General features: G+C 65.7%; 100 protein-coding genes and 4 tRNA genes (1 of these 104 only partly in view). 42 read left to right on the top strand and 62 right to left on the bottom strand.

From position 1 onward, the window contains the following. Window positions 1–654, top strand: the 3' portion of a protein-coding gene (locus tag VGN66_RS14255; protein ID WP_327519482.1) for a neutral/alkaline non-lysosomal ceramidase N-terminal domain-containing protein. The gene continues 690 nt to the left of window position 1, outside the view; only the last 654 of its 1344 coding nucleotides appear in the window; its start codon lies beyond the left edge, outside the window; the stop codon is at window positions 652–654. A gap of 18 nt (window positions 655–672) precedes the next feature. Here the strand turns inward: VGN66_RS14255 and VGN66_RS14250 are convergent, their stop codons facing one another. Then, window positions 673–1557, bottom strand: coding sequence for an ROK family protein (locus VGN66_RS14250; protein ID WP_327519481.1), 885 nt, complete (start codon window positions 1555–1557; stop codon window positions 673–675). Further along, window positions 1557–2723 carry a glycoside hydrolase family 68 protein gene (locus tag VGN66_RS14245; RefSeq protein ID WP_327519480.1) on the bottom strand — a complete coding sequence of 389 codons (1167 nt, stop codon included), beginning with the start codon at window positions 2721–2723 and terminating at the stop codon, window positions 1557–1559. The genes VGN66_RS14250 and VGN66_RS14245 overlap by 1 nt, the downstream gene beginning before the upstream one ends. Window positions 2724–3010: 287 nt before the next feature. Here VGN66_RS14245 and VGN66_RS14240 point away from each other — a divergent pair, with 287 nt between their 5' ends. Next, a complete protein-coding gene (locus VGN66_RS14240) occupies window positions 3011–3997 on the top strand; it encodes an alpha/beta hydrolase (protein WP_327519479.1) in 987 nt (328 codons plus the stop codon). Here the strand turns inward: VGN66_RS14240 and VGN66_RS14235 are convergent. The 10 genes from VGN66_RS14235 to VGN66_RS14190 form a co-directional block, all read right to left on the bottom strand. Then, window positions 3994–5223 carry an MFS transporter gene (locus VGN66_RS14235; protein ID WP_327519478.1) on the bottom strand — a complete coding sequence of 410 codons (1230 nt, stop codon included), beginning with the start codon at window positions 5221–5223 and terminating at the stop codon, window positions 3994–3996. The genes VGN66_RS14240 and VGN66_RS14235 overlap by 4 nt on opposite strands. Window positions 5224–5314: 91 nt before the next feature. Further along, complete coding sequence (locus VGN66_RS14230; RefSeq protein WP_327519477.1) at window positions 5315–7426, bottom strand: TonB-dependent receptor; 2112 nt, start codon at window positions 7424–7426, stop codon at window positions 5315–5317. 93 nt (window positions 7427–7519) lie between these two features. Beyond that, a complete protein-coding gene (locus VGN66_RS14225; RefSeq protein ID WP_327519476.1) occupies window positions 7520–8602 on the bottom strand; it encodes an alpha/beta hydrolase in 1083 nt (360 codons plus the stop codon). Between the two features lie 119 nt (window positions 8603–8721). Beyond that, entirely contained in the window at window positions 8722–9726 is a 1005-nt protein-coding gene (locus VGN66_RS14220) for a LacI family DNA-binding transcriptional regulator (protein ID WP_327519475.1), read from the bottom strand. 78 nt (window positions 9727–9804) lie between these two features. After that, the gene (locus tag VGN66_RS14215; RefSeq protein WP_327519474.1) at window positions 9805–11106 is read right to left on the bottom strand and encodes an SGNH/GDSL hydrolase family protein; all 1302 of its coding nucleotides are present in this window, start codon (window positions 11104–11106) and stop codon (window positions 9805–9807) included. Window positions 11107–11219: 113 nt separating this feature from the next. Next, complete coding sequence (locus VGN66_RS14210; protein WP_327519473.1) at window positions 11220–11933, bottom strand: response regulator; 714 nt, start codon at window positions 11931–11933, stop codon at window positions 11220–11222. 8 nt (window positions 11934–11941) lie between these two features. Next, window positions 11942–12526 carry a potassium-transporting ATPase subunit KdpC gene (kdpC, locus tag VGN66_RS14205; RefSeq protein WP_327519472.1) on the bottom strand — a complete coding sequence of 195 codons (585 nt, stop codon included), beginning with the start codon at window positions 12524–12526 and terminating at the stop codon, window positions 11942–11944. A gap of 10 nt (window positions 12527–12536) precedes the next feature. Continuing rightward, window positions 12537–14564 (bottom strand): potassium-transporting ATPase subunit KdpB, encoded by a 2028-nt coding sequence (gene kdpB, locus VGN66_RS14200; protein ID WP_327519471.1) that lies wholly within the window; start codon window positions 14562–14564, stop codon window positions 12537–12539. A gap of 10 nt (window positions 14565–14574) precedes the next feature. Then, the gene (gene kdpA / locus VGN66_RS14195) at window positions 14575–16278 is read right to left on the bottom strand and encodes a potassium-transporting ATPase subunit KdpA (RefSeq protein WP_327519470.1); all 1704 of its coding nucleotides are present in this window, start codon (window positions 16276–16278) and stop codon (window positions 14575–14577) included. Window positions 16279–16291: 13 nt separating this feature from the next. Further along, window positions 16292–16381 carry a potassium-transporting ATPase subunit F gene (locus VGN66_RS14190; protein WP_224919938.1) on the bottom strand — a complete coding sequence of 30 codons (90 nt, stop codon included), beginning with the start codon at window positions 16379–16381 and terminating at the stop codon, window positions 16292–16294. Window positions 16382–16710: 329 nt separating this feature from the next. On the opposite strand from VGN66_RS14190, the gene VGN66_RS14185 reads away from it, so the two are divergent. Continuing rightward, window positions 16711–19353: a sensor histidine kinase KdpD gene (locus tag VGN66_RS14185; RefSeq protein WP_327519469.1), complete on the top strand. Its 2643-nt coding sequence runs from the start codon at window positions 16711–16713 to the stop codon at window positions 19351–19353. Window positions 19354–19464: 111 nt separating this feature from the next. Here the strand turns inward: VGN66_RS14185 and VGN66_RS14180 are convergent, their stop codons facing one another. Then, a complete protein-coding gene (locus VGN66_RS14180) occupies window positions 19465–20295 on the bottom strand; it encodes an alpha/beta hydrolase (RefSeq protein ID WP_327519468.1) in 831 nt (276 codons plus the stop codon). A 152-nt stretch (window positions 20296–20447) separates the two neighbouring features. Further along, window positions 20448–21263, bottom strand: coding sequence for an alpha/beta hydrolase (locus VGN66_RS14175; protein WP_327519467.1), 816 nt, complete (start codon window positions 21261–21263; stop codon window positions 20448–20450). A gap of 95 nt (window positions 21264–21358) precedes the next feature. On the opposite strand from VGN66_RS14175, the gene VGN66_RS14170 reads away from it, so the two are divergent. Both VGN66_RS14170 and VGN66_RS14165 read left to right on the top strand, forming a co-directional pair. Further along, window positions 21359–22387: a GlxA family transcriptional regulator gene (locus tag VGN66_RS14170; RefSeq protein ID WP_327519466.1), complete on the top strand. Its 1029-nt coding sequence runs from the start codon at window positions 21359–21361 to the stop codon at window positions 22385–22387. A 68-nt stretch (window positions 22388–22455) separates the two neighbouring features. Beyond that, window positions 22456–23640 (top strand): hypothetical protein, encoded by a 1185-nt coding sequence (locus VGN66_RS14165; RefSeq protein WP_327519465.1) that lies wholly within the window; start codon window positions 22456–22458, stop codon window positions 23638–23640. On the opposite strand, the gene VGN66_RS14160 is transcribed toward VGN66_RS14165, so the two are convergent. Together VGN66_RS14160 and VGN66_RS14155 are read right to left on the bottom strand one after the other, a co-directional pair. Beyond that, window positions 23637–25568, bottom strand: coding sequence for a putative bifunctional diguanylate cyclase/phosphodiesterase (locus VGN66_RS14160; protein WP_327519464.1), 1932 nt, complete (start codon window positions 25566–25568; stop codon window positions 23637–23639). The genes VGN66_RS14165 and VGN66_RS14160 overlap by 4 nt on opposite strands. Window positions 25569–25770: 202 nt before the next feature. After that, entirely contained in the window at window positions 25771–26670 is a 900-nt protein-coding gene (locus tag VGN66_RS14155) for a LysR family transcriptional regulator (protein ID WP_327519463.1), read from the bottom strand. 104 nt (window positions 26671–26774) lie between these two features. On the opposite strand from VGN66_RS14155, the gene VGN66_RS14150 reads away from it, so the two are divergent. From VGN66_RS14150 to VGN66_RS14140, 3 genes are read left to right on the top strand one after another with little or no spacing between them, the layout of a single operon-like run. After that, window positions 26775–27677, top strand: a complete 903-nt coding sequence (locus tag VGN66_RS14150) for a VOC family protein (RefSeq protein WP_327519462.1) — start codon at window positions 26775–26777, stop codon at window positions 27675–27677. Between the two features lie 3 nt (window positions 27678–27680). Beyond that, window positions 27681–28838, top strand: a complete 1158-nt coding sequence (locus VGN66_RS14145) for an alpha/beta hydrolase family protein (RefSeq protein ID WP_224920381.1) — start codon at window positions 27681–27683, stop codon at window positions 28836–28838. Further along, the gene (locus VGN66_RS14140; RefSeq protein ID WP_327519461.1) at window positions 28838–29788 is read left to right on the top strand and encodes a fumarylacetoacetate hydrolase family protein; all 951 of its coding nucleotides are present in this window, start codon (window positions 28838–28840) and stop codon (window positions 29786–29788) included. Before VGN66_RS14145 ends, VGN66_RS14140 begins: the two co-directional genes overlap by 1 nt. A 176-nt stretch (window positions 29789–29964) precedes the next feature. On the opposite strand, the gene VGN66_RS14135 is transcribed toward VGN66_RS14140, so the two are convergent. The 8 genes from VGN66_RS14135 to VGN66_RS14100 all read right to left on the bottom strand — a co-directional run bounded on the left by VGN66_RS14135 (window position 29965) and on the right by VGN66_RS14100 (window position 38796). Continuing rightward, complete coding sequence (locus VGN66_RS14135) at window positions 29965–30738, bottom strand: glucose 1-dehydrogenase (protein WP_327519460.1); 774 nt, start codon at window positions 30736–30738, stop codon at window positions 29965–29967. After that, complete coding sequence (locus tag VGN66_RS14130) at window positions 30725–31618, bottom strand: NAD-dependent epimerase/dehydratase family protein (RefSeq protein WP_327519459.1); 894 nt, start codon at window positions 31616–31618, stop codon at window positions 30725–30727. The genes VGN66_RS14135 and VGN66_RS14130 overlap by 14 nt, the downstream gene beginning before the upstream one ends. Beyond that, on the bottom strand, window positions 31618–32184 hold the full coding sequence (locus VGN66_RS14125; RefSeq protein WP_327519458.1) for a cupin domain-containing protein: 567 nt from the start codon (window positions 32182–32184) through the stop codon (window positions 31618–31620). The genes VGN66_RS14130 and VGN66_RS14125 overlap by 1 nt, the downstream gene beginning before the upstream one ends. A 2-nt stretch (window positions 32185–32186) precedes the next feature. After that, window positions 32187–33347 (bottom strand): MFS transporter, encoded by a 1161-nt coding sequence (locus tag VGN66_RS14120; RefSeq protein WP_327519457.1) that lies wholly within the window; start codon window positions 33345–33347, stop codon window positions 32187–32189. 14 nt (window positions 33348–33361) lie between these two features. Beyond that, window positions 33362–34477, bottom strand: a complete 1116-nt coding sequence (locus tag VGN66_RS14115) for an FAD-dependent oxidoreductase (protein ID WP_327519456.1) — start codon at window positions 34475–34477, stop codon at window positions 33362–33364. A gap of 10 nt (window positions 34478–34487) precedes the next feature. Further along, on the bottom strand, window positions 34488–35459 hold the full coding sequence (locus tag VGN66_RS14110) for an MBL fold metallo-hydrolase (protein ID WP_327519455.1): 972 nt from the start codon (window positions 35457–35459) through the stop codon (window positions 34488–34490). Continuing rightward, window positions 35459–37762: a TonB-dependent receptor gene (locus VGN66_RS14105; protein WP_327519454.1), complete on the bottom strand. Its 2304-nt coding sequence runs from the start codon at window positions 37760–37762 to the stop codon at window positions 35459–35461. The genes VGN66_RS14110 and VGN66_RS14105 overlap by 1 nt, the downstream gene beginning before the upstream one ends. Window positions 37763–37905: 143 nt before the next feature. Continuing rightward, entirely contained in the window at window positions 37906–38796 is an 891-nt protein-coding gene (locus VGN66_RS14100) for a LysR family transcriptional regulator (RefSeq protein ID WP_327519453.1), read from the bottom strand. Window positions 38797–38898: 102 nt separating this feature from the next. Between VGN66_RS14100 and VGN66_RS14095 the strand changes: the two genes are divergently transcribed. Both VGN66_RS14095 and VGN66_RS14090 read left to right on the top strand, forming a co-directional pair. After that, window positions 38899–39228, top strand: a complete 330-nt coding sequence (locus VGN66_RS14095) for a nuclear transport factor 2 family protein (protein WP_327519452.1) — start codon at window positions 38899–38901, stop codon at window positions 39226–39228. Beyond that, window positions 39225–40004: an SDR family oxidoreductase gene (locus VGN66_RS14090; RefSeq protein ID WP_327519451.1), complete on the top strand. Its 780-nt coding sequence runs from the start codon at window positions 39225–39227 to the stop codon at window positions 40002–40004. Before VGN66_RS14095 ends, VGN66_RS14090 begins: the two co-directional genes overlap by 4 nt. A gap of 51 nt (window positions 40005–40055) precedes the next feature. Here the strand turns inward: VGN66_RS14090 and VGN66_RS14085 are convergent. Together VGN66_RS14085 and VGN66_RS14080 are read right to left on the bottom strand one after the other, a co-directional pair. Continuing rightward, a tRNA-Gln gene (locus VGN66_RS14085) sits at window positions 40056–40130 on the bottom strand. A gap of 52 nt (window positions 40131–40182) precedes the next feature. After that, window positions 40183–41331, bottom strand: a complete 1149-nt coding sequence (locus VGN66_RS14080; RefSeq protein WP_414713217.1) for a branched-chain amino acid aminotransferase — start codon at window positions 41329–41331, stop codon at window positions 40183–40185. On the opposite strand from VGN66_RS14080, the gene VGN66_RS14075 reads away from it, so the two are divergent. Continuing rightward, window positions 41330–41815: a MarR family winged helix-turn-helix transcriptional regulator gene (locus VGN66_RS14075; protein WP_224920415.1), complete on the top strand. Its 486-nt coding sequence runs from the start codon at window positions 41330–41332 to the stop codon at window positions 41813–41815. The genes VGN66_RS14080 and VGN66_RS14075 overlap by 2 nt on opposite strands. A 30-nt stretch (window positions 41816–41845) precedes the next feature. On the opposite strand, the gene VGN66_RS14070 is transcribed toward VGN66_RS14075, so the two are convergent. Further along, window positions 41846–42472: a hemerythrin domain-containing protein gene (locus tag VGN66_RS14070; protein ID WP_327519449.1), complete on the bottom strand. Its 627-nt coding sequence runs from the start codon at window positions 42470–42472 to the stop codon at window positions 41846–41848. 133 nt (window positions 42473–42605) lie between these two features. On the opposite strand from VGN66_RS14070, the gene VGN66_RS14065 reads away from it, so the two are divergent. Further along, the gene (locus VGN66_RS14065; protein WP_327519448.1) at window positions 42606–43256 is read left to right on the top strand and encodes a hypothetical protein; all 651 of its coding nucleotides are present in this window, start codon (window positions 42606–42608) and stop codon (window positions 43254–43256) included. A 144-nt stretch (window positions 43257–43400) separates the two neighbouring features. Here VGN66_RS14065 and VGN66_RS14060 read toward each other — a convergent pair whose 3' ends face one another. The 8 genes from VGN66_RS14060 to VGN66_RS14025 form a co-directional block, all read right to left on the bottom strand. Beyond that, window positions 43401–43907 (bottom strand): YbjN domain-containing protein, encoded by a 507-nt coding sequence (locus VGN66_RS14060; protein ID WP_327519447.1) that lies wholly within the window; start codon window positions 43905–43907, stop codon window positions 43401–43403. 112 nt (window positions 43908–44019) lie between these two features. Continuing rightward, entirely contained in the window at window positions 44020–44319 is a 300-nt protein-coding gene (locus VGN66_RS14055) for an accessory factor UbiK family protein (protein ID WP_327519446.1), read from the bottom strand. A gap of 53 nt (window positions 44320–44372) precedes the next feature. Further along, entirely contained in the window at window positions 44373–44924 is a 552-nt protein-coding gene (locus VGN66_RS14050; RefSeq protein WP_327519445.1) for a TspO/MBR family protein, read from the bottom strand. A 28-nt stretch (window positions 44925–44952) separates the two neighbouring features. Continuing rightward, a complete protein-coding gene (locus VGN66_RS14045; protein WP_327519444.1) occupies window positions 44953–48054 on the bottom strand; it encodes an efflux RND transporter permease subunit in 3102 nt (1033 codons plus the stop codon). Further along, window positions 48054–49118, bottom strand: coding sequence for an efflux RND transporter periplasmic adaptor subunit (locus VGN66_RS14040; RefSeq protein WP_327519443.1), 1065 nt, complete (start codon window positions 49116–49118; stop codon window positions 48054–48056). The genes VGN66_RS14045 and VGN66_RS14040 overlap by 1 nt, the downstream gene beginning before the upstream one ends. Window positions 49119–49338: 220 nt before the next feature. Then, entirely contained in the window at window positions 49339–49611 is a 273-nt protein-coding gene (locus VGN66_RS14035) for a hypothetical protein (protein ID WP_327519442.1), read from the bottom strand. A 20-nt stretch (window positions 49612–49631) separates the two neighbouring features. Next, a complete protein-coding gene (locus tag VGN66_RS14030; protein ID WP_327519441.1) occupies window positions 49632–50858 on the bottom strand; it encodes a hypothetical protein in 1227 nt (408 codons plus the stop codon). A gap of 208 nt (window positions 50859–51066) precedes the next feature. After that, the gene (locus tag VGN66_RS14025; protein ID WP_327519440.1) at window positions 51067–52449 is read right to left on the bottom strand and encodes a helix-turn-helix domain-containing protein; all 1383 of its coding nucleotides are present in this window, start codon (window positions 52447–52449) and stop codon (window positions 51067–51069) included. A 180-nt stretch (window positions 52450–52629) separates the two neighbouring features. Between VGN66_RS14025 and VGN66_RS14020 the strand changes: the two genes are divergently transcribed. The 3 genes from VGN66_RS14020 (at window position 52630) to VGN66_RS14010 (ending at window position 54979) form a co-directional block, all read left to right on the top strand. Continuing rightward, window positions 52630–52788, top strand: coding sequence for a hypothetical protein (locus VGN66_RS14020; protein ID WP_186456931.1), 159 nt, complete (start codon window positions 52630–52632; stop codon window positions 52786–52788). A gap of 124 nt (window positions 52789–52912) precedes the next feature. Beyond that, window positions 52913–54058: an acyl-CoA dehydrogenase family protein gene (locus VGN66_RS14015; protein ID WP_327519439.1), complete on the top strand. Its 1146-nt coding sequence runs from the start codon at window positions 52913–52915 to the stop codon at window positions 54056–54058. Window positions 54059–54190: 132 nt separating this feature from the next. Then, window positions 54191–54979 carry an SDR family oxidoreductase gene (locus VGN66_RS14010; protein WP_327519438.1) on the top strand — a complete coding sequence of 263 codons (789 nt, stop codon included), beginning with the start codon at window positions 54191–54193 and terminating at the stop codon, window positions 54977–54979. Here the strand turns inward: VGN66_RS14010 and VGN66_RS14005 are convergent. Beyond that, window positions 54976–56049, bottom strand: coding sequence for an AI-2E family transporter (locus VGN66_RS14005; protein WP_327519437.1), 1074 nt, complete (start codon window positions 56047–56049; stop codon window positions 54976–54978). The two genes, VGN66_RS14010 and VGN66_RS14005, sit on opposite strands and share 4 nt — an antisense overlap. A gap of 181 nt (window positions 56050–56230) precedes the next feature. Here VGN66_RS14005 and VGN66_RS14000 point away from each other — a divergent pair, with 181 nt between their 5' ends. Then, window positions 56231–57337: a lactonase family protein gene (locus VGN66_RS14000; RefSeq protein WP_327519436.1), complete on the top strand. Its 1107-nt coding sequence runs from the start codon at window positions 56231–56233 to the stop codon at window positions 57335–57337. Between the two features lie 6 nt (window positions 57338–57343). Here the strand turns inward: VGN66_RS14000 and VGN66_RS13995 are convergent, their stop codons facing one another. Continuing rightward, window positions 57344–59602, bottom strand: a complete 2259-nt coding sequence (locus VGN66_RS13995) for an NADP-dependent malic enzyme (protein ID WP_327519435.1) — start codon at window positions 59600–59602, stop codon at window positions 57344–57346. A 29-nt stretch (window positions 59603–59631) separates the two neighbouring features. Beyond that, on the bottom strand, window positions 59632–61140 hold the full coding sequence (locus VGN66_RS13990; protein WP_327519434.1) for a hypothetical protein: 1509 nt from the start codon (window positions 61138–61140) through the stop codon (window positions 59632–59634). Window positions 61141–61343: 203 nt separating this feature from the next. Between VGN66_RS13990 and mutS the strand changes: the two genes are divergently transcribed. Beyond that, a complete protein-coding gene (gene mutS, locus VGN66_RS13985) occupies window positions 61344–63920 on the top strand; it encodes a DNA mismatch repair protein MutS (protein ID WP_327520273.1) in 2577 nt (858 codons plus the stop codon). Then, window positions 63917–64087, top strand: a complete 171-nt coding sequence (locus VGN66_RS13980; RefSeq protein ID WP_327519433.1) for a hypothetical protein — start codon at window positions 63917–63919, stop codon at window positions 64085–64087. The genes mutS and VGN66_RS13980 overlap by 4 nt, the downstream gene beginning before the upstream one ends. Here the strand turns inward: VGN66_RS13980 and VGN66_RS13975 are convergent. Then, window positions 64084–64674 (bottom strand): NAD(P)H-dependent oxidoreductase, encoded by a 591-nt coding sequence (locus VGN66_RS13975; RefSeq protein ID WP_327519432.1) that lies wholly within the window; start codon window positions 64672–64674, stop codon window positions 64084–64086. The two genes, VGN66_RS13980 and VGN66_RS13975, sit on opposite strands and share 4 nt — an antisense overlap. A gap of 65 nt (window positions 64675–64739) precedes the next feature. On the opposite strand from VGN66_RS13975, the gene VGN66_RS13970 reads away from it, so the two are divergent. After that, entirely contained in the window at window positions 64740–65303 is a 564-nt protein-coding gene (locus VGN66_RS13970; RefSeq protein ID WP_327519431.1) for a hypothetical protein, read from the top strand. A 378-nt stretch (window positions 65304–65681) separates the two neighbouring features. On the opposite strand, the gene VGN66_RS13965 is transcribed toward VGN66_RS13970, so the two are convergent. Both VGN66_RS13965 and uvrB read right to left on the bottom strand, forming a co-directional pair. Then, a complete protein-coding gene (locus tag VGN66_RS13965; protein ID WP_327519430.1) occupies window positions 65682–66215 on the bottom strand; it encodes a hypothetical protein in 534 nt (177 codons plus the stop codon). A gap of 41 nt (window positions 66216–66256) precedes the next feature. Then, a complete protein-coding gene (gene uvrB / locus VGN66_RS13960; RefSeq protein ID WP_327519429.1) occupies window positions 66257–68446 on the bottom strand; it encodes an excinuclease ABC subunit UvrB in 2190 nt (729 codons plus the stop codon). Window positions 68447–68800: 354 nt separating this feature from the next. On the opposite strand from uvrB, the gene VGN66_RS13955 reads away from it, so the two are divergent. Next, window positions 68801–69343, top strand: a complete 543-nt coding sequence (locus VGN66_RS13955; protein WP_327519428.1) for a DUF3617 domain-containing protein — start codon at window positions 68801–68803, stop codon at window positions 69341–69343. A gap of 48 nt (window positions 69344–69391) precedes the next feature. On the opposite strand, the gene VGN66_RS13950 is transcribed toward VGN66_RS13955, so the two are convergent. Next, window positions 69392–69856 carry a hypothetical protein gene (locus tag VGN66_RS13950; protein ID WP_327519427.1) on the bottom strand — a complete coding sequence of 155 codons (465 nt, stop codon included), beginning with the start codon at window positions 69854–69856 and terminating at the stop codon, window positions 69392–69394. A 147-nt stretch (window positions 69857–70003) separates the two neighbouring features. On the opposite strand from VGN66_RS13950, the gene VGN66_RS13945 reads away from it, so the two are divergent. From VGN66_RS13945 to VGN66_RS13930, 4 genes are all read left to right on the top strand, one after another. Continuing rightward, a complete protein-coding gene (locus VGN66_RS13945; protein WP_327519426.1) occupies window positions 70004–72127 on the top strand; it encodes a S9 family peptidase in 2124 nt (707 codons plus the stop codon). 21 nt (window positions 72128–72148) lie between these two features. After that, window positions 72149–74281: an NAD-dependent DNA ligase LigA gene (gene ligA, locus VGN66_RS13940; protein ID WP_327519425.1), complete on the top strand. Its 2133-nt coding sequence runs from the start codon at window positions 72149–72151 to the stop codon at window positions 74279–74281. A 134-nt stretch (window positions 74282–74415) separates the two neighbouring features. Continuing rightward, a complete protein-coding gene (locus VGN66_RS13935) occupies window positions 74416–76995 on the top strand; it encodes a TonB-dependent receptor (RefSeq protein ID WP_327519424.1) in 2580 nt (859 codons plus the stop codon). 109 nt (window positions 76996–77104) lie between these two features. Continuing rightward, window positions 77105–77695, top strand: a complete 591-nt coding sequence (locus VGN66_RS13930; protein WP_327519423.1) for a hypothetical protein — start codon at window positions 77105–77107, stop codon at window positions 77693–77695. Here VGN66_RS13930 and VGN66_RS13925 read toward each other — a convergent pair. The 7 genes from VGN66_RS13925 to VGN66_RS13895 all read right to left on the bottom strand — a co-directional run bounded on the left by VGN66_RS13925 (window position 77692) and on the right by VGN66_RS13895 (window position 80469). Further along, on the bottom strand, window positions 77692–77841 hold the full coding sequence (locus VGN66_RS13925) for a hypothetical protein (protein WP_327519422.1): 150 nt from the start codon (window positions 77839–77841) through the stop codon (window positions 77692–77694). The two genes, VGN66_RS13930 and VGN66_RS13925, sit on opposite strands and share 4 nt — an antisense overlap. Continuing rightward, entirely contained in the window at window positions 77838–78038 is a 201-nt protein-coding gene (locus VGN66_RS13920) for a hypothetical protein (protein WP_327519421.1), read from the bottom strand. The genes VGN66_RS13925 and VGN66_RS13920 overlap by 4 nt, the downstream gene beginning before the upstream one ends. Window positions 78039–78120: 82 nt before the next feature. Next, a complete protein-coding gene (locus VGN66_RS13915) occupies window positions 78121–78333 on the bottom strand; it encodes a cold-shock protein (protein WP_224920445.1) in 213 nt (70 codons plus the stop codon). A 417-nt stretch (window positions 78334–78750) separates the two neighbouring features. After that, window positions 78751–79143 (bottom strand): hypothetical protein, encoded by a 393-nt coding sequence (locus tag VGN66_RS13910; RefSeq protein ID WP_327519420.1) that lies wholly within the window; start codon window positions 79141–79143, stop codon window positions 78751–78753. A gap of 62 nt (window positions 79144–79205) precedes the next feature. Beyond that, complete coding sequence (locus VGN66_RS13905) at window positions 79206–79751, bottom strand: hypothetical protein (RefSeq protein ID WP_327519419.1); 546 nt, start codon at window positions 79749–79751, stop codon at window positions 79206–79208. Next, window positions 79744–80010, bottom strand: a complete 267-nt coding sequence (locus tag VGN66_RS13900; RefSeq protein ID WP_327519418.1) for a hypothetical protein — start codon at window positions 80008–80010, stop codon at window positions 79744–79746. Before VGN66_RS13900 ends, VGN66_RS13905 begins: the two co-directional genes overlap by 8 nt. Before the next feature lie 63 nt (window positions 80011–80073). Further along, window positions 80074–80469 carry a cupin domain-containing protein gene (locus tag VGN66_RS13895; protein WP_327519417.1) on the bottom strand — a complete coding sequence of 132 codons (396 nt, stop codon included), beginning with the start codon at window positions 80467–80469 and terminating at the stop codon, window positions 80074–80076. A 174-nt stretch (window positions 80470–80643) separates the two neighbouring features. Here VGN66_RS13895 and VGN66_RS13890 point away from each other — a divergent pair, with 174 nt between their 5' ends. Together VGN66_RS13890 and VGN66_RS13885 are read left to right on the top strand one after the other, a co-directional pair. Continuing rightward, on the top strand, window positions 80644–80928 hold the full coding sequence (locus VGN66_RS13890; protein ID WP_327519416.1) for a type II toxin-antitoxin system Phd/YefM family antitoxin: 285 nt from the start codon (window positions 80644–80646) through the stop codon (window positions 80926–80928). Further along, window positions 80837–81322 (top strand): hypothetical protein, encoded by a 486-nt coding sequence (locus VGN66_RS13885; protein WP_327519414.1) that lies wholly within the window; start codon window positions 80837–80839, stop codon window positions 81320–81322. Before VGN66_RS13890 ends, VGN66_RS13885 begins: the two co-directional genes overlap by 92 nt. Before the next feature lie 24 nt (window positions 81323–81346). Here VGN66_RS13885 and VGN66_RS13880 read toward each other — a convergent pair whose 3' ends face one another. The 3 genes from VGN66_RS13880 to uvrA all read right to left on the bottom strand — a co-directional run bounded on the left by VGN66_RS13880 (window position 81347) and on the right by uvrA (window position 85665). After that, entirely contained in the window at window positions 81347–81853 is a 507-nt protein-coding gene (locus tag VGN66_RS13880; protein ID WP_327519413.1) for a hypothetical protein, read from the bottom strand. Between the two features lies 1 nt (window position 81854). After that, entirely contained in the window at window positions 81855–82577 is a 723-nt protein-coding gene (locus VGN66_RS13875) for a GTPase domain-containing protein (RefSeq protein WP_327519412.1), read from the bottom strand. Between the two features lie 73 nt (window positions 82578–82650). Beyond that, complete coding sequence (gene uvrA / locus VGN66_RS13870; protein ID WP_327519411.1) at window positions 82651–85665, bottom strand: excinuclease ABC subunit UvrA; 3015 nt, start codon at window positions 85663–85665, stop codon at window positions 82651–82653. A gap of 146 nt (window positions 85666–85811) precedes the next feature. Between uvrA and VGN66_RS13865 the strand changes: the two genes are divergently transcribed. Together VGN66_RS13865 and VGN66_RS13860 are read left to right on the top strand one after the other, a co-directional pair. Beyond that, window positions 85812–88952: a type ISP restriction/modification enzyme gene (locus VGN66_RS13865; RefSeq protein ID WP_327519410.1), complete on the top strand. Its 3141-nt coding sequence runs from the start codon at window positions 85812–85814 to the stop codon at window positions 88950–88952. A 315-nt stretch (window positions 88953–89267) separates the two neighbouring features. Next, window positions 89268–90950 carry a hypothetical protein gene (locus VGN66_RS13860; protein ID WP_327519409.1) on the top strand — a complete coding sequence of 561 codons (1683 nt, stop codon included), beginning with the start codon at window positions 89268–89270 and terminating at the stop codon, window positions 90948–90950. A gap of 6 nt (window positions 90951–90956) precedes the next feature. Here the strand turns inward: VGN66_RS13860 and VGN66_RS13855 are convergent, their stop codons facing one another. Continuing rightward, window positions 90957–91418, bottom strand: coding sequence for a vgr related protein (locus tag VGN66_RS13855; RefSeq protein ID WP_327519408.1), 462 nt, complete (start codon window positions 91416–91418; stop codon window positions 90957–90959). Between the two features lie 47 nt (window positions 91419–91465). On the opposite strand from VGN66_RS13855, the gene VGN66_RS13850 reads away from it, so the two are divergent. The 3 genes from VGN66_RS13850 (at window position 91466) to VGN66_RS13840 (ending at window position 93425) form a co-directional block, all read left to right on the top strand. After that, window positions 91466–91996, top strand: a complete 531-nt coding sequence (locus tag VGN66_RS13850) for an rRNA large subunit pseudouridine synthase E (protein ID WP_224920454.1) — start codon at window positions 91466–91468, stop codon at window positions 91994–91996. A gap of 92 nt (window positions 91997–92088) precedes the next feature. Next, a complete protein-coding gene (locus tag VGN66_RS13845; RefSeq protein WP_327519407.1) occupies window positions 92089–93237 on the top strand; it encodes a PepSY-associated TM helix domain-containing protein in 1149 nt (382 codons plus the stop codon). Then, window positions 93234–93425 carry a hypothetical protein gene (locus VGN66_RS13840; RefSeq protein ID WP_327519406.1) on the top strand — a complete coding sequence of 64 codons (192 nt, stop codon included), beginning with the start codon at window positions 93234–93236 and terminating at the stop codon, window positions 93423–93425. Before VGN66_RS13845 ends, VGN66_RS13840 begins: the two co-directional genes overlap by 4 nt. Window positions 93426–93470: 45 nt before the next feature. Here the strand turns inward: VGN66_RS13840 and VGN66_RS13835 are convergent, their stop codons facing one another. Beyond that, on the bottom strand, window positions 93471–93899 hold the full coding sequence (locus tag VGN66_RS13835; protein ID WP_327519405.1) for a copper chaperone PCu(A)C: 429 nt from the start codon (window positions 93897–93899) through the stop codon (window positions 93471–93473). A gap of 176 nt (window positions 93900–94075) precedes the next feature. Between VGN66_RS13835 and dnaK the strand changes: the two genes are divergently transcribed. Then, complete coding sequence (gene dnaK, locus VGN66_RS13830) at window positions 94076–95980, top strand: molecular chaperone DnaK (RefSeq protein ID WP_327519404.1); 1905 nt, start codon at window positions 94076–94078, stop codon at window positions 95978–95980. A 68-nt stretch (window positions 95981–96048) separates the two neighbouring features. After that, on the top strand, window positions 96049–97155 hold the full coding sequence (dnaJ, locus tag VGN66_RS13825) for a molecular chaperone DnaJ (RefSeq protein ID WP_327519403.1): 1107 nt from the start codon (window positions 96049–96051) through the stop codon (window positions 97153–97155). A gap of 227 nt (window positions 97156–97382) precedes the next feature. On the opposite strand, the gene VGN66_RS13820 is transcribed toward dnaJ, so the two are convergent. Continuing rightward, on the bottom strand, window positions 97383–98126 hold the full coding sequence (locus VGN66_RS13820) for a sulfite exporter TauE/SafE family protein (RefSeq protein ID WP_327519402.1): 744 nt from the start codon (window positions 98124–98126) through the stop codon (window positions 97383–97385). Between the two features lie 1094 nt (window positions 98127–99220). Continuing rightward, on the bottom strand, window positions 99221–99652 hold the full coding sequence (locus VGN66_RS13815) for a cupin domain-containing protein (protein WP_327519401.1): 432 nt from the start codon (window positions 99650–99652) through the stop codon (window positions 99221–99223). 92 nt (window positions 99653–99744) lie between these two features. Here VGN66_RS13815 and VGN66_RS13810 point away from each other — a divergent pair, with 92 nt between their 5' ends. From VGN66_RS13810 to VGN66_RS13800, 3 genes are all read left to right on the top strand, one after another. Beyond that, window positions 99745–100071, top strand: a complete 327-nt coding sequence (locus tag VGN66_RS13810) for a glycine zipper 2TM domain-containing protein (protein WP_327519400.1) — start codon at window positions 99745–99747, stop codon at window positions 100069–100071. A gap of 100 nt (window positions 100072–100171) precedes the next feature. Next, window positions 100172–100552 (top strand): glycine zipper 2TM domain-containing protein, encoded by a 381-nt coding sequence (locus VGN66_RS13805; protein WP_327519399.1) that lies wholly within the window; start codon window positions 100172–100174, stop codon window positions 100550–100552. Between the two features lie 46 nt (window positions 100553–100598). Beyond that, the gene (locus VGN66_RS13800; RefSeq protein ID WP_327519398.1) at window positions 100599–101765 is read left to right on the top strand and encodes a glycosyltransferase; all 1167 of its coding nucleotides are present in this window, start codon (window positions 100599–100601) and stop codon (window positions 101763–101765) included. Here VGN66_RS13800 and VGN66_RS13795 read toward each other — a convergent pair. Next, the gene (locus VGN66_RS13795) at window positions 101762–102883 is read right to left on the bottom strand and encodes a DUF3089 domain-containing protein (protein ID WP_327519397.1); all 1122 of its coding nucleotides are present in this window, start codon (window positions 102881–102883) and stop codon (window positions 101762–101764) included. The two genes, VGN66_RS13800 and VGN66_RS13795, sit on opposite strands and share 4 nt — an antisense overlap. A gap of 144 nt (window positions 102884–103027) precedes the next feature. Here VGN66_RS13795 and VGN66_RS13790 point away from each other — a divergent pair, with 144 nt between their 5' ends. Next, window positions 103028–104155: a tetratricopeptide repeat protein gene (locus tag VGN66_RS13790; protein ID WP_327519396.1), complete on the top strand. Its 1128-nt coding sequence runs from the start codon at window positions 103028–103030 to the stop codon at window positions 104153–104155. Here VGN66_RS13790 and VGN66_RS13785 read toward each other — a convergent pair. From VGN66_RS13785 to yajC, 4 genes are all read right to left on the bottom strand, one after another. Next, complete coding sequence (locus VGN66_RS13785) at window positions 104152–104514, bottom strand: MTH938/NDUFAF3 family protein (protein ID WP_327519395.1); 363 nt, start codon at window positions 104512–104514, stop codon at window positions 104152–104154. The genes VGN66_RS13790 and VGN66_RS13785 overlap by 4 nt on opposite strands. A gap of 226 nt (window positions 104515–104740) precedes the next feature. Then, the gene (secF, locus tag VGN66_RS13780; RefSeq protein ID WP_327519393.1) at window positions 104741–105718 is read right to left on the bottom strand and encodes a protein translocase subunit SecF; all 978 of its coding nucleotides are present in this window, start codon (window positions 105716–105718) and stop codon (window positions 104741–104743) included. Between the two features lie 12 nt (window positions 105719–105730). Further along, window positions 105731–107374: a protein translocase subunit SecD gene (gene secD, locus VGN66_RS13775; protein ID WP_327519392.1), complete on the bottom strand. Its 1644-nt coding sequence runs from the start codon at window positions 107372–107374 to the stop codon at window positions 105731–105733. Next, window positions 107374–107715, bottom strand: coding sequence for a preprotein translocase subunit YajC (gene yajC, locus VGN66_RS13770; RefSeq protein WP_224920471.1), 342 nt, complete (start codon window positions 107713–107715; stop codon window positions 107374–107376). The genes secD and yajC overlap by 1 nt, the downstream gene beginning before the upstream one ends. 193 nt (window positions 107716–107908) lie before the next feature. Between yajC and VGN66_RS13765 the strand changes: the two genes are divergently transcribed. The 5 genes from VGN66_RS13765 to VGN66_RS13745 all read left to right on the top strand — a co-directional run bounded on the left by VGN66_RS13765 (window position 107909) and on the right by VGN66_RS13745 (window position 113372). Then, a tRNA-Pro gene (locus tag VGN66_RS13765) sits at window positions 107909–107985 on the top strand. Between the two features lie 130 nt (window positions 107986–108115). Then, window positions 108116–111676, top strand: a complete 3561-nt coding sequence (locus tag VGN66_RS13760; RefSeq protein ID WP_327519391.1) for a CHASE domain-containing protein — start codon at window positions 108116–108118, stop codon at window positions 111674–111676. 80 nt (window positions 111677–111756) lie between these two features. Next, window positions 111757–112371 carry a response regulator transcription factor gene (locus tag VGN66_RS13755; protein WP_327519390.1) on the top strand — a complete coding sequence of 205 codons (615 nt, stop codon included), beginning with the start codon at window positions 111757–111759 and terminating at the stop codon, window positions 112369–112371. 12 nt (window positions 112372–112383) lie between these two features. After that, the gene (locus VGN66_RS13750; protein WP_327519389.1) at window positions 112384–113244 is read left to right on the top strand and encodes a hypothetical protein; all 861 of its coding nucleotides are present in this window, start codon (window positions 112384–112386) and stop codon (window positions 113242–113244) included. A gap of 52 nt (window positions 113245–113296) precedes the next feature. Beyond that, window positions 113297–113372 (top strand) — tRNA-Thr (locus VGN66_RS13745). A 99-nt stretch (window positions 113373–113471) separates the two neighbouring features. Here the strand turns inward: VGN66_RS13745 and VGN66_RS13740 are convergent. Continuing rightward, window positions 113472–113548 (bottom strand) — tRNA-Met (locus VGN66_RS13740). Window positions 113549–113550: the final 2 nt, after the last annotated feature.

The following is a 113550-nucleotide window of genomic DNA, read 5'->3' as shown; positions in this document are numbered from 1 at the left end:
TCGAACGGTGCTGCGGGCGACCAGAACCCGATCTATTTCAACCAGACCTATGACCTGCGCGCGATCCGCACCGCCGATTATGCCGCACGGGGCGAAGATATCAGCAACGCGATGCCGCCCGGCGGCACCGGGATGGACCGCAAGAATCCGCGCGTCGCGATGCTGATGGAGCAGCAGAAGCAGATGGTGAAATCGATGGGCCAGATGCTGGGCGAGGAAGTGCTGCACGTCAGCCGCGCCAGCCTCGAGCGGCCCGTAGCGGAGGCGCGCATTCAGGGCGCGCAGACCAGCGTTACCTGCCCCGGCCGCAAGCGGCTGGACAAAGGGCGCGCTGGCTATGCCGGCACCTATGAGGATGCGGATCCGGTCAGCATCCGGCTGACCCTGCTCAAGATCGGCGACACGGTGATTGGCGGGGTCGATGCTGAGGTGTTCACGACCATCGCGCAACGCTTCAAGCGCGAATCGCCGTTCAAGCACAGCATGATGACGACGATCACCAACGGCATGGCACCGTCGGGCTATATCCCGAACGACGCTGCGTTCGCCTACAACACGTTCGAGGTGGTGTCGTCGCGGCTGAAGCCCGGATGCGCCGAGAGCGCGATCGTCAATGGGCTGCTCGACCTGATCGAGAAGGTCGACGCGAAGTGAACTGCGGGGCCGCGTCGCTCAGCGCGACGCGGCCTGCGCCAGTGCGATGGCGCCGAGCGGGCCGGCATCGGTGCCGAGGCCTGCGGGCTGAATGATCTCGCCGACCGCATCACTGGTGACAAAGGGCAAATAGCTCTCAAGCTGCGCGACGACGATCTCGCGGACCCAGGGCAGGATGAAGGCGCGCGACAGGGCTACGCTGCCGCCGAACAGGATGCGGCCCGCCGAGGTGGTGAGCAGGATCGCGCAGCACAGCTCGGCGATATCGGCGGCGACGTGACGCCAGATCGGATCGGTGTCGGATGCCGTGGCCGGGTCGATACCGAAGCGCGCAGCGAGCGCCGGTCCCGACACCAGCCCCTCGATACAATCGCCGTGAAAGGGGCAATTGCCGGTGAAGGTGTCACCTGCGACGCGCCGCAGCCGGATATGCCCGATCTCCGGGTGCATCGCGCCGTGGACCGGCTGTCCGCCGATGAGCAGACCACCGCCCAATCCTGTCCCGATGGTGAGGTAGCAGAGGCTGTCGCAGCCCACCGCCGCGCCCCAGCGATATTCGGCCAGCGCCGCGCCATTGACGTCGGTGTCGATCGCCATCGGGCACGCCAGCCCCTCACCCAGCAGCGCCGCGACCGGCGCACCGGTCCAGCCGGGCTTGGGCGTTGCGAGGATCTGGCCGAATTGAGGATGCGACGGATCGAGCTGGATCGGCCCGAAGCTGGCGATGCCAAGCCCCGCCAGCGGCGCGCTCGCCGCCCATCCGTCGAGGATCGCGCGCAATGCGGTGAGCGTCGCAATCGGCTCCCCGGTCGCGATGCTGCGCCGCTCGACGATCGCGTCGCCCTCCGCCAGCACGGCAATCGCCTTGGTCCCGCCCAGCTCGATCCCCGCATAGCGGTTCATCACTCCGTCTCCAGCCCCGCCTCATCGACCTGCAACCGCAAGCGCAGCATCGGCGCGAAGGTTGCGCCGAAGCGGCGGGCGTTCGCGTCGCTGCCGTCGCTCCCCCAGGCGTCGATGAAGCTGGTCACCTGAAGGTCGGGCAATACCAGCCAGCTATAGGCCTGTTTCGGCGCGGCGTCAGGGTTGGCGAACACGAGGCCAGTGCCGTTGAGCGGACGCCAGCCACCGTCGATCCGGTCGGAGACCATGCCGTAGAGACCGGTGGGACCGGTTGGGCCATCGGGATTGAACACGTGTCGCTGGGTCGACCAGAAAAGATAGTAGAGCCCGCCGTGCATCACGACATGCGGCCGCTCGAGCTCATTGTTCAGCGTATCAGCGCTGATCAATGGCGCGCGGATGTCCCACTGCGCCAGCGTGTCGTCGCGCGCGCTCGCCCAGCCGACCGCGCCGTTGAACGCCGAGGCCGAACCGGCGAGCGAGGTGGCGAAGAACACATGATGCCGCCCATCGCGCGGATCGTGGAAATAGGCCGGATCGCGGAACGCCTTGATCGTGCCGACCGCGCCGCTTCCGGCATCGCTCGCCATATAATGCGCCGGATCGCGGACCACGAATTCGCGCAGGTTACGCCATTCGGTCAGGCGATATGCACCACCCCCCGCCGCCAGCGTCGCATCGGCACGGAACAGGCGCTGCTCAAAGGTCATCGTCGCCTCGCCACGCCGTCCGGTCGCGGTGAAGAACAGCGTCAGCGTCCGCCGGTCGGCTGCAAGCAGCGCCGAACCGGACCATTCGCGGCTGCCCGGCGAAAATCCGTCGGGCATCGCCGGGCCGAGCGGGTGCCAGCCGCTGGCATCGCGCAGGATCAGGTGTATCCGGGCATGGCCGTGGCGCGCATCGGGGTCAGGGAACCGCGGCGCACCCAGCGCCATCCACAATGTCTGTCCACCCGGCAGCGCGGAGGGCGCGCCATCGGCATCCTGCACCGGCCAGGCGTCCCAGATGTCGAGGTCGGGCGCGATCCGCACCACATCCGCGTCGCCGATCAGCGGCGCGCGGTCATGCCGGGTCGCCCCAAGCGCATGAAGATGATCCGCTGTCCATGACACCGCCGCACCGGCGCGCGCGGCAATCGCGATCGGCGATTGTTCGACCGCGCTCATCGCATCGTTCGCCCGCAAGGATCTGGAGCATCACCGGCAGACCCAATCAGGCCGATCATCTCAATTCGCCGGTTCAATTCCATCCTCCCTTGTCCTGCAACATTCTCTATCGCGAGGCGCGCGCACCCTATCGCGGAGCGTGCGTATCCACAATCGATTGCACCGAATCCTTGCCGCGTTTCGATTGATTTCGCAATCGATTGTGAATCATGCTTGCAACCCGCTGGCCGAACCGCTTGTATTCGCGCTACCGGGATCAGCGACGATTGCCCGGACAAGGAGGATGGATGCACGCGAAGCAGGGGCCGATCGGACGGCGCGGATTTCTGGCCGGGGCCGCAGGGCTGGCGACGCTGAGTGCGGGCGCGACCATGGCGGGTGCGACGCAATTCCCCAAGCTCCCGCCGATGCCGCGCGCATGGATCGACGCCGAACAAATCCCGCTGTGGCCCAATGGCACGCCGGGCGGCGGCTATACCGCGCGTGAGGTGCCTGCCGACTGGCCTGACATCATGGTCCGCAACATCGACAAACCGATGCTGCGCGTGTTTCGCCCGGAAAAGTCGAATGGCCGCGCGCTGCTGTCGATCCCCGGCGGTGCCTACACCTTTGTGTCGATCCTCAACGAAGGCGTCGATGTCGCCCGCGCGATGACCGCGCGCGGCTACACCGTGTTCGTCCTGACCCACCGCCTGCCCGACGAAGGCTGGTCGAGCCGCGAAGATGTGCCGCTGCAGGATGCCCAGCGGGCGATCCGCGTGATCCGCGCCAATGCCGCGCGCTACGGCTACGATCCCGCCAAGGTCGCCGCGGTCGGCTTCTCGGCGGGCGGACACCTTGGCGCGACGCTCGCGACCGGCTTTGCCGAGCCGGTCTATGCGCCGCGCGATGCCACCGACGCACTCGACGCCCGGCCCGCGGCGATGGCGCTGATCTACCCCGTCATCAGCGTCACCGCGCCGGTGACGCATGGCGAGTCCGCGATGCGCCTGCTTGGCAACGCACCCTCCGCCGAGTTGGTCGCGAAGCGCTCCCCGGCGCTGCATGTCACCGCGCAGACCCCGCCCGTCTTCCTCGTCCACGCGCTCGACGACAAAGCCGTGCCCGCCGAGAACAGCATGATCATGCTGCGCGCGCTTCAGGCCGCGAACCGGCCGGTCGAGCTGCATCTGTTCGAGGCGGGCAATCATGGCTTCGGCGTCGGGCGACCCGAGACCCCGGCGGGGCAGTGGCCCGCACTGTTCGCCGCCTGGCTCGACCGGCATATGGCCTAGGCGCGATAGTCGTCGGCGTCGCGCTGCGCGAGCAGCGCGGCGAACGGCGCGCGCGACCGGTTCCACGCGCACAGCAACGTCAGCAAGGTCGCAAACACCGCGCCGAGCAGGATCGCATAGCGGCTGTCCGCCAGCCACTCGCCCAGCGCACCCATCGCCAGCGGCGCGAGCACCGCGCTGATGCAGGTGAAGAACAGCAGCAGCCCGGCGATCGACCCGTGCCGCCCCTTGTCATAGCAGCTGATCCCGGTCGAATTGATCGTCGGATACAGCACCGACATGAACAGCCCGGTGGCGGGCAGTGCAAAGATCGCGACCTCCCGCCCGCCGATCACGGCGACCCAGAACAACGCCGCCATCGCCGCGCTGCACACGAAGATCACGCTCGCCCAGTCAAACCGCGACAATAGCCACACGCCCAGGAACCGGCCCGCCGCGCGCAGCACGAAGAAGATCGACACGACATAGGCCGCCAGCCACAGCCACGACCCCGAATAATCGGCAAGATAGGTCGGCGCCCAGACATAAATCGCCGCCTCGGCCCCGACATACAGCATCAGCGCGGTGCCGAAGAAGCGCGCGGGCGGATCGCCGGCCATGCGGATCGCCTCGCTCGCGCGCACCGGCTCGGTCCGCGTGACGATCGGGCGCGGGAAGCGCGCAACCGCCGATCCCAGCACCAGCAGCGCGCACAGCATCGCCGCGATAATGTACACCCATTTCCAGCTCGCGCCGTTGAGCAGCATATAGGCAACGATGCCCGGCCCAATGATCGCGCCGACCCCGAAAAATCCCTCGATCAGGTTCATCGTCCGCGCATGCTCGCCGGTCGAGCGCGACAGGTCGCCGATCAGCGCCAGCGCGCCGGATTTGAAGATGCCGATACCGATGCCCGAAATGAACAACAGGCTGGTGAAGAACAGGAAGCTGTGGCCAGCGGCGAACAGCGCGGAGCTGACCCCGAACAGGACCAGCCCGATCAGGATCGTAGCCTTGCGCCCGATCCGGTCGGCCAGGAAACCGAGCGCGATCGCGGAGATGCCGATCCCCGCCATCGTAGCGTACTGGAAGGAGCCGCCGGCGGTCAGGCCCAGCTGAAACTCGCGGATCACTTCGGGAATGACCGTGCCGACCGAGTCGGTGGTCATCGCGAACATCGCGAACATCAGGAACACCAGTGCCTTGAGCAACGTCGCCGCGCCGTCCCGTCCCGCCTGATCGTTCATTCCGCTCTCCAATCCATCAGATTATCGGCTGCAAGAACGGAAAGGGCGGGAGGCGCATAGCCCCCCGCCCTTCCCGCAGTTCCGCTTGCGGTCAGGGCGTGACCCGGAAGCGAAGGCCGATCGTGCGCGGCGTCGGACCCGATCCCGACAACGGCCCGGTGGTGCCGACAAAGGTCGGTCCACGCTCGTCGGTCAGGTTGTTGCCGATCAGCGCCAGCTCATAATCACCATACCGGACGCCCAGAGTCAGGGCCATGACGTTGTAGGATGGCGCCAGGATGCCATTGCCCTGCAAGCGATCACCGCTGTGGCTGAGCGACAAATTGCCGAACAGGTTCACCCCTTCCGCGATATCGCCATTATAGCCCATATCGACGCGGAAGTTGTTCGACAGCGTGTTGGTCAGCCGCGCGCCGGGCCGCAACAGCGGCTGCGCCGCCGCGACGATCGGATTGACGCGGGTATATTTGCTGTCGTTGAAATTGCCGACAAAGCCGAGGTCGAAGCCCTTGAGCGGGGTCTTCCAGCGCAGCTCCAGGTCAACGCCCTTGGTCTTCGCATCGCCGAAATTGGCAAAGCCGTTGACGTCCTGGATCGACCCGGTGACCGAGGTCTGCAGGTTGGTGTATTCGAGCTGATAGAGGTTGAGGCCGATATTCACCGACCGGTCGGCACTGCGCCATTTCAGGCCGAATTCGTAATTGGTTGAGGATTCGGGCTCAAGCACGACCCCCGTCGGCACGCCAGCCCCGGTCACCGACTGAACCTGCACCCGCGACTGAACGATGCCCGGACGGAACCCGGTCGATGCCGAGATGAACATCGTCAGATCGTCGGTCGGCAGATAGGACAGATTAGCCCGCCAGGTGGTGACGTCCTTCGTGGTCGGAAGCGTTTCGGTCGCGTCCGCGAAGGCGCGATCGTCATGATATTGACGCAGCCCGACCAGCGGTACCAGCTTGCCATCGAACAGTTCGTAGCTGACCTCGCCGAAGACCGCGTAATTCTCGGTTAGCGTATCGTTGTCGGCGTTGATGACCACCACCGGCAGGGTCAGCGTGTTTTCCTGCGGCCCGGACCCGTTCTGGTAGGACGCACCGACGACCCATTTGAACGGCCCGCTGCCGTTCGAATTCAACCGCAATTCCTGCGAGAACATGCTCGGCAGGAACTGGCTGGAGAAGGAACCCGCCGGCGAGAGCGGGATGTTGATGCCGAACACGCCGTCCAGCTGGCTGGTCGCGCTGGTGATCGAGAAGGCGTCGAAATCGACCGTCGCGGTCAGGCTGTACAGCGTGAAGTCGCCGTTCGAGAAGCCTTCCTGCCCCGCGGTATTCTGGAAATAGGGTGGCTGGACCGATGCGGTGAAGCCGGTGAAGCCCTGACGCGGGCGGAACTTCCAATATTGCGCGCGGATGTTGACGTTGTCCGCCGGACGGAACAGCGCGACGACGCGGATGTCGTCATTCTTCGCGACATTGACGCCGGTTTCGTCGGGCGTACCGTCGAACGGGCCATAATAGGCATCGGCCCAACCCGCATCGCGCGAGAAGCCGCCGCTGACGCGGACCGCCAGCATGTCCTTGATGATCGGCACCGACAATGCGCCGGCCACGCCATAGTTGAGGCCATCCGCGCCACGCGTCTGCGATGCCTCCGCCTCGAACGCATAGTCGAAATCCTTGAGGTTCGGATCGCGCGTGCGGAAGATGAACACGCCGCCCGATGAGCCCTGGCCGTACAGCGTACCTTGCGGCCCGCGCAGCACTTCGACCCGATCGATGTCGAGGAAGCGCACCGGCGGGGCGATGCCGAAATTGGTGACGATGAATGGCGCGTCGTCGAGATAATAGCCGATCGGCGAGTCGCCATTCTGCGTCACGCTACCGCGCAGATTGTAGAAGCGCGATCCGTTCGACTGGCGGAACCCCTCGAACGCGCCCGGCACGCTCGACACCAGGTCGCCGATGGTGCTGATGTTGCGCTCCTTCAGCTCTTCGCCGTCGAACGCCTGAATGGCGAGCGCCACTTCCTGAAGTGCCTGCGCCCCGCCCTTCTGCGCGGTAACGACGACTTCTTCGGTGCTGGAAGCGGCGGGCCGCTCAGCCTCCTGCCCGGCCGTATCGCTCTGCGCAAAGGCGGGCGCCGACCCCAGAACGCTTGCGACCGCGATGGACGCAACTGTCGTGCAAAAACGCTTCATTTTCCTCTCCCCGGTTATTTTTTCAATCGATTGCATAAATGGGCCGATTTTTCCCGTCAAGGACCGCCCCGGCCCGGGCGAACCCGACGCCCCTTATTGTGCCGGGCGGGCAAAGGCGCGGCGCAGCGCCTCGATCTTCGCGCGCGTGAACTGCTTGGCCTGCGGCGAGTCCGCCGATAACTGGTCGAACCCGTGATAGGCGCCCGGGATTACCTGTAGCTCCGTCGGCACCCCAGCCTCGTTCAGCCGCCGGGCATAGTCGATATCCTCGCTGACGAAGAGATCGACACCGCCGACCTGGATGAAGGCGGGCGGAAGTCCGGCAAGGTTCGGCGTGCGCGCGGGCACGGCGCGCGCGGGCACCTTGTCCGTCCCCGGCTGCTGCCCCAGAAACGCCTTCCAGCCATACTGGTTTTCCGACCCGCTCCACCCGACCGTGGCGATATGCGCGGGCAGCTTCACCGCGCCACCGGTGCGGTCGTCGAGCATCGGATAGACCAACGCCTGGAACGCGATCGGTATCTCCTTGCGGTCGCGCGCGGTGATCGCGAGCAACGCGGCATGGCCTCCGCCTGCACTCTCCCCGGTCACCGCGATGCGGCTGCGGTCGAGACCCAGCTCGGCGGCGCTCTGGTACATCCAGCGCAGCCCGGCATAATTATCCTCGATCGACCCTTCGAAGGTCGTTTCGGGAGCCAGGCGATATTCGACGCTGACGATGACCGCATCCAGCTCGCGCGCCATTTCCTGCAGCCGCCGGACATCGGTCGCGGCGGTGCCGATGATATAGCCGCCGCCATGGGTGTGGAGGATGCCGGGACGGCTGGTCCCCGCCCTGGCGTTGATGACGAACAGCTTGACCTGCGGCGCGCCATTCGGGCCAGGGATCATCTTTTCCTCGACCGGAATGTCGGCGTGGCGCGGGGGCACAGGCGGCCCGCCGCCGCGCTTGCGCGACGCCAGCACCATCGCTTCGTCGATCGTGCCCATCATCTTGGAAAAGCCGATCGCCATGCGTGCGCCCGCGCGCAGTTCCGGGGCGATCGGTGCCAGCTTGGCTTCATCCTCGGCGGTGAGCTGGACCGGGGGCGGCCCCTGCTGCGCGAGCGACGCGGCGGGCGCACAGGCGAGGGTGAGCAACGCGGCTCCGCAAAATACCGAAATCCTTGCGCGCATCACACTCTCCCAACCCGTTATCATTCACTTCGGACTCAGGTCCGTTATGGGGACATCCTATTAGCAATCGATTGCAAGTCAACTCCACCAAAGTCGTAGATGGCTGATTCGCAACGCCGCTAGCTGGAGTCGCGAACGATCAGTTCGGGGTTGAGGATGGTCGATCCGGTCGGGTCACCTGCGATCCGCTTCATCAGGCTGTCGACCAGGTGCGCGGCGCCAGCGGCGAGGTTCTGGCGCACTGTCGAGAGCGGCGGCGCGCTGGTGCGGGCCAGGTAGAGGTCGTCATAGCCGATCACCTTGACGTCCCCCGGCACCGACAGGCCGCGCGTCGCCAGCACCTGAATCGCGGTCAGCGCGATCAGGTCGGACGCGGCAAAGATGCCATCGGGCAGGATGCCGGATTGATCGAGGAACGCGTCGATATCCGACCCGCTGACCTCCGACGCGAAATGCGTCGGCGCATCGACCAGCACGATATCGTCCCGCGCCGCAATCGCGGCCTTCGCGCCTTCAAGCCGCAGCGATGGCTCGATCGCCTGGGTGTTGCCGAGGAAGGCGATCTTGCGGCATCCGCGGTCGATCAGATGCTGCGTCGCCATCCGCCCGCCAAGGAAATTGTCGGTGCCCACCGAACAATGGATCTGCCCCCGAACGAACCCGCCCCATGCCACCAGCGGCAGATAATCGGCCGCGATCCGGTCGAGCACCTGCGACTGGTCCGACTGGCCGACGATGATGAAGCCGTCGACGCGGTCGGCGTCGATCAGTCGGGATAGCCAATTGTCCTGATTGGGAATGACGCGCGACAGCATCAGGTCGAACCCGCGCTCGCTCAGCTCGTCGGCGAGATAGCCGATCAGCGTCATGAAGAACGGGTCGGACAGATGCTGGCCGCGATCATGGCCCAGCGGCACGACCACCCCGATCGCGCCGCGTTGCTTGGTGCGCAGATTGCGGGCGAGCGCGCTGGGGCGGAAATCGTGCTTTTCGGCGAGCTTGCGGATGCGTTCGGAGGTCTTGCTATTGACCATCGTCTTGCCCGCCAGCGCGCGCGAGACGGTCGCCGCCGACACGCCCGCCAGTTCGGCGAGGTCGTAGATGGTCTTGATCTTGCCCGCCAAATTCGGCCTCCCCCTAACGCATCCATCGGGATAGGGTCGCGACGCCCCCTTTGCAACAAGCCCGTCCCCGGTTGCAAACTAGTCCCGCGCAAACCGCGCGATATCGATCACCTCTGCCATCGCGGCATTGCCCGCATCATTCGGGTGGACATGATCGCCGGGGTTAAATGGCGGGTTGAGCCGCGCGGGGCGGGCCGGATCGCGCAGCGCCGCGTCGAAATCGACCAGCGCGTCGAACCTGCCGCTGGTGCGGATCCAGCGATTGACCGCCTGGCGCAGTGCCTCGGTCTTCTCGCTGTACAGCCACGTCCCCTCGGTCGGCGCGATCGTCGCGCCCATGACCTTGATCCCATGCAGATGCGCGCGATCGATGAACTGCACATAGGCGGCGATCAGATCTTCCGCCGTCACTGCTTCGCTCGCCGGGATGCCCGGGATCGCCGCGAAATTGATGTCGTTGATCCCTTCGAGCAGGATCACCCAGCGCACCCCGGGCCGCGCCAGCACATCGCGGTCGAACCGCGCGAGTGCGGACAGCCCCGCACCGTCGCGCCGCACGCGATTGCCCGAAATGCCCATATTCACGACCGACAGATTCCGGGTGCTGGCGTCCTTCTGCAAGCGATCGGCGAGCAGGTCGGGCCAGGCGCGCCCCGTGTCGGGAGTGGTCCCATAGCCATCGGTGATTGAATCGCCGAATGCGACGATCGTCCCGGCCTTGGCATCGGCGTGCACCGCGACGCCGGTCAGCCAGAAATAGGATCGGTTGGTCTCCGCGCCGGGCAGCGCTGCATCGCCGGTGCGCTCGCCCTTCGCGACATAGGTGGTACGCAGGCCCAGCGGGTGGAGCGTGTTGACCGCCGTGTCGTCGGGCACATGGATCGACACCGCCAGCAGCTCGAACGCCGCGACATCGAGCGCAACCGGATCGCTGATCGCGACCGCACCGGGCTGGATCGTGACGGCCCCCTGCCCTGAAAAGCTGAGCGCGCGCGATGTGCCGGCGACGATCGCGGACTTGCCCGCGCTCTTTGCGATCCCCGCACGCCCGATCCGCACCGGCTCACCTCCGGACGCGTTGGAGAACTGGATGCGCAGCATGCTACCGCCGATCGTCGGGCGCACGATCATCCGGACGGTCTGGTCGTTCAGCCGCTCAGGCGTTGGCAGCACGGGCGACGGGCCGGAAGGCGGCGGCGGCGCGGGGCGCGTCTCGCCCGCAGGACGCGGCGGCATGCGCGGCGGCGGCATCGGTGCAAGCTGCTGCGCAGTGCCCCACGCGCTGATCCAGCGGTCCTTCGCCTGTGCCGGCCACCCGAGCGCAAGCGCGACAATGCCAAACAACAACGCGGCATTCCTGATCCGCGATCTGACCATCATTGCGCCTCTCCCATCATGGTGCAGCCTGCGTGAACCGCGGGGTTCTGCAATCGATTGTCATGAACTAAGGGGGTTCGCGCTCGACCGCAAGCGCGCACGACAACAGGCGAACGTCAGTGGTGCGATCGGTCGTCGGCGCGCTCGACCCTCAGCCTGTAGCCGACCCCGGGTTCGTTCTGGATCAGCACCGGCCGCGCGGCATCCTGCTCCAGCTTCTGCCGCAAATTGCGCACGACGATCCGCAGATAATCGACCCGCCCCGCATGCGCTGGCCCCCACACGGTGCGCAGCAATTGCGCGTGGCTGATCACCCGGTCGGCGCGCTTGGCGAGTTCGGCCAGCACCTCATATTCCTTGGGCGACAGGTGGACCTCCTCGCCCGCGCGGCGAACGCGGCGGTGGGACAGGTCGATCTCGATATCGCCGACGCTCACCCGCTCCTGATCGGCGCTGTGGGCGAGCCGGTGGCGCAGCGCGGTACGGATGCGCGCCAGCAGCTCCTCGGTATCGAACGGCTTGGTCAGATAATCGTCCGCGCCCAGATCGAGCGCGGCGACCTTCTCCGCCACATCCTCGCGCGCCGACACGACCAGCAATGTCGCGGTCGAGCGCGCCTTGATCGGCTGGATCAGCTCGATCCCGTCGCGGTCGGGCAGGCCGAGGTCGAGCAGCACCGCGTCGGGCTTTTCGATGTCGAGCAGCGAAAGCCCCTCGCGCGCCGTCCCCGCCTCAACCGCGACATGCCCCGCGCGCTGGATCGCGGCGCGGAGCAGGCGGCGGATATGGACGTCGTCCTCGATGATGAGCAGCTTGGTCGGCAAGGCCATAAACCCGTTTAGGGCTGCGGTGCCGCCCGGTCGAGGGCGCGGTTGAGTGCGAGGACATTCACCCGATCCTCTCCCAGCACGCCGAGCAACGGGGTTTCGACCTGACGGCGCACGAGTGCGGCGACCGTCGCGGGCGGCAGATTACGTGCAGCCGCCACACGATCGACCTGCAACAAAGCCGCTTCGGGGCTGATATGGGGGTCGAGCCCCGAAGCGGAGGTCGTCACCAGATCGGCGGGGACCGATTGTCCTGGTGAAGTCCGGTTGGCGTCGGCATCGGCCTTCACGCGATCGACCAAAGCCTGCGACGTCGGGCCGAGGTTCGAGCCGCCCGACGCGGCCGCGTCATAGCCATCGGCACCGGCCGCGGAGGGGCGGCCGTGGAAATAGCGCGCGCCGCTGAATTTCTGCCCGATCAGCTCAGAGCCGATGACCTTGCCCCCCTCGCGGATCAGGCTGCCATTGGCCTGATGCGGGAAGATCAGCTGGGACACGCCGGTGATCAGCGCGGGGTAGGCGAGCCCGAGCAGCAGCGCGAACAACAGGGTCAGCACGAGTGCGGGGCGCAGCGCGGTTTTGAGGTCGGTGAGCATAGGAATATCCTCAGGCGAGGTTGAGGCCGGTGACGGCCATGTCGATGAGCTTGATGCCGATGAACGGCGCGACGAGACCGCCGAGGCCATAGACGGCGAGGTTGCGGGCGAGCAGCGGCCCCGCCGCCATCGGCGTGTAGGTCACGCCTTTCAGCGCCAGCGGGACGAGGCACGGGATGATCAGCGCGTTGAAGATGATCGCCGACAGGATCGCGCTTTCGGGCGAGCCGAGCCCCATCACGTTGAGCACGCCAAGCCCCGGATAGAGCGCGACGAACATCGCCGGGATGATCGCGAAATACTTCGCGACGTCGTTGGCGACCGAGAAGGTGGTCAGCGCACCGCGGGTCATCAGCAGCTGTTTGCCCAAGCCAACAATCTCGATGAGCTTGGTCGGATCGCTGTCGAGATCGACCATATTGCCCGCCTCGCGCGCGGCCTGCGTGCCCGTATTCATCGCCACGCCGACATCGCTCTGCGCGAGTGCGGGCGCGTCGTTGGTGCCGTCGCCGCACATCGCGACCAGCTTGCCGCCCGCCTGTTCCTTGCGGATCAGCGCCAGCTTGTCCTCCGGCGTCGCCTCGGCGAGGAAGTCGTCGACTCCGGCTTCGGCGGCGATCGCGGCGGCGGTGAGCGGGTTGTCGCCGGTGATCATCACCGTACGAATGCCCATCCGGCGCAGCTCGGCGAAGCGCTCACGCACCCCCGCCTTGATGACATCCTTGAGCGCGACCGCGCCGAGCAGGCGACCGTCCTTCGCCACCGCAAGCGGGGTCATGCCGGCGCGGGCGATCTCGTCGGTCGCCTTGCGCAGTTCGGCGGCGGCAGGCGTGTCGCCAAGGCCGGGATTGGCGCGCAGGACCGAATCCACTGCCCCCTTCTGGATCAGGCCATCGGCGATCTTCACACCCGAAATGCGGGTCTGCGCGGTGAACGGGATGACCTCCGCTTCGGCGGGCAGGCTCGGCACCGACACGCCAAACTTCTCGCGCGCCAGGACGACGACCGATCGGCCCTCGGGCGTCTCGTCGGCAAGGCTGGCGAGCAGGGCAGCGCGCGCGAGATCCTCGATCGCAACGCCGGGGAGCGGGCGGAACTCGCTCGCCTGACGATCGCCGATGGTGATCGTCCCGGTCTTGTCGAGCAGCAGCACGTCGATATCGCCCGCCGCCTCGACCGCACGCCCCGACTTGGCGAGCACATTGAACCGCACCAGCCGGTCCATGCCAGCAATGCCGATCGCCGACAGCAATGCCGCGATGGTGGTCGGGATCAGCGTGATCAGCAGCGCGGCGAGGATCGTGACCGGAATGCTCCCGCCCGCATAGCGCGCAAAGCCGGGGATCGTCGCGACCGCGATCAGGAAGATGATCGTCAGGCCGACCAGCAGGATCGTCAACGCGATCTCATTCGGAGTCTTCTGCCGCTCGGCACCCTCGACCAAAGCAATCATGCGGTCGAGAAAGCCCTCCCCCGGCTCTTGCGTCACGCGGACCTTGATCGCGTCCGAAATGACGCGGGTGCCCGCCGTCACCGCCGAGCGATCGCCGCCGGCCTCGCGGATCACCGGCGCGCTTTCGCCGGTGATCGCGCTTTCGTTGACCGATGCGACCCCCTCGACCACCTCGCCATCGGCGGGGATCAGGTCGCCCATCTCGACCAGCACCAGATCGCCCTTGGCCAGCAGCGACGCGCCGACCAGCCCCCAGGCGTCACCGACGCCAATCAGGCGCTTGGCCTGAAGCTCGGCCTTGGTCGCGCGGAGCGATGCGGCCTGCGCCCGCCCCCGCCCCTCGGCCAGCGCCTCGGCAAAGGTGCCGAACAACACGGTCAGCCACAGCCACACGATCAGCTGGATCTGAAACGGGATGGCGAGAGTCTCGCCCCCGATCCCGAGCAGCACGGTCAGCAGCAGCGCCACCACTGCCGTCACGAACATCACCGGGTTGCGGATCAGCTGGCGCGGATCGAGCTTCTTGAACGCATCGCCGATCGCAGGGAGGATCAGGTCGGCGGTGAACATGGATTTGGTGGTCATCGTTCGGCACTCAGAAGAGCTGGCCGTGGACCATCGCGATATGATCGGCGATGGGTCCAAGCGCGAGCGAGGGGAGGAAGGTCAGGCCGCCCAGGATCAGGATGATCCCGACGAGCAGGCCGACCCACAGCGCACCGGTGGTCGGGAACGACCCCGCGGTTTCCGGCGTGTATTTCTTGGCGGCGAGGCTGCCTGCGATCGCGAGCACCGGCACGATCACGAAGAACCGGCCAAGCCACATCGCGACGCCCAGCAGCGCGTTGTAGAAGGGTGTGCCCGAGGTGATCCCGGCAAAGGCGGAGCCGTTGTTCCCGGTCGCCGAGGTGAAGGCGTAGACGATCTCCGTAAAGCCATGCGGCCCTTTGTTCAGCGGCCCCGCCAGCCCATCGGGCAGCACTGCGGCGAGCGCGGAGAAGCCAAGGATCGACAGCGGCAGGATCGCGATGGCGAGCACCGCCAGCTTGACCTCACGGCTTTCGATCTTCTTGCCGACATATTCGGGCGTGCGCCCGACCATCAGGCCGGCGACGAACACGGCGAGGATGGCGAACAGCAGGAAGCCATAGATCCCCGCACCGACGCCGCCGATCACGACCTCACCCAGCTGCATATTGAACAAAGGAATCATGCCGCCGAGCGGGGTGAAGCTGTCGTGCATCGCATTGACTGCGCCGCACGAAGCCGCAGTCGTGACCACCGAGAACAGCGCGCTCGCGGCGATGCCGAAGCGGACTTCCTTGCCCTCCATATTGCCGCCCGGAACGCCGAGCGCGTGGAAATGGGGGTTACCGGCGGCTTCGGCCCAATAGGTGACGCCCGCGCCGACCGTGAACAGGATCAGCATCGCGGTGAGGATCGCCCAGCCCTGCCGCGTGTTGCCCACGGCCTTGCCGAAGGTCCAGGTCAGCCCCGCGCCGATCGCGAAGATCGACAGCATCTGGACCAGATTGGTCAGCGCATTGGGGTTCTCGAACGGATGCGCGCTGTTGGCGTTGAAGAAACCGCCACCATTGGTGCCGAGCATCTTGATCGCCTCCTGTGAGGCGACCGGACCAAGCGCGATCGACTGCTTCACGCCTTCCAGCCCCGTCGCATCGACCAGGCTGGCAAAGGTCTGCGGCACGCCATTGGCGACAAGGAACAGCGCATAGATGATGCACAGCGGCAGCAGCAGGTAGAGCGTCACGCGGGTGACATCGGCCCAGAAATTGCCGAGCCCGCTCACCTGACGCCGCGCAAAGCCGCGGAACAGTGCAAAGGCGATGGCGATGCCGGTCGCTGCCGACAGGAAGTTGTGGATCGTCAGCCCCAGCATCTGGCTGAGGTTCGACAGCGCGACCTCGCCCGAATACCATTGCCAGTTGGTGTTGGTGGTAAAGCTGATCGCGGTGTTGAACGCGCCATCCGCGCTGATCCCGGCCAACCCGCGCGGGTTCATCGGCAACACGCCCTGAAGCCGCAGCACCGCATAGGTGAACAGCAGCAGCGCGAGGTTGAAGATCAGCAGGTGCAGCGCGTAGCGGCGCCAGCTCTGCTCGACGGTCGGGTCGATCCCGGCGAGCTTGTAGAAGCCGCGCTCGACCGGCCCGAGCACCGCGTGCAGCGGCGTGCGGCGGCCTTCATAGAGTGCGAAGAGCCACAGCCCGATCGGCTTGGCGAGCGCCGCGACCAGCGCGACGAAGAGGAGGATCAACCCCCATCCCTGGACGGTCATAGGATCAAGACTTTCAGAACTTCTCGGGCCGGACGAGCACGGCGGCGAGGTAGATGAGGAGCGCGAGCGCGGTGATGCCGGCAAGGGTCAGGTGCAGGCTCATCTCAGGCCTCGTCGCACAGGCGCAGATAGGCGAGCGTCGCGAGGAACAGGCCGCCGAGAATGGCGAGCCAGATCACGTCAGACATGAGGGAAGACATGGGGGGCGGACTCCGAATGGTTTCGGAGGGTCAACTAGGCGCGAACCCCATTAAGGTTCGCCGGTGAATGCGGGCGCGGGGCATTAAGAAAGCATATAGATTGCGATGGCCGCTGGACTTTCGGCCCGGCTTCCCCAACCCCGTTTGCCCTGAGCCTGTCGAAGGGCTGTTCCACACACTGTGTGGGACGGGGCTTCGACAGGTTCAGCCCAAACGGACGATCTGGTTGACGATGACTGACTCGACACGCCCCTCCCCCGACGCCCTGTTGCGCGCCGCGAAGCGCGAACAACGCGGGCGCCTCAAAATCTTCCTCGGCGCCGCACCCGGCGTCGGCAAGACGTTCGAGATGCTGCGCGAGGGCGCCGAACGGCTGCGCGCCGGAAGCGATGTCGTGGTCGCGGTAGTCGAAACCCATGGCCGCGCGGAAACGCAGGCGCTGGTCGCCCCGTTCGAGGTGATCGCCCGCCGCGCCCTGCCCTATCGCGGGCATGAACTGGAAGAAATGGACCTCGACGCGGTGCTGGCCCGACGCCCGCAGCTCGCTTTGGTGGACGAGTTCGCCCACACCAATGTCGAGGGCAGCCGCCATCCCAAGCGCTGGCAGGACGTGATGGAGCTGCTCGACGCGGGGATCGATGTCTACACGACGCTCAACGTCCAGCATGTCGAAAGCCTCAACGACGTCGTCTCAAGCTTCACCAAGGTCCGCGTGCGTGAGACGGTGCCCGACAGCGTGTTCGACGGCGCCGAGATCGAGGTCGTCGACCTGCCTCCCGATGAGCTGATCGAGCGGCTGAAGGAGGGCAAGGTCTATATCCCCGCCGAAGCCTCCCGCGCGCTTGGCCATTTCTTCTCCAAGCCCAACCTGTCCGCGCTGCGCGAGATGGCGCTGCGCCGCGCCGCGCTGAGCGTCGATCAGGCGTTGATCGAGCATCTCGACGCCAGCGCGCTGCCCGGCACCTTTGCCGGGGGTGAGCGGGTGCTGGTCGCGATCAGCGAGCTGCCCGGTTCGGACGCGCTGGTCCGCGCCGCCAAGCGGCTCGCCGATGCGCTGCGCGCGCCATGGCAGGCGGTGTACATCGAGACGCCGCGCGCGGAGCAGTTCAGCGAGAGCGACAAGCGCCGCATCGCCGACGCGCTCAGCCTCGCGGCAAGCCTTGGCGCGACCATCGCGACGGTGCCTGCGGCCAGCGTGATCGAGGGGCTGGCGACGCACGTCCAGGGGATGCGCGCGACCCAGCTGGTGATCGGCAAGTCGGTGCGCAGCTGGTGGTTCGCGCTGCGCCACGGGTCGGTGGTCGATGCGATGCTGCGATCGAGCGCAGGCCTCGCGGTGCATGTCATCCCCGCGACCGAGCCGGGCGTACGCGCGACAGCGCGGACGGCGCGCAAGGGGCTGTGGGGAGATCCCGGTGCCTATGCCGCGATCGTCGCAATGGTCGCCGCGACCACCCTGTTCGGAAAGCTGGTCGAACCCTGGATCGGGCTCGGCGGGGTCGACCTGATCTTCCTGTTGCCCGTGATTGTGGCGTCGGGCCGGTTCGGGTTGCGACCGGGGCTGGTCACCGGGCTGCTCGCGGGTCTTGCCTATAATTTCTTTTTCCTGCCCCCGCTCCACACCTTCACCATCGCCGACCCGCAAAGTCTGCTGACGATGTTCGTGCTGATCGGCATCGCCGCATTCACCGCGAACCTCGCCGCCAAGCTCAAGGCTCGGGCGACGCTGGGCGCACGCGGTGCGCAGGAAAATGCCGCCATCGCCGCCTTCGGTCAGGCGCTGGCGCGCGCCTCGGACTGGGAATCGACCAGCCGGATCATCTGCGAAGAAGTCTCGCAGCTGCTCGACGTCAACGTCCTGCTGCTCAACCGCCGCGATGCCGCGCTCGTCACCGTAGCCAGCTGCCCCACAGCCGAAGGCGAACTAGGGCCGGTCAACGCCGCCGCCGCCGACTGGTCATGGGATCGCGGCGAGTCGGCGGGAGTCGGCACCGGCACGCTCAACGCTGCCGACTGGCAGTTCCATCCCCTCAAGACCGCGCTCGGCGTGCTCGCCGTGATCGGCATTGCCCGCACCGACGGACGCGACCCGGTGCGCGCCGACCGTGCGGTGCTGCTCCAGACCTTGCTGGGTCAGGCCGCGCTGGCGCATGAACGGCTGAAGCTGGAGGATGAGGTCCGCGAGGTCACGATCCTCAAGGAACGCGACCGGCTGCGCGCGGCGCTGCTGTCGTCGATCGGGCATGATCTGCGCACGCCGCTCACTTCGGTCGCCACCGCGATCGACGCCATCGCGCTCGACCATCCCGGCGCGCCGAGCCTGCCGATCGCGCGGATGGAACTCGCCCGGCTGCGCCGTTTCCTCGACAATCTTGTCGACATGGTCCGGATCGACGCTGGCGCGCTGGAGCTGCGTCCGGAGCCGATCGACCTGACCGACGCGATCGGCGGCGCGGTTCATGACCTCAAGGACCTGTTCCGCGGCCGCCATATCGACCTGCGCGTCCCGGCCAATTTGCCCTTCGTCACCGCCGATCCGACGCTGTTGCACCATATCCTGATCAACCTGCTGGCCAATGCCGCGCAGCATGGAGGCGAAACGGGCACGATCACGATCGCGGGAACCCGTACTCCCGACGCGGTCGAGCTGTCGGTGCGCGACGAGGGGCCGGGGCTGGCCGATGGTCAGGAGGCGCGCATCTTTGAGACCTTTGCCCAAGGTCGCGGCAGCGACCGGCATGGTGGCAGCGGGCTGGGTCTGGCGATCGTCAAGGGCTTTGCCGAGGCGATGGGGATCGCGGCGGTCGCACGCAACCATGCCGAGGGTGGCGCGATGTTCACCCTGCGCTTTCCGCAGCGGCTGCTCCCGGATTGAGCACGCGCTTCCACCCCTAGCCCGGCACGCGTCATAAACGCCGAAGCCGCCCCGTCCTGCTGACAGGACGGAGCGGCGCGCGGGATACCGTTGTTGCGGCTCTGCGCAGATTTAGCTGCGGAAGAAGGCGAGCAGATCGGGGTTGATGATCTCCGGATGCGTCTGCGCCATGCCATGGGGCAGGCCCTCATAGGCCTTCAGCGTGCCATGCTTCAGCAGCTCGACCGCCTTGGGTCCGTGATTGGCGAAGGGCACGATCTGATCATCCAGGCCGTGCATCACCAGAACCGGCACGTCGATCGCCTTGAGATCTTCCGTGAAGTCCGTTTCCGAAAACGCGGTAATGCAGTCATATTGTGCCTTCGCAGCGCCGGCCAGCCCCTGACGCGACCAGTTGTCGATCAGGCCCTGGCTGACCTTGGCACCATCGCGGTTGAAGCCGAAGAACGGCCCGCTCGCAATCCCGCGATAGAATTCCGCGCGATTGGCGATCAGCTGGGCGCGAAAGCCGTCGAACACTTCGGCCGGAACGCCGTCCGGGTGCGCGTCCGACTTCACCATCACTGGCGGCACCGCGCCGACCAGCACCGCCTTGGCAACCCGGCCCGGCTCGGCGCGGGCGACGTAGCGGGCAACCTCACCGCCGCCAGTCGAGTGACCGACATGGATCGCGTCCTTGAGGTCGAGCGCGGCCACCAGTTCTGCAACATCGGCGGCATAGGTGTCCATCTCATTCCCGCTGTCGGTCTGGCTCGAGCGCCCATGCCCGCGCCGGTCATGGGCGATCACGCGATAGCCCTCGCCGAGGAAGTAGAGCATCTGGTTGTCCCAGTCGTCGCCCGACAGCGGCCAGCCGTGATGGAAGACGATCGGCTGCGCGTCCTTGCTGCCCCAGTCCTTGTAGAAGATTTCGGTGCCGTCCTTCGTGGTGATCGTCGCCATGATAAGTCTCCCTGGTTCAAGCGGCAGGAGCGCCGCTGCTGAATGTCTTCTAACCGATGCCGGGTCGCGGCACGCTTGGCGGAAGTGACAGAATTGAGGTCAAAACCGACAAGCGACGGGCCGGACGCGGCGGATCGCGCCCGGCCACCCGCTCAGTTTCCGCTCGCCTTGGCCTGCTCGCCGCCCTGACGGGTCGCCTGCGCCGCGCGGACGATCACGTCCGACACCGCCTGTGCCTGCGTCACGAACAGCGCGTGGCTGCCGGGTACCTGCGTGATGTCCGCCTTCATCCGCCGCGCCATGTGCAGCAGCATGCCGTCGCCGAACGCCCTGTCCTCCCGCGCGATGACCGCCCAGCTGGGCTTGCTCCGCCATGCGGCCATGCTCACCGGGGTGGAGAATGCCGCCATGCTGATCGGCACCTGCGAGTCGCGCATGAACGCTGCGTCCCGGTCGCTGGTGTCGGCGGCGAACGCGGCCTTGAACTTCGCATCGCTGATGAAGCCGAAGCCGTCGCTGCGGGTATCGAGCACGAAGTCGGGCGCGGTCGGGAAGCCCTCATATTGCTTGGCCGTGGTCTCGCCGCTGTCGGGCGCCAGCGCCGAGACATAGACCAGCCCCGCCACCTTGGGGTGATTGCCGGCTTCGGTGATGACCGTGCCACCCCAGCTATGCCCGACCAGAATGACGCGCCCCGGCTGACGCTCGATCACCCGCTTGGTCGCATCGACATCGTCCTTGAGCGAGGTCAGCGGGTTCTGGACGATCGCGACGCGATAGCCCTTGGCGGTCAGCCGGTCGTAAACACCGCGCCAGCCCGATCCATCCGCGAAAGCGCCATGGACCAGAACGACGCTGGTCGTGGCCTCGCGCGCCTCGGCGGTCTGGACAGTTTGGGCGGTGGCCGTGCCAGTGATCGCAATCGCCGCGGCGGCACCGAGTGCAACGTTCCGAATCGTGCGTGTCATGATAGTCTCCCGTTCGTCGTCGATCCGGCGGGGTGCCGGCGATGAAGGCAAGCTACCGGTGTCGCGGCTTCGGCACGCTTGGGGGAATCGACAGAATGCGGGACAAAACCGACAAAGGCGCGTCGAGCCGGATCGTCGCGGAGGTCGCGCTGGCGATCTATCCCGAGTGCCAGCTTTCCGCGATCTATGGCCTCACCGATCTGTTCCGCCTCGCCGTCACCGCGGCGGAGATGGCCGGCGAGCACAATTCACCGGTGGTCCGCGTCAGCCACTGGCAGGAGACGGGCGACGGCGTCACCTGCACCTATGACAGCCACCCGGGCACACCGCACCGCATCGCCTACATCATCACGCCACCGAGCCTGATCATGCCAAACGACCTGCCGGCAATGCACGCGCTGGCCACGTGGATGACGCGCAGCCATGACGAGGGGACGATCCTGTGCTCGGTTTGCGCCGGCGCCTTCGTGCTGGCCGAGACCGGGCTGCTCGAAGGGCGGGAGGTGACGACGCACTGGGCATTCGCCGACTCGCTCGGCGCCCGCTTTCCCGATCTCACGGTCAATGCCGACCGCATCATCGTCGACGATGGAGATATCATCACCGCCGGCGGGATCCTCGCCTGGACCGACCTTGGCCTGACATTGGTGCAGCGGCTGCTCGGTGCCAGCGCGATGCTCAAGACCGCGCGCTTCCTGCTGATCGATCCGCCGCGCCAGGCGCAGCGCCCCTATAGCAGCTTCATTCCAAAGCTCGATCACGGCGACGCCGCGATCCGCTCGGTTCAGCACTGGGTTCAGGCCAACGCCACTGCGGATTGTTCGGTGACGATCCTCGCCGCGCACGCCAACCTTGAAGAACGCACCTTTCTGCGGCGGTTCAAGGCCGCGACCGGACTTCGCCCGACCGAATATGTGCAACAGATCCGCATCGCCCGCGCGCGCGAGGCGCTTGAGCTGACGCGCCGACCGGTCGAGCAGATCGCGTGGGAAATCGGTTATGGCGACCCGTCCGCATTCCGCAAGCTGTTCAACCGCGTCACGGGGCTCCCGCCAGCCGAGTATCGGCGCCGCTTTGGCGTGACGCTCCAGCCCGGGCCGGAAGCGGCACCGGCATTGGCTTGACCGGCTATGTTCGCGACGCATTTGATCCGATAGGCGGAGCCATGAGCTTGAACAGACTTTGGCTGCCAATGCTGTGTGCGCTGCTGACCGTGGCGCCCGCCGCCGTCGCGCAATCCGTCCAGACGCGCGGGGAAGCGCTGGCGCAGGATGCCCAGGAATATGCCCGCATTTATGGCGTGCCCCTGACCGAGGCGATCCGGCGCCTCGCCGCCCAGCACGACAGCGTCGCGGCGATCGACGCTATCGCGGAACGCTACCGCGATCGCCTCGCCGGCATTTCTATCCAGCATCGCCCCGACTATCGCTTCATCGTCTATCTGACCGGCACTGCCCCGGTCCCGCTGCGCTGGGTCGAAGCCGGGGGGATGCGGGTCCCCGTGCAGTTTCGCACCGGGGCAAAGGCCAGCCGCGAGCGCGTGGTGTGGGCGCTGACCAACCATCAGGCGGCGATCCGGGCGGCGGTGCAAAGCAATCCGTCGATGGGCGTCGATCCGCGCACCGGCGAACTGGTCGTGATCGCGGGCAGCACCGCGGTGGCCAAGGCGGGCGGCGCTGCGGCGCTTGATGCACGGCTGACGCAATTGACCGGCGTGCCGGTTCAGGTCCGCGCACTCGATCAGGTCGACCGCAATCTCGGGCCGCAGGGCGGTGGAAGGCTCGACGGAACCGACCCGGCGAGCGGCAAGCGCTACCGCTGCACCAGCGGCTTTCTCGTCACCGACGGCGCGCGCACCGGTATCACGACAGCGGCGCATTGCCTCGACGATCTAAGCTATTTCGACCCCCAGCGCCGCGCCACCCCGCTCAGCTTTGTCGGGCAATGGGGCTGGGGCTATCACGACGTCCAGATCCACGCCGGTCCCGCCCCTGCACGCCCGCTGTTTTTCGCCGATACCGCGCGCACGATCCAGCGCCCGGTCGAAGGCCAGCGCAGCAAGTCGAGCACGCGCGCCGGAGACTTTGTGTGCCATCGCGGGGAATCGACCGGCTATAGCTGCGCCGAAGTGACACTGCTCGACTTCGCCCCGGCGGGCGAATTGTGCGGCGGTTTCTGCCTGCCGACCTGGGTCGCGGTGTCAGGCCCGACCTGTAAACAGGGCGACAGCGGCGGACCGGTGTTCAGCGGCACCACGGCGCTGGGCATCGTCAAGGGCGCGACCTTCCGTCCGGATGGCTCCTGCGCCTTCTATTTCTACATGTCGCTCGATTATCTGCCGACGCCCTGGTCGCTGCTGGTCGATATGCCGCGTTAACGCGCTGGCGACGCTCTACCTGCGCGCCGCGGCCGTCCTGCAAATCGCTGCGCCTGCCGATCGAGCAGCGCCCGTGCGCCTGCGTTATCGACCGGCTCACCGAACAGATACCCCTGCCCTTCGGCACACCCGACTTCGCGCAGGATCGCCAGCGTCGCCTCGCTCTCGATGCCCTCGGCGACCACCGACAGGTCCAGGTTCGACGCCAGCTGGATCATCGACACCGCCATCCGCCGAACCTCCGGGTCATGTTCCAGATCGGTGATGAACGAGCGATCGATCTTCACATTGTCGAACGGCAGGATGCGCAGATGCTGGATCGAGGAATAGCCGGTGCCGAAATCGTCGAGCGCCAGCAACACGCCCTGATTCTTCAGGCTTTCGACCACCGTTTTGGCGTGTTCCGGCTCGGAGATCAGTGCGTTCTCCGTAATCTCCAGCTTCAGGCGGCGCGGCGGCAATCCGGCGCGCGTCAGCACGCTCAGGATCTTCTCGCTCAACCAGCGATCCTTGAGCTGGGTCGGCGACACGTTGATCGACAGGATCAGGTCGTTGCCCCAGGCCCGCGCATCCTCGCACGCCTGCTCGAGCAGCATGAGCATCAGGTCGCCCACCAGCCCACATTCTTCCGCGATCGGGATGAACTCGCATGGGCCCACATCACGGCCATCGGCGCGGTGCCAGCGCGCCAGCATCTCGAACCCGGTAATCTGCTGCGACTGCAGGTCGACGATTGGCTGGTAGTAAGGACGGAAGGCACAACCCAGCAGGTCGCGCCGAAACTCCTGCTCCAGCGCCGAGCGCCGCACGATCTCCGCGTCCATCGCCGGCTGAAACAACTGATATTGCGACCGCCCACGCGCCTTGGCCTGATAAAGCGCGATATCTGCGCGCCGCATCAGCGTCTCGCTGTCGATCGCATCGAACGGGAACAGCGAAATCCCGACGCTGCCACCGATATGGTGAACCAGCCCGTCGATCCGGAACGGAGTGGCGAGCGCATCGACGATTCGCCCGGCCAGGGTTTGCGGCGCGGTCGGATCCGCGCCCGCGATCTCCAGCGTGATCGCGAACTCGTCACCGCCCAGCCGATACGCGGTGCCTGAGCCGCCAACGATCCGGGTCAGGCATTCGGCCACCGCGACCAGCAGGCGATCTCCGGTCAAATGGCCATGGACGTCGTTGACGTCCTTGAACAGGTCCAGATCGATGGCGATGAGCGCCATTGCGCGGTCGGAGCCAAGGAAGCGCAGACTATCGAGATGCTCGCTGAGCGCCCGACGGTTGGGCAAGCCGGTCAGCGCATCTGCATAGGCAAGCTGTTGCGCATCACGCTCGGCCTGCCGGGCGCGGGATTGCTCGACCAGCATCTCGGACCGGGAATTGAGGACGTCGATGAAGCTTTGATGATAGCGGTTGAGCATCCGACCGATCAGCGCGGAGACAAACGCGAAATTCGCACCGACTCCCACAAGATACCAGTCGCCGGAGACCAACAGCCGGACCGTCACCGGAAGCGCCCCCACGAGCAAGATCATCCGCGCGGCGGCAGGCAGCGTCTGCAGGCAGTAGCAGCAGCCGATCGCTCCGACGAAGATGTAGAGCGCAATCGCAAAGCTCTGGGACGGGTTTGCAAACTCGAGCAGGATCAGGCCCCAGCCGCCAAAGGCAGCACTGAGCACAGCGGCAAACATGGTGGTCACGCGCAGATAACGGCGGATGCGCGCAATCTTCGGGTAACCCGGCTTGCGGCGCAGCCACACCAGCGCCCGGGCGATGGCCATGCAGGACAGCAGAATGGGGGCGCCGACGCTGAGCGCCAGCGGCACCTGTTTGAAGATCGCAAAGCCAAGAAACGCCGCATTGACGATCATCAGCGCATACATGAACGGAACCTGGCCACGCAGCGCGCTGTACTGGACGAGCACGAGTGACCGCGAACTGCGCGGGCCTTGGAGCCGTCTCCTCAATCGACGAAAAGTCATCCCAAGCCCACCTGCACCGACTTCAGCATGGCCCAGTCAATCGCGACTTCGCTCCTCTGCATGACGGCAAAGGGGCCAGATGATCCGTTATAGAGGGAAACCGCGTGGTTAGGGCGCGATGCGGGCGATCACGACGCAAACGCGCTCAGGCGGCCGAACTGCGGATCAGGTCGATCAGCCAGCGCAGCCCCGGATCGTTGCTGCGCGTCACATGATATTGCGCCATCTCCACCAGCGGCGGGATCGGCAGCGGCGGTGCGACGGCGACCAGCGGGAAGTTGCGCGCCAGCTGTGCCGCAAGCCGCCCCTGGATCAGCGCGAGCCAGTCGGTGTCCTGAAGCAACCACGGCAGCATCCCGAAATTGGGCGCGATCATCGCAATGCGGCGCTGGATTCCCATGCGGTCCAGATAGGCGTCACCAAAACTCGGCAGCCGCTCGTCCCCGATCGCGACATGGACATGAGCATGGTCGAGCATCGCCGCCAGCGTCGGCGTGCCCGTCAGCGCCGGATGGCCTGAACGACCGACAAGGCAATAAGCGTCCTCGAACAATCGTTCCGACGGCAATTCGGGCGTCACATATTCCTGTAGCGTGATCAGCAGGTCGATCCCGCCGCTTTCAAGCAGCTCGATCCGCCGCGGACTGGGTAGCAACAGCTCGATCCGCACGCCCGGCGCGGTGTCCGCGAGGCGGGTGACGATCGGGAACAGGATCGATGTCGCGATATAGTCGGACGTCATGATCCGGAACGTCCGGTTGGTCGTCGCCGGGTCGAAATGGCGCGATGTCGCGATCACCCCCTCCATCGTCTCCAGCGCCTGTCGCACCTGCGGCAACAGCGTTTCGGCGAAGGGCGTCGGATACATGCGCTTGTTGCGCGCGATCAGCAGGTCGTCGCCGAAATAGGCACGCAGTCGGGCTAGCGCATTGCTCATCGCCGGCTGGCTGAGGTTCAGTCGCTCCGCCGCGCGCGACACGCTGCGGTCGCTCATCAGCGCCTCGAACGCGACGATCAGGTTCAGATCCAGTCCCTTGAAGCGCATCGCCCATCCATTCGCTGCATGAATGTTTATGGATCAAAACAATCACTTTTTCAATGGCGACCCGCGCGCCTAGATCGGACCCAACACATGCTGGAGCAGGATGAATGAGCAAGGTAAGCGAAATCCGCTATGTCGGATATGCGGTCACGGCGCTGGAAGAAGAACGCGCCTTCTACGCCGATGTCTGGGGGCTGGAATCGGTCCCGTCGGACGACGGCATGGTCTATTTCAAGGCACAGGGGCATGACGAGCATCATGTCGTCCGGCTGCGCGCGGCAGACACCAAGCGGATCGACGTAATCGCGCTGGCGGCGGATAACCGCGCCGATGTCGACGCGCTCCACACCAAGGTGCAGGACGCCGGGTGCCAGATCATCCACGCCCCGCGTGACCTGACCGCGCCGGGCGGCGGCTACGGCTTCCGCTTCTTCTCGCCCGACGGCCTCCCGTTCGAGATTTCGAGCGATGTCGCGCGCGGACCGAGCCGTGAGATGGTCCGCTGGGACGGCGTGCCGCAGAAGATCAGCCACATCGTGCTGCACTCGCCCGATCATCAGGCGATGGTGAAGTTCTTCGTCGATGTGCTGGGGTTCCGCGTCAGCGACTGGCTGGGCGATTTCATGTGCTTCCTGCGCTGCAACAGCGCGCATCACCGCATCGCGCTCCTGCCCGGACCGGCCTGCCTCAACCATGTCGCCTATGACATGCTGACCGTCGACGACATGATGCGCGGGATCAGCCGGCTGCGCAAAAAGGGCACCGACATCCGCTGGGGCCCGGGGCGGCACACGGCTGGCAACAACACCTTCAGCTACTTCACCACGCCGAGCGGCTTTGCGGTCGAGTACACGTCGGAGCTGGAAGAGGTCGATTTCGAGAACCATGTCGATCAGGTCCATGTTCCCGGACCGCAGGTAATGGACCAGTGGGGCGTCGGCGTCGGCGGCCCGCAGACCATGCCGCATCCCGAGGCCGATGCCGGCCTGTTCCAGGCAGCAGAGGCTTAAGTCATGGCATTGTTTGAATATTTCCCGAACTACATCTGGAACCTCTCGGTCGCGATCGCGCTGGAGAGCGGCGGACGCATCGGCGAGATCGTCGATATGTGCCAGCCGATCAAGGACGCCGCTGCGTCGGGTTCGGACGCCGGCACGCCGCAGTTCATGGCCAAATGGGTCGAGATGGGCGACAAGCTGATCGGCCTGGCGGATGAAGATGAGGCCGCAGGTCGCGGCTTCTCCGCCTCCGACAAACTCGAGCGCGCCTCGCTCTACCTGCTCGTTGCCGAGCGGATGCAGGGCCATGGCCATCCGGGTCGCGAGGAAACCTATGCCCGCGCACTCGACACCTTCGCGCGTTCGACGCGCCTCGGCTCGATCAATCGTGAGCGCGTGGAAATCCCGCTCAGCACCGGCACCATGCCCGCGCTCTACACCCGCGCCGAAGGGCCGGGGCCGCATCCCGTGGTCGTCTATTGCAACGGCCTCGATAGCTGCAAGGAGTTGCTCTACTGGTCGCACCTGCCCGAGGCTTTGGCCAAGCGCGGTATCTCCACGCTGTGCGTCGATCAGCCGGGCACTGGTGAGGCGCTGCGCCTGCAGAACCTGCCCGTCGATCCCCACAGCGAGAACTGGGCGAGCAAGGCGATCGACTGGCTCGAAACCCAACCCGACGTCGATCCCAAGCGGATCGGCATGACCGGCATCTCGCTCGGCGGCCATTTCGCCCCGCGCGCAGTCGCCTATGAACCGCGTTTCGCCAGCGGCGCGTGCTGGGGTGCGAACCATAATTGGGCCGAGGTGCAGCAAAAGCGCCTGAAGCGCGAAGGGGAGAATCCCGTCCCGCACTATTGGGCGCACGTGATCTGGGCGTTTGGCGCGAAGGACATGGACGACTTCCTCGCCAAGGCGGAGGACATGAATCTCAACGGCCATATGGGCGGCGTGAAGGTCCCCTTCCTCGTCACCCATGGCGCCAAGGACCGGCAGATCAGCGTGGATTATGCGCAGGATTGCTATGACCAGCTGATCAACTCGCCGCGCCGCGAACTCAAGCTGTTCACCGAGCGCGAGGGCGGGGTCGAGCATGTCGGTGCCGACAATATGAGCTTTGGCCGCGACTATATCGCCGACTGGTTCGCCGACACGCTGGGCGGGAAGCTGTCCTGATGCGGCTCGCAACGCTGCGGCGCGGCGGGCGCGACGGGACGTTGGTGGCGGTCAGCCGCGACGGCGCGCGCGTCGCGCCGGTCGCGGGCTATGCCACGCTTCAGGCTGTACTCGACGATTGGGATGCGGCACAGGGCGCGCTGACTGCTGCGGTCGAAGCGGCGGAGAGCGGTGAGGCGGTCCAGCCGGACGACTTCGCCGCACCGCTGCCGCGCGCATGGCAGTGGCTCGACGGATCGGCCTTCGCCAACCATGGCGCGCTGATGCAGCTCGCCTTTGGCCACGCGCCGATCGAAACCGACCTGCCACTCATGTATCAGGGGATGAGCCACGAATTCATCGCGCCGACCGCCGACGTGCCGCTGCCCAGCGAAGCCGATGGGATCGATTTCGAGGGTGAGTTCGGCGTCATCACCGGCGACGTGCCGATGGGCTGCTCGGCCGACGCGGCGCTGGCCTATGTGCGGCTGGTCGTGCTGATCAACGACTGGTCGCTGCGCGCGATTGCGATTCCCGAGATGAAGACCGGCTTTGGCTGGGTGCAGGCCAAGCCGGCATGCAGCGTTGCGCCGTTCGCAGTCACGCCCGACGCGCTGGGCGACGCCTGGCGCGACGGCCGAGTCCACCTGCCGCTGACGGTCGAGGTCGATGGCACCTGGTTCGGCAGCCCGAATGGCGCGGCAATGGGCTATGGCTTTCACGAGCTGATTGCGCATGCCGCCCGCACCCGCTCGCTGCCCGCCGGCACGATCATCGGATCGGGTACCGTGTCGAACGCAGAGCATGAAACGGTCGGATCGACCTGTATGTCCGAACGCCGCGCGATCGAGATGATCGCCCATGGCGCGCCACAAACCCCGTTCCTGTCGTTCGGCAGCCGCGTGGCGATGCGGGCGGGCGGCGATACGTCGCCCTTCGGCGCGATCGATCAGCGCGTAGTGAAGGGGTAACTCCTATCCTGTGAACTCCCCTCCCTGAAAGGGAGGGGCAGGGGGTGGGTTTAGCGGCCAGCGAGGCTCGATGCCTCGCTGGCCGCTTTTTGTCGCGCTGTCTGTTCGAGTCTGTTCGGCGCGCAGACGCGCGCACCCACCCCCGTCCCCTCCCTTTCCGGGAGGGGAGAGTTGCCCTAACTCCCGTCCGAAATCAGCGTCCCGCCATCGACCACGATCGTCTGGCCGGTGGTAAAACCGCCCGCGTCGCTGGCGAGGTAAAGCGCGGTCGCCGCAACCTCGTCAGGCGACCCCGCGCGGCGGAGCGGGGTCATCCCCAGCCGCCGCGCGGCGCGTTCCGGGCTCGACAGGATAGCGCCCGCCCAGTCGGTCTCGATCAGCCCCGGCGCAATCGCGTTGGCGCGCACACCGGACGGCCCCCATTCGACCGCAAGGTTGCGCGCAAGCTGCGCCAGCGCCGCCTTGGTCATCCCGTAATGCCCCAGCATCGCATTGCCGCGCAGTCCCGCGATGCTCGACAGCAGGACGATACTCCCCTGCCCCCGCGCCGCCATCGCCGGCGCGATATGCCCGGTCAGCCGCAGCGGGTGGAGCAGGTTGATCGCATAAAGCCGCTCGCGCTCCGCCTCGTCCATCGCGTGCATCGGCGATGCCTGCCCCGCAATCCCGGCGTTGCACACGAGCATGTCGATGCCGCCGGTCTGCGCCTCGGCCTGCTCCGCCAGCTTCGCCAACGCGGCCGCGTCGCCGACATCGGTCGGGATCGAGATGCCGCCCAGCTCTTCGGCGAGCGCATCGCACGCCGCCGCATCAACATCGGCCAGCACCAGCCGCGCCCCCGCCCCTGCGAATAGCCGCGCGATCGCCAACCCGATCCCGCGCACCGGTCCGGTAATCAGCGCCGTCCGCCCGTCGAGGCGGAAGGCCGACAGGGCGTCAGAGGTCGGCAATCACCGTCTCCACCAGCTGCGCCACGCTTCCGTCATGTCGAAAGCCAAGCGCATCGGCGCGCGCGGTGGCCAGGTCGGGATAGCTCCCGAACGTCGCGCGCGTCGCCGGGATCTCCTCGAAGCGGATACCCGACACATCGCCATGGCGCGCCAGTTCCGCCACCAGATCGGAGATCGTCACGCGCAGCGCGGGAAGCGTCACCGCCTCCTGCGCCGTCCGTTCGCTCAACGCTGCCGCAACCAGATTGGCCGCACAGCAGCGCACCGACATCAGCCAGCTGGTCGCGTCCGCAGCCACCGGCACACACAGCGGCGTTCCGGCCAGCGCGGTGTGGAAGATATCGCTTAGGAACGCCGAACCAAATCCCCCCGCCGCGGCCGGTCGCGCAACGATGCCGGGCAGGCGCAGCGCCATTCCGGACGCCGCGCCGCGCCGAACCGCGTCGCCAAAGGCCAGCTCGATCATGCGCTTGTGCGTGCCATAAACGCTGGCGGGGACCGGAACGGTCGCATCGTCCACCAACGCGGGAAGCGCGCCGCCGAACACCGCAATCGACCCCGCGATTACCAGCCTGCGCCCACGCATCGCCTCGATCAGCGCCAGCGGGACATCGAGATTGATCGCCCGCGACGCTGCGGGATCGCGCTCGGCTGCTCCGCCCGGAAGAGCCGCGAGGTGCAGGACCGCGTCGATGCGCGGCGCCGTCAGCGCGGCGATGACCGCCGGGTCGGTGAGGTCGCCCGCAAGCGTCTCATGCCCGTCGAACCCCGCCACCTCCCGATCGGCGAGCAACAGCTCGACCTGCGGGTGATCGGCCGCAAGCTGGCGCACGACCGCCCGGCCGACGAACCCCGCCGCGCCGGTGATCGCGAGCAACATTACCGCTTGAGCTCAGGCGCGAACTCGCCGTCGATCAGGATGAAGGCGATCCGGCAATTGGCGTCCGAGCGGTTCGACCAGCCATGGTTGGTGCCACGCTGGATCACGATGTCGCCGGCGCGCACGGTCACCTCGCCCTCGTCCATGATCAGGACCAGCTCGCCCTCCAGCACGATGCCGTAATCGATCGTCTCGGTGCGGTGCATCAGCGCATGGCGGCTACCCTCGCCAGAATGCGCCGACGCGTCGCCAGCGCCGACCTCGGCAAAATGCGCCTGTGCCTCTTCGGGCGACATGGTGCGGATCTCGTCATTCTCGGGCGGGATGTCGAGCACGCGGATGCGGGTGCCACCCTTGGGAGGGGCGAGCTTGATGCCCTCCTCATGCGGCTCGCCCGATGCGGCGTCGAGCAGCGCCGGGGTTTGTTGCGTGTTCCAGACTTCGTGGAACATCGGCCCCGACGGCCCGCCGATCTGCTGCACGCGCGGTGCGGCGCCATCCTCCTGGATGATCGCGCGACCGCTCGCGTCATGGCCGGTGACAACGCGGCGAACGGGCTTGGTCATAGTCATGCTCCTTGAGTGACAGGGCTACGGCGCAACAGCGCGACACCCGCGCCGATCGCTGCCGCAGCGGCATAGAAGAGGAAGACGCCCGACAGGCCGCCGAGCACGCCCGACAGCGCAACCGCGACGATCGGTGCGACGAACTGCGCGAGGAAGAACGACCCGGTCCACACGCCCGTCCCGCGCCCGCGCGTCTCAGGCGGAAGGCGACGCAGCACCCAGGCGAGCATCGTCGGGAGCATCAGCCCATTGCCGACCGAGATCACCACGGCGCACGCCGCAGTCAGCGCAAAGCTTGTCGACAGCGCGATCCCGACATAGCCGAGCGCAACCAGCGGCAGGCCGATCGACAGCAAGGTCTCGCCCGACCAGCCCTTGAGCCGCCCGAACAGCATCGATCCGGCCATCACGCCAAGGTTCGCCGCCGCACCCGCCAGCCCGATCGTGGCGGGCGAAGTAACCCCCGTCGCCTCGATCACCGGCCCCAGCTGGACGATCAGCGTGTAGAACAGCATCCCGATGCCAAAGGTGATCGCGACCAGCATCGCGATGCCCTGCGCCTTGCCTGCAGCTGCGGGTGCAGCCGCGGCCGTCTTGGCCGGTTCAAACAGGATCATCGCCGCGGCCAGCGCCACCGGCAACGCCAGCAGATACAGCCAGAACGGCCCGCGCGAGCCCAGTGCCTCGCCCAGCGCGCCGCCCGCCGCGATCAGCACGATCGCGCTGACGCTCGCGGTGGCGATCTGGATCGACACCCAGCGTTCGCGCCGCTCGCCGGTGAAGTAATCGCCGACCAGTGCGGTTGCGACAGTCATGATGATCGCCTCGGTCACCCCCAGCGCGACGCGCGCGGCGAGGATCATGCGCAGATCGTGAAGCAGCAACGGTAGCAGCCCGAACCCGGCATAGCCGACCAGTGCCGCGATCAGCAGCCGCTTGCGCCCAACCTTGTCCGACAGCCAGCCGGCGAGCGGAGAAAACAGCGCGACGCATAAGGCGGGAATCGTCAGCGCCATCGGCACCAGCACCGCCGCGCCCGGCACATCGGCAAATTCGCGCAACAACAGCGGCAACACCGGCACCAGCGCGATGATCGCCATGGTCGGCATCACCGCGGTGAGCATCAGGATCACGCCATGGCGGGTCGTCGCTTGCTGGGTCATGCTGCTATCCTGCGTCAAATCGGTTGCGCGACGACTTCGAACATCTCGTGCGTCGCCTTGGCGTTATCGACCGGCGGCCCCTTGCCGATCTGCCCCATGCAGATCGCAAGGCTCGAGCGCACGATATAGGCGCAGCGATCGAACCGGCGGTTGCGATAGCTGCTCAGCGCGGTCTCGACATCGTCGTGCCGCGCCAGTTCGTCGGCCAGCACCAGGCTGTCCTCGATCGCCATGCCCGCGCCCTGGCCCAGATGCGGTGTGGTCGCGTGCACCGCATCGCCGAGCAGCGCGATGCGCCCGCGATGCCACTCACCCTCGACCATCATTCCTTCGAGCGGACGATAGACGACGCCGGCGTCATCGGTGACCAGCTCCGACAGCTCGCGGATGTACGGCGCGCAATGCGCCATCTTTGACCGCATCAACGCCGCAAGACCTTCGCGCGGATAGCGCGGATTGTCCGGCTCAGGCGTGGTCACATAGATGTACATCAGGTCTTCGGAGATCGGCACCAGCCCCACCCCGGTCGGCCCGTTATACGCCTGAAGCGCATCCAGATCGGCCGGGCGCGGCAGATTGTAGCGCCACACCGCTTGCCCCGTGAATTGCGGCCCGCCAACGTCCGGGAACAGCATCGCGCGCGTCTGCGAGTAAACACCGTCCGCACCGATCACGAGATCGAACCGCGCGCTCTCGCCATTGGACAGCGTGACATCGACGCCGTCGCCATCGTCGTTCAGTTCGGTCGCAGTCACGCCCAGCAGCACCTTCGCGCCGCTGGCGATCGTACTGTCGCCCAGGATCTTGTGCAGCGCCGGGCGGCCGATTCCCATATTCGCGGGATAACCATCGACCAGTCGCGGGGTCGGCACGCGCGCGACCTTGACGCCGGTGGGCGTGAAAATCTCGACCGCGTCGAACCCGACGCCCGACGCCACATATTCGTCGATCAGCCCCAGCTGCGACATCGCGCGGATCACGTTCGATTGCTGGATGATGCCGACGCCATAGACTGACCAGTCGGGATCGCGCTCGATCACCGTGACGTCAAAGCCCTTGGCGCGCAGCGCGATGGCGGCGGTCAGGCCGCCAATGCCGCCGCCGATGACGAGAATAGTGCCGGATTTCATGTTCAGTCTCTCAGAAACGGTCGAGGTCGTTGGCGAGGGTGATCGGCCCGGCAAAGCGCGCGCGGACCTCTGCGATATAGCCCTGGGTGCGGACGGGGTCGGGGGTGCCGCCCGCGAAGTGGGTGATGACCACTGCCTTCACCCCGGCGCGCGCGGCGAGATCGCCGACCGCTTCCGGCGTCAGGTGATGAGTGGACAGATGCTGCTCCAGCTTCTGCTTGGCCGGGGCCGGCATATTCGGCGAATTGCGCGCGACCGTCGCCATCGTCGCGGTCATGTCGATCATCTCGCTGACCAACAGGTCCGCGCCTTTGGCGAGCTTCTCTACCGCCGCGCTCGGCCCGGTGTCGCCGGTATAGACGATCGACCGGCCGGGCAGGTCGAAGCGCAACGACAGCGACTTGTAATTGCGATCCTCGACGCTGCCGGGTGCGAAGTCGTAATGGCTGTTCTGCGCCGCGGTGACGGTCATGCCGTCGACCGCGACCTTGTCGCCATCGTCCAGCTCGATCACCGTGACGGTATCGGCGGGCGGCGCCCAGGGCTGGCCCGGAATGCCATAGCCGACGCGTGCCGCAGGCTGCATCGACGCGACCATGCCCGCGACCAGCTCACGGGTTCCGGGCGGGCCATAGACGGTCAGCTTCTCGGCGACATTGGTCTGGTTGCGCAGCCCCAGCACCGCCGACAGGCCGCCGGTATGATCGGTGTGGAGGTGGCTCAGAAACACGGCGCGCACGCGGGGCAGCTGATAGCCTGCCCTGGTCAGCTGCTGGACCGCGCCGTCCCCGGCATCAATCAGATAGACACGCCCGCCATGCACCAGTGCATTGGCGGGCTGGGACCGGTCGCGGCTCGCCACCGGCCCGCCCATCGTACCGAGTGTGATGAACGCATCGCCCTGGGGCGACGCTTGCTGCGCGGTAGCGGGCGATGCCGCGAGTGCCGCCGCAACCGCCAGCCCCAGAAGCGACGCGCGCATCAGAAGTCGAACCCGACGCGGACGCCATAGGTGCGCGGCGGGCGCAGCGTGCCGACCGGGAAGTCGAGGATCGGGCGCGTACCCGCACGGGCCAGCACGACCTCATCGGTCAAATTGTTGACGAAGCCGGTGACGCTCCACCCCTGCTGGCTGCGCAGCGTGACGAACGCATCGGCCATCACGAACCCGTCCTGCTTCTCCTCAGGGCGGTAGTTCGAGTTCATGAACCGGCTGCTCTCGATATTGGCCCGCGCACCCGCGATGAAATCGAGGTCGCCGGTCAGCTCGAACGTCCGCTCATAACCGACATTGATCGCCCACTCAGGCGAGTTGACCGTCGGCTTGCCCGAACAATCGATGTCGTAGAAGCGCGCGTTGTTGACCCCTGGATTAGCCGCGCGGCTGCCCAGCGTGCGGCAGCCAGTCGTGACCGGCGCCCCGGTCGGCGAGAAGTTCGCCGTGACCAGGCTGTCATACTCGCCCTTCAGATACTGGACGTTGAGGTTGAACAGGTCGTTGCGGCTAGGGGCGAAGCGCGCCTCGAACTCGGCACCATAGATGTGCGACTTGCCCGCATTAACGGTGATCGAGCCCTGCGCGAACAGCCCGTTGCCGGTCGGCACGCCACCGACGAACGTGATCTGCTGGTCCTTATAATCCCAGTAAAACGCCTCGAAATTCAGCTGCAGCTTGTTGTCGAAGAAGCGGTTCTTCGCCCCGACAGTATAGGCGGTCAGCGATTCCGGCTCGAACGTGTTGTTTGGCGGCTGGGCAACGAAGAAGCCACCCGATTTGAAGCCGGTCGCGACATTGGCATAGACCAAAGACGCCGGACCCGCGTCGAACTCGACGCCCGCCTTCCAGGTGAACTTCTCGAAGCTCAGGCTACCCGTGAACGGCGCGCTCAGCGGCGGATTGACCGGGCCGGGCAGGCCGCCTGCGGCGGTCGAGGTCAGCTGCTTCTTGTCCTCACGCGTGTAACGACCGCCCGCGACGAGGCGCAGACTGTCGCTCAGGTCGAAGGTCAACTGGCCGAACGCCGCAACGCTCTCGGTGTTGAGCCGTGGCGAGAAGCGCGTGGTCGAGATATTGCCCTGGCGGAAGAAGTTCAGCGTTTCCTGATTCTCGCCGAAATAGAAGCCGCCGAGGACGTAGCGCAGCCGCCCGTCATCGTTCGACGCCAGCCGCACCTCGACCGAAGTCTGCTCAGCCAGATCGGTGATGTCGCCCGCAAAGCCCGGCAGATAGGTGCGGAAATTGACGTCCGACCGCCGCCAGGCGGGCAGCACGGTCAGCGTACCAAAGCCCAGATCGCCGACGACCGTCGCACTCACCCCGATAAACTCATTGTCGAGAAAGCCGTCGGTGCCAGCAAGCGCGACGCAGCCGCTGGTCACGAAGCCACCCGCACCACCGCAGAAGGGCGGGGCAAAGATCGTCGAGGCGAGCTGGCGGACAGCCGCCTGCGCGCGCGGATCGGAAACGCTGACGCGGTCCTCCAGCGCGGGAACGCTATAGCGCGCCTCGGGCAGCAACACCGCGCCCGAACCCTTGCCATGCTGGTTGTAGTAATCGGCGACCAGCGTCATCGACCAGCGATCCGACGGTTCGATCAGCAGCGACGCGCGCACCGCCTCGCCCTTGTCGTCGTCATAGCCGTCGGAGATATAGCCATCGCGATCGACGATCTGCCCAGCGACGCGCAGCGCGACCGTGTCACCGATCGGCACGTTCAGCGCGAGGAAGCCCTTCTTGCTGTCGTAATTGCCATATTCGAACAGCGCCTCGCCGCCGAACTTGCCGAGGATCGGCTTTTTGGGGAGGACGTTGATCGCGCCGCCAGTGGCGTTGCGGCCATACAGCGTACCCTGCGGCCCCTTGACCACCTCGACCCGCTCCAGGTCGTAGAACACACCGGCGGGTGCGGTCGGGCGGCCGACATAGACGCCGTTGAAGTTGAACGCGACCGCGTTCTCCGAGAACGAGTTCTGCGAATTGGTGCCGACGCCGCGCAGGAAGAAGCTGGTCGTGCCGCCGGTCGGCTGGACCACCAGCGAGGGGACGAGCTTGCCGAGATTGGCGGTTTCGGTGATGCCCGACTGGGCAAGGGCGTCGCCGGTGACGGCGGTCACGGCAACCGCAGCGCGCTGCAGCGACTCCGAACGACGCTGTGCGGTGATGACGATATCCTGGAGCCCTTCGGCTTCCTCGGTCGCGGCCGGCGCGGCGGGCGCGTCCTGCGCCAGCGCGACGGAAGCATGGGCGACGAGGATCGCGGTCCCCGCGAGAAGCAATTTTTTCATCAGACAACCCTCCCTGGACGCAGCCTCAGTGAGCGCGCCTCGAGCGAAGGAGTGACTAAATCCGAAGAATTATCATAACGAATTGTTTCTATGCATCCGCACAAATGAAATTGATGCATTGAGTGCGTGTCATGCGAAGTGTCTCAGCGAGACCCGCGCGCCAGATCGACAAACGCCTTGAACGCCGCCGATGGGTTCTTCCGCCCCGGATAATAAAGGCACAGCGGCGCGAGCGGCGGGGTCCAGTCGTCGAGCACGCGCACCAGCCGCCCGTCGGCGATATCGTCGCGCACATCGGCCTCCATGAAGAACCCGATGCCGACATCCGCCAGCACCGCCATCCGCGCAAGGCTCGCTTCGTCCAGCGTGATCGGCCCCGACACGTCCAGTTGCACCGGCACCCCCTGCTGCTCGAACCGCCAGCGATACAGCCCGCCATTGGGCAGCCGCACACGGATGCAGCGATGGTTGAGCAGATCGGGCGGAACCGCCGGTCGCCCCATCTCCTCGAAATAGCGCGGCGTCGCCACGACGACATGGCGGCGCGGCGGGCTGATCGGGATCGCGATCATGTCACTGGGGACCAGATCCGCGCTGCGCACGCCAAAGTCGAAACCATCGGCAACGATATCGACCAGCCGCCCTTCGGTCACCAGATCGATATGAACCTGGGGGTAGCGGCGCAGATAGGCGAGGATGAGCGGGGCCAAAACCTCCCGCGCGGCGGTCGCGAAGGCGTTGATGCGCAGGATGCCAGACGGGATCGTCTGCTGCGACCGCACCCCGTCCATCGCATCGCGAATGCTCCGCAGCGCCGGTGCCACCTGCTCGACGAACACCCGCCCTGCATCAGTCAGCGCCACGCTGCGCGTCGTACGGTTGAACAGCCGCACGCCAAGATGCCGCTCGATCTTGGCGATGCTGTTGCTGAGCGCCGTCGTCGACATGCCGAGGTCCAGCGCCGCCGCGCGGAACGACCCGCGCCGCGCAATCGCCAGCACCGCGTCCAGCCCGGCGAGCCCGGGGTCAGCCATTATCCCGTGATCTGAAACATCGCATCCCGCTTTATCCCGATTATCGGAACACAGGTCCATGGCTAAATTGCGGATCAGGACACGCAGACCACGGAGACCCGCATGACCATCGCCCTACCCCACCCCATCGCCGGCTATTTCCGCGCAGACCGCAGCGGCGACGCGACCGCGATTGCCGCGCACTTCACCGACGACGCGACCGTTCGCGATGAAGGCCATCGCCACACCGGCAGCGAAGCGATCCGGGCGTGGAAGGCCCAGGCGTCAGGCCAGTACAGCTACACCGTCGATCCCTATGCGGTCGCCGACGATGGCGATCGCACGGTCGTGACCGCGCATGTCTCGGGCAACTTCCCCGGCAGCCCGGTCGATCTGTTCCACCGCTTCACGCTGGCCGGCGACCGCATCGCCGCGCTGGAGATCACCCCATGACCGCGTTCCTCACGCTTGCGGGCAAGCGCGCGCTGATCACCTCGGGCACGCGCGGAGCCGGCGCGGCGACGGTCGCGCTGTTCCGGGAACTCGGGGCACAGGTCCTCACCACCGCCCGGTCCAAACCCGCCGACCTGCCCGACGCGCTGTTCGTCGCGGCCGACCTGACGACCGCGACTGGCGCGACGACCGTGGCAGACGCGGTCCGCGCGCGGCTCGGCGGCGTCGACATTATCGTGCACATGCTGGGCGGCTCATCCGCCCCCGCCGGTGGCTTCGCCGCGCTCAACGATGCGGTGTGGAGCGATGAGCTGAACCTCAACCTGATGCCCGCCGTCCGGCTCGATCGGTTGCTGCTCCCCGACGTGGTCGCGCGCGGCAGCGGGGTCGTCGTTCATGTCACCTCGATCCAGCGACAGCTCCCGCTGCCCGAAGCGACCACCGCCTATGCCGCCGCCAAGGCAGCGCTCTCGACCTACAGCAAGAGCCTGTCCAAGGAGGTGTCCCCCCACGGCGTCCGCGTCGTTCGCGTCTCGCCCGGCTGGATCGAGACCGAAGCGGCGGTTGATCTGGCGCGGCGGATCGGGGCCGAAAGCGGCGCGGATATCGAAGAAGGCAAGCGCGCGATCATGGCCTCGCTGGGCGGTATCCCCATCGGGCGCCCATCCACTCCAGCGGAGGTCGCCAGCCTGATCGCATTCCTCGCATCCGACCGCGCGGGCAGCATCACCGGCACCGAAATCGTAATCGACGGGGGGACGGTGCCAACCGCCTGAAGACGTGTCGCGTCCGGATACCCGGCTCAAGTGGCGACACATCAAAGTGAATGGCTGGGGCGGAAGGATTCGAACCTTCGGTACACGGCATCAAAAGCCGTTGCCTTACCGCTTGGCTACGCCCCAGCATGGTCGGAGCGACGCCCTTAAAGCGCCGCGCCCCGCATGAAAAGAGGGTTTAACCGAACCGATGCACCCAGTCATGCGGGTCGGGGGCTTCGCCGCGCTGGATCGCGGTCAGGCGCGCCTTGAGCGCTTCGGTCACCTGCCCCGGCCCGCCGCTGCCAATGGTGAAGCCGCCGTCGCGGCTCTTCACCTGACCGACCGGGGTGACCACCGCCGCAGTACCGCAGGCGAAGGTTTCGACGAGCTTGCCGCTGTTCGCATCGGCTTCCCACTGGTCGATCGCATAGGGCTCTTCACGCACCGTGATTCCCTGTTCACGGGCCAGCGCGATGATCGATTCCCGCGTGATGCCGGGCAGGATCGTACCGCCCAGCGGCGGGGTAACGATGCTGCCATCGTCGAACACGAAGAACAGGTTCATGCCACCCAGTTCCTCGACCCAGCGGCGCTCGGCCGCGTCGAGGAACACGACCTGATCGCATCCTTCCTTGATCGCCTCGGCCTGCGCGACCAGGCTCGCGGCATAATTGCCGCCGCATTTGGCCGCACCCGTCCCGCCGGGCGCCGCGCGGGTATAATGGTCGGACACCCAGATCGTGACCGCCTTCGCTCCGCTCTTGAAATAGGCGCCGGCGGGCGAGGCGATGACGAGGTAGAGATATTCGCTGGCCGGCTTCACGCCCAGGAACACCTCGCTCGCGAACATGAACGGGCGCAGATACAGCGATCCGCCTTCAAGCTCAGGAATCCAGTCCGCGTCCGCCTTCACCAGCGCTTCGATCGAACCGATGAACAGACCGTCGGGCAGCTCGGGCATCGCCATGCGCCGCGCCGACTCGCGGAAGCGCCGGGCATTTTCCTCCGGCCGGAACAGCGCCGTCCCACCGTCGCCGAGGCGATAGGCCTTGAGCCCCTCAAAAATCTCCTGCGCATAATGCAGCACCGCGGTCGCCGGATCGAGCATCAGCGGCCCGCGCGCGGTGATCTTGGCGTCGTGCCAGCCCTTCGCATCCGACCAGCGGATCATCGCCATATGATCGGTGAACAGCTTGCCGAAACCGGGGTCGGCGAGCATGCGGGTGCGCTCGTTCGCATCGATGGGAGCCGGGTTGGCTTCAACGTGAAACGTCAGGCTGCTCACATCATTCTCCTGAATCGGCGGTTGCGCACGACTAAGGCGGATGGCAAAACAGGTCAACATGGCTGTCCCAACTGCGTCCCCGCTATTCCTGCGCGAAGCCGAGATCCGGCGTGGCGTCGAGATGCTCTATTTCGGCTACAGTCACCTCACGCGTTCGATCGATGAGGGGCTGGCGGCGCAGGGCCTTGGCCGCGCGCATCACCGCTCGCTCTACTTCGTCGCGCGCCAGCCCGACATTACGGTGGGGGAACTGATCTCGCTGCTCGCGATCACCAAGCAGTCGCTGGGGCGGGTGCTGACCGACCTCACCGAACGCGGGCTGATCGAAACACGGCCGGGGCGCGAGGATCGGCGCCAGCGGCTGCTGCGGCTGACCCCGGAAGGGACAAGGCTGGAGGCGGAGCTGTTCGACGCGCTGCGCGAAAAAATGACCGCCGCCTATTCCTCAGCGGGACAGGCAGCGGTCGGGGGGTTCTGGGCCGTGCTCGAAGGCCTGATCCCGGCCGATGAACGCAAGCGCGTTTCGGACCTGGGCGGGAAATAAGCCCCTCCTAAAGGAGAGGGGCCAAGAAGCTCAGGCCACCTTGAAGCCTTCGCGGTTCATTGCCCGCGTCAGCAGCGCGTTCTTCTCGTCCGACAGGCTGGCGCGCAACTGCGGGAACAGCTGCTCTTCCTCGTCCCTCATATGCTCTTCCAGCTCGCCGCGCAGCGTGCGGATCGTCGCGAGGAAGCTCGCACTGCCGGCCGGCATATTGTCGAGCTCGTAGAGGTGCTGCTTCACATAGCCATGCTCGCTGTTGAGCTCGTCTGCATCTGCGATCTTCCCGGCTTCGCGCAGCGCGGGATAGATCACATTCTCTTCCTCGATCGCGTGCTTAGCCAGCGCGTGCTTGAGCTGGGTCAGCATCAGCTTGCGCCGCGCGACCGCGCTATCGTCGGTCGCCTCGATCGCGTCGAGCAGCTTGAGCACCGCTTTATGCTCGGCGATCAGGCCATCCATCCAGTCGCCCGCCATCGCCGTCGGCGACTGTACCGCGACCTTGCGGCCGAGCATCGCCAACACACCCAGCGCGGCACCGGCCGCCGTAGCGCCGGCGATCGCGCCAAAGCTCCCGCCCCAGCCGCCTTCTTCCTTGAACCGGCCCTTGCTGTCGCGAGTCTGGTTATCTGCGCGGGTCTCGTTCTGAGTCTTCGTCGCCATCGTCGCCTCCATGAATTGATCTATGGCGCAACAACGTTTTCAGCGGGTTGGACGTTCCGCTCAGCGGCATCTCGTGGTTGACCCCGGCCGCTCCACCGGTACGTTCGGCGCTCGCAACCTTTGGGGGGATTGAATGGCGTATTGGCAGGGTTTGGTGACGGGCGCAGCGGTGACCATCGCGGCAGTGACGTTGATTGCGGCCGCTAAACCGCAAAAGTTCGGGACGATCGATGTCGAACGGATCAATGTCCGCGAACCCGACGGCACGCTGCGGCTGGTGATCGCCAGCAAGGGCCGCTTCCCCGGCGCCTTCTACAAGGGTGACGAAATCGCCCGCCCCGACCGCGCCTTTGCCGCCGGCATGTTGTTCATGAACGACGAAGGGACCGAAAATGGCGGCCTGATCTGGGCCGGCAAGAAGGACGGCGACAAGGTCAATGGCGGCGCCAGCCTCACCTTCGACCGCTATGAGAACGACCAGACGCTTCAGCTGCTCCAGACCGACAATGGTAGCCGCGACAGCGCCGCGCTGATCATCTCCGATCGCGGTGCCGAGAGCATGTTCACCAAGGCCGATGGCAAGGCCGCTATCCGCCCCGATGCGTCGAAGGGTGCGGGCCGCCTGTTCGTCGGCAAGTCGCGCGACAAGGCATCGGTGGTGATGCTGCAGGACGCGAGCGGCAAGCCCCGCCTGATGCTCAAGGTCGCGCCAGACGGCGGCGCGGCGATCGACTTCCTCGACGACAAGGGCAAGGTGGTGAAGACGATCGGGCCGGAAGGGTGACGGGGCGAGGGCGCGTCGGCAGCGGCGCGCCCGCTAACCCCAAAACGTCACCCCGGGCTTGACCCGGGGCGGGGCTTTCTTGGCTTGTTGCGGTATTAGCCCAACTCCGGGTCAAGCCGGGGGGACGAAAAACACTTGGCTGAGTTACGCCTCGCCCTGCGTCTCGATCAGCGCAGCCGCAATCGCTTCCTTCGGCGACTTGCCGCCCCACAGGACGAACTGGAACACCGGGTAGAAGCGTTCGCATTCGTCGATCGCGCTTTCGACCAGCAATTCGGTGTGCTGCAGCGTGATTGATGCGCCGTCGTCGCCGGGGATCATCGCGGCGTGGCGATAGAGCAGGATGCCGCTCGACGACCACAGCTCGAAATGGCCGACCCACAGCTGTTCGTTGACGAGCCCGATCGTCTCATAGATCGCGCCACGACGCTCGTCCGAAATACGCACGTCCGGGAACGCCAGAAACTGGAGCACGCCATCATCCTCGCGCCAGATCGCGCGCAGCTCATACTCGGTCCAGCTGCCCTTTACCTTGGCAACGACCTCGTCCTCTTCGCGCGTATGGCTCCAGCCATGCGCCGCGAAGTAGCTTTCCAGCATGTCGATCGGCGCGGCGTCATCGTCGCGCTCATATTCGCTCTCATCGAGCATTCCGGTCGTCCTCCGCCCGGCCCTTGCCTGGCGCAGTTGGTGCCAATCCTCGCCGCGCCGCACAAGCAGCTTAGCGTAACCATGGCGGAAATAGATGTGGAAAAGGCTGGGCTCAGACGCCCGGCGCGGCCTTTTTCGGCTTTGCGGGCTTCGCAGCTGCGGGAGCATCGCCCAACTTCGCCTCAAGCGCCTCGATCCGCGCACGCAGCGCGTCATTCTCGTCACAGGCAGCAACCGCCATCGCCTTCACCGCATCGAACTCGTCGCGCGCGACGAAATCCATGCCGCCGACGAACGTCTTGAACCGCTCACGCGCAGCGGACTCGCCCTCACGCGCCATGCCGGCCATCGTGCCGGCCGCGCCGTTCACGAACTTCACGAAATCGTCGAAAATGCGGTTGTCGCTCTGCATGTCTTGTTCCTTCGCGGCCTCACCGCATCCGTTTCAGCATCGCTGAAGCCAATTCAGATACTCATTTGGGGCGCGGACTGCGCCGGGACAAGAGTTTCCGCGTTCGGATTGAGCTGGTGGATCTGGAAACACAGCCACCCGGCAAAGCACAGCCAGCCCAGATAGGGCAGCATCAGGATCGCCGCGCCGGTGCGGATGCGCCCGAACAGGATCGTCGTCGCCAGCGCCAACACCAGGATCACGCCGATCAGCACGAACGCCCAGAATGGCTGGTGCATGCCAAAGAACAGCGGCGACCAGGCCAGGTTCGCGCCCATCTGCACCGCGAACAGCACCAAGGCCGGGCCGCGCAGCTTCGATCCGCGCGCGTTGATGATCATCGCCAGCGCCAGGCCCATGAGGACGTAGATGATGGTCCAGGCGACCGGAAACGCCCAGTCAGGCGGCGTCTGCGGCGGCTTTTCGAGCATCTGGTACCAGAGGTTTTCAGCCCCGGTCGGCGCGATCCGCGCCGAGGTGAAGCCGAGCAGCAGGATGAACGGAACCGTCACCACCGCCCAGCGCAGAAACGCCAGCCGCAGCTGTCCCTTGGACGCAATCTCCATTCCCCGCTCCCAGTCTCTATGACCCAACCTATTCGGCGGGTTGCGGCGATGCCATCGCCGCATCAAGCTCCCGGCTCACGGCTTGCGGTGAACCAGTCCACTTGGCAAGTCTGCTATACAGGATCGGGATCAGGAACAAGGTGATGAGCGTCGCCAGCATCACGCCGAACACGATCACCACGCCGATCGCCGACCGCGCGCCAGCACCTGCCCCGCTCGCGATCATCAGCGGCACCGCACCTGCCGCCGTCGCGATCGACGTCATCAGGATCGCGCGCAGGCGGCGCGCAGAGGCAATGCGGATCGCCTCGGCAATGCTCTTGCCCTCGTCGCGGAGCTGGTTGGCGAATTCGACGATCAGGATGCCGTTCTTGGCCGCCAATCCGACCAGCATGACGATACCGATCTGACTGTACAAGTTGAGTGTCTTGCCGAAGAAGAACAGCCCGAGCATGCCCCCGGCGACCGCCAACGGCACGGTCATGATGATCACGCCCGGATGCACGAAGCTCTCGAACTGCGCCGCGAGCAGCAGGTAGATGATCAGGATCGTCAGTCCGAACACCAGCAGGATCGACCCGCCGGTCTCGACAAACGCCTGGCTCTCACCGCGATAACCGACCGCCAGCACTTCGGGCGACTGCGCCGCCTGCTCCTGAAGGAAGGTCAGCGCCTGCCCAAGCGAATAGCCCGGCGCGACGCCGCCCGACAATGTGATCGCGCGCAGCTTGTTATAGCGGCCCAGATCGCGCGGTCCCGACACTTCGCGCGTGGTGACGAGGTTGGACAGCGGCACCAGCGACCCGTCGCGTGCGCGCACCTGAATCTGCGCCAGATTGGCGAGGGACGAGCGCCCCGCTTCGTCCGCCTGCACGATCACGCGATATTCCTCGCCCCGATCGAGATAGGTCGAGACGCGGCGCGAACCGAGCAGCGTTTGGAGCGCCTGGCTGACGTCGTTGACCGATACGCCAAGATCGCCGGCGCGCGTCGTATCGACCTCAATCCGCATCTGCGGCTTGGTTTCCTTGTAATCGGAATCGAGGTTGATGATGCCGGGATTCTGCGCCGCCGCCGCTATGATGCGATTGCGCGCGGCGACCAGCCCCTCATAGGTATTGCCCGCCAGCACGAAGTTGATCGGCTGCCCACGCCCACGCCCCAGCGCCGAGCGCACCTGCGCATTGCCGCGCACCGCCGGTTCGTTGGCGAGGATGCCGTTGATCTGCTGCGCAACCTGCGCGGTGGAGGTGTCGCGCTCTTCCCAGGTCTTGAGGAAGATGATGAAGGCACCGCTGTTGAAATCGTCACTCGCGCCAAAGCCGCCCGGGGTGCGCGTGATGATCGTGCGCACCGCGCCCTGATCGAGCAGCGGCAGCAGCTTCTCCTGCGTGCCGAGCATATAGCGGTCCATCTGGTCAAAGCTGGTGCCCTCAGGCGCGCTGATCTGGACCTGTGCGACGCCCTGATCCTCGGGCGGGACCAGTTCGGACTGGAGCGTCACGAACGCGCCGCCCGCAGCGAACAGGAATGCCAGCACAACGATCAGCGGAATGACCGGCTTGTCGATCGCACGCGAAAGGCGGCGCGCGTAGAAATCCTCAAGCTTCTGGAACTGCCGGTCGACCCAACCGGTAAAGCGCCCGCGCTGTTCCTGGCGCAGCATCTTTGAGCACAGCATCGGCGTCAGGCTGAGCGCGAGGAAGCCCGAAAAGGCGATCGCACCGATCATCGCCACCGCCAGTTCGCGGAACAACAGCCCGGTCTGGCCGGACAGAAAACAGATCGGCACGAACACCGCGCAGACAACCAGCGTGGTCGAGATCACCGCAAAGCCGACCTGCCGCGTCCCCGTGAACGCCGCGACCAGCGGGGTCTCCCCCTCCTCGATTCGGTGGTAGACATTTTCGAGCACGACGATCGCGTCATCGACGACGAGGCCGATGGCGAGCACCAGCGCAAGCAATGTCAGCAGATTGATCGAAAAGCCGAACAGCCACAGCACCGCACAGGCCCCGAGCAGGCAGATCGGCACCGTCACCGCCGGGATCAGCGTCGCGCGCCACGAGCCCAAAAACAGGAAGATCACCAGCACCACCAGCACCGCCGCCTCGGCCAGCGTCTGCCACACCTTCTCGATCGCACGGCCGATGAACAGCGAATCGTCCGATCCAACGGTGATCGTCATCCCCTCGGGCAGATCCGCCTTGAGCGCTTCTGCGGTCGCCTTGGCGGTCTCGGCGACCTCCAGCGTGTTCGCGCCCGACTGCCGTACAATGCCGAGCCCAACCGCCTGTTGGCCGTTCATGCGAAAGGCGTTGTACGGGTTCTCCGCCGACTGCTCGACCCGTGCGACGTCACCCAGCCGGACGAGATACCCGTCGGTGCCGCGCCCGACGACAAGGTTCGAAAAGTCGCCCGCCGTCGCGAACGGCCGGTCGACGCGCAAGGTGCGGTTCTGCTGCTGCGATTCCAGACGGCCGGCGGGCAGCTCGACATTCTGGGTCCGCAGCGCTGTCTCCACATTCGCCGGGGTCAGCGAATAGGCGGCGAGCCGCGTCGCATCCAGCCACACGCGCATCGACGGGCGCGCATCGCCCGCAACGAACACCCGCGCAACGCCGTCGATAGTGCTGAACCGGTCGACCAGCGTGCGGTCGACATAGTCGGACAGCTGCAACCGCGACCAGCCGGGGCGCGAAATGACGAGGAACAGGATCGGCGAGCTATCCGCATCAACCTTGCGCACCTCAGGCGCAATCGCCTCTTCGGGCAGGTCCTCGGCGACGCTGCCGATGCGGTCGCGCACGTCGTTTGCGGCGGAATCGATGTCGCGGCCGGGGCGGAACTCGATCGACACGTCCGACACGCCATCGCGCGAGCGCGAGGTGATCGTTTCGATCCCCTCGATCCCCGACAACGCCTCTTCGATCGGCTGGGTGATCCGCGCCTCGATCACGCTGGCGGCGGCACCGGTGTAAGCAGTCTCGACCGACACCACCGGCGGGTCGGTGTCGGGATATTCGCGCACCGACAGGGACAGAAAACCGACGACGCCGATGATCGTCAGCAGCATCGCCAGCACTGCGGCAAAGACGGGCCGCCGGACCGAAAGGTCGGAAATCTGCATCAGTTACCCTTGGCCTGGCCCGCCGCCTTGGGCGCTGCATTGCCGGCGCCCGCCGTGCGGACCTGCTGCCCCTCGGCGATCTTGACCACGCCTTCGGTGACGACGCGCTGGCCGGGTTTCAGGCCCTGCGTCACTTCGACCAGCCCGTTCTGGCGCAGGCCGATGCGGATCGGCACGCGCTTCGCCTTGCCGTTCTCGATGACGAAGACGAAGCTCTGCTCGCCCTCGCCCACCACTGCCAGTTCGGGAACCGCAGCGGCGGTGCGCGCCTGCGCCTCGATCGCGACAGTCAGCAGCATGCCGGGCTTGAGCTTACGGTCGCCATTGGCGAGCACCGCGCGCACCGTGGCGGCGCGCGTCTGCGGGTTCAGCACCGGGTCGATCGTGGCAATGGTGCCGCGGAACGGCTGGTCGGGGTAGGCCGCGGCGGTCGCGACAATGGCTTGCCCCGGGCGGATTTGCCCGAGCAGCGTTTCCGGCACGGTGAAGTCGAGCTTGATCCGGCTCACATCGCTGACCGTTGCGATCTCGGTCCCCGCGCTCACCACTGCACCGGCGGAGATATTGCGTAACGACACCCAGCCGCCGAACGGCGCACGCACCACCCGGTCCCCGATCGCCGCGCGCGCTTCTGCGGCCTGCGCATTTGCCTGCCCGGCCAACGCGGTCTGCGCATCGACGGCGCTGCGCGTCGCAAAGCCACGGTTCTTGAGTTCTTCGAGCCGGTTGAGCTGCTGCTGCGCCTCGCGCGACCGCGCCTGAGCCTGCGCCAATTGCGCATTTTGCTGCCCGGCCTCGAGCACCGCGATCACCTGACCCCGGCTGACGAACGCGCCGTCATCGAAATTCAGGCGCACGATGCGCTGCGTCACCGGTGCGGTCAGCGTCACCTGTTCATTGGCGCGCGCGGTGCCGACGGCATCGATCCGCTCGACAAAGCGCGCCGACTGAACCGCGCCCAGCGTGACCAGAGGCGCCTCGCGGCCCTTTTTCTGCGCGGCGTCGCCGCCGCCGCACGATGCCAGGACCGCAGCCGAAGCCGCCAAAACAAGAATCATTCGCATGGAAAAGCGCGCTACACCAACCGGGGGGAACATCAACTATTCCAACCAACTTGTCGCAAAAGTGTGTCAGGATTTGTTGCGCCCGCGAAGAAACGCTGCGTTTCCAATCATCGACGTGATCAACCAGCCGGCCTGATCCCGGCCGCGTCGCGGATACAAGCAGACAGGGCCGGCGCAACGCCGGCCCTGCCCAGGTCCCGATCGGCGCGGTAATGAAACGTCAGAGCGGGATCACGCTGACCGACTTGCCCACGCTCTTGCGGACCTCGTCCAGATCCTCGAAATCGCGCTTGGCGGCAACGACCGCGACCATCGAGCTCGGGCTCTGCATGATCTTGCCGAGCAACGTCTTGAGGAGCGCGGGATTCTCCAGATAGGGATTGATCGCATTGGCAAACGCGAACGCCGCGCGCTTTTCCTCCGGGCTCTTGGCCTGCCCGACCAGGGTCTGCAGTTCGTCCGACCAGTCGATCTTCTCGAATTCGTCCTTCATCTTTCCCTCCTTGGTTGATCTCACATGGGCTCCAGTTCGAACCGCGCCATCTGGCGGACCACGCGGCCTGGGCATTGCAGCGTCGGCAAATCGGGCTGGGCGGCGGCCAGATCGGACGGATCGACAATCTCCAGATCCTGCCCGAACGGCGGAAGGTCGGCGCGCGGTTCGTCCTGCGAGACGAACACGTCATGTTCGGACCGGCAGTAAATGTCGCTGTCGGCGACGAAGCGATAGGCGATTCCCGGTTCGATCAAATAGCTGACGCGCGGGTCGCAGACCAAGGTCGCGGCGGCAGCGCGACCGGCGGTCGCCGAGCCGGGGCGCAGGTCGACCGTCTCGATCCGAACCGCGCCGCCCTCATTGGTCAGCAGGCTGTACCATTTGCGTGTCCTGCGATGCACGAACATGGCGGGCGCGGGCGCGTCCGCCGGGTCCCGCGCGGCACGCAGGCGCAGGACGTCGGCAACGCCGGAGTCGGTGTTGGGCACCAGCGTCCACGACGCCTTTCCGGTGATCGCATAGCGCGACCGCATCGCCTGCACCCCCGGAATGCCGTCGACCGACGCCAGCACGGGTGCCAGGTCACGCCCCTCCTGATCCCAGGCCGTCTCCTGGAACATCACATATTGCTCTGCTCCCGCGATGCGCAGCTTGAAGCGGGTCGAATAAGCTTTGGGCTCTCCCAGCACCGCCTGTGACAACCGGGTCATATATTGGTGGAGACTGTCGGGCAGGCGATGCGGATTCACCTCGACCACCGGCGGTTCGGCAGCGTCGCGCAGCACCGAAACGAGGTCGTTGTTGACGTTCCAATGCGGATTATTCTCCGCCGAATACCACAGCGGCTCGTCACGGGTGACGATTCCGGCCAGCCCCTCAAAGGTGTGGGCGATCCCGCGCTCGATCACCAGCCGCCGGGCGGGGCTGGCGTGGAACCGGGCATGGATTCGCTTGTGCAGCGTCGGACTGCCGGCCCGGCAATCGATGAAATAACCGTCGATGATCCGGTCGGGTTCACCGAAAAAGGTCAGCCGGTCGTCCTGGCCGATATGGATGCCCGAGGTGGAATAGGCAAAGTCGGGGCCATGCGTGACGAAATCGGACACTAGCGGGCCTGGGCTTGACCCGATCTTGAGGTCGAACCAGTCGGGATGTTCGGTGAGCGGGGTCACCCGGTTCGCCGCGAAGTGCAGCCCGGCAATGCCCAGTTCGCACTCCAAAGTCGCGGGGTCGACAATGATCATGGCCGCTCTCCGGGCACGGCGTGGCGCAGAATGCGACGCGGACCCATCGGTCGCACGTCATCCGGCTCACTCGGTTTTCAAAGGGACGCCAGCAGGAGCCAACACGATCGGAACCGCCTGATCATGATCCTGCCCTCGCGGTCCCCCGCCGGTCAATCATACGACTGATCCATCGCGGAGGTGTCGAGGTCCGTTTCGGAGGAGCGGGTCAGTCCGCCGCAAAACCGAACGGCGAGACCCCCGCCTCGCGCTCGCTGACCAGCATTGCGCGCCCCGTCGGCGGCGCGCTGCGCTGCGGACATTCGCGCGTGCAGGCGCGGCAGCCCAGACCCACCGGCACCGCCTCTCCCCCGAAATCGAGGCCCCGCGCAGCCGCCAGCCCCGTCGCCGCCTCCGCCGCCAGCCCCAGCGTCACGACGAAACGCGCGCGCACCGCCCCCGCCCAGCCGCCGGGCGGAGCTACGCAGCGCGAGCTGGTGAACCAGCGCGATCCGTCCTCGAGTTCGACCAGCTGAACGATCCGCTCATCCGGGCGGGCGAATGCGGCATAGGCGTCGAGCAGCGGGCAGGGCACGGAGGATTCGACCAAAGGCGAACCACTCGCCCCGGCAAAGCGCTTCGACACCTGCCCCGCCCGGTCAACGCGCAGCATGAAGAACGGCAGCCCGCGCGCGCCAACCCGCTGCAACGTGGTTAGCCGGTGCGCGACCTGCTCCGCGCTCGCCCCGAAACGGCGGCGCAGCAGTTCGAGGTCATATCCGGTCGCCTCGCACGCACGCAGGAAGCGGGCATAGGGCATCATCACCGCCGCAGCGAAATAACCGGCGAGGTGGCGGCGGTAGAGTCGCTCGGCGACGCGGTCGGGGAACCCGGCACCGCGCACCAACGCCTCGATCTCGGTCCGCGCCTCGCTCGCCAGTTGGCGGGCCAGCGCGAACACCCGGCTCGGCGGATCGAGCGCCTCGGACAATTGCAACTGGCGCGCATGCAGGTCGAGCCGCACGCGCAGCCCGGCAAGAACCTCGATCGGGAGGACTCGGATCGACAGCTGGTGTTTGACGCGCAGCCGCTCGGCCATCGCGCCGAACGGGTCGCTCGATGCGATGCGCAGCTCGTCGGCCAGCGTTTCGGCGGCAGCGTCGAGGTCGGCGAAGTGGTTGCGCCACCGCTCCACCTCGCGCCGCACCGCCGCACCCGGATCTTCCGCATCCCCGGATGCCACGGTGCCGCCCGCCCCGATCCGGTCATAGGCCCGCGCGAACGCCTCCACCCCTCCCGGCGCACCCGCCAGCCATTCGGTCAGTTCGCTGCGGTCAATCTCGATATCGGCGAACAGCGGGTCCGCCAGCCGCCGCCGCATCGCCTCCTCACCCCCGCCCGGCTCGCCCGCTGCCAGCGTGCGCGGGTCGAAGTCGAACACCTGCGCAAGGCTAAGCATCAGCGTTGCCGACAGCGGCCGCTGGTTGCGCTCGACCAGGTTGAGATAGCTGGCCGAAACGCCCAGCATCTCCGCCATCGCCGCCTGCGTCAGCCCCTGCCCGCGCCGCAGCCGCCGCACCGCATGCCCCGCGAACAATTTGCGCTCAGCCATGTCCTACAGCCCTTGTTCTTGCTATGTTCAATTCAATCGGAATGTGTCAATTATTTACATAACATCCATTCGCCTGTCATGCGCGAACTACACCGTGACCCCGCTGACAGCTGATCAAAATTGTCAGGATCGCCATTCGTGAGTCATACAGAATGCACGACAGTTTACAGGAGCAAGCCCATGAAGACCCCCGAACCCGCGACTGCCCGCCCGGTCTTCTCGACCGCCGACTTCGCCCTGCTCAAGGAAGCGGTGGCCGATTACACCCGCAAGATCGCCGACGATCCCCGCTCGGTCCAGTTCGCCAACCTCTATCACCGCCTCGGCCGCCTCGGCTGACGCGGCACCGCCTTCCTGGGGAGGAACGATGCCCGCCGGTTCGCTCCGGCGGGCATTTGCGTCCGCGATTTGCCCCTGCTAATCCCTCGATTCGAAAACAGGGTATGGAGCAGGATCGCCGGATATGAGCCTCGACGTCGAGACCTTTGACGCATTGATTGACACGGTACGTCGCTTCGTCGCCGAACGGCTGCGCCCGCTCGAGGCAGAAGTCGAAGAAGCCGACGCAATCCCGCCGCACATTGTTGAGGAGATGAAGGCGCTCGGCCTGTTCGGCCTGTCGATTGCGGAAGAATATGGCGGGCTGGGCCTGAGTATGGTCGAGGAATGCCGCGTCGCACTCGAACTCGGGCGCACCACCCCGGCCTTCCGCTCGACCTTCGGCACCAATGTCGGAATCGGCAGCCAGGGCCTGGTCATGGCCGGCACCCCTGAACAAAAGGCCGAATGGCTGCCGAAAATCGCCACCGGCGACATCGTCACCAGCTTCGCGCTGACCGAACCCGATGTCGGCAGCGACAGCGGCGCGGTAAAGGCCCGCGCGGTCCGGGATGGCGACGTCTATCGGCTCACCGGCACCAAACGCTACATCACCAATGCCGACAAGGCGTCGCTGTTCACCGTGATGGCCCGCACCGGCGACGAACCCGGCGCACGCGGCGTGTCCGCCTTCCTCGTCCCCCGCGACCTGCCCGGCGTCAGCATCGGGGAGCCCGAAAAGAAGATGGGGCAGAAGGGCGCGAAGGTCGCCGACGTGATCTTCGACGATGTCCGCGTCCCCGCCGCCAACCGCCTCGGCGCGGAGGGCGAGGGCTTCAAGATCGCGATGCGCGTGCTCGACCGTGGTCGGCTGCACATCAGCGCGGTCAGCGTCGGCGTCGCCGAGCGGCTGATCGCCGACTGCGTCGCCTATGCGACCGAGCGCAAACAGTTCGGCAAACCCATCGCCGAGCATCAACTGATCCAGGCGATGATCGCCGACAGCAAGACCGAATGCCTCGCCGCCCGCGCGCTGGTCCTCGAAACTGCCCGAGCCAAGGATGAGGGCAAGGACGTGGTGCTGGAGTCCGCCGCGGCGAAACTGTTCGCCACCGAAATGGTCGGCCGCGTCGCCGACCGCGCGGTGCAGATCTTCGGCGGTGCAGGCTATATCGCCGATTACGGGATCGAGCGGCTGTACCGCGACGTCCGCCTGTTCCGCATCTACGAAGGCACCAGCCAGATCCAGCAGCTGATCATCGCGCGTGAGACGTTGAAGCGCGGCGGGTAGCACTTCTCCCCTCCCGCTTGCGGGAGGGGTCGGGGGAGGGCCTGTCCCCCCGGGTTGACGACAGCAGCTAGTGGACAGGCCCTCCCCTAGCCCCTCCCGCAAGCGGGAGGGGAACAGATTGGGAGAGATAGGATGGACACCAGCAAATTCTTCGACCTGACCGGCAAGGTCGCCCTCGTCACCGGCGGCAGCCGCGGCATCGGCAAGATGATCGCCGAAGGCTTCATCGCTCAGGGCGCGAAAGTCTATATCTCCTCGCGCAAAGCCCCGGCGTGCGACGAAACCGCCGCCGAACTCGGCCCGAACTGTATTCCGCTCCCGATGGACGTCTCGACCGTCGAAGGCTGCAAGGCACTCGCCGCCGCGCTGGCCGAACGCGAGCCGCATCTTGACATCCTCGTCAACAATGCCGGCGCGGCATGGGGCGTCGAATTCGCGGAATTTCCCGAGGCCGGCTGGGACAAGGTGATGGACCTCAACGTCAAATCGCCCTTCTTCCTGACGCAGGCACTGCACGGCCTGCTCAAGGCGCGCGCCAGCCATGATGCGCCGTCCAAGGTGATCAACATCACCTCGATCGACGGGCTGCGGCTCAATCCGTGGGAAACCTATAGCTATCATGCGTCGAAGGCGGCGCTGATCTACCTGACAAAGCGCATGGCCGCGCGCCTGATCCGCGACGGCATCATCGTCACCAGCTTGGCGCCCGGCGCATTCGCCAGTGAGATGAACCGCGCCGCCCGCGACCATGGCGATGAAGTGGCCAAGCGCATCCCGATGCGCCGCGTCGGGACGCCCGAAGACATGGCCGGCGCCGCGATCTTCCTCGCCAGCCGCGCCTCGGATTACGTCGTCGGCGACACGCTGGTGGTCGACGGCGGGCTGGTCAACGCGTCACTGGGGGAGAGCATCGACGCTTAGTCTGCGGCCTCGTTCTGGCCAGCGATCTTGATCTCCCGCCCCAGCAAGGTGCGGACATAGATGCGCTGGACCAGCACGAACACGACGACGGTCAGCGGGGCTGCGAGCAGGACGCCAAGGAAGCCGAACAGCAGCCCCGCTGCAACCACGGCGAAGAGCAGGATGGCTGGCGGCACGTCGACCGCCTGTTTCTGGATCATCGGCTGCAGGAAATTGCCCTGAATCTGCTGGATGACCAGGAACAGCACAACCGTCCACAGCGCGGTCATCGGCGATACGGTGAAGGCCAGCAGCACCGCCGGCACCCCGGCGATGATCGGCCCGATCATCGGGATCACGTCGAGCAACCCGGCGATCAGGCCCAGCCCGCCGGACGCCGGCACGCCGAGCAGCGCAAGCCCGGCCCAGGTAAAGGCCGCGACGACCAGCGACGACACCGCCTGCCCGACCATCCAACCGCGCAGGCCGCGCGACGCATCGTCCAGCGCCGCCGCCATGGTCGGCTCGGCCCGGCTCGGCATCAGCAGCAGCAAGCCCCGCCGATACACTGCCGGATCGCTGGCAAGGAAGATCGCTGCGACGAACACCAGCACGAAATTCGCGATCCCGTTGGTGGCGGTGAGGACATAGCCCCCCGCCTGGCTGGCGAGGCGCGACACGTCGCTGCTCCCCTGCTCGACCATATTGCGCACCGACTCGCTCAGGCCGGCGCGCTCAAGGAAGGCGCGGACCTGTTCGATCGCTGGCGGGATGCTGTCCTGGATGGTGTCGAACTCCCCCGCGAGCTGCGATCCGAACAGCGTGAACGCGCCCCCGAACACGGCGAGGATCAGGACCACCGAAATCCCGAGCGCCGGACCGCGCCCCATGCCGGTCCAGCGGCTCACCGACTGCGTGATCACACCAAAAATCGCGGCGAGCACCAGCGCCGCAAAGATCAGCATGAGGAAGCCCGACAGTTCGAGCAGCATCCATGCAAAACCGACGATCACCAGAATCGTGACGGTGACCGTCGCGACCCGGCCGATTGTCGGGAAATCGCTCGCGGTCGTGTCCGTTGGGGTAGTCATGCGGTGATGTGCTCCAGGCAATGCGCGCGAGTGATGGGGCCAAGGCCCTGTGGCCATAGTCGTAACGCGCAACGCATTGCATCGCCAGCGGGTCCGTATCGCCCCCGTCACCAATCGCTGAATGTCTGCATCCACCCACTGCGCCGTTGACGCGGCGGGCGCGGACGGCTTTCAAGTGACAATGGCCTCTTCCCCATTCGCCCCGTCCCGCCGCAGCTTCATCGCTGGCACGCTCGCCCTTGCCGGCACCCCAGCTGTCGCTCTGCCCCGCGAACCCGATCGCCTGATCGCCGGCACCTATGCCAGCCGCGGTGGTCCGGGCGTGGTGCCGATGACCGCCACGGGTGAAGGCTGGACGGCGGGGACACCGTTCGCTGCGATCCGCAATGCGTCGTTCGGTGTGGCGTCGCGTGACGGTCGCGTGCGCTATCTGCTCGAGGAGCAACAGGAAGGCGCGCTCGGCATCTATGATCGGACACTGAAGCGGCTCGGCACCTTCTCTACGATGGGAGCGGATCCATGCCATGCCGCGCTCAGCCCGGATGGGGGCACGCTCGCCGTGGCGAATTATTCGAGCGGCAACGTCACGCTGTGGCGGCTGGACCGGAAGACCGGGCTGCCGATCGGCGAGGCGCAGAGCGTTGCGCATCGCGGCAGCGGACCGAACCAGCGCCGACAGACCGAACCGCATGCCCATTGGGTTGGGTTCAGTCGGGACGGGCGGATGCTCCATGCTGTCGATCTGGGTGCGGACGCAGTGTTCGCCCATCGCGTTGATCCTGCGTCAGGACGCGTCACGGGGACCGATGTGGCGTATCGTGCGGCGCCGGGATCGGGGCCGCGCCATCTCGCCTGGCACCCGCAGCTGCCGGTCGCCTACCTGTTGGCTGAGCTGACAAACACGGTCACGGTCCTGCGCGCAAATCCCGATGGCAGCTTTGCCGGAGGAGAGACGCTCTCCACCCTCCCCGCCGGCTTCGAAGGCCCGTCTTCGGGCGCGCACATCGCGGTCAACCGCGCAGGGACGCGGCTGTATCTTTCCAATCGCGGCCATGACAGTATCGCGGTATTCGCCATTGCACGCGACGGCGACCTGACCCTGGTGCAGCATGTCAGCTGCGGCGGGCATTGGCCGCGCCTGTTCCTGCTGCGCGAGGATCGCGGCGAGGTGCTCGTTGCCAACGAACGATCGGGCAATGTTGCGGTGCTGCGCGTTCAGGCCGACGGGCGCCTCGCCGAGCCGACACGCGGCCCGGCGATCCCCGGCGTCGTCTTCCTCTCCGAATAGGCGGGCCTAGCGGGCGATCCCTCCGGCGGCGAGCACCGCCAGCGTCACCAGATCGCCCGCGCTGCTCGTCATCGGGGCGACCTGAACCGGCTTTTCCATGCCGACCAGCATTGGCCCGATCATCGCATCGCCACCCAACTCGCGCAGTAGCTTGGCGGAGATATGCGCCGATTGCAGACCCGGCATGATCAGGATGTTGGCGGGACCGGACAGGCGCGCGAACGGGTAGTTGGCGAGCTGGCGCGGGTTGAGCGCGACGTCTGGCGCCATCTCGCCTTCATATTCGAAGCCGACTCCGCGCGCGTCGAGCACCTTCACCGCGTCGCGGATATTCTCGAGATACGCGCCCTTGGGATTGCCGAAGGTCGAATAGCTCAGGAACGCGACGCGCGGTTCATGGCCCATGCGGCGGGCGACCTGCGCGGTCTGTTCGGCAATGTCCGCCAGTTCCTCGGCGTTCGGCCGCTCATTCACCGTCGTGTCGGCGATGAACACGGTGTGGCTCTGGCCGACCATGATATGGACGCCGAACGCAGTCCGCCCCTCCGCCACATCGATCACGCGGCGGACTTCGCGCATCGTCTGCGCATAGGTGCGGGTGACGCCGGTAATCATCACATCGCCCTCGCCCAGCTGGAGCAGCAGCGAGCCGAAGATATTGCGATCCTGGTTCACCATCCGCTCGCAATCACGGCGCAGATAGCCGCGCCGCTGCAGACGGCTGTAGAGGAAGTCGACCATCGCCGGCACTAGCGGCGAATTGCGGCTGTTATGCAGCTCGAAGCTATCGGGATCGCTGACGCCGAGCGCACGCAGGCGTTCGGGAACATCGTCGCGCCCGACCAGCACCGGCGTGCCATAGCCGCCGTCGCGGAAGGCGATCGCGGCGCGGAGCACGACTTCCTCTTCGCCCTCGGCGAAGATCACCCGCTTGGGGTGCGCGCGCGCGCCTTCGTAAGCGAGGGTGAGGACCGACGTCGTCGGATTGAGGCGACCGCGCAGCGTGTGGCGATAGGCGGCCATGTCGAGGATCGGCTTGGTCGCAACGCCTGAATCCATCGCCGCCTTGGCGACCGCCATCGACACGACTTCCATCAAGCGCGGGTCGAACGGCGCGGGGATGATGTATTCGGGGCCGAAGCTGTGTGCCTTGCCATAGGCGAGCGCGACTTCCTCCGGCACCTGCTCGCGCGCCAGCTCGGCGATGGCGCGGGCGGCGGCGATCTTCATTTCCTCATTCACCGCAGTCGCGCGCACGTCGAGCGCGCCGCGGAAGATGAAGGGGAAACCAAGGACGTTGTTGACCTGATTGGGATAGTCCGACCGTCCGGTGGCGATGATCGCATCGGGGCGCGCGGCCTTGGCCAGCTCGGGGCGGATTTCCGGCTCGGGATTGGCCATCGCGAAGATGATCGGCGCCGGAGCCATGTCGACGACCATCTCGGGCTTGAGCGCACCAGCGGCGGACAGGCCGAGGAACACGTCGGCCCCGACCAGCGCCTCGGTCAGCGTGCGGCGATCGGTCGTCGCGGCATGGGCCGACTGCCACTGGTTCACGCCTTCACGATCGGTGGTGATGATACCGGTACGGTCGCACATCAGCACATTCTCGTGACGCACGCCCATCGCCTTCATCAATTCGGTGCAGGCGATCGCGGCAGCGCCCGCGCCATTGACCACCACCTTGATCTCGCTGAGCACGCGACCGGTGAGCAGGCACGCGTTGATCAGGCCGGCGGCGGTAATGATCGCGGTGCCATGCTGATCGTCATGGAACACCGGGATGTTCATCCGCTCGCGCAGCGTCTGCTCGATGATGAAGCACTCGGGCGCCTTGATGTCTTCAAGGTTGATGCCGCCAAAGCTCGGCTCCATCAGCTCGACCGCATCGATGAAGCGATCGACATCCTCGGTCTTCAGCTCGATATCGATCGAGTCGACGTCGGCGAAGCGCTTGAACAGCACCGCCTTGCCCTCCATCACCGGCTTGGACGCCAATGCCCCCAAATTGCCCATGCCCAGAATGGCCGTGCCGTTGGAGATGACCGCAACGAGGTTACCCTTGGCGGTATAGTCATAAGCCGTCGCGGGATCGTCGGCGATTGCCTGGACCGGGACCGCGACGCCGGGCGAATAGGCGAGCGCCAGGTCGCGCTGGGTGGTCAGCGGTTTGGACGCGATGATCTCGATCTTGCCGGGCCGGCCTTCCGAGTGGAACAGCAGCGCCTCGCGCTCGGAAAACTGGATATTGGCTTCTTCGGACATTCGGGGCTCCGCAGCGGTATGCTGGCTCTTTAGGGCCGGTCGGCGCGAAAGGGAACCGGCTGGCGCACTGCATAGAGTTCGCTGCGTCCGTTCGACCACAGCGTATCAAGCGGCGGGCCCGCATAATCGCTCGGCAAGCGGGCGTTGACCAGCCAGAGATAGTCAACCCGGTCGACCGGCGCGACCGTCAGCGTCTCCTGCAATGTCCGGCGACTACGCTGCTCCATCGGCACATTCATGTCGATGCACCGTTCGGGGAACACGAATTCAGAGGGATCCTTGTAGTAAAGCGGATCGGGGCGGTAGCGGACCTGAAGCATGTTCACGCCGTCCATCTCCCAATGCGAATTGACCCAGGACTGTCGTGTCACCGTAGCCAGATTGGAAATGTGTTCGAGCCGATGCCTCTTCCAGTCCGACAATTTGCACCCGACTGCGACGAAGCTGAGGATGCGGGAACCGGGCCGAACCTGATCGAGCGCGGACAGCTCGCTGGTGTAGCTTCGCTCGTAGCCGACGAAGCTCGCCGTGGTGAGGATCAAGCGAACGACAAGCACGATCGCCCCGGCCACCGCGACGAACCGGCGGCGTTTGCTCGCGACCTCGCTCCAGTCCTGCAACGCCAGTGCGAGCATCAGCGCGATCGGGACAAGCCGGGTGTCGATGTGATGCGCCGAATTGAGCACGGACGGGGCAAGCACGATCAGGCTCGCAACCGCGAGGACCGGCACCAGCGTGCCGTTTCGGTATCGGGCACCCCATCGTCTTCCCATGACAAGGACAGCGAGAACAGCGGCCATGGATCCCATGTCCAGAATGATGTTCTGGTCGCGCAACGCCATCACCACGGCATCGATTTTGAGACTGACCAGCCAGCGGGTTTCTCCGCTGGTGGGCGGTGCCACGAACATCCAGGCAAGCACTCCAGCCAGGACACCGCACAACGGCCACAGCACAATTGCGATGTCTCTAGCCGTCGCCAGCCTCCAATTGGCCCGCCGCCAAGCCTCCCGGCGCCCGACTTCCTGGCCGGCAATGATGATCGTCGCCATCGCACCACCGACCGCGTGGCTCACCATCAGCAACGGAAGCAGGATCAGAAACAGTGCTGCCCGCAAACCCAGCCGCTGCTCAAGGCGGAACCACAGCGCTACCGCCAATAGCGCGAACCCGATGGTGAGCGAATAGTTGAGAAAGCCATAGAGAAACGGCCAGTTGATCACAAAGAGCAGCGCCCAGGGCAGAGCCGTAGCCCCCCGGGGATTGAGCGTCCGGGCAACCGCAACGACGCCGAGAGCGGTGATCATGGGGATCGCCGCACAAACCAGCCACGTTGCGCCCATGAGTCCCAGCACCGGGGCAAGCGCTACGATCAGTGCATCGCTGCCTAGGTTTAGGACGGGCACCCAGGTGAAGCTGAAAAACTGATGCAACGCACTGTCGCCGGGTGCGAGCGCCACCGCCATGCGGCCCATATGCCCCGGCACATCGATGATCGGCGGAATGCGAACGAACAACCAAGGCAACAGAAACAACATGCAGATGATGCTCACCGCCGGCCATCGGTGCAGGACGAATGGTGGAGGTTCGGGCATGTCGGATACGGGCAGAACGGGGTGTGGAGATGGCGTCTGCATCCGTTGTCCACTAGCTCAGACCGGATGGCACGTCACACCGTAACAGCCATTGCAATCAGCGAATTTTGAGATAGCGGTCACGCATGACCGCCCCCCCCACGCCGATGATGGCGCAATATCTCGCGCTCAAGGCAGAATCGCAGGACTGCCTGCTCTTCTACCGCATGGGCGATTTCTTCGAGCTGTTCTTCGACGACGCCAAGATTGCGAGCAATGTCCTCGACATCGCGCTCACCTCGCGCGGTGAGCATGGAGGCGACAAGATTCCGATGTGCGGCGTGCCGGCGCATTCGGCCGAAGGCTATCTCGCGCGGCTGATCAAGGCGGGGCATCGCGTCGCCATCGCCGACCAGATCGAAACGCCGGAGGAAGCGAAGAAGCGCGGCGGGTCCAAGGCTTTGGTTGCCCGCGCGATCATCCGAGTCGTCACCGCCGGCACGCTGACCGAAGAGGCGTTGCTAGACAGCCGCAGCGCGAACTGGTGCGCAGCGATCGGCGAGGCGGGGGGCGAGGTTGCGGTTGCGGCGGCCGACATTTCGACCGGGCGGTTCGAGATATTGGAATGCAGCGCGGAGGCGGCAAGCGCGGTGCTCGCGCAGCTAAATCCGGCCGAGATCGTGGTTGCGGAGGGCAGCGACGCCGACCTGCTCGCAACAACGTTACGCCCGCGCGGCGAGTTCGACAGCAGCCGGGGCGAAGCGCGGATCAAGGCACTGTTTGGCGTCTCAACGCTCGACGGATTCGGGCAGTTCGGACGCGCGGCACTGGCTGCGGCGGGTGGGCTGATCGCCTATCTCGACCATACCGCCAAGGGTGCCCTGCCCTTCCTGCGCCCGCCGAGGATCACCCGGTCGGACGCGTGCATGGCGATCGACGCGGCGACCCGCGAGAGCCTGGAACTGACACAGAGCCAGCCGGGGACGCGCAAGGGCAGCTTGCTCGATGCGGTCGACCGGACGGTGACCGGCGCGGGTGCGCGATTGCTGGGACAGGATCTTGCCGCGCCGCTGATGGATGTCGGCGCGATCGAGGCGCGGCTGGATCTGGTGCAGCGCTTCCACGACGACCCTGGCCTGCGCGAGGATGTGCGCGGCACGCTGCGCAGCCTGCCCGATATTGGCCGTGCGCTGGGTCGCCTCGCCGCCGGGCGCGGCAGCCCGCGCGATTTGGGGCAATTGCGCGATGGTCTCGATGGCGCGTGGCGGCTGGGCGAGAAGCTGGGCCGGTTGCCGCAGCCGCCCGTACTGCTCGCCGATCTCGCACCGCAGCTGCGCGGGCATGGTGCGCTGATCGACCTGCTCCAGCGCGCGCTGGTCCCTGCCCCGCCGATCGATGCGGCGCATGGCGGCTACATTGCCGAAGGCTATGACGCGGCGCTCGACGATTTGCGCGATGCGGGCGCGGGCGGGCGTCGCGCGCTCGCAGCGCTGGAGGCGCAGTATCGCGAGCGCACCGGCATCACCGCGCTCAAGATCAAGCATAACGGCGTGCTCGGTTACCATATCGAGGTCGCGGCGAAGCATGCCGACGCGCTGATGGCGCCCGAGAGCGGCTTCACGCATCGCCAGACGCTGGCGGGCGTCGTCCGCTTCAACGCGCCGGAACTGCACGAGATTGCGATCAAGGTGACGCAGGCCGGGGCGCATGCTCTGGCGGCGGAGGCGGCGCATCTCGAGGACCTGACCGCAGCCGCTCTGGCGACGCGCGAAGCGATTGCCGCGACCGCTGATGCGCTCGCCCGGCTCGACGTCGCGGCGGGCCTCGCCGAGCGCGCCGCAGAAGGCGGCTGGAGCAGACCCGCACTGGTCGATCATGCCTGTTTCGAGATCGAGGGCGGGCGGCATCCCGTCGTGGAAACGGCGCTGGCGCGGAGCGGCGAGCGCTTCGTCGCCAATGACTGTGTGTTGTCGGACGCGAACCGGCTGTGGCTGGTCACCGGCCCGAACATGGGCGGCAAGTCCACCTTTCTCCGCCAGAACGCGCTGATCGCGGTGCTGGCGCAGGCGGGGGCCTATGTCCCGGCGGTGCGGGCGAAGCTGGGGCTGGTGGATCGCCTGTTCAGCCGGGTCGGTGCTTCGGACAACCTTGCGCGCGGGCGCTCGACCTTCATGGTCGAGATGGTCGAGACCGCCGCCATCCTGGCGCAGGCGACGCCGCGCAGCTTCGTCATTCTTGACGAGGTCGGGCGCGGTACCAGCACCTATGATGGCCTCGCGATCGCCTGGGCGGTGGTCGAGGCGATTCATGAGGATAATCGCTGCCGCTGTCTGTTCGCGACGCATTACCATGAGCTGACACGGCTGGCCGAACGATGCGAGGCGCTGTCGTTGCACCATGTGCGGGCGCGCGAGTGGAAGGGCGATCTGGTGCTGTTGCACGAGGTAGCCGAGGGGCCAGCGGATCGCAGCTACGGCCTCGCGGTCGCGCGGCTCGCAGGGCTGCCGCCGATGACGATCAGCCGCGCCAAGTCGGTGCTGGCCAAGTTGGAAGCGGGGCGCGAGAAGACCGGCGGGATCGCCGCCGGGCTTGACGACCTGCCGCTGTTTGCGGCGATGGTGGCGGAGGAGGCGGCACCGGTCGATCCGTTGCGGGCGGAACTCGAGGCATTGGACGTCGATGCACTGAGCCCGCGCGAGGCGCTGGACGCGCTCTACCGGCTCAAGGCATTGGGTGACGCATGATGCGTAACAACGGGTTCGTCGGGCTGCTGTGGGTGATTTACGCCAGCTCGCGCGCGGGGTTCGGATCGCGGAAGGCGGCTCGGGTGATGCTGGTGATCGGCCTGATCCTGGCAACCCCGGCGCTGCTGGTCGCCTTGCTCATCTGGTTGCTCGTCATCCTGACTTAATAGGGCGGATCGCGCCGGGCGCGCTGAGCCTTCGCCGCTTCGACCCACCATAGAAAATCATCTGCAAAGCGCGGGAAGGCGCGGGTGAGCGATGCCCCGCCCTCCCCTTGGGGCTGGTCATCGGCGTCGATCGCCTGGCCGATCTGGCCCACCGTCAATGTGGACGAGGTGACGACCATCCCCATCTCGCTCAAAATCGGGTGCCACATCGAATTGCTCCGCGCCCCGGCCAGCCGACCCGCCGAATAGCTGGCAATCGCCGCAGGTCGCCAGAACCATTCCTCCAGGAAATGGTCGGTCAGGTTCTTGAGACCAGGTTGCAGCCCCCAGTTATACTCGCCGGTGACGAACAGGAATCCGTCGGCCGCCTTGATCTTGGTGGCGAGCATTTCCATCGCTTCGGGCGCCTCGCCCTTCGGATATTCCTTGTACATTCGGTCGAGCATCGGAAGGTCGACCGCCATCGCGTCGATCAGTTCGACGTCGCAGCCTCGGGCGGTCAGTTGGGCGGTCAGCCAGCGGGCGAGGCGGATGCCCATGCGGTCGCGGCGGTAGGAGCCGTAGAAGACGAGGATGCGGTCGGACATGATCGATGGGCCTTTCGCTCGACAGGGCGGTGCCGTCATGGATAGTGGGCGGCGGGGGAAAATCCATGAGCGAATTCGAGTTCATCTTCGCGCTGTTCGGGCTGTTGCTCGGTCTGTCGATCGTTGAGGTACTGGGCGGCCTTGCCCGGGCGATCGAGGCGCGGTTGCGGCCCGGGGCGACGATGCGGATCGGGTGGCTGACGCCGTTGCTCGGCATTTTCGTGCTGCTCGACCTGCTGTCTTTCTGGGGAGCGGCGTGGGTCTCGCGGGACGTGGTCGGGGTTTCCGGCCATTCGATGATGGCGGTGACGGTGTTTGCCGGTGCCTATTATCTTGCGGCGCATCTGGTGTTCCCGCGGGAGCCGGGGGAGCTTGCCGATCTCGATGCGCATTATTTTCGGGTGCGGCGGATCGTGTTGGGGGTGATGCTGGGGCTGCTCATCTGCCAGATCGCGTTTTATGCCAGCGTGCCGGAGCTGGCGGTCAATCTGCAGCGGCCATTGGCGGCGGGGTTGGCGGTCGTGCTGCTGGTGCTGATGATCGCGGCGATGGTGGTGCGGGGCCGGACTGCGAGCATTGCGATGATGGTCGCGCTCGTGGCGCGCTATCTGGTGGTTTACCTGTTTTGAAATGAAAGAGGCCACCGGGGCCATCTCTGGCACCCGGTGACCTCCGACATGGTCAGCGGCCGGAGAGCTCCAGCCCGGGAGACCATGCGGATCGCATAGCCGCTGCGGCGTCGTTGATTGGAGGAGAAGTCCTCCCGAACGCCATTCGAATGGAGCGCCTCGCGGCGGCCATCCGACGCAGTTGCTTAGCGCCGCGTCTCCCGAACGAACTGAACCGACCTCACTGCTGAACCATGAGACATCGGATCACCTCCTTTCGCTTGTTGAAACGGCGTACCCTGAACTGGGTACGCTCCGAATGTGGCGACTTCGGGAAACGAGAACAAGTCTTGTAATTATCCGGAGTTTATACGATTCTGAGAGTCTGGCGCGCAAATCTCAGCGTCGGCAATCCTCCACCACGCGCTGCACTTCCGCCCAGGTCGGGACCACCAGCGGCGCGAGCGGCGGCATCTCCACCACGAAGCGGCCGCGGCTATAGCCCATGGCGTCGAGGATCGGATCGTTCGCGGCGAGCGTCACCGCCATATAGGGCTGCGCCCCCGGCGTCGGCTGCGCGCTGAGGCCCCGCAAGCTGGTCGAGGTGCGAATCGTCATCGGCCCCGGCGTCGCGCCCCGGCGGGCAATCTGCACCTGACGCGTCGCGCGGTTACAGCGCAGCGAGAGTTCGGGCTGGTCCGCGCGCAGTCCGAACAGCGCGATCGTGCCCTGCCCTTCCTGCCGATGGACCCAGTTACCCGGCGTTGCCGGCCAGTCGCGCCAGTCGCTGCTGGCTGGCGGCGGCGCGGGTGCCGGAGCGGGTGCTGGCGCTGGAACCGGACGCGGCGGTGGTGCCGGAGCGGGTGCCGGCGGAACGACGTTGGAGCAGCTGGCTAGGGCGATCGACGCCGCGAGAAGGGGAATGAAGCGCATGCCGCGCCTTATGGGCGAAGCGGCAGACAGGCTCAACCGGCTCACTTTTTCCCCCCGCCCCATTTGCGCTGCACCTTGCCGTACCGCGTCTTGCGCGTCCCCGGCTTGCCTTCGTTGCTGCGGCCCATGACCGGTGCCTTGTGCTCGCCGGCGGGGAGGCCCAGCTCTTCGGCCTCAAGGCTCCGAATCTCGTCGCGCAGACGGCCGGCTTCCTCGAACTCCAGGTTCGCGGCGGCGTTGCGCATCTTCTTTTCGAGTTCTTCGATATAGGCGCGCAGATTGTGGCCGACCATGTGGGCGGGGCCGTCCTCGATCTCGACGGTCACCTGATCCTTGCTCGCGACATGGGCGATGATGTCGCCGATGTTGCGCTTGATCGTGGTCGGGGTGATGCCGTGTTCGCGGTTATACGCCTCCTGCTTTTCGCGGCGGCGGCTGGTTTCATTGAGCGCGCGCTCCATGCTGCCGGTGATGCGGTCGGCGTAGAGGATGACGCGGCCATCGACGTTGCGCGCGGCGCGGCCGATCGTCTGGATCAGCGAGGTTTCCGAACGCAGAAACCCTTCCTTGTCGGCATCGAGGATCGCGACCAGCCCGCATTCGGGGATGTCGAGCCCTTCGCGCAGCAGGTTGATGCCGATCAGCACGTCATAGACACCGAGCCGCAGGTCGCGGATCAGCTCGATTCTTTCGAGCGTTTCGACGTCGCTATGCATGTAGCGGACCTTCAGCCCGGCCTCGTGCATATACTCGGTCAAGTCCTCGGCCATGCGCTTGGTCAGCGTGGTAACGAGGGTGCGATAGCCCAGCTCGGCGGTCTTGCGGCATTCGACGATCAGGTCCTGGACCTGTTCCTCGACCGGCTTGATCTCGACCGGCGGGTCGATCAGGCCGGTGGGACGGATCACCTGTTCGCTGAACACACCGCCGGTCTGATCCATCTCCCACCCGCCTGGCGTCGCCGAGACGCTGATCGTCTGGGGGCGCATCGCATCCCATTCGTTGAAGCGCAGCGGGCGGTTGTCGATGCAGCTCGGCAGGCGGAAGCCATATTCGGCGAGCGTAATCTTGCGCCGATGATCGCCGCGCGCCATCGCGCCGATCTGCGGCACGGTCTGGTGGCTTTCATCGACGAACAGCAGGGCGTTTTCGGGGAGATATTCGAACAAGGTGGGCGGTGGCTCGCCGGGCAGGCGACCGGTGAGGAAGCGGCTGTAATTCTCGATCCCCGCGCAGCTGCCGGTCGCGGCGATCATCTCGAGGTCGAAATTGGTGCGCTGCTCCAGCCGCTGGGCTTCGAGCAGCTTGCCTTCGATATGCAGCTCCTTCAGCCGCTCGGCGAGTTCATGCTTGATCGCCTCCATCGCCTGTTTGAGCGTGGGGCCGGGGGTAACGTGGTGCGAGTTGGCATAGACGCGGATCGTATCGAGGCTCGCGACCTTTGAGCCGGTCAGCGGATCGAATTCGGTAATCTCCTCGATATCGTCGCCGAAGAAGCTGATCCGCCAGGCGGTGTCATCATAGTGCGACGGGAAGATTTCGAGGCTGTCCCCGCGCACCCGGAAATTGCCGCGGGCAAAGGCGGCGTCGTTGCGCTTGTACTGCAGCGCGACGAGCTTGCGGATAATCTCACGCTGGTCGGCGACCTGGCCCTTTTTGAGGTCGAAGATCATCGCCGAATAGGTCTCGACCGAGCCGATACCGTAGATGCAGGACACCGACGCGACGATGATGACGTCATCGCGTTCGAGCAGCGAGCGGGTGGCCGAGTGGCGCATCCGGTCGATCGCCTCGTTCACCGAGCTTTCCTTCTCGATGTACGTATCCGACCGGGGGACGTACGCCTCGGGCTGGTAATAATCGTAATAGCTGACGAAATATTCGACCGCGTTGTCGGGAAAGAAGCTCTTGAACTCGCCATAGAGCTGCGCGGCGAGGATCTTGTTGGGGGCGAGGATCAGCGCCGGGCGTTGAAGATTGTTGATGACGCTCGCCATCGTAAACGTCTTGCCCGATCCGGTGACGCCGAGCAGCACCTGATCGCGCTCGCCGCCCAGCGCCGCCTCGGTCAGTTCCTTGATCGCGGTCGGCTGGTCGCCCGCCGGGGAATATTCGCTGACCAGCTTGAACGCCCGCCCGCCCTCGCTCTTTTGCGGGCGTTGCGGGCGGTGGGGAACGAAACCGGGGCCGGTTTCGGGTTCGGCAAGACTGGTACGGATCTGGATCGCCATGGGGGGAATATGGGGCCTTCAGATTGGGGTGCAAATGGGGTCGAGTGTCAGGCTGACAGACGATGCTGACAAAAACACGGCGGTGTCGGGCGGTTCCCCAGAGAGCGGCAGGGGAAACGCGACTGGAACGCGACACCTGCGCGTCAGCTAAGCGACGCCCACGCGCCGGGCCTGCGACGCCGTGATCCGGGTCGTCAGGAAAGTCCAAGGGATGCAGGATTTTCATGCGCAGCCGCCTCCGCGCTGGCGATAGCAGGATCGCAGGAACAAATAAAGAACATTGTACTTCATCATGTCTGTTGCCCTTTGCGCAGGACAAGGCCAGCATTGTCCGAAACCGAGAGGAGCCCATCCATGCGCACCATCGCCTTTACCCCCATCGCCGCTCTCGCGCTTGCCGCCTGTGGCAGTGGCGACGTGTCCGTCACCAACGCCTCGCCCGAGGAGGTCGCTGCCAAGGTCGATGCGGCGGGCGGGGCGCGGTTCAATCCGGGGGAGTGGGAGACCACGGTCGAGACGGTGTCGATCGACATTCCCGGGCTTGAGGGTCCGATGAAGGACGAGATGACCAAGCTGATGCTGCAGAAGAAGCAGGTCGGAAAGAATTGCGTCACGCCCGAACAGGCGAAGTCGCCCCCGGCCGAGGTGCTGGCGCAGAGCAAGGGCCGCTGCACCTATGAGAAATTCACGATGGCCGGTGGGAAGATCGACGGGACGATGGTGTGCGATGCCGATGGCGGCAAGATGACGATGAAGATCAGCGGCACGTTCAGCGACGACGCCTTTGCGATCGACAACGCCATGGAAACGACGATGCCGGGCGGCGCGCAGACGATGAAGATCAAGGCGAAGACGACGGGCAAGCGGATCGGCGATTGTCCGGGGACGAAGGCATAAGAGGACTGACTATTCCTCCCCTGCGCCGCAGGGGAGGAATTAGGGAGGTCACATCACCCGGCGATACGCGACCCGCCACATTGCCAGTGCGATTCCGGCCGCGACCATCGCCAGCAGCGCGCTGGTGCCGAGGGCGCTGATCCAGCGGAACAGCGCGGTGCGCAGGTCGCTGGCGGGGGCCGCGAGGAAGCCGAAGCCGTAGGTCTGGGCACCGACGAACAGCACGAGCGAGATCAGCGCGCCGAGCGCGGCGGCGTGCCAGGCGCGGCGATAGCCGGCGAGGTGGAGGACGAGCCACAATGGCCCCCCTGCCCCGGCGATGCCGAGCGCGGAGAAGATCGTGCCGAGCATCCACGCGGCGGCAAGCGAGGTCACCTCGCACTGGCCCGCCGCGAAGACGAGCAGCAGCACGACGAGTCCGCCGAGCGCACCACCGAGCGCGAGCGCGAAGCCCGCCCGGTCGAGCGTGGTATCGTAATGCGGCGCGGGCGCGCGCATTGCACTGTCATTCACCAGAAACCCCTCCCCGGTGCGCGGGGCTTAGCATTGCGCGGCAGCATGGCTCAAGCGCGGAGAATACGGCAGTAACCAAATCCGGGACAGCTTGATGAGCGGGGGGCTTTGCCGCAGGTTCGGGGCAAGGATTTCAAGGGGATTCGCATGCATCGTTCGTTCCACCGTGTCGCGCTGGTCGGCCTGATCGTCGCCGCCACGCCGCTCGCCGCGCAGGACGCGCCGCCCACGCCACCGGTCGCCGCGAAAAAGCCCTATCAGGTCAAGGCCCCTTTCGGCGCGGTGCGCGAGGACGAATATTACTGGCTGCGCGACGATACGCGCAAGAACCCCGAGATGCTCGCCTATCTCACCGCCGAGAATGCCTATGCCGATGCGGTGATGGCGCCGACCAAGCCGATGCAGGAGGCGCTGTTCAAGGAGATTACCGGCCGCATCAAGCAGGATGACAGCACCGTCCCCTATCTCGACAATGGCTATTATTACTACACGCGGTTCGAGACCGGCGGCGACTACCCGATCGTCGCGCGGCGCAAGGGCAGCATGGAGGCGCCCGAGGAGATCATCCTCAATCAGCCCGAGATGGCCAAGGGCGCGAATTTCTTCCAGATCGGCAGCCGTCAGGTGAGCCCCGACAACCGCCTGCTCGCCTATGCCGAGGACAAGGTCGGGCGGCGGCAGTTTGTGCTGAAGGTCAAGGACCTGACCACCGGCAAGACGCTGGAGGATTCGATCCCCAATGTGCAGGCGGGGTTTGCCTGGGCTGGCGACAACAAGACGATCTTCTACATCGAGAAGGATCCGGTCACGCTGCTGGGCAAGCGGGTGAAGGCGCATGTGCTTGGCACGCCGGCAAGCGCCGACCGGCTGGTTTATGAGGAGAAGGACGACACCTACTCGCTCGGCATCGGGACGACGAGTTCGGAGAAGTTCATCTGCATCTATGCCGGCAAGACGGTCAGCGACGAACAGCGCTGCGCGCCGGTCGCCAATCCGACGAATTTCACCGTGATCGCGCCGCGCGAGCGCGACTTTCTGTATGGCGCGGACCATGTCGGCAATCGCTGGGTGATCCGCACCAACTGGAACGCGCCGAACTATCGTCTGATGACGGTGGCGGACAGCGCGACGGGTGCGGGCAAGGCGGCGTGGAAGGATGTCGTGCCGCACAGCGCGGACGTGTTCATCGAGGGGGTGCAGCCGTTCGACAAGTATCTCGCGATCGAGGAACGTTCGGGCGGCAACAAAAGGCTGCGGCTGCTGGGCAATGATGGGAAATCGAGCTTTGTCGAGGCGGATGAGCCGGCCTACTCCATGGGGCTCAGCACCAATGCCGAGACCGCGACCGACTGGGTGCGCTACACCTACAACTCGCTGACCACACCCTCGACCGTGATCGAGGCGAACATGAAGACTGGCGAGCGGCGGACGCTGAAGGTCACGCCGGTGCCGGGTTATGACGCGAGCAAGTACGTCACCGAGCGCGTGTGGGCGACCGCGCGCGACGGTACGAAGGTGCCAGTGAGCCTGGTCTATGCCAAGGGGTTCAAGAAGGACGGCACCGCGTCGCTGTTCCAGTACGCCTATGGCAGCTATGGCTATTCGACCGATCCGGGCTTTTCGCCGATGCTACCGAGCCTGCTCGACCGCGGCATGGTCTATGCCATCGCGCATATCCGCGGCGGGCAGGAGATGGGGCGCGCCTGGTATGATCAGGGGCGGATGTTCAACAAGAAGAACAGCTTCACCGATTTTATCGACGTGACCCGGTATCTGGTCGATCAGGGCTATGCGAAAAAGGGCCGCGTCGCCGCGATGGGCGGCAGCGCGGGCGGGCTGCTGATGGGTGGCATCACCAACATGGCGCCGCAGGATTATGGCGCTATCGTCAGCCTGGTGCCGTTCGTCGATGTGGTGACGACGATGCTCGACCCGACCATCCCGCTGACCACCGGCGAATATGACGAGTGGGGCAATCCCGAGGGCAAGGCGAGTTATGACTATATGCTCAGCTACTCGCCCTATGATCAGCTCAAGCGCGGGGCCTATCCGGCGATCTTTGTCGGCACCGGGCTATGGGACAGTCAGGTGCAATATTATGAGCCGGCCAAGTACGTCGCGCGGCTGCGCACGCTGAAGACCGACGCCAACCCGCTGCTTTTCCGCACCAATATGGAGGCCGGGCATGGCGGCAAATCGGGGCGGTTCGAGCGGTTCAAGGAACAGGCGGAATATCTGGCGTTCGCGCTGGACCAGTTGAAGGTGAAGTGATCGGGCGGTAGCGGGGAGCGTATGGACACCCTGCCCGCTACCGACATCGACGCCGCCGCCGAGCTGGAGCGGCTCGCCGCAGAGATCGCGCGCCACAACGCGCTGTATCACACCGAGGATTCTCCGGAGATCAGCGACGCGGCCTATGACGCGCTGATGCGGCGGAATGCTGCGATCGAGGCGGCGTTTCCGCATCTGGTGCGCGCGGATTCGCCGTCGAAGCTGGTCGGTGCCGCGCCCGCCGGGCATCTGGCCAAGGTGCCGCATGCGCGCGCGATGATGAGCCTCGACAACGCGTTCAGCGATGCCGACGTGATCGAGTTCGTGCTGCGCGTGCGGCGGTTCCTGTCGCTGGGCGAAGGCGACCGCGTCGCGCTGACCGCCGAGCCCAAGATCGACGGGCTGTCCTGCTCGCTGCGCTATGAGGGGCGCAGGCTGGTGCTGGCGGCGACGCGCGGCGATGGGCAGGTGGGTGAGAATGTCACCGCCAATGCGCTGACGATCGCCGATATTCCGACCGAGCTGCCCGCCGACGCGCCCGATGTGTTCGAGGTGCGCGGCGAGGTCTATATGGCGAAGGACGATTTCCTGGCGCTCAACGCGCGGCTGCTGACCGAGGCGGAAGCGAGCGGCAAGGAAGCGCGGCAGTTCGCCAATCCGCGCAACGCCGCCGCCGGATCGCTGCGGCAAAAGGATGCGAGCGTCACCGCGGCGCGGCCGCTGCGCTTTCTGGCGCATGGCTGGGGCGAGACCAGCGCGCTGCCGGGTGAGACGCAACATGCGGTGATGAAGGCGATCCAAGGCTGGGGCTTTCCGGTCCACCCGCTGTTCGTCGCGTGCGCGCAGGTCGAACCGGCACTGGCGCAATATCGCAAGATCGAGACACTGCGTGCCGACCTGCCGTTCGACATCGATGGCGTGGTGTACAAGGTCGACCGGCTCGACTGGCAGGAGCGGCTGGGCAGCGTCGGGCGCGCGCCGCGCTGGGCGATTGCGCATAAATTCCCGGCCGAGCGCGCCGAGACGACGCTGCGCGACATCGACATTCAGGTCGGGCGCACGGGCAAGCTGACCCCCGTGGCACGGCTGGAGCCGGTGACGGTCGGCGGTGTGGTCGTGACCAACGCCACGCTGCATAATGCCGACGAGATCGAACGGCTGGGCGTGCGTCCGGGCGACCGGGTGGTGCTGCAGCGCGCGGGCGACGTGATCCCGCAGATTGTCGAGAACCTGACCCGGGATGTGGAGCGTCCGGCGTTCGTGTTTCCGACCCATTGCCCGATCTGTCAGTCGGAGGCGACGCGCGAAGAGGATGAGGTCGATGTGCGCTGCACCGGCGGGCTGATCTGCCCGGCGCAGCGGCTCGAGCGGCTCAAGCATTTCGTCAGCCGCGGCGCGCTCGATATCGAGGGGCTGGGTGAGAAGACCATCGTCGAGTTTCTTGACCTTGGCTGGATCGCCGAGCCCGCCGACATCTTTCGCCTGAGCCAGCATCGCGATGCGCTGCTTGGGCGTGAGGGGTGGAAAGAGAAGTCGGTCGACAATCTGCTCGCCGCGATCGAGGCGAAGCGCGCGCCGGATGCGGCGCGGCTGCTATTCGGGCTTGGCATCCGGCACATCGGCAGCATCACCGCGCGCGATTTGATGAAGCGGCTGGAGACCCTCCCTGCCCTCGCCGCGCTGGCGGACGAGGTCATCGCGCTGCGGGCGTCGATCACGCCGGCGCTGAGCGAGCCCGATGCGAAGTTCAACACGCGCCGCGACAAGGCGATTGGCGAGCATATCGGGATCGAGAATGTCGGCGCGGCGGTAGGCCATGCGTTAGCCGACTTCTTCCACGAGCCGCACAACCGGGCAGTGTGGGACGACCTGCTCGCCGAAGTCACCCCGCCCCCGTTCGTCGTCGCGGCGCGCGACTCGGAAGTATCAGGAAAGACGATCGTCTTCACCGGATCGCTCGAGACGCTGAGTCGCGACGAGGCCAAGGCGCAGGCGGAGTCGCTTGGCGCGCGAGTGTCGGGATCGGTGTCGGCCAAGACTGACCTGATCGTGGCCGGTCCCGGCGCCGGATCGAAGCTCAAAAAGGCCGCAGAGCTGGAGATTTCGGTGATCGACGAGGCGGCGTGGAACGCAATTGTGGCGGCCGCCAGGTGATGCTTTTTTGCAACGCACAAATCACTTGAACGAACTGTAACATTTCCGCAAAGAAGCATCCCCATGGGGCAACGCAAGACGGTGAAGCACACCGCTCGCGCAGGCTTTGAACAGCCCATCCTAAGGGGACTACAATGCGAAACCATCTGCTGATCGGCGCGGCTGTTGCTGCGCTCGCTTTTCCTGCCGCAGCACGCGCGCAGTCGACCGGTTCGGTCGATTTCGACGATCAGGAAATCGTCATCACCGGCACCAGCGTCTCTTCGGGCGTCGCCGGCATCATCGTTCCCGACACGTCGAAGGCAAAGGCCGAGCTGAGCGCAGAAGCGATCCAGCAGTCGGTTCCGGGCCAGTCGATCAACGAAGTGATCAACCGCCTGCCGGGCGTCAGCTTCCAGAACAACGATGCTTTCGGTTCGGCCGGCGGCACGATGACGATCCGCGGCTTCTCGTCGGATCGCATCAGCCAGACCGTCGACGGCATCCCGCTGAACGATTCGGGCAACTACGCCCTGTATTTCAGCCAGCAGATGGACATCGAGCTGATCGAGCGCGTCAGCGTCAACCTCGGCACCACCGACGTCGACAGCCCGACCGCGGCGGCGACCGGCTCGACCGTCAACTACCGCACCCGTGTCCCGAGCGAAGAGTTCGGCGTGAAGCTGGTCGGTTCGGCTGGCGAATATGGCTTTTTCCGCGTGTTCGGCATGGTCGATTCGGGCAACCTGACCTCGTCGGGTCTGCGCGCGTTCATCTCGGCCAGCAACCTGACCAGCACGACCACCTTCTATCGCGAAGGCAAGATCGATCGTCAGCAGTACAATGCGCGTCTGTATCAGCCGCTCGGCGACAATGGCGACTTCATCTCGCTGGCCGGCACTTATGACGTGAACCGCAAGAACTTCTTCGGTTCGGTTGCGCTGCGTGAGGACGCCGGTCGCGTGACCCCCAACCGCTTCCCGCAGACCAAGGAAGAGCGCTTCTATTCGATCGCACCCTGCCTCGTCGCGGTTGGCCGTCCGGGTCTGGCTGACTCGGCCAATAGCTGCGGTTCGGAATTCGATCGCCGCATCAACCCGTCGAACACCGGCAACATCCGCGGTGCATCGCGCTTCACCCTCGCCGACAACATCGTGCTGAGCGTGGATCCGTCGTTCCAGGTCGTGAAGGCGAACGGCGGCGGCACTGCAACTGCGCGTGAAGGCACGTTCAACGCGGGCGGCACCCCCATCGTCGGTTATATCGGTGGCTCGCCCTATTTCGGTCGCGATCTCAACGGCGACGGCGACGTGCTCGATCAGGTGCGCGTGCTCGCCCCCAGCCAGACCCAGACCCAGCGTATTGGCGTAATCAGCTCACTGCGTTGGGAATTGGACGAGAGCAACACGGTCCGTCTCGCTTATTCCTACGACCGCGCACGTCACCGCCAGACCGGCGAGACCAACATGCTGCAGGCCAATGGCGCCACGGCCGACCCGTTCCCGATCAACGATCCGCTGGTCGATCGCAATGGCCGCGCCCTGCAGAAGCGTGACCGCCTGTCATTCGCGATCCTGCACCAGATCGCTGGTGAGTATCGCGGCGAATTCGGCGACCTGACCGTCAACGTGGGTGTGCGCATGCCGTTCATGCGTCGCAACCTGACCAACTATTGCGCGACCTCGTCGGCATCGGGCTTTGTTGAGTGCTTCAACGGCGACTCGGCGGCACAGGCAGCCTGGCTGGCGGCCAACCCGACCCAGACCGTGGCTGGCGTGACCTTTGCGACCCAGGCTCCGCAGCAGCGCATCTTCAACTACAAGAAGGCGCTGCCGAACATCGGCCTCGTCTATGACCTGACGTCGAACATCTCGGCTTTCGGTAACTTCTCGCAGGGTCTGCAGGCGCCGGGTACGGACAATCTGTACAACAGCTTCTACTTCCCGACGAATGCCGAGCAGGCGAATCCGCGTCCGGAAAAGACCGACAATTTCGACCTCGGTCTGCGTTATCGTTCGTCGACGGTTCATGCCCAGGTCGTCGGTTGGTACACCAACTACACCGATCGTCTGGCTTCGGCCTATGATCCCGAGCTGGACCGTACCGTCTATCGCAACCTCGGCACGGTGAAGAAGTACGGCGTTGATGCCAACATCAGCTGGCAGCCGATTTCCGCGCTCAGCGTCTATGCCTTCGGCTCGCTGATGGAATCGGAAATCCAGGACAACGTACTGCTCGCGACGCGCACGAACGGGAACCAGATCTTTGCGATGACCGCCGGCAAGCGCGAGGCGGGTGCGCCGACTTACACTCTTGGTGCTGGCTTCAACGCCGATGTCGGACCAGTGACGTTCGGTGCAAACGTGAAGCGGACCGGCTCGCGGTACGTCTTTGACGACAACACGCCGATCACCGTGGGCACGGTTTCGCCGCTGGGCGTCGATACGCGCACTCAGATCTACCCGGCGAAGACCCCGGCGTACACGCTGGTTGATCTGCATGCGCGCGTGAAGCTCAACTGGGCGGGCCTCGGCGACGAGACCTACTTCCAGTTCAACCTGATGAACGCATTCGACCAAGTGTATGTCGGTGGCTTCAGCGGCAACCTGTCGAGCACGGGTTTCGACACCCGCACGACCGGATCGACGCCTCAGTTCATCACCTCGTCGAGCGCTCCGTTCGTCCAGATCGGCTATCCGCGGACCTTCATGGGCTCGCTGGTCGTCGGCTTCTGATCCACAGATCAGTCTGACAGGAAACGCCGCCGTCCCGGGCAACCGGGGCGGCGGTTTTCTTTTGGGCGGAGTGGGGTAAGCTGGCCCCCGGATTTGGGGGGAACTGGGGATGTCGCCGTTCGAGCTGGTATTCGCGGTCTATGGGCTGTTGCTGGGGCTCGCCATTGCCGAGGTGCTGGGGGGATTTGCCCGGGTGCTGAAGCTCAAGCGCGGTGGCAAGGCGGTGCGGGTCGGGTGGTTGACGCCGTTGCTCGGCATCGTCGTGATCCTCGACCTGACCTCATTCTGGCTGCTGGCCTGGGAGGCGCAGAGCCAGATTGTGGCGAATTACCTGACGCTGGTCAGCGTGCTGGCGATCGTCGGGATCTATTACCTTGCCGCGTCGCTGATCTTTCCAGATGAGCCCGCCGACTGGCCGGATTTCGACCTGTGGTATGACCGGCAGAACCGGATGGTGATTGGCGGGTTGCTGGCGGCGAATGTCGGGAGCTGGATCGGTTCGATCGGGCTGGAGTTCGTCGCGCCGTCGCCGGAAGAGACATTTTCCGGGACTGGCGATGTGGTTGAGGTGCTGGCCGCGCTCGGCGTGCTGATCCTGCTGCTGGTATTGCTGCGGGTTAGCGGGCGGCGGGTCAATGCGGTGTTGCTGGCGGCGGTCAGCCTGTTGTTGCTGACCGCAGGGATTGCCGAGCTATTCTAGCCGATCACTTCAAGGACGGCGGCGCGGGCGATTGCGGCGGCGCGGAGGTCGTCGGCGGTGCGGCGAGCGAAGAAGCTCAGCGGCTGGCGAGTGATGCCCGAATTCGAAGTAACGATATGTAACTGTTTACGAAGAGTAGATTTCACAAAGCTTCCTGTCTGGGTATTGTAGCGGCCTCACGCTCAGCGCGGGCGGTGTCGGTGCGTTCCTGGCGGTCGGCCATGGCAAGCCATGCAGCCTCGGCGCGCAGGTTGCGGTCGCGGACATTGTCGAGCGTCGCGGAATCCGCGTCGGCGCGGCATTTCGCGGCATTGTCGCGATAGGTAATCGTGTGAGCGGCCATCGGTGTTTTCCCTTGCTGTTAAAACAATCACGAGAAACGCCGGGCGGCACGCACCAGATGGCGCGTGCCGCCCGGCAGCCGATTAGTCTGCCGACTGCAGGTTCACGGCGGCCATCTTGCCGCGCTTGTCCTGCTCCAGCTCGTAGCTGACGCGCTGGTCCTGGTTCAGCGTCGCCATGCCGGCGCGCTCAACGGCCGAGATGTGAACGAACGCGTCGCCGCCGCCATTGTCGGGGGCGATGAAGCCATAGCCCTTGTCGGCGTTGAAAAACTTGACGGTTCCGGTGATGCTCATTGGGTATTCCTTCTTTAATCGGCACGCCCCGTGTGGACGGACCTTGGCTGCGGAGGCAGGGAAAGAAGGAAGAAGGGGCCGCAAAGCACCGAAGACCGTCGATTTGCGACTGTAGCAGCGCCTATATGCACCCAATGCGCTGAAATTGCAAGGGCAAGCCCTGGCGGTGGCTGACACCTGTCCGACGATGCTGACAAAAATGGGGGTGTTTCGGGGCGACAGGACCGGATCGCGCCTGCGACGCGACCGCTTTGCGACGGCGACGCGACACCGGTGCGACTGTCGCGCGACGGACGTGTCAGGCGGTGCGGGAGGGTGTCAGGCGGGGGCATGTGGATGGTCCTGTCGGGTGCGAGAGGACCATCCAGATATGCCGGGCGGGGGTCTGTAGGAAAGCCCCCTCCCCGTCCGTGCAGCTCAGTTTACGGACGTGGCCGGGGCGAGCGCGGCGCGGTCGGCGGCGGTCATCGGGGCGTCCATGTCGGGGCGGAAATGCGGGTCGGCGCGGTCGTCGGCACCCGGATGCGTATCGCCCTCAAGATCCGGCGCGGGATGGCCCTCAGCGAGGACGTTGGTGCGGCGCTTGAAGAACAACGCAGCGGCAGTCGCGGCGCCAGCGGCGATCGCGCCGGCGAGCGGGAAGGCGTTGCGGCGCAGCGTGGCGAGCGCGGCGGTGGTCGCCCCACCCTTTTCGCCAGCCGCCGCTTTCTTGGCCGGAGCCTTGCGCGCGGGGGTCTTGCGGGGGGCGGCGCGCTTGGTGGTGGCGCGCGTGGCGGGCTTGGACTTGGGGGTCGCGGTACGGGTGGCCATGGTCGATCTCGCTGAAAAACAATCCGAATGGCGAGAACAACAGGAAGCGCGGCAGGTTCCGCTCAGCCCGGATTCCGCAGCAGCCGCGCGAGCAGTTCGGGATGGGGTTCGAGTGGGAGCCAGGGCGCGAAATCGTCCGGCTGAAGCACGATCAGCCGCTGACGCACCAGCACGCCGTCCGCCCCGAACAGGGTCATGGCGGCGAGACGGCGATCGAGCGCATCCCCGGCGAGCAGGAACAGCGCAGTCTGTCGCGTCGGCGCAAAGCCAGTCGCGAGGCCGTGCGCCCGCCCGCCAAATTCGGTGAAGCCGCGGTCGAGATTGGCGTTGCGGACGAACAACAGGTCCAGCGCCTGCGGCCGCAGCCACGGCGCCAGAGCGAGGATCAGCGCGAGCCGTTCATCCGCGCTCAGCCGGTTGATCGGGACCGCCGCACCATAAGCGCAGCGATCGAGCAGTTCGGGCGGCTCCGGCAGCGTCAGCGCGGCGGACGCGGGGTCGTCCCGCTCGGCGTACTGGTCGATCCGCTGATGGATCAGGGTTGCGAGCCAGTGCAGTTCGCGGTCCAGCGTGGTGGCGAGCGCGGCGGGCGGTGGGGCGTCAGTCATTGGTGAGCGGCCAGCGGCTGTGGCGGGCGCGGTCGCCGAGGTCGAGCAAAGCTTCGTTGGGATCGTTGCGGCGGGTGGTGGCGAGGCCGTCGGGGCGCGGCGCGGTTTCCTCCCACGCGGTCTGCGTCACCTCCTTGGCTTTGGCCTCGTGATAGGTCGCGTCGCGCACGCGTTTCATGCGGCGCCAGAGCAAGGGCATGGCGATGAACGGGAAGGCAATGCCGCCAAAGATGATCAGCAGCGCGACGATGTCGGTCATCATGGTCCCCCGTTCCCGTTGGCCGGGATCAGAGCGCAGCTGGCGGGGGGATGCAAGGACGGATCAGCGCGGGCGGTGGTCGGTGCCGGCGCCGGGGGTGATGAAGATGGCGGTGGCGGTGGTGCCGGGGGGCACGTCCGCCGTGTGCCAGACACCGGGCGGGTTGATCGCATAATCGCCGGGGGTGAGGGTTTCGCGGTTAGTGCTGCCATCGGGCAGTTCCTGAACCAGCGTCATTTCCCCCGCAGTGCAGATGACCAGTTCCGCGCCGTGCGGATGGACTTCCCACGCGGTCCAGCTTTCGGTGAAGCTGTACTGCATGACCAGCCTCCCCTCGATCCCGTCGGCGGCGTGGCGTTGTTCGTAGCCGGCGTACCAGGCCATGCCGTCGAAGGGCGGTTCGACGGTGGCGGTGGCGTTGCGGCCGAGATGGGCGAATTGGGTGTCGAGGCGGGGCATGGAGCGAGGTTAGCTCAAGTGCCTTGAAACCCCTAGTGGCGGGAGCGCGGGTTAGACCGAACTGCTTGTTAGCGACCGACCCATGCCGTCACAGAATTCTTGATAATGGAGATAATTTATATTATCTCTCTTTTACGGCAATATGCCGTGGTAACAAGCGCACGGGCAGTAACCATGAACAGCAAACCGCTTCTGGCGGTTTCGGCAAAGGAGGCGTCGAGCAGGTTTGGATTTTATACCGACGAAGCAATGCTGCGTCCGGTTGGCATCCAGCGTCATGGCACCACACGGGTCGTGATGATCTCGCTCGATGAATATGAGCGCCTTAAACGCCGGGATCGTCAGGTAATCCGCACGGAAGATTTGGATGAACACACCATCGAAGCGATCCTCAGCGCCGAGCCGGGCGAGCGGTCCCGCGAAGCCGGGCGGCGACTGGCCGATCCCGACGCCGGGTGATGTCGTCAGCTACGCCTATCTATGGGCGCGCGAGGCGGATGCGGGGCAGGAAGAAGGGCTGAAGGACCGGCCCTCCGTCGTCATCTTGTCGACGGTGACGCAGGGCGGCGAGGTCTTCGTCAATGTCGTGCCGGTGACGCATAGTCGACCGGACACTGCGGCAGATGGAGTCGAGATGCCAGCGATCGTCAAGCGCGACCTAGGCCTCGACCGCGAGCCAAGCTGGATCATGGTGACCGAGATCAACCAGTTTCGCTGGCCGGGACCGGATGTGCGACTGGTGGACAGCAACACGCCCTATCATGGGGCTATCCCGGATTGGTTGTTTGAGCGGGTGCGTGGGGCATTTGCGGGGAAGGTTGGACGGGTGCGGATTACGCGGAGGTCGGCGTGAGCGCAGTGCAAATTGAGCCACCCGTCAATTGATCCCTACTAAATTGTAGATGCTCCCATAAAACAATCGCGAAAATATCAAGAGCTCGACCCCCATCAAGAGGGCAAGTGGCTCGAAATACAACGGCAGCAACCCCGCAGGCCTAACCGTTCTAATACGAATTAAATCATCGACAAACTCTTGATCTCGCTCCTCGTCATCAGGACTAAAATGGGCATTGCGCGAGGCAGCACTAAAAAGAATTTTCTCAGTCCACATTATAGTTTTTGAATTTATCCGCTCGTTCAGAAGCGCGCGATAAATCCAAATAAAAGATACAACAAAAAATAGAACAGCCGCCCCTATCAACGCCTCCCGCTGAGTCATCATTACAACCAATGGGCCGACAAGAAAAAATATCCTAAAAATAACGGTTGATAGTAAAAATTCTCTATCAACAATATTATTCTGCTTATCTATAAGATCGAGAACAGCGGCTCGATTGGCCCGATAGCCAGATCTATTGATCTTAAACTCAGTCCGAGTAGACATATCAGTCTCTTACAAAGGGATTGAAAACGGTCAACGCTGCCCTTGCAGCCGATTTCCCTTGATCGTGCTCCTCAAGAAGCGACAAGTGTTTTACGCTAAGCATGTCAGCCACCCGACCGCTCCCGCCTCTAAGATGCGACTTTACAATCAACTTAATCTGCTCAGCACGCTTTGACTGGAGAGAACTATCTGGCGTCAAATCAGATTTGTTAACGAGTATCACGAAAGATTTTAGGCGCCGGAATATGTGCGAGTCTTTCTGCTTAATCTCACAAAGCCCCTCTAAAAACTCCTCTAACCAAACTCGCCCACTTTTATCCGAATTAGATCCAGTAGCCGACCAATCACTTGAGGCATCTGTTAGGATGCAAAGGGCATGTGGCCGATATTTTGAGACCAACTCGGCGTGGTCATGTGGGAAATCCTGTCCCTTCGTATCAACGACCTTTTTTAGATCAATCGACACCATACCGTTCGGGGATTTGAGTTGTAGACTACCCGTATTTTTAACAGCTTGAGTCCTCGGCATCGCATCCGACGGATCAGTATAAGCGCCCGAACGCAAATAATTTATAAAACTGGTCTTTCCAGATCGTGACGGCCCTACGAATAATACAGTTTTTCCAACAACTTGAGTCTTAAGCCAAGCCACTGCGCTCGGTGCAACCGCCCTTAGTAGGCCTACACCGACCTTGCCGACTATTGCTCCGGCTGGATCTGCCACATCCCCTCCCTGCATCTCTTCGTTGCCCCCAAAATCTAGTCAAGCTGACTTTATCAGCTCCCGTGGCCTCACGCTACTCCGCCGCCACCTCAGCCCGCTCCTTCACCCCACCACGCTCCAGCAACGGCGCAAGATACTTCCCCGTATAGCTCCGCGGCTCCTTCGCCACAGTCTCCGGCGTGCCTTCGGCGACGATCTCGCCGCCCTTGACGCCGCCTTCGGGGCCGAGGTCGAGGATCCAGTCTGCGGTCTTGATGACGTCGAGATTGTGTTCGATCACAACCACGGTATTGCCCTGTTCGACCAGCGCGTGGAGGACTTCGAGCAGCTTGCGGACGTCTTCGAAATGCAGGCCGGTGGTGGGTTCATCGAGGATGTACAGCGTCTGGCCGGTGGCGCGGCGGCTGAGTTCCTTGGCGAGTTTGACGCGCTGGGCTTCGCCGCCGGAGAGGGTTGTGGCCTGTTGGCCGACCTTGACGTAGCCGAGGCCGACTTCCGCCAGCATCGCCATCTTGTCGCGGATCGGGGGGACGGCCTTGAAGAATTCGACCGCGTCCTCGACCGTCATGTCGAGCACGTCGGCGATGCTGCGCCCCTTGAACTTCACCTCCAGCGTTTCGCGGTTGTAGCGCTGGCCGTGGCACACGTCGCAGGTGACGTAGACGTCGGGGAGGAAGTGCATTTCGATCTTGAGCAGGCCGTCGCCGGTGCATGCCTCACACCGCCCGCCCTTGACGTTGAAGCTGAACCGGCCGGGCTTGTAGCCGCGCGCCTGTGCCTCTGGCAGGCCGGCGAACCAGTCGCGGATGTTGGTGAAGGCACCGGTATAGGTCGCGGGGTTGGAGCGCGGGGTGCGGCCGATCGGCGACTGATCGATATCGATCACCTTGTCGAGATGGTCGAGGCCGGTGATCTTGTCATGCTTGCCGGCGAGGACGCGGGCGCCGTTGAGGTGGCGGGCGGCGGCGGCGTAGAGCGTGTCGATGGTGAAGCTCGACTTGCCCGAGCCGGACACGCCGGTGATGCAGGTGAAGGTGCCCAGCGGGATCGACGCGGTGACGCCGGTGAGGTTGTTGGCGGTGGCGTTGTGGACGGTCAGCTTCTTGCCATTGCCCTTGCGCCGCTTTTTGGGGAGCGGGACTTCGCGGCGGCCGGCGAGATAGTCGGCGGTGATCGAGTTTTCGGACGCGAGCACTTCGTCGAAGGTGCCCTGTGCCACGACCTCACCACCATGGACGCCGGCGCCCGGCCCCATGTCGATGACGTAATCGGCGCTGCGGATCGCATCCTCGTCATGTTCGACCACCAGCACGGTGTTGCCGAGGTCGCGCAGGCGGCGCAGCGTGACGAGGAGCATGTCGTTGTCGCGCTGATGCAGGCCGATGCTGGGTTCGTCGAGGACGTAGAGGACGCCGGAGAGGCCGCTGCCGATTTGCGAGGCGAGGCGGATGCGCTGGCTCTCTCCGCCCGACAGCGTGCCGCTGGTGCGATCGAGGTTGAGGTAGTCGAGGCCGACATTGTTGAGGAAGCCGAGGCGTTCGTCGATTTCCTTGAGGATCGCGCGGGCGATTTCGCGTTGCTGGCCGGTGAGCGCGTCGGGGAGCGTCTGAAAGAACGGGACCGCGTCGGCGACCGACAGGCGGGTGACGCTGGAGATGTCGCGCATGGCGATCTTGACCGCCAGCGCCTCGGGCTTGAGGCGGGCGCCGTGGCAGGTTTCGCAGGCGTGGGCGGCCTGGTACTTGGACAGCTCCTCACGCATCCAGGCGCTTTCGGTCTGGAGCATGCGGCGGTTGAGGTTGCCGATGACGCCTTCGAACGGCTTCTTCACATCATAGCTTTTGCGGCCGTCGATGAAGGTGAGCGTGACCGGCTTGCCGCCGGTGCCGTGGAGGATGATCAGCTGGACTTCGCCGGGCAGGTCCTTCCACGGCGTGTCGAGACTGAAGCCGAATTCGCGGGCGAGGCTGCCGAGGACCTGCATGTAATAGGGGCTGGGCGGGTTGGACTTGGCCCAGGGGACGACGGCGCCCTTCTTGATGCTGAGGTCGTGGTTGGGGACGACGAGGTCTTCGTCGAACACGAGTTTCTCGCCGAGGCCGTCGCAGGCGGGGCATGCGCCCTGCGGGGCGTTGAAGGAGAACAGGCGCGGTTCGATTTCGGCGATGGTGAAGCCGCTGACCGGACAGGCGAAGCGTTCGGAGAAGACGATGCGGTTGTCGGGGATGCCGGTGTTTTTCATGCCGGACTTGCGCACCGGCTCGGCGGGCGTGCTGCCTTCCGCGACAAACTTTTGCGGCGCTTCGTTGACACGCCCTCCCCCAGCCCCTCCCGCGTGCGGGAGGGGAGCGATTGCCTCGACGGTGGTGTCCACCAGATCGACATAGGCGAGGCCGTCGGCGAGTTTCAGGGCAGTCTCGAAGCTCTCGGCCAGGCGCGTGGCGATGTCGTCGCGGACGACGAGGCGGTCGACGACGACTTCGATGTCGTGCTTGTACTTCTTGTCGAGCGCGGGGGCTTCTTCGATCAGATAGGTTTCGCCGTCGATGCGGACGCGCTGGAAGCCGGCGCGCTGCCATTCGGCGAGCTCCTTGCGATACTCGCCCTTGCGGCCGCGCACGACCGGGGCGAGGAGCAGGAGGCGGGTGCCTTCGGGGAGCGCGAGGACGCGATCGACCATCTGGCTGACGGTCTGTGCCGCGATCGGCAGGCCGGTCGCGGGGCTGTAGGGAATGCCGACGCGCGCCCACAGCAGGCGCATGTAGTCGTAAATCTCGGTCACCGTCGCGACCGTCGAGCGCGGATTGCGGCTGGTGGTCTTCTGCTCGATGCTGATCGCGGGGGACAGGCCGTCGATATGCTCGACATCGGGCTTCTGCATCATCTCAAGGAACTGGCGCGCATAGGCGCTCAGGCTCTCGACGTAGCGCCGTTGCCCCTCGGCATAGATGGTGTCGAAGGCGAGGCTGGACTTGCCCGACCCCGACAGGCCGGTGATGACCGTGAGCGTGTCGCGCGGGATGTCGATGTCCACGCCCTTGAGGTTATGCTCGCGCGCGCCGCGGACCGAGATATGCGTAAGTGCCATGCGGTGAGTTCTAGCTTTGTTCTTGAGGGGAAGCTAGGGGTGAGATAGGGGCGCGGGCGGCCGGTTGCGAGGGGGGCAGACGCAGAACAAAAGCGCTTTGCGGCGAAGGGGTTGCGCGGGTAGCTTGGGCGTAGAGGGGGAGAGGCGTGAACATTTCAGCATATCTGGATCAGGTCCGCGCGGCCTATGAGAGCGGGCGGGCGACCGAACACAGCTACCGCCCCGCGCTCCACGCGCTGTTCCAGTCGATCGACCCGGCGCTGACCGTCATCAACGAACCCAAGCGCGGCGACGCCGGCATGGTCGATTTCATGTTCGAACGCGGCGGGATCCCGTTCGGCTGGGCGGAAGCCAAGGACATCGACAAGGACGTCATCAAGCTCAAGGGCTATTCGATCGAACAGCGCAAGCGGTACGAAAAAGCGTATCCCAACCTGATCTACACCAACGGCGTAGATTTCGAATTCATCCGCGACGGCGCGAGCGTCCATTTCGTCTCGATCGCCGATTTCGTCATGGGGCTGCAACCCAACCCCGACCGGTTTGACGAGCTGGAGCGGCAACTGCGCCTGTTTGCCGAAGCCAAGCCGATCAGCATTACCAGCGCGGCGCGACTGGCGGAAATGATGGCGGCCAAGGCGGCGATCATCAAGGATGAGGTCGCCATCGCGCTGAAGGACGATCCCGAATTTCGCACCGGCCTGGGCGGCCAGTATCGCAGCTTCAAGGCGAACCTGCTTCCCGCGCTGGAGCCGGATGAGTTCGCCGACATCTACGCCGAAACCATCACCTACGGCATGTTCGCCGCCCGCTTCCACGACGATGACCTGACGACGTTCAGCCGGACCGAGGCGATGGAAAAGCTGCCCGCCAGCAACCCGTTCCTCAAGGGCCTGTTCGAATATGTCGCCGGACCCGCGCTGCCCCAACGTCTGCGCTATATCGTCGACGATCTGGTTCAGGTGATGCGCGCCAGCGACCCCCATTCACTGTTCCGCGATTTCGGCAAGTTCACTGCGCGCAACGACCCCTTCATCCATTTCTACGAAGACTTCCTCGCCGCATATAACCCGGCCAAGCGCAAGAGCCGGGGCGTGTGGTACACGCCGGAACCCGTGGTCGATTTTATCGTCCGCGCGGTCGATGACGTGCTGAAAACCGAGTTCGGTCTGGCCGATGGTCTGGCCGATACGTCAAAGGTGACGGTGGACTGGGACACCGGCACCAACAATCCCAAGACCGGGAAGCCGGTGACGATACGCAAGGATGTGCACAAGGTCCAGATTCTTGACCCCGCCACCGGCACCGGCACCTTTCTGGCCAAGGCGGTTCAGCTGATCTCTGACCGGGTAAAAGCGCGCGCGCCCGGCAAATGGTCCGGCTATGTCGAACAGGATCTGCTGCCCCGCCTCCACGGGTTCGAGCTGCTGATGGCCAGCTATGCCATGTGCCATATGAAGCTGGACATGCAGCTCACCGAAAGCGGCTACAAGCCGAGCGCGAACCCGCCGCGTTTGTCGGTCTGGCTGACCAACGCGCTGGAACCTGCCGAGCGCGAAGTGATGGAACTTTGGTTTACGCCGCTCGCCGAAGAAGCACGCGGCGCGAGTATCGTGAAGCGCCAGTCCCCAATTATGTGCGTGATAGGAAATCCGCCATATTCTGGCCATTCATCAAACAAAAATGAGTGGACCGAAGAGCTAATCGCGCCATATCGGACTGAGCCGGGTGGCAAAACACCGCTTCAAGAAAGGAGTTTCAAATACATTAACGACGATTATGTGAAATTTATTCGCATGGCTGAGCATATTATATCTAATAATGGCTCAGGAATCGTGGCGATGATTACTAATCACGGGTATATCGACAACCCTACATTTAGAGGCATGCGTTGGAGATTGCTTGAAAGTTTTGATAGCATTTATGTATTTGAGTTAAATGGTAGCGTTAAGAAGGTTGGCGCTGCACCGATAGTTAAAGATGAGAACGTCTTTGACATCCAGCAGGGTGTTGCCATCATGGTCGGAGTTCGCAAACGTGATCATGTTCCCGCAGAAGGGATTTTTTACAAGTCCGTCGAGGGAAGCCGGCGGTCCAAGAATGATGCGCTATACGCTGCAAATGTAAAACAAGATTGGGCTTGGGTTACTCCTGAGACTGAGTCCTTTCTAAGCTTTGCACCATTTGGCGGCTCTGAACAGCCTATGTATGCCGCATCGCCGAAGATACGTGATCTGTTTATCTCTTCGTCAATTGCCATGCAGACGGGCGCTGATGCGAAGCTTGTAGGAGACAGCGCGACCACTCTAATCAAGTCATTAGCGATCAAGGCACCGCAAGCTATTCAAATGATCAGGCCGTTGCTCTATCGGCCTTTTGATATTCGATCTGTCTTCTATGCGCCGAATGGTCAGGCGGCGAGATTGGCAGGCGTCGAAACTCCAAGTTCCTATCGCCCGCGCTTTGAAACGCTAAGGCACATGACGAAATTGAACTTGGCGATTCTTGTGCCGCGACAGCTTGCCGCGGAGGGATTTTACCACGCCTTCATAGCTGCCGATCTGCCAGAGATGTGTGTTATCTCGGCCAAGACAAAGGAACAGAATGTAACTCTGCCTCTATATCGATATGCGGAAGAAGACGCACAATCCGACGCCTTCACACCCAAGCAACGCACGCTCAATCTCGACCCCAAACTCTACGCCGCCATTTGCGCCGCGGGCGGCATCGACCCTGCCGATCAGGCGGGGCCGGACGATGACTTCCGCGCGCCCACCGCCGATGCGCGGCCGAGTGAGGTCAAGGTGTTCGACTATATCTACGGCGTCCTCCACGCGCCAAACTATCGCGAAACCTATGCCGAGTTTCTCAAGATCGATTTCCCGCGCATCCCCTATCCCGCCTCGCCGGAGGTGTTCCGCGCGGTGAGTGAGAATGGGGAGGCGCTGCGGCGGTTGCACCTGATGGAACCGGCGGCGATCGGCGACACCCCCTATCCATTTATGGGCGACGGCGATGACGTGGTAGCAGTGGGCTATCCGAAGTTCGAAGCGGGGCGGGTGCAGATCAACGCCGATCAATATTTCGACGCCGTGCCCCCGGTCGCCTGGACATTCCATATCGGCGGCTACCAGCCCGCCCAGAAATGGCTCAAGGACCGCCGCGGCCGCACGCTCAGCTATGATGACATCGGCCATTATCAGCGGATCGTGAAAATCCTCACAGAGACCGATCGCATCATGGGAGAGATCGACCTGCCCATCGCTGAGAATGCAGAGTCGGCCTGAGGCGCTGTGCCAGCTGCTCAAAGAGCGCGGGCTGGGCGTGCGGGTGCGCGAAGTGGTGCGCGAGGAAGTGACATTGGTGCCGGAGTTTTTCGACGAGATTTGATGGGCTGGCGGGGGTTGGGGCGCAGGTGATGAACGGGTGCGGCTGTTTTTGACGCCACCCCTTCCCCCCCCTCCGTCACGCTGCGCGTGCCACCTCCCCCTGGCGGGGGAGGATTTGGGAAACGCGCTGACCCCGTTCGTCCCCAAAATCCATCCACCCGCCGTTCATACCGACTCGCCGAATATCCGGGCATGGACTTTAGGAGCGGGACGATGCGGCAGGTGAGTGGGCGTGGAGTGCGTGGCGTGAGCCTGGCGGCGGTCGGGCTGGTGCTGGCGGGTGGCGTTATAGGCTCGGCGAGTGCGGCGAGTGCGCCGGCGCCCGGGGCCTATGCCCCCTCCCCTGTCGCGCAGGCCGGGTGGCGGGCGGACTCCGGGGACTATTACTGGATCGACGCCGCCGATGGGCTGTTGGAGGCGATTGGCGATGCGCCGCCGGACTTCACCTTTGTCTATCGCGGCGATGACGCGTGGGGCTGGGAGTTGCAGACCGGGCATCTGGTGCTGGCGGAGGCCGACCGCGACGGCGCGATGCGCTATTATTATTTCGAACCGGACGCCGACACGCCGTTCCTGGTGCAGGAGGCGCGGCGGTCGTTCGCGTTTCAGCGGCAGCGGCTGGCGGTCGTCTATGACAGCGGCGGGGCGGCGCTGTCCCCGCGCGAGAGCGACATGTGGGATGATCGCGCCGAGGAGCTGTACGATCGCGCGGTCGCGCTGCGCGAGGCGGCGGATGGCACCGAGCAATGGGATGCGGTCGATGCCGGGTGGTGGGCCGGGCAGGTCGCGACGGTGATCGAATGGCGGCTGCGCTGGGAAACCGGGCGCGTGCGGCATCCGGGGTGGCAGCGCTGGCGCGGCACGTCGGATGCGGTGCGCTGGCGGTTGCGGCTGGAGCGCGAGCGCGAGCGGCGGCGGCTGGACGGTGACCGCTTCCGGCGCTGGCAGCGCGACGGGTTTCGCGGGCCGCCGCCGCGCTTTGACGGGCCGGGGCGACCGGGTCGGCCGGGGCTGGGCGTGCGTCCGCCGTGGCGCGATGGCGATGGCCGTCCGGGTGCTGGACGGCCCGGCGGCGGGCGGCCTGAGGCTGGACGGCCCGGCGGGCCGCGTCCTGGAGATGGTCGGCCTGGGACTGGAAGGCCCGGAACCGGGCGTCCTGATGGCTGGCAGCCGGGCGTTGGACGTCCGGGTGGTGGGCGACCCGAGGGTGGCGCGCCGGGAACTGGACGGCCGGGCGGCGGTCGGCCTGAAGGCGGACAGCCGGGAACTGGGCGGCCGGGCGGTGGTCGCCCCGAGGGTGGACCGCCGGGGACCGGGCGGCCGGGTGGTGGTCGGCCGGAGGGTGGTCAGCCCGGAACTGGGCGGCCGGGTGGTGGGCGGCCTGAAGGCTGGCAACCCGGCACCGGGCGACCGGGCGGTGGTCGGCCTGACGGCGGGCCTGGAACCGGGCGTCCGGGCGGTCGTCCGCCGGTTGCGACCCCTGCCCCGACGCCTACGCCTACACCTACGCCTCCGGTCGTCTCGACGCCTCCGACAGTCACTCCGACGCGGCCCGGTTTCGGACGGCCCGGTGGTGAGCGGCCAGCCGAATGGCGGCGGCGGGTGCCCGAGGGCGGGGCACCACGTGAGAGCGGGCCGCAGCGCCCGGTGCGCGTGGCGCCGCCGCAGGATGCGCCGATCGCTTCGCCTGCGCCGCAATGGCGTCCGCAGCCGCAGGGGCAGCCGCGCGTGCAGCCGGCGCCGGTACGGGTTGCACCGCCGCCGCCGCCGCCGGTGCGGGTGGCTCCGCCGCCACCGCCGCCGCCTCCTCCCCCTCCGCCGCCTCCCCCGCCCCCGGCGCGGAGCAGCGAACCGGGGCAGTCGCTCAAGGACCGCACGTCCGAACGACCGCAGTGAGCGCGGTCAGCTAGGCGTGAAGGGCAGGATGGCGCGGTAGACTTCGCGCGGCGGCGCACCGGGGACGGGTGCGCCGCGCGCGAGGAGGAAGGCGTGGGCGACGATCTCCGCCTGCTGCTCGATGCCGTAGCGCTCGAGCGTCCAGCCGGGCTTGATCGCGTAATCGTAGCGGCAGAACGGGTGGCGGCGCAGCGGCAGGAAGAGGCCGCGCTGATGCTGCCACACATGGGTCATTTCATGAATGAAGTGCGCCTGCAGGCCGAGCGAGGCAGTGGCGAAATCGTCGCGATACGCGGTGCCCTTCGGGTGGAAATGGATGCAGCCGAGCGGGGCCATCGTCACGTTGCGCGGCTGGAAGAAGATCCATTTGCGGTTGGCGACCCCGGCGGCGGCATAGTCGATCGCGTCGCCGAACACGCTGCGCGACAGGGCGATCTCTCCGGGGGTGAGCGGGCGGCGGGCAGTCATTGTCGCAAGAGGTGGATGCGCAGGCGGGTTATGTCTAGAGCTGGGTCATGCTGATCCTGTTCAACAAGCCATGGGGCGTCCTGTCGCAATTCACCGATGAAGGGAGCGGGCATCCGACGCTGGCCGGGTTTATCGACGTGCCGGGGGTGTATCCTGCCGGGCGGTTGGATCGGGACAGCGAGGGGCTGTTGCTGCTGACCGATGACGGGCGGTTGCAGGCGCGGATCGCGGACCCGAAGCACAAGGTCGCCAAGACCTATTGGGTGCAGGTCGAGGGCGAGCCGGACGAGGCGGCGCTGGCGGCGCTGCGGACGGGCGTGCGGTTGAAGGACGGGCTGACGCGGCCGGCGCTGGCCGAGCGGATCGACCCGCCCGCGATCTGGCCGCGCGATCCGCCGGTGCGGTTCCGCAAGAGCGTGCCCGATTGCTGGATCGCGGTGACGATCACCGAGGGGCGCAACCGCCAGGTGCGGCGGATGACGGCGGCGGTGGGGCATCCGACGTTGCGGCTGGTGCGCTGGCGGGTGGGCGACTGGACGCTGGATGATGTTGCGCCGGGGACGTGGCGCAGCGTTTAGCGGCTGCAAATGCGAATGCCTCGCATTGACGGGCGCGGCGAAGCGGGGTAGGCGCGCGGCGTAACGTTGTTTGCCGAGGAAAGCCGCGCACCGTGTCCCGCTCGACGATCAAGGCCTGGTTCCTGATCCATAAATGGTCGAGCATCGTGTGCACCGCGTTCCTGCTGATGCTGTGCGTCACCGGGCTACCGCTGATTTTCCATGACGAGATCGAGGCGCTGACCGAGCATGACGCGGCGGCGGCGATGCAGGGCATGCCGTCGGCGCAGGGCGGCGTACCGCTCGACACGCTGATCGCCAAGGCAGTGGCCGAGGGTGGCGGCGGGGTACCGCTGTTCGTCGGGTTCAGCCAGGACAATCCGATTATCACCGTGACGACGGGTCCGACGCCTGATGCGCCGGGATCGGCGATGCGGCTGTTTTCCTATGACCGCACCACCGGCACGAGCGCGGGCGAGATCAGGGAGGAAGGCGTGATGCACTTCCTGCTCCAGCTGCACACCGACATGTTCCTGGGGCTGCCGGGGATGTTCTTCCTTGGCGTGATGGGCGGGCTGTTCGTGCTCGCGATCATCTCGGGCGTGGTGCTCTATGTCCCGTTCATGCGCCGCCTGCGCTTCGGGACGTTGCGCAAGACCCGGAGCAAGCGGGTGCGGCGGCTCGATACGCATAATTTGTTGGGCGTGGTGACATTGGGCTGGGCGCTGGTGGTCGGGCTGACCGGGGTGATCAACGCCTTTGCCGATCCGCTGACCGACAGCTGGCGCGAGGGTGAGCTCAAGGCGATGGTCGCTGCGCATGGCGGCGACCGGCCGCTGGCCCCCGCCGTTTACGGGTCGGTCGACACGGCGATGGCGGCGGCGCAAGCGGCGCTGCCGGGCGTGTCGCCGCAGTTTATCGGCTTTCCCGGCGGCGCGTGGAGCAGCGGGCGGCATTATGCGATCTTCTTTCAGGGCGACACGCCGCTGACCAGCCATGTGCTGACCCCCGCGCTGGTGGATGCCGAGACGGGCGTTCTGACCGACACCGCAGTGATGCCTGCGCTCAATCAGGCGCTGATGCTGTCCAAGCCGCTGCACTTTGGCGATTATGGCGGGATCGCGCTCAAGATCCTGTGGGCGATGCTGACGCTGGCGACGATCTGGGTGCTGTGGAGCGGGCTGCAGCTGTGGCTGGGCAAGGGCGCGCGCGGGACCGAGCGGGCGGTGGACGAGATCGTCCATGCCGGAGCGGCGCTGTGACCGGGTCGCGCCGCATCGCACCGCGCGGGGCGCTGGGCGTGCTCGCGATGCCGGCAGTGCTGCTGGTCGCGAGCCTGATCGGCCTGATCCTCGGCCTCACCGGTGACGGATGGCGCGATGTGGCCGCGTCGCTGTTGCTCGCCCTTCCCGTCCTGCTTTTCCTGCGCAGCTGGCTGCGCCGTTCCTGACACCCAGACAATTAGCTAGACAAATACGCCGGGCGAACCGTGCGCCTATTTCTCCTGCCCCGGCGCGCGCAGTTCGGCTTCGACCTCGATCGTCTTGCCGTTGGCGAAAGCCAAGCGCAGCGGGATTTTGCCGCCGGCGCGGACTTCGGGGGAGATATCGTAGAGCATGACGTGCTTGCCGCCCGGTTCGAACTTGACCGTCGATCCGGCGGGGATCGCGACGTCCTTGAGCGGCGTCATCGTCATCATGCCGCCTTCATGCTTCATTTCGTGCAGTTCGGTCCGCACCGCTGCCGGCGAGGAGACACCGAGCAGGCTGGTGGCATCCGCCCCGCCCTTTATGGTGAAATAGGCCGCGCCCGGACGGCTCGACACTGCGGGCAAGCGGACCCAGGCGTCATCGACGCCAAGCTGTGCCTGTTCGCATCCGGCGAGCGTCACCGCCGCCATCACCGCCATCACGAAAGACCGCATCTTCGAAACTCCTCCTCCCGATTCGGGAACCTTCGGGAAATTCCTAGGTGCGCCATGGCCTTGCGACAAGGCGCGGCACGCCTATATCCCGCTTTGTGAAGGCCGCGTTGCCGCTTTAGGGGCGCGGTAACGCACTGGATTAACTAGATTTAGCAGACGGGGGCCTTAGAGGACTCATGGGTAAAGTTATCGGAATCGATCTCGGCACGACCAACAGCTGCGTGGCAGTGATGGAGGGCGGCAAGCCCAAAGTGATCGAGAATGCTGAAGGCGCACGCACCACGCCGTCGATCGTTGCGTTCGGCAAGGATGGCGAGCGACTGATCGGCCAGCCGGCCAAGCGCCAGGCCGTCACCAATGGTGACAACACGATTTTTGCGGTCAAGCGCCTGATCGGCCGCCGCTATGACGATCCCATCACCAAGAAGGACACCGAGCTGGTCCCCTACACGATCGTGAAGGGTTCGAACGGCGACGCATGGGTCAAGGCAGGCGGCGAAGATTATTCGCCGAGCCAGATCAGCGCGTTCATCCTTCAGAAGATGAAGGAGACCGCCGAGTCCTATCTGGGCGAGACCGTGACGCAGGCGGTCATCACCGTCCCGGCGTACTTCAATGACGCACAGCGCCAGGCAACCAAGGACGCGGGCAAGATTGCCGGCCTTGAAGTGCTGCGCATCATCAACGAGCCGACGGCGGCGGCGCTCGCCTATGGCCTCGACAAGGACAACAACAAGACGATCGCGGTCTATGACCTTGGCGGCGGCACGTTCGACATCTCGATCCTCGAGATCGGCGATGGCGTGTTCGAGGTGAAGGCGACCAATGGCGACACCTTCCTGGGCGGCGAGGATTTCGATTCCACGCTGGTCAAGTATTTCGCCGAGGAGTTCCAGAAGGCCGAAGGCATCGACCTGACCAAGGACAAGCTGGCACTCCAGCGTCTGAAGGAAGCGGCCGAAAAGGCGAAGATCGAGCTGTCGTCGGCGCAGACGACCGAGGTCAACCTGCCCTTCATCACCGCCGATCAGAACGGCCCGAAGCACCTCGTCAAGACGCTGTCGCGCGCGGAGCTGGAGCGGCTGGTCGACGCCCTGATCACGCGTACGCTCGAGCCGTGCCGCAAGGCGATGTCGGATGCGGGCGTCAAGGCCGCGCAGATCGACGAAGTGGTGCTGGTCGGCGGCATGACCCGCATGCCCAAGGTGCGCCAGGTCGTGAAGGAGTTCTTTGGCAAGGAGCCGCACACCGGCGTCAACCCCGATGAGGTGGTGGCGATTGGTGCTGCGATCCAGGCCGGCGTGCTGCAGGGCGACGTCAAGGACGTGCTGCTGCTCGACGTGACCCCGCTGTCGCTGGGCATCGAGACGCTGGGTGGCGTGTTCACCCGCATGATCGACCGCAACACGACGATCCCGACCAAGAAGTCGCAGGTTTACTCGACTGCCGATGACAATCAGCAGGCGGTGACGATCCGCGTGTTCCAGGGCGAGCGCGAAATGGCAGCGGACAACAAGATGCTGGGTCAGTTCGACCTGGTCGGCATCCCCCCTGCCCCGCGCGGCGTGCCGCAGATCGAAGTGATCTTCGACATCGACGCCAACGGCCTGGTCAACGTGTCGGCCAAGGACAAGGGCACCGGCAAGGAGCAGCAGATCCGCATCCAGGCCAGCGGTGGCCTGTCGGACAGCGACATCGACCAGATGGTGCGCGACGCCGAGAAGTTCGCGGAGGAGGACAAGGCGCGTCGCGCGTCTGCCGAGGCGAAGAACAATGCGGAATCGCTGATCCACACCACCGAACGCCAGCTCGCCGAGAATGGCGACAAGGTGGATGAGGCGCTGAAGGGCGAGATCCAGTCGGCGATCGACGCGGCCAAGGCAGCGGTCGAGAGCAACGACGCCGAAGCAATGAACGAGAAGAGCCAGGCCCTTGCGCAGGTCGCGATGAAGCTGGGTCAGGCGATCTACGAGAAGCAGCAGCAGAGTGAGGCTTCGCCTCAGGCAGATGCGGCTGCGGAGAAGCCGGCGGACGACGTGGTCGACGCCGAATTCTCCGAGGTGGACGACAACAAGGCGTAATTTATGCTCCCCCCCGCCCCTTTCAGTCCCAAGGAAAGGCGGCGGGGGTTCGGGCGGGGGCCGAGTGAATGACCACCCAGACTGACTATTACGAACTGCTCGGCATTTCGCGCGATGCGGACGATGCGACGATCAAGTCGGCGTTCCGCAAGCTCGCGATCCAGTGCCACCCCGACAAGCATGGCGGGTGCAAGGAGCAGGAAGCCAAGTTCAAGGCAATCAACGAAGCCTATGACTGTCTGAAGGACCCGCAGAAGCGTGCGGCCTATGACCGGTTTGGTCATGCCGGGCCGCAGGGCGGCGGCGGCGGGCAGGGTTTCGACGCCTTTTCCGACATTTTCGAATCCATGTTCGGCGAGTTCATGGGCGGACGCGGCGGTGGCGGACAGCGCCAGGCGCGCGGCGCCGACCTGCGCTACGACATGGAAATCAGCCTGGAAGACGCCTTCAACGGCAAGGCGACCGACATAACCATCGACGTGTCCGGCCCGTGCGAGCCGTGCGGCGGCACCGGCGCATCGCCGGGCACGATGGCCAAGCGCTGCACCACCTGTGCAGGGCACGGCAAGGTGCGGGCGCAGCAGGGCTTTTTCGTGGTCGAGCGGACCTGTCCATCGTGCCACGGCGCGGGCCAGACGATCGCCGATCCGTGCCGCAATTGCCGGGGCGAGGGTCGCGTCGACAAGACGGTGACGCTGGCGGTCAACATCCCGCCGGGCGTCGACGAAGGCACCCGCATCCGCATGGCGGGTCAGGGCGAAGCGGGCGCGCGCGGTGCCCCTCCGGGCGACCTTTACATCTTTCTGCATGTGAAGCCGCACGCGCTGTTCGAGCGTGAGGGCACGACCTTGTTCGCACGCGCGCCGATCAGCTTCACCACGGCGGCGCTGGGCGGCGAGATCGAGATCCCCGGCCCGGACGGCGAAGTGCACAAGATCCACCTCCACCCCGGCACCCAGAGCGGACGCGAGGTGCGCCAGCGCGGCGCGGGCATGCCCGTGCTGCAGGGGCGCGGTCGCGGCGATCTGGTGGTGCGGATCGAGGTCGAGATCCCGACCAAGCTGTCGGGCGAACAGCGCGCGCTGCTGGAACAGTTCCGCGCGCTGGAGACGGGTGAGGAGTGCCCGATTTCGACCGGGTTCTTCGACAAGCTGAAGAAGGCGGTGGGGGGCTGAGCGCTCTCCCCCGTCGCCCCGGCCTTGAGCCGGGGGCGGAAGCGAAGAGGAAGCCTCGTCGCGGCTCAAAGTCGGGACGCAGAACCGGTTATCGCGTCGAACATTTGTCTACAGCCGTTCGCCCTGAGCTTGTCGAAGGGCCGGAGCCCGCCGTCTGTCAGCGCAGGAGCGGTGCTTCGACAAGCTCAGCACAAACGGCAAGGTGCGTGAGGTTTATCGCGCGTCGCTCAATAGACCCCGAACAGCTTCGCGCTCGCGACCAGCAGGACGAGGCCGAGCGCGCGCAGGATCCACTTCTGCGGTAGCTTGATGCCAAGCGTGGTGCCGATCAGACCACCCGCGAGGACCGCGACCGCGTAGAGCGGGAGTTCGGGGGGCAGGCTGCCGACCGAGGCGAAATTGCCCGCGAGCCCTGCGGCGGAATTAGCGAGGATGAAGACCGCCACGACGCCCGAGGCTGGCTTCGGCGCCGACCAGGCGAGGAACAGCAGTAGCGGCGAGAGGAAGATGCCCCCGCCGGTGCCGGTCAGCCCGGCGAGCAGGCCGAGGCCGATCCCGGCGAGGATGGCGAGCCACAGCGGCGGATCATGCCATTCGCGCTCGGCCTTCAACTCGCGCGGCCATAGCATGCGGGCGGCGGAGAACAGCAGCACCGCGCCCATTGCCGGGCGGTAGATTTCGGGGGGCACGTGGATCATGCCGCCCACGAATGCCGCCGGGATGGCGCCAACGAGGAACGGCCACAATGTCCGCCAACGGAACAGCCCGGCGCGGGCGTAGCGGATCGATCCCAGGCTCGCGACGATCAGGTTGAGGACGAGCGCGGTCGGCCGCATTGTCGCGACCGGGACGCTGAACAGCGCCATCAGCGCGATGTAGGACGACGCGCCGCCATGGCCGACGGTGGAATAGAGCAAGGCGCCGAGGAACATGCAGGCGGCGAGCGCGAGGTGAAGGGAGTCGAATGGCATTGGGGTAGAGGCGTAACGAGCGGGTGGTCTGCGTCCAGTCCGTTTATTGTCACCCCGGACTTGTTCCGGGGTCCACCGGGAGATGGGCGCGAAGCAAGCGGCTAGAGCGTCGGAAGTGAGGCGGGGTGGACCCCGGCACGGAGGCCGGGGTGACGATGATGTTGGAGGAATTAGCCCTCTCTCTGCTTGCGGGGAGAGCGGGCTGTCATCTCAGGCCATTCGCTGGTGGGAGCCTGCCCCTCTCCCCGGCCCTCTCCCCGCAAGCGGAGAGAGGGGGAAAAAGAGCGGCGCCGCGCGCGTGCCCTCGCCCCCAAAACCAAAAGAGGGCCGGCGTTTCCGCCAGCCCCCCGGTGTCGCCGTCCGCTCGCTTGCCCATCCGGGAGACGGGCGCGCCGCGGTGGCGGCAGGCGGTGTTCCACTAACCGGCAAGGGACGTGGAACCCCGCGTTCCAACGGTCGCTGGGCGTCCGCTGGCCGGTCACCGGGACGGGGTCGGCTCCGAAGAGCCGCGTTCCCGCCTCGATGTCCTTGCGATCCCTTTGCGCCTTGCGGCGCTCCGGCATCGCGGTCCGGTCATCGATCGACACGATCCCCGAAGGGTCGTTTCATTCGATCACCTCGCGTCGGTCCTGTTGCCCGAAGGCGTCCAGTTCCGTTGCGGCTGTGGCTGCATCTTCCTGGCCGTGCCCGAAGGCGCCGCCGCTCCGCTGCAACCCGCTCCACCCGGTCCGAAGACGGGTTTTGCGTCCATGGCTTCCAGTCCGGCCCGTTGTCCGAAGACACCAGCCCCTGCCCTTCCGCCTGTCACCCCCGGCACGAATGCCCGGGATGCCATTGGACGCCTGTCCGTTCCGTTCGCGCAAAGCCGATGCGAACATCGCCTTCACGGTTTCCCGGGGTGGCGTCCCCGTCCCGTTCCATGCGGTTTCCCGAAGGCACCTGCATGGTTCAGGCCGTGACAAACATCTGATTTCGCTTTGGTTTCCCGCTGCGTCCGCATCTGCCTGCCCCATGATGCTGTCACGCTTTGCGAGTCGGACGAAGTGCCGATCGTCCGTTACGACCTGTGGATAACGTGAATCACGGGAAGAAAATTAGCGGGCCGGGGACCAGTCGGGGGCGGCGAGCTCGAACCCGGCAAAGTCGAAGCCGGGGACCACGATGCAGCTGACGAGCGCCCAGCCGCGATGCGCGTCCGCCGCCTGCCAGCGAGTCGCCGGAACGCGCGCCTGCGGCTGGTAGCCAGTGATCACGTCGCCGCCAAGCACGATCGTCTCAGGATTGGCGTCCGCCGCGTCGGCGATCATCAGGTCGAGCGGCGATCCGGCGTGCCACAGCCACAGCTCATCGGCGTCGACACGGTGCCAGTGCGACCTTTGCCCCTGTTCCAGCAGGAACAGGATCGCCGTGCCGGGGGAGCGGCCGCCATGCTCAAGTGATTGAGAACGCCATGTTTCCCGGTACCATCCGCCCTCGGGATGGGGGGCGAGAGCGAGGCGTTCGATGAGGGTGCGGGCTTCCTGCATGGGGGATGAACTGCACGAAATGTTACGTTCATGAAACCCCGCCCAAAGCCGCAGCGTTCTTTCCCCGAGTTCAGGAAGATGGAGTAGAGATTATGCGTAACCTGATGCTGGCGCTTGGCGCCGCTTCGCTGGTCATCCCCGCGACCGCCATGCTGCCAAACACCTCGAGCGAGGCGCAGGCGCAGAGCAAGAAGAACCGCCAGGCCTATCGCGAGTGGAAGGGCCGTGACGGTCGCCGCTATTGCCGCAAGCCCGATGGCACGACCGGCCTGGTCGTCGGCGGTGTTGCCGGCGCGCTGGTCGGTCGCACGATCGATACGCGCGGCGACCGCACGGTCGGCACGCTGGCCGGCGCCGCAGTCGGCGCACTGGCGGGCCGCGAGATCGAGCGGAGTGGCAGCCGCAAGCGCTGCCGCTAATCCCAAGCTTCTTTGGTAAATGAGACGGGGCGCGGGATATTTCCGCGCCCCGTTTCGTTGGCCAATCAGACGCGGGGGGTATCCGACAGGGAGATGCCCAATGACTAATTTGATCCGTACCGGCATGATCGCATTGAGTGCGAGCGCGATGGCGCTGACCGGTGCCTGCAGCCAATATGGCGGCGACCGGCCCGGCTATGCCAGCCGCGGCGATTGGGATGCCGCACGCTATTATCGCGACGGCAACTATCAGGAGCGCCGACTGAGCCGTGGCGACAATGTCTATGTCGGGCGCGACGGCCGCTATTACTGCAAGCGTCGCGATGGCAGCGCCGGCCTGATCGTTGGCGGCATTGCCGGCGGTGTGCTCGGCAACATCATCGCGCCGGGCGGGTCGAAGACGCTGGGCACGATCATCGGCGCGGCCGGTGGTGCGGCGATCGGGTCTTCGGTCGATCGCGGCGAAGTACGCTGCCGCTAATCCCGGTTTCGTAACGTTAACGCAAAGGGTGTAGTGCGCGGAGCGTATGCTTCGCGTGCTCACCCTTTCGTCGTTGTTCCCCGATGCGTCGCGGCCCAATTTCGGCGTGTTTGTCGAGCGGCAGACGCTTGGGCTGGCGGCGTATCCCGGAGTCGAATTGAAACTGGTCGCGCCGGTCGGGCTGCCGCCATGGCCGTTGTCGCGTTTGGGGCGCTATGCCGCGCTCGCCGCACTGCCCCGGCATGAGGGTTGGAAGGGCGTCGAAACCTGGCGTCCGCGCTTCGCCAATCTGCCGGGGACCGGGGGGCGATTTCACGCTTCGATGCTGGCGGCGCGGCTGAGGCCGCTGTTGCGCGCGATCCGGCGCGAGTTTGCGTTCGACGTGATCGATGCGAGCTTTTTCTTTCCCGATGGCGTCGCGGCGGTCGAGTTGGGCCGCGCGTTCGGCGTGCCGGTGTCGATCAAGGCGCGCGGGGCGGATATCCACCATTGGGGCCGCGCGCCGGGGACTGCCGACCAGGTGCTGGAGGCCGGGCGGCGTGCCGAGGGGCTGCTCGCGGTCGCCGGATCGATGCGGGACGACATGGTCGTGCTGGGGATGGATGGCGCGAAGATTCGGGTTCACCGCACGGGCGTCGACCTCGACCGGTTCGCGCCGCGCGACCGGGCGGCGGCGAAGGCTGCGCTGGGGGTTTCAGGCCCGCTGGTCGCGAGCGTCGGCGCGCTGATCCCTCGCAAGGGGCATGATATCGTGATTGATGCGGTCGCGGCGCTGCCCGGTGTGCGGCTGATGATCGCGGGCGAGGGGCCGGAGCGGCCGAAGCTTGTGGGGCAGATTGCGCGGCTGGGGGTTGGCGACCGGGTGACGCTGCTGGGCAGCGTGGCGCATGGCGAGCTGCCCGGATTGCTCGCTGCGGCGGATGTGATGGCGCTGGCGTCTTCGTCCGAAGGGCTGGCGAACGCTTGGGTCGAGGCGCTGGCGAGCGGGGCGCCGGTGGTGATCCCCGATGCCGGCGGCGCGCGCGAGTTGGTGACGGCACCGGAGCATGGTCGGATCGTTGCGCGGAACGCGGCGGCGTTTGCCGAGGCGATTGCGGCGCTGATCGCCGCCCCTCCCCCGGTCGATGCGGTGCGCGCCGGGGCCGCAGGGTTCACCTGGGAGGCGAACACTGCGGCGTTGTATGCGCATCTGTCGGAGTTGGTGCGCGCTTAGCGCTTCTTCTCCCACGCCGCCGCCTGAACCTCGGCCAGCTTCACCAGATCGCCCAGCGCCAGATTCATGTCGATCAGGTGCAGCCCCCAATCGTCGAGCCGCTGCGGGCCGACCATCAGGTCGCCGGGAATGTCGTCGGTGCGCGCATCGGCGGGGTCGGGCTTCAGCGTCATTTCGAAATAGCTCGCCCCGTCCTTCACGACACAGGCGCCCGCGATCATGCCGGGCAGCTTGACGAAGTTGGTGGTGACGGGCGCGCCGCCCTTGCTCCATGCAAAGGCGGGGGCCGAGCCGATCAGCGAGCCGGTGGGGAGATAGGCGTCGAGCGTTGCGGAGCCGCCGCCGAGTGCGACGGGGTTGGTACAGGCGACCTGCATCCCCACAGCGGCGCGAGCGAAGCGGCTCTTGGCGGGCGGCGGGACGGTGGCGCGGAAGCTGACATAGGTGACGACGCAGCCGGTTTCGGTCGCGCTGGCGCAGGTCGGGATCGACTTGAGCGTACCGGTGCGCTGGCCGGCGGCGAGGTCAAGATTGAAGCCGATCGGCATCGCCGAGATGATCGGCTTCATCGCTGCGGGTTTGCCGTCGAACTCACGCTCGAGCAGTTGCGAAAGCATCCGCGCGCCCTGGCTGTGGCCGATCAGGACGACGCCGCGCCCCTGATTGTCGTGCTTCATATAATCGTCGAACGCTGCCTTCACGTCGCGATAGCCGAGCACGGGATCGGCGCCCGAGGGCTGGCCGGTCATCACCGCGCGCAATGCCTTCATCGTCACCTGACGGTACATCGGCGCGAAGACGCGGCACACGCTGCGGAAGCGCGCGGCCTGAATCATCGCGACGCGGCGCTCGGCGGCGTCGATGCTGAGGTCGCTGTTCGGCGTCTCATCGGTCGACACGGTGGGATAGACGTAGAAGCAATCGAATTTCGGGTTTGCTGCCGGCGTGAACTTCTCGATCGTGCGCGATCCGTCGGGCGCAACCACCGTGGCGTCGAGATTGACGGTGCAGGCATCTTCCCGACCCGGGCGGCAGAGCCAGTTGGCGGTATCGCGATAGTCGGCAGGCGCGGGTGCCGCGACCTGAGCGGCGGCGATCGCAATTGCGGCGGTCAGCATGGTCTTCTCTCCCCGTTATTTTGCGATCCATATGCACGAGTCGGACCGCGATTGGAAGATCGGGTATGGTGAGAGTCGCGCGAGCAACCGCAATGTCAGCAACTGTCGCTTGCGCGTCCGCGCCGGGCGGGCAAGGTTGGTCGAATGGCGTTCGCCCCTGCCCTTGCCCTGTTGCTGGTGACGCAGAGCGCGCCGCCGGACGCGACACGCGCGCTGGAGGATGCCGGGCGCTATCGCGAGGCTGAGCCGATCCTGCGGCGTGCGGTTGGGGACGCGGGGCGCAGGCCGAGCGACGCGCTGGCGGATGCGGCGGAGCGACTGGCGGACAATCTGGCCAAGCAGGCGCGTCCGCGTGAGGCCGAGCCGTTTTACAGGCGGGCGTTCGAGATCCGGCTTGCCCGGCATGGCGCGGCGCATCCGGCCGTCGCGCGCAGCCTGAGCCAGCTGGCGGGCCTTGCGGCAGATGCCGGGCGGCTGGATGAGGCGGAGGCGCTGTCGGCGCGGGCGGTCGCGATCCTCACCGCCGCCGGGCCGGACGCGCGGCTCGACCTCACGCGCGCGCAAGGCAATCGCGCCGGTGTCCTGGCGGCGATGGGGCGCGGCGAAGACGCCTATGCGCTGTATCGCGAGGCGGCGGCGACGTTGCAGCGGCTGGGGCCAGAAGCGGAGGCCGAGTTTGCGGTCGCGCTCAATAATCTGGGGTCGCATCTGGTTCGGATGGCGGGTGCGACCAGCGTGCAGGCGGGGTTTCGGCGGAGCTTTACCTTGCGTCAGGCGGTGCTGTCCCCGTTCCTCCCGATGGCTGGCGCGGGCGGGGTTGAACCGGTCGACGCGATGCTGCGCCGCCGATTGCTGTTCGACGCCGCGATGGCGCTGCGCATGGCGCTGGGCATTCGCGTGAGGCTGCTGGGCGAGATGCATCCCGATACTGCCAACAGCCTGAACGGGCTGGCGGCGGCGGAGCGGGCACTGGGGCGGCGCGATGCGGCGGAAGGGCTGTACCGCCGCGCATTGAGCATCAAGCTGGCGATGCTGCCGGCCGGCGACCGCGATCGGGTGATCGGGGCGTGGAGTCTTGCCAGCTTGATCGTGGAGGATGGTGCGCGTGCCGGCGAAGCGCGGGCGCTGTATCGGACGGCAGCGACAGAGGCGCTGGCGGCGCAGGGGCGGCATGCCGACTATGACCGTGCGGCGAGCGCCGAGTTACGGAGTTTTGCCCCGATCTTCACCGGGCAGGTGCGCGCGAGCTGGACGCTCGCGACCGCGCGTTAATCGAGCGGATAGAGCGCCGCAGCCACGCCGCGGAGTTCGGCCCTGAGCACGCCCCACAGGCGCGCTGCCGCGCGGCTGTCCATCGGCTCGATGCCGAAGGGCAATGCCGCCTCCAGCGCCGCCGGGGGGCGGCGCAGTGTCGTCCCGGTGCCGAGGATCAGAAATTCCGGCAGCGTGTCCATCGCCAGCAGCGGCGCGAAATCGGCGACGGTGAGTTCCGCGAGCGGCGGGGGCGACCAGCCATCGGCACGCGTCGGCGTGAGGATCAGCCCGTCATAGACCCCATCATCGACGCGGAAACCACGACCGCTGAACCCCGAGACGACCGGACCCTCGATTCGTGTTCGATCTACCCGCATGTGATGTTTCCTTGCCGTTACTCCCCCTCTCCCCTTGATAGGGGAGAGGATAGCGCAGCTTGGCAGCTTCCTGCCTAGCGCAGCTTGGAGAGGGGTAGAGCGGAGCTTCGCTCCGCGCGGCTACTGCGTAGCCGCCCCCCTCTCCCAGCTCCGACTAAGGCCTTGCTTCGCAAGACCCAAGTCTGCGCATCCCTCTCCCCTCCTGCGGAGGGGCGAGGGAGATCTGTCAGGGCATGTCCTTGAAGTCGGCAGGACCGGTGCGCTCGGCGCCCTTCGGCCCGGTCGCTTCCTTGGGCAGGAAGCTGTCGGGCTTGAGCCGCAGCCACAGCAGGATCGCCGCCGAGACATAGACCGACGAGAAGGTGCCGATGACGATGCCGAGCAGCATCGCGGCGGTGAAGCCGAAAATCACGTCGGGTCCGAGCACCAGCAGGATGGTCAGCACGATGCCGATCGACAGCGAGGTAACAACGGTGCGTGACAGCGTTTCATTGATCGACAGGTCGAGCAGTTCGCCCATCTCCATCTTGCGGTATTTGCGCATATTCTCGCGAATACGGTCATACACGACGATGGTGTCGTTCAATGAATAGCCGATGATCGTCAGGATCGCGGCGACGATGTTGAGGTCGAACTCAAGCTGGGTCAGCGCGAAAAAGCCGAGCGTCAGCGCGACGTCGTGGAACAGCGCGAACAGGGCGCCAACGCCGAACTGCCATTCGAAGCGGAACCAGACATACAGCGCAATGGCAATCATCGCGAGCGTCAGGCTGATCGCACCGTTGCGGAACAGCTCTTCCGACACCTTGCCCGACACGCTCTGTGCGCCTTCGACCTGTGCGCCGGGATAGCCCTGCTGGATCGTGGTGCGAATTGCCGAGGCGGCCTTGTTCGCCGCTTCCTCACCACCCTCGGGCAGCGGGGTGCGGACCGAATATTCGTTCGTCGAGCCGCTGCGCTGGATCGTCGCCTCGCCATAGCCGAGCCCTTCGACGCGCTGGCGCAGCGTTTCGATGTCGATCGACTGGCTGAACGTCACGCGGGTCTGTTGCCCGCCGACGAAATCAATGCCGAGGTTGAAGCCCTTGACGAAGCACAGCACGATCGAGCCGATGATGAGCAACATCGACAACGCCATCGCCACGTTCCGCCATTTGAGGAACGGGATGTTGGTGTTGTCAGGGACGAGCTTGAGAGGGCGCATATCTGGGCGGCCTTAAATATTGATCGTCTTGGGACGGTTGCGCTTCAGATAATCGGCAACGAGCAGACGCGTGAAGGTGACGCCGGTGAACACCGAGGTGATGATGCCGATCGCGAGCACGACCGCAAAGCCGCGGATCGGGCCGGTGCCGAACAGGAACATGATCGCCGCCGAAATGACGTTGGTGATGTTCGCGTCGAAGATCGCGCGGCTCGCTTCCTTATAGCCGAATTCGACCGAGGCGATCGCGGCGCGGCCACGGATGCGCTGTTCTTCACGGATGCGTTCGTTGATCAGCACGTTGGCGTCGACCGCAGCACCGATGGTCAGCACGAAGCCGGCGATGCCGGGCAGCGTCAGCGTGGCGCCAAAGAACGCCATGATGCCGAGCACCATGACCGCGTTCACCAGCAGCGCGGCGGCGGTGTAGACGCCGAACCGCAGATAGGTGAACAGCATGAACGCGATCAGCGCGAGCGTGCCGACGATGCCGGCAAGGATGCCCTTTTCGATCGATTCCTGACCGAGCTCGGCCGAAACCGTCCGCTCCTCGACCACCTTGAGCGCGACGGGCAGCTTGCCCGAGCGCAGCGCGATGGCGAGTTCGTTGGCGCTTTCGACGGTGAACCCGCCCGAAATCTGCCCGCGACCGCCAAGGATCGGTTCGTTGATGTTCGGCGCGGAGATCACCTGACCATCGACGATGATCGCGAACGGCTTGCCGGTGTTGGTCTGGGTCGCCTGCGCAAAGCGGCGGCCGCCCTGCGTGTCGAAGGTGAAGCCCACCACGACGCGCTGGTCCTGGTCGAATTCCTGCTTGGCGTCGATCAGCTGATCGCCGCTGACGATGATCTGACGCTTGAGCGCGATCTTCGCGACCTCTCCCTCCTTGGTCGGATAGGCGATATAGGGCGCGCCACCGGGAGCGCCCGGATAGGCCATGATCTCGCTGCCGATCGGCGGACGGCCGGCGGCGATCTCCGCCGGATTGGCGGTGGTGTCGACCAGCTTGAACTCAAGCCGTGCGGTGGTGCCGATCGTGCGCTTGAGCGCCTCGGGATCCTTGACCCCCGGCACTTCGACGAGGATGCGGTTGCGCCCCTGAAGGATGATCGTCGGTTCGAGCGTACCGAGCGCGTTGATGCGGCGGTCGACCACTTCGCGCGCATCGCCCATAGCCTGCGTCACCGCCTGATCGAGCCCGGCGCTGGTCTGGCTGACGATGAAGCGGGTGCCGTCGCGCACCTCGATCGTCCAGTCGCGCTGGCCCGACATGCCGACGCCGCTGCCAGTCAGCTGGAGCAGGCGTTCGCGCGCGGCATCGACCTGCGCCACGTTGCGCACCATGAAGCTGATGCGGTTGTCGCGGGTCGAGATGTCGCCGATGTCGATCCGGGGATCCTGACGGCGGAACTCGGTTTCGATCTCGTCGCGCTTGGCCGCGAGGCGGGTGCGCGCGAGATCGTCGACGTCCGCTTCGAGCAGGATCGAGCTGCCGCCGGCCAGGTCGAGGCCGAGGTTGATCGATGGCTGCGGGATCCACGACGGCCAGCGCTCACGCGCGCTTTCCGGCACGAAGCTGGGGATCGCCAGCAACAGGCAGACGGCGATGCTGAGCCAGACTGCCCAGACCTTCCACTTGGGAAAATCGAGCATCAGTCGTTCGCGGGCTTGCCGCCGAGCGGCTGGACCTCGACGATGGTCGCCTTGACCACCTTGACCTTCACGGTCGGCGCGATTTCGACATTGGCATAGACGTCGTCGACCGACACCACCTTACCAACCAGACCGCCCGCCGTGACGACGGTGTCGTTCTTCTTCATCGATCCGATCGATGCCTGAAGCGTCTTCATCCGCTTTTGCTGCGGGCGAATCATCAGGAAGTAGAAGGCGACGAAGATCAGGACGAGCGGCGCGATCGAAAGGAACGAGGCGGCGCCGCCGCCCTGGCCTGCCGCGCTGCCTGCGGCCTGTGCGAATGCTGGGGTGATGATCATGGGTTTCCCGGGCCTGGAGTGTGGGCCTATTGGTGGGGAGCCAAGCCCCCCGGTTCAAGCGGCGCGGGCTACCACTTGTGTTGCCGCCATGCAACTGTGGCGGATCATCGCCCCAAGTCGGCCAAGCGAGCCCGCAAGGTGACAGAACCCCTTGCATCCCCGGCGACACGCGCCTAGAGGGCCTGCCTTCGGTCGGGGCGTAGCGCAGCCTGGTAGCGCATCACACTGGGGGTGTGGGGGTCGCAGGTTCGAATCCTGTCGCCCCGACCAAGATTTCCCGCATGAGGCAATTGCCCGCGGGCGCGGTCCTCCGCAGTTCAGATATAGTCCTGATCCCTCGTCTCGTTACGGCTGTAACGTGAGGGATGCATCCGCCGCGCGGCTTGCTATAGATCGTGTCGTGGAGCCTGCGCGCGACGTCCTTTCTGCTGACGATCCATCCCCCGGCGTGCCGGCGGGCGCGGCGCCGCTGTCGATTCCGACGCGCCTGCGGCTGAGCGTGATCCTGATCCTGCTGTTCGTGCTGAGCGGGTGGGTCGCGCGACAACTCGCCATTCCACCGGCCCATGTCACGATGCTGTGGCTGCCCTCTGGCGTCGCAGTGGGCGCGGTCCTGCTGTACGGGCGCTGGCTGTTGCCCGCGGTGTTCCTTGCCTCGCTGACGCTTAACACGATCCTGGGCATGTCGATCGGATCGGGGTTGCTGCGCGCGGGCGGACTGGCGGTGTGGACCGCGGTCGGCGCGACGCTGCAGGCCCTGATCGCCGATATGCTGCTGCGCCGCCGGTTCGGCGATCATCTCGAGCTAACGCGGGTTCGCGACGTCGCGGTAGCGATTGGCATCGGCATCATCGTCCCGGCGCTGGTGTCGGCGTCGATCGGGCACCTTGCGCTGATGGCGCTGCGCGACTTTCCCGTTGAGCGCGTGCCGGGCAGCATGGCGACCTGGGCGCTGGGAGATATTTTGGGCATCCTGACCGTCGCGCCCTTTGCGATGATCGGGATGCGGCGGCGGTTTCGAGCGGTGTGGCGCGGCGCGTCGATCCGGGGCCTGTTTGGCTATATCGCGCTCGGCTGTGGCCTGGGCCTGGCGCTGACCATGTTCGCGTGGATCAATGCACGCGAGCGGGTGATCGAAAGCAGCAGGGCGAGTTTCACCGCGCTCGCTGCGGAAAACGAGCAGGCGTTGCGCGAGCGGCTGAACCGCGCCGCACGAAGCCTCGATGCCGCCTCGGCGCTGTTCACGGCGGGTGAGCGCGTAACCTGGGACGAATGGGTCGCCTATGCCAAGGTGATCGACATCGAACGCAGCTATGCCGGCATTCGCGACATCGGGTTCATCCGACGGGTTCCGCGGGCGGACGTCGCCGCGTTTCAGGCGGAGGCGCGGCGCAACGGCCTGCCGATCGACCGGATCCAGCGCGCACCGGCGCGTGGCGACCATTATGTCGTCACCTATATTTATCCGCTGGAAAAGAACCGCGCCGTTCTGGGGATGGACATTACCTTCGACCCCAAGCGCCGCCAGGCCGCCGACCAGGCGCGCGACGCCGGCGCGGCAGTGGTGACGCGGCCGCTCGATTTCATCCAGTATCGCGGCCCCGGCTACGGTTTCACGGTCATGCGACCGGTCTATTCGGCGGCGGAACCACCGCGCACGGTGGCGGAGCGCCGCCGCACGCTGATCGGATGGGTCTATCACCCCTTCCCTGCCGAGCGGTTTTTCAGCGACCTGAACCCGGGACAGGGCAGCGATTTCGAGCTGCTGATCCGCGCGCGCAACGGGGCGGACCGGTGGGTATCGGTGTACGATACCCTGTCCGGCCAGCCCAAGGCGACGCATCAGCCAGCCTTTGTCACGTCGCGTCAGTTCAATGTGGCGGGGCGCGTCTGGTCGCTGGAATGGCGCAGCACCGCCGCGTTCGAGGAGCGGACCCGCAGCGTCGAGCCGCTGCTCGTCCTGCTGACGGGCCTGACGATCAACCTCGCGCTTGCAGCCGTGCTGTTCGTCGTCGCGCGCCGCGAGGCAGTGGTGACGCGCGAGGTGGAGCGCTCCACCGCCGAACTGTCGGAGACGAACCGCCTGCTGCTGATGACCGAGGCGACGACGCATGTCGGGCATTGGCGATACGACATCGCGGCGGGCACGCTGCTGTGGTCCGACGAAGTCTATCGCATCCATGGACGCGATCCTGCGCGACCGATCACACGGGACGAGGCGCTCGACTATCTCCATGCCGAGGACCGGGGCCAGACCTGGCAGGCGATGCTGGCGTCGGTGCGCGACCAGCACCCGTTCAGCCTGCGCGTGCGGATTACCCGCGATGATGACGGCGAGACCCGGTATCTGTCCTATATCGGCCGCGCCGAACCACGCCCGGACGGCAAGCCCGGTGCCCTGTTTGGGGTGATGCAGGACGTCACCAACGAAACGCGGGTGCGCGAACAATTGCTCAAGGCACGCGATTCGGCGCAGCGCGAGGCGCAGTCACGCGGTGCGTTCCTCGCCAATCTGAGCCATGAAATCCGCACGCCAATGAACGGGGTGATCGGCTTTGCCGAATTGCTGCTCGAATCGAAACTGGCGACCGAACAGCGCAACTATGCCCAGATCATCATCGAATCGGGCAGCAACATGATGGCGCTGCTCAACGATGTGCTCGACCTGTCGAAGATCGAGGCGGGGCATCTGGAGCTTTCCGACGAGCCCGTCGCGATCGAGGAGCTGGCCAATTCCGCGATCCGCATGCTGATGCCGACCGTGCGCCGCCGCGACGTGTGGCTGGAGGTGCAGATCGACCCGACGCTGCCCCCGATCGTGCGCGGGGACAAGCTGCGCCTGCGTCAGGTGCTGCTCAACCTGCTCGGGAATGCGGTCAAGTTCACCGAACAGGGGTTCGTGCGGCTTGAGGTGAGCCGCGTCGGCGATCTGATGCGGTTTGCGGTGGTCGATTCCGGCCCCGGAATCCCGCCAGAGCGGATTGCCGACATCTTCAAATCCTTTGTCCAGCTCGATCCCGTGGCGCGCTCGACCGGGTCGGGGGCCGGACTTGGCCTGACGATCTCGAGCTCGCTCGTGCGGCTGATGGGCGGGAACCTGAAGGTGCAGAGCCGGGTGCATGAAGGCAGCAGCTTTCATTTCACCCTGCCCTGTATTCCCGCATCGCTGGAGGATGACGACGCGCCCGCCAGCGATTTGCCGAGGGGGCAGCAACGCGATGAGTCGGCGGCGGCGGCGATTCGCGTGCTGCTGGCCGAGGACAATGAGATCAATCAGGCGCTGATCCGCGCCACCGCCGCCCGGCTGGGGCTCGCGCTCGATGTCGCCAACAACGGTTCCGAAGCCGTCGTCCGCGCCGAGGCTGCGGCTCAGGCCGGAACGCCTTATGACCTGATCCTGATGGATATCCAGATGCCCGTCCTCGACGGCATCGGCGCCACAAAGCGGCTGCGCGGCATGGGCTATAGCGCCGAGACGCTGCCGATCGTCGCACTGTCGGCGAACGTCTATCAGAACGATATCGACGCCTGTTTCGCCGCAGGCATGCAGGCGCATCTGGCCAAACCGGTGCGGCGCGAGGCGCTGGAGAGCGCGATCGCGACCTGGGCACGGCGCCATTCCGGCAATGTCCGCGCCGCGCAGGTGCCGACCACGCCGCCGCCGCCCGAACCACTGCCCGCGTCCCTCGTCGCACGCTATGCCGAGCGGCGCGCTGCGCTGGCCGCGACGCTGCGCGCGTTCGATCCCATTGCCGCCGACGACCCGCAGGCGATTGCCGCGCTGCTCTCTGAAATCCACAAGCTGGCGGGGACTGCCGGGCACTTCGGCGACGTGCAACTTGGTGACAAGGCACGGGAAACCGAGCGGATGATGATCGATGCAACACCCGGCGAGCGCATTATCCTTGCGCAAGCCCTCCTCAGCGTGATCGAAACAAGTTCCCAGAACGTATCAAGTTGAGTAGTAACGTCGCGCGATCATATGGACTTGCGGATTATGCTCGTTATCACGCCTGCTCCGCTTCCAAACAGCGAATGAAAATGCCCAGAACCATTCATGTCGTCGATGACGATGATCTTGCCCGCGATGTTATCTCCAGCCTGGTGGCAACGCTGCCCGGCGTTTCGGTGAGTGCGTGGGAGTCGGCAGAGGCGTTTTTGACCGCGGCGCAGGATGGGGCGGCGCCCGGCGTGGTGCTGCTCGACCTCAACATGCCGGGCCTGTCGGGGAATGAGGCGCTGCGTTCGCTCGACCATACGCGCTTTCCGGCGATTATCGTGTCGGGGCAGGGACAGATCACCTCAGCCGTCGAATCGCTGAAGCGTGGCGCGATCGATTTCATCGAAAAGCCCTTTACGCTCGAAAAGCTGCTGGGGCCGCTCAAGATCGCGTTTGACATGCTCGACCGCAATCTCGCCGAGGAAAACAGGTCGGATCGCGACCGTGAACGGTTGGAAACGCTGAGCGAGCGCGAGGTGGAGATCCTGTCGCTGCTGGTCGATGGCCTGACCAACCGCGAAGTCGCCGAGAAACTCGGGCTGAGCGTCCGTACGGTCGAATCGCACCGCGCGCGGATCATGCTCAAGCTCGACGTGTCGAGCTTCGCCGAGGCGATCCGGCTGGCCGTGCTCGCGGGGATCGAGACGCCGGGCTGATCCGGCTCGACCATGGCGGCTCCGCATCATTTCACCCGCTTCGCCGCGATCGACTGGTCCGGCGCGAAAGGTACGCGTCACCCTGGCATCGCGGTTGCGCTGTGCGAGGCGGGTGAAGAGGCGCCACGCCTGATTACGCCGCCCTCTCGTGCCTGGTCGCGCCGGGACGTGCTCGAATGGGTGCTGGAGCAGGCGAACGACCCGCTGCTGATCGGGTTTGATTTCAGCTTCTCCGCGCCGTTCGTGGGGCGTGGGGCGCATCTTCCCGGAGAAACGCAGAGCGACGATGCCCGCGCGCTGTGGGCGCATATCGACGCTGCGGCGGCCGGTGACGAAGACCTGGGCGCGGCGGGGTTCATCGATGCGCGGCGCGGGACGCATTTCTATCTGGGTGCCGCCGATGGCGTGAAGGCCGATTTCCTGCACTGGCGCGCGTGTGAGGTCGCGCACGACGGCAGCACCAAACCCTCGACTGTGTTCGACGCGATCGGCGCGGCGCAGGTGGCCAAGGCGAGCTTTGCGGGCATGCGCCTGCTCCACCGGCTCAATGGCGCTGTGCCGGTCTGGCCGTTCGATCCCCTGCCCGTTCGCGGCGCGTGCGTGGTCGAAATCTATACCGCGATCGCTGCCCGCGCTGCTGGGGCGCGCAAGGGGCGATCCAAGCTGCGCGATGCCGCCTCGCTTGATACCGCGCTAGGGGCGCTGGGGTCGGCCCGGCATGCCCCGCTCGAGCGCTACACTGACCATGCGACCGACGCGCTGCTGACCGTGGCGTGGCTGCGACGCGCCGTTGATACCGCAGGGCTGTGGCAGCCCGCAGCGATGTCGCCGGAAATTGCGCGATCAGAGGGCTGGACGTTCGGCATCGCTTGACGCAAAGGGACGCAATCCAGACGCGGGTCGCGCATCACGCAAGGCCCGCCGCGCCGGTTTAGCTCAGCTGGTAGAGCAGCGGTTTTGTAAACCGAAGGTCGCGGGTTCGATTCCTGCAACCGGCACCATTCCATAGCAAGCATGCAGGTCGCCAGCACAACGCCTGCGCGCGTTTGATCTGCGCCGGACGCAAAAAAGCCGCCCGGAGGCGGCTGATTGTGTTGTGATGGTTGCGGGGGTTGGATTTGAACCAACGACCTTCAGGTTATGAGCCTGACGAGCTACCGGGCTGCTCCACCCCGCGCC

The organism is Sphingomonas sp. (assembly GCF_035998645.1).
In the GTDB taxonomy this organism is placed as follows: Bacteria; Pseudomonadota; Alphaproteobacteria; order Sphingomonadales; family Sphingomonadaceae; genus Sphingomonas.
This window is presented reverse-complemented; position numbering and strand designations above follow the sequence as displayed.

What these genes read in the sequence shown, in the direction of transcription:
- VGN66_RS14250 (WP_327519481.1), bottom strand. Translation starts at nt 1,557, where the DNA reads ATGAACCGCTATGCGGGGATCGAGCTGGGCGGGACCAAGGCGATTGCC.
- VGN66_RS14245 (WP_327519480.1), bottom strand. Translation starts at nt 2,723, where the DNA reads ATGAGCGCGGTCGAACAATCGCCGATCGCGATTGCCGCGCGCGCCGGT.
- VGN66_RS14240 (WP_327519479.1), top strand. Translation starts at nt 3,011, where the DNA reads ATGCACGCGAAGCAGGGGCCGATCGGACGGCGCGGATTTCTGGCCGGG.
- VGN66_RS14235 (WP_327519478.1), bottom strand. Translation starts at nt 5,223, where the DNA reads ATGAACGATCAGGCGGGACGGGACGGCGCGGCGACGTTGCTCAAGGCA.
- VGN66_RS14230 (WP_327519477.1), bottom strand. Translation starts at nt 7,426, where the DNA reads ATGAAGCGTTTTTGCACGACAGTTGCGTCCATCGCGGTCGCAAGCGTT.
- VGN66_RS14225 (WP_327519476.1), bottom strand. Translation starts at nt 8,602, where the DNA reads ATGCGCGCAAGGATTTCGGTATTTTGCGGAGCCGCGTTGCTCACCCTC.
- VGN66_RS14215 (WP_327519474.1), bottom strand. Translation starts at nt 11,106, where the DNA reads ATGATGGTCAGATCGCGGATCAGGAATGCCGCGTTGTTGTTTGGCATT.
- VGN66_RS14210 (WP_327519473.1), bottom strand. Translation starts at nt 11,933, where the DNA reads ATGGCCTTGCCGACCAAGCTGCTCATCATCGAGGACGACGTCCATATC.
- kdpC (WP_327519472.1), bottom strand. Translation starts at nt 12,526, where the DNA reads ATGCTCACCGACCTCAAAACCGCGCTGCGCCCCGCACTCGTGCTGACC.
- kdpB (WP_327519471.1), bottom strand. Translation starts at nt 14,564, where the DNA reads ATGACCACCAAATCCATGTTCACCGCCGACCTGATCCTCCCTGCGATC.
- kdpA (WP_327519470.1), bottom strand. Translation starts at nt 16,278, where the DNA reads ATGACCGTCCAGGGATGGGGGTTGATCCTCCTCTTCGTCGCGCTGGTC.
- VGN66_RS14190 (WP_224919938.1), bottom strand. Translation starts at nt 16,381, where the DNA reads ATGAGCCTGCACCTGACCCTTGCCGGCATCACCGCGCTCGCGCTCCTC.
- VGN66_RS14185 (WP_327519469.1), top strand. Translation starts at nt 16,711, where the DNA reads ATGACTGACTCGACACGCCCCTCCCCCGACGCCCTGTTGCGCGCCGCG.
- VGN66_RS14180 (WP_327519468.1), bottom strand. Translation starts at nt 20,295, where the DNA reads ATGGCGACGATCACCACGAAGGACGGCACCGAAATCTTCTACAAGGAC.
- VGN66_RS14175 (WP_327519467.1), bottom strand. Translation starts at nt 21,263, where the DNA reads ATGACACGCACGATTCGGAACGTTGCACTCGGTGCCGCCGCGGCGATT.
- VGN66_RS14170 (WP_327519466.1), top strand. Translation starts at nt 21,359, where the DNA reads ATGCGGGACAAAACCGACAAAGGCGCGTCGAGCCGGATCGTCGCGGAG.
- VGN66_RS14165 (WP_327519465.1), top strand. Translation starts at nt 22,456, where the DNA reads ATGCTGTGTGCGCTGCTGACCGTGGCGCCCGCCGCCGTCGCGCAATCC.
- VGN66_RS14155 (WP_327519463.1), bottom strand. Translation starts at nt 26,670, where the DNA reads ATGCGCTTCAAGGGACTGGATCTGAACCTGATCGTCGCGTTCGAGGCG.
- VGN66_RS14150 (WP_327519462.1), top strand. Translation starts at nt 26,775, where the DNA reads ATGAGCAAGGTAAGCGAAATCCGCTATGTCGGATATGCGGTCACGGCG.
- VGN66_RS14145 (WP_224920381.1), top strand. Translation starts at nt 27,681, where the DNA reads ATGGCATTGTTTGAATATTTCCCGAACTACATCTGGAACCTCTCGGTC.
- VGN66_RS14140 (WP_327519461.1), top strand. Translation starts at nt 28,838, where the DNA reads ATGCGGCTCGCAACGCTGCGGCGCGGCGGGCGCGACGGGACGTTGGTG.
- VGN66_RS14130 (WP_327519459.1), bottom strand. Translation starts at nt 31,618, where the DNA reads ATGTTGCTCGCGATCACCGGCGCGGCGGGGTTCGTCGGCCGGGCGGTC.
- VGN66_RS14125 (WP_327519458.1), bottom strand. Translation starts at nt 32,184, where the DNA reads ATGACCAAGCCCGTTCGCCGCGTTGTCACCGGCCATGACGCGAGCGGT.
- VGN66_RS14120 (WP_327519457.1), bottom strand. Translation starts at nt 33,347, where the DNA reads ATGACCCAGCAAGCGACGACCCGCCATGGCGTGATCCTGATGCTCACC.
- VGN66_RS14115 (WP_327519456.1), bottom strand. Translation starts at nt 34,477, where the DNA reads ATGAAATCCGGCACTATTCTCGTCATCGGCGGCGGCATTGGCGGCCTG.
- VGN66_RS14110 (WP_327519455.1), bottom strand. Translation starts at nt 35,459, where the DNA reads ATGCGCGCGTCGCTTCTGGGGCTGGCGGTTGCGGCGGCACTCGCGGCA.
- VGN66_RS14105 (WP_327519454.1), bottom strand. Translation starts at nt 37,762, where the DNA reads ATGAAAAAATTGCTTCTCGCGGGGACCGCGATCCTCGTCGCCCATGCT.
- VGN66_RS14100 (WP_327519453.1), bottom strand. Translation starts at nt 38,796, where the DNA reads ATGGCTGACCCCGGGCTCGCCGGGCTGGACGCGGTGCTGGCGATTGCG.
- VGN66_RS14095 (WP_327519452.1), top strand. Translation starts at nt 38,899, where the DNA reads ATGACCATCGCCCTACCCCACCCCATCGCCGGCTATTTCCGCGCAGAC.
- VGN66_RS14090 (WP_327519451.1), top strand. Translation starts at nt 39,225, where the DNA reads ATGACCGCGTTCCTCACGCTTGCGGGCAAGCGCGCGCTGATCACCTCG.
- VGN66_RS14075 (WP_224920415.1), top strand. Translation starts at nt 41,330, where the DNA reads ATGGCTGTCCCAACTGCGTCCCCGCTATTCCTGCGCGAAGCCGAGATC.
- VGN66_RS14080 (WP_414713217.1), bottom strand. Translation starts at nt 41,331, where the DNA reads ATGTTGACCTGTTTTGCCATCCGCCTTAGTCGTGCGCAACCGCCGATT.
- VGN66_RS14070 (WP_327519449.1), bottom strand. Translation starts at nt 42,472, where the DNA reads ATGGCGACGAAGACTCAGAACGAGACCCGCGCAGATAACCAGACTCGC.
- VGN66_RS14065 (WP_327519448.1), top strand. Translation starts at nt 42,606, where the DNA reads ATGGCGTATTGGCAGGGTTTGGTGACGGGCGCAGCGGTGACCATCGCG.
- VGN66_RS14060 (WP_327519447.1), bottom strand. Translation starts at nt 43,907, where the DNA reads ATGCTCGATGAGAGCGAATATGAGCGCGACGATGACGCCGCGCCGATC.
- VGN66_RS14055 (WP_327519446.1), bottom strand. Translation starts at nt 44,319, where the DNA reads ATGCAGAGCGACAACCGCATTTTCGACGATTTCGTGAAGTTCGTGAAC.
- VGN66_RS14050 (WP_327519445.1), bottom strand. Translation starts at nt 44,924, where the DNA reads ATGGAGATTGCGTCCAAGGGACAGCTGCGGCTGGCGTTTCTGCGCTGG.
- VGN66_RS14045 (WP_327519444.1), bottom strand. Translation starts at nt 48,054, where the DNA reads ATGCAGATTTCCGACCTTTCGGTCCGGCGGCCCGTCTTTGCCGCAGTG.
- VGN66_RS14040 (WP_327519443.1), bottom strand. Translation starts at nt 49,118, where the DNA reads ATGCGAATGATTCTTGTTTTGGCGGCTTCGGCTGCGGTCCTGGCATCG.
- VGN66_RS14035 (WP_327519442.1), bottom strand. Translation starts at nt 49,611, where the DNA reads ATGAAGGACGAATTCGAGAAGATCGACTGGTCGGACGAACTGCAGACC.
- VGN66_RS14030 (WP_327519441.1), bottom strand. Translation starts at nt 50,858, where the DNA reads ATGATCATTGTCGACCCCGCGACTTTGGAGTGCGAACTGGGCATTGCC.
- VGN66_RS14025 (WP_327519440.1), bottom strand. Translation starts at nt 52,449, where the DNA reads ATGGCTGAGCGCAAATTGTTCGCGGGGCATGCGGTGCGGCGGCTGCGG.
- VGN66_RS14020 (WP_186456931.1), top strand. Translation starts at nt 52,630, where the DNA reads ATGAAGACCCCCGAACCCGCGACTGCCCGCCCGGTCTTCTCGACCGCC.
- VGN66_RS14015 (WP_327519439.1), top strand. Translation starts at nt 52,913, where the DNA reads ATGAGCCTCGACGTCGAGACCTTTGACGCATTGATTGACACGGTACGT.
- VGN66_RS14010 (WP_327519438.1), top strand. Translation starts at nt 54,191, where the DNA reads ATGGACACCAGCAAATTCTTCGACCTGACCGGCAAGGTCGCCCTCGTC.
- VGN66_RS14005 (WP_327519437.1), bottom strand. Translation starts at nt 56,049, where the DNA reads ATGACTACCCCAACGGACACGACCGCGAGCGATTTCCCGACAATCGGC.
- VGN66_RS14000 (WP_327519436.1), top strand. Translation starts at nt 56,231, where the DNA reads ATGGCCTCTTCCCCATTCGCCCCGTCCCGCCGCAGCTTCATCGCTGGC.
- VGN66_RS13995 (WP_327519435.1), bottom strand. Translation starts at nt 59,602, where the DNA reads ATGTCCGAAGAAGCCAATATCCAGTTTTCCGAGCGCGAGGCGCTGCTG.
- VGN66_RS13990 (WP_327519434.1), bottom strand. Translation starts at nt 61,140, where the DNA reads ATGTTGTTTCTGTTGCCTTGGTTGTTCGTTCGCATTCCGCCGATCATC.
- mutS (WP_327520273.1), top strand. Translation starts at nt 61,344, where the DNA reads ATGATGGCGCAATATCTCGCGCTCAAGGCAGAATCGCAGGACTGCCTG.
- VGN66_RS13980 (WP_327519433.1), top strand. Translation starts at nt 63,917, where the DNA reads ATGATGCGTAACAACGGGTTCGTCGGGCTGCTGTGGGTGATTTACGCC.
- VGN66_RS13975 (WP_327519432.1), bottom strand. Translation starts at nt 64,674, where the DNA reads ATGTCCGACCGCATCCTCGTCTTCTACGGCTCCTACCGCCGCGACCGC.
- VGN66_RS13970 (WP_327519431.1), top strand. Translation starts at nt 64,740, where the DNA reads ATGAGCGAATTCGAGTTCATCTTCGCGCTGTTCGGGCTGTTGCTCGGT.
- VGN66_RS13965 (WP_327519430.1), bottom strand. Translation starts at nt 66,215, where the DNA reads ATGCGCTTCATTCCCCTTCTCGCGGCGTCGATCGCCCTAGCCAGCTGC.
- uvrB (WP_327519429.1), bottom strand. Translation starts at nt 68,446, where the DNA reads ATGGCGATCCAGATCCGTACCAGTCTTGCCGAACCCGAAACCGGCCCC.
- VGN66_RS13955 (WP_327519428.1), top strand. Translation starts at nt 68,801, where the DNA reads ATGCGCACCATCGCCTTTACCCCCATCGCCGCTCTCGCGCTTGCCGCC.
- VGN66_RS13945 (WP_327519426.1), top strand. Translation starts at nt 70,004, where the DNA reads ATGCATCGTTCGTTCCACCGTGTCGCGCTGGTCGGCCTGATCGTCGCC.
- ligA (WP_327519425.1), top strand. Translation starts at nt 72,149, where the DNA reads ATGGACACCCTGCCCGCTACCGACATCGACGCCGCCGCCGAGCTGGAG.
- VGN66_RS13935 (WP_327519424.1), top strand. Translation starts at nt 74,416, where the DNA reads ATGCGAAACCATCTGCTGATCGGCGCGGCTGTTGCTGCGCTCGCTTTT.
- VGN66_RS13930 (WP_327519423.1), top strand. Translation starts at nt 77,105, where the DNA reads ATGTCGCCGTTCGAGCTGGTATTCGCGGTCTATGGGCTGTTGCTGGGG.
- VGN66_RS13920 (WP_327519421.1), bottom strand. Translation starts at nt 78,038, where the DNA reads ATGGCCGCTCACACGATTACCTATCGCGACAATGCCGCGAAATGCCGC.
- VGN66_RS13915 (WP_224920445.1), bottom strand. Translation starts at nt 78,333, where the DNA reads ATGAGCATCACCGGAACCGTCAAGTTTTTCAACGCCGACAAGGGCTAT.
- VGN66_RS13910 (WP_327519420.1), bottom strand. Translation starts at nt 79,143, where the DNA reads ATGGCCACCCGTACCGCGACCCCCAAGTCCAAGCCCGCCACGCGCGCC.
- VGN66_RS13905 (WP_327519419.1), bottom strand. Translation starts at nt 79,751, where the DNA reads ATGACTGACGCCCCACCGCCCGCCGCGCTCGCCACCACGCTGGACCGC.
- VGN66_RS13900 (WP_327519418.1), bottom strand. Translation starts at nt 80,010, where the DNA reads ATGACCGACATCGTCGCGCTGCTGATCATCTTTGGCGGCATTGCCTTC.
- VGN66_RS13895 (WP_327519417.1), bottom strand. Translation starts at nt 80,469, where the DNA reads ATGCCCCGCCTCGACACCCAATTCGCCCATCTCGGCCGCAACGCCACC.
- VGN66_RS13890 (WP_327519416.1), top strand. Translation starts at nt 80,644, where the DNA reads ATGAACAGCAAACCGCTTCTGGCGGTTTCGGCAAAGGAGGCGTCGAGC.
- VGN66_RS13885 (WP_327519414.1), top strand. Translation starts at nt 80,837, where the DNA reads ATGAACACACCATCGAAGCGATCCTCAGCGCCGAGCCGGGCGAGCGGT.
- VGN66_RS13880 (WP_327519413.1), bottom strand. Translation starts at nt 81,853, where the DNA reads ATGTCTACTCGGACTGAGTTTAAGATCAATAGATCTGGCTATCGGGCC.
- uvrA (WP_327519411.1), bottom strand. Translation starts at nt 85,665, where the DNA reads ATGGCACTTACGCATATCTCGGTCCGCGGCGCGCGCGAGCATAACCTC.
- VGN66_RS13860 (WP_327519409.1), top strand. Translation starts at nt 89,268, where the DNA reads ATGCGGCAGGTGAGTGGGCGTGGAGTGCGTGGCGTGAGCCTGGCGGCG.
- VGN66_RS13855 (WP_327519408.1), bottom strand. Translation starts at nt 91,418, where the DNA reads ATGACTGCCCGCCGCCCGCTCACCCCCGGAGAGATCGCCCTGTCGCGC.
- VGN66_RS13850 (WP_224920454.1), top strand. Translation starts at nt 91,466, where the DNA reads ATGCTGATCCTGTTCAACAAGCCATGGGGCGTCCTGTCGCAATTCACC.
- VGN66_RS13835 (WP_327519405.1), bottom strand. Translation starts at nt 93,899, where the DNA reads ATGCGGTCTTTCGTGATGGCGGTGATGGCGGCGGTGACGCTCGCCGGA.
- dnaK (WP_327519404.1), top strand. Translation starts at nt 94,076, where the DNA reads ATGGGTAAAGTTATCGGAATCGATCTCGGCACGACCAACAGCTGCGTG.
- dnaJ (WP_327519403.1), top strand. Translation starts at nt 96,049, where the DNA reads ATGACCACCCAGACTGACTATTACGAACTGCTCGGCATTTCGCGCGAT.
- VGN66_RS13820 (WP_327519402.1), bottom strand. Translation starts at nt 98,126, where the DNA reads ATGCCATTCGACTCCCTTCACCTCGCGCTCGCCGCCTGCATGTTCCTC.
- VGN66_RS13815 (WP_327519401.1), bottom strand. Translation starts at nt 99,652, where the DNA reads ATGCAGGAAGCCCGCACCCTCATCGAACGCCTCGCTCTCGCCCCCCAT.
- VGN66_RS13810 (WP_327519400.1), top strand. Translation starts at nt 99,745, where the DNA reads ATGCGTAACCTGATGCTGGCGCTTGGCGCCGCTTCGCTGGTCATCCCC.
- VGN66_RS13805 (WP_327519399.1), top strand. Translation starts at nt 100,172, where the DNA reads ATGACTAATTTGATCCGTACCGGCATGATCGCATTGAGTGCGAGCGCG.
- VGN66_RS13800 (WP_327519398.1), top strand. Translation starts at nt 100,599, where the DNA reads ATGCTTCGCGTGCTCACCCTTTCGTCGTTGTTCCCCGATGCGTCGCGG.
- VGN66_RS13795 (WP_327519397.1), bottom strand. Translation starts at nt 102,883, where the DNA reads ATGCTGACCGCCGCAATTGCGATCGCCGCCGCTCAGGTCGCGGCACCC.
- VGN66_RS13790 (WP_327519396.1), top strand. Translation starts at nt 103,028, where the DNA reads ATGGCGTTCGCCCCTGCCCTTGCCCTGTTGCTGGTGACGCAGAGCGCG.
- VGN66_RS13785 (WP_327519395.1), bottom strand. Translation starts at nt 104,514, where the DNA reads ATGCGGGTAGATCGAACACGAATCGAGGGTCCGGTCGTCTCGGGGTTC.
- secF (WP_327519393.1), bottom strand. Translation starts at nt 105,718, where the DNA reads ATGCGCCCTCTCAAGCTCGTCCCTGACAACACCAACATCCCGTTCCTC.
- secD (WP_327519392.1), bottom strand. Translation starts at nt 107,374, where the DNA reads ATGCTCGATTTTCCCAAGTGGAAGGTCTGGGCAGTCTGGCTCAGCATC.
- yajC (WP_224920471.1), bottom strand. Translation starts at nt 107,715, where the DNA reads ATGATCATCACCCCAGCATTCGCACAGGCCGCAGGCAGCGCGGCAGGC.
- VGN66_RS13755 (WP_327519390.1), top strand. Translation starts at nt 111,757, where the DNA reads ATGCCCAGAACCATTCATGTCGTCGATGACGATGATCTTGCCCGCGAT.
- VGN66_RS13750 (WP_327519389.1), top strand. Translation starts at nt 112,384, where the DNA reads ATGGCGGCTCCGCATCATTTCACCCGCTTCGCCGCGATCGACTGGTCC.